Genomic DNA, 115,343 nt, shown 5'->3' on the forward strand with positions numbered 1-115,343 from the left:
CGATGGCGGGATTGGAATACTCCCCACAGCGAGTGAGATCCCTGAAGAAATGAGCAAACAGTATATCAAGATTTTTAGAGCTTTAGGAGTTGACAGGGTTGAAGTGATCAAGCTGGATTCAAGGGAAGATGCAGAAAACCCCCTCATTTGCGAACAGCTAAAATCGCTTTCCGCCCTTTTCATAACGGGAGGTAACCAAAGCCGGCTGTCTGAACAGATTGGACAATCCAAATTCCACCAAGCCCTTTCGAAAGCGTGGCATCAAGGAATGGTGATAGCGGGGACGAGTGCGGGTGCTTCCATTATCGGTAAGCATATGATTGTCGCGGCAGATACGATGCTGAATGATGATAAGTTAAAGGTCGAGATCGGGATAGGTTTCGGCTTTCTGGATGGCCTTTTGATCGATCAACATTTTTCCCAGCGCGGCCGTTTCGACCGTCTATTAAGTGCTATTGCGGTGAATAAAGAATTACTGGGCATTGGCATTGATGAAAATACGGCCATTTTAGTTAAAGATGGGCTTTTTGAAGTTTTCGGACAACATGAAGTCTTGGTGCTGGATGGCAGCAAAAGTGATTACATCCACGTCACTGCCTCCGATAATGGCAGTGAAGAGCTGACTCTCACGGGATTCTGCCTTCATGCACTTACAAGGGGCTATCGTTTTGACCTGGTGACCAGGAAATTGTTGATGAAAAAGGGGATCCAACCATGATAATCAATCGAGTCCGTTATTTAAAAGGACCCAATTATTTTGCATATACACCGACGATCTGCATTGAATTGGATTTAGAGGAACTGGAAGAGAAACCTTCCGATACCATTTCAGGATTCAATGAAAAACTGTTGAATGCGCTCCCGAACCTAGGGAACCATACATGCTCCAAAGGCTATCGGGGAGGTTTCGCCGAGAGGCTGCGACAAGGTACATGGATGGCGCATATTTTGGAGCATATGGCGATAGAGCTTCAGAATATGGCAGGAATAGATGTCATTCGCGGAAAAACGGTCATGATGGAAAAGAAGGGACACTATCAAGTTACCTTTGAATATCAAGAGCCGGAAGCGGGTCTTCAAGCCTTTTTGGCAGCAAAGGAAATCGCGGAAGCCATCCTGAAAGGTGAAAAAGAGGTACATGTTCAATCATATGTTAAAAAAATAGAAGATTTATACTATAAAAATAAATTGGGACCAAGTACAGAAGCGATATTCATGGCTGCACAGAAAAAAAACATTCCTGTCGAACGAATTGGCGAGGATAGTTTACTTCGTTTAGGAACAGGTTCAAGGCAGAAGTATGTCCAGGCGACCATTTCAAGTCAAACTTCCAGTATCGCCGTCGAGAATGCGTGTGATAAATCGTTGACCAAATCGATTTTAAAAGGGTGTGGCCTTCCTGTTCCCGAAGGGGCGATAGCCCACTCCATCGAGGAAATTTTCGACGCGGCGGACAGGCTTGGTTTTCCGCTCGTTATCAAACCTTATAACGGCAGGCAGGGACAGGGGGTCATTACCCATATCAAGAATAAGGATGAACTTTTCAATGTCATCAATTGTTTGGAAGCGTACGTCGAGAAGTTCATTGTCGAACGGCATATAGAAGGACATGATTACCGTTTGCTTATCGTGAATGGGGAGCTCTTAGCCACAAGTTTGAGGCTTCCGCCCTATGTGATTGGAAACGGTAAAGAAACGATACGCAGATTGATAGAAAAGGAAAATCGTAATTCTTTGCGGGGCAATGGTCATGAAAAACCAATGTCTAAAATCCCGCTTACACATACCGTGACATGCTACTTGGAAAAAACGAACCGGACACTCGGCTCAATCCCTAAACAAGGAGAGCTGGTCCAAGTTGCCGGTAACGCGAATCTATCGACTGGAGGCAAAGCTATCGATGTAACGGAGCAGGTCCATCCAACCATAAAGAAAATGGCGGTTGCAGCTGCAAAAGCGATTGGATTGGATATTGCCGGAATCGATTTTATTTGCGAGGATATATCAATGCCGCTTGATCATTCACGGACAGCGATCATTGAAGTGAACGCTGCTCCGGGAATCCGGATGCATCATTACCCGAGTGAAGGGAAAAAAAGGGATGTAGGCAAAGCCATTATCGATTATTTGTTTCCGTCCCGGGAAGATGCTGCCATACCGATCATTGCAGTGACCGGAACGAATGGAAAAACGACGACGACCCGAATGATTCATTATTTCCTTTCAAACGATAAAACCATGGTTGGAATGACGAATTCCGATGGCGTCTATATAGGTGAAGAGATAGTGGATCAAGGCGATTGCAGCGGACCGATCAGTGCTGGAATGGTATTGGCCCATCCAGAAGTAGATGTTGCGGTTTTGGAGACGGCACGTGGAGGAATATTGCGTGAAGGCCTTGCTTTTCGCCAATGTAATGTGGGTATCATTACAAATGTGAGTGAGGATCATCTCGGCTGTGATGGAATGGATACGATGGAAGATCTTGTGAAATTAAAGCGCCTCATTGCCGAAGTCGTTATGGATACGGGGTATTGTATCCTGAATGCCGATGATCCGAAGGTGGCGCAAATGGGGGCATATACTGATGGGGAAGTCATTTATACCTCGACGGATCCCAGTCAGCCACTGGTGAAGGAAGCGATCAAGGGTGGTCAAAAGGTTTGGTTTGTTAATGAACAAGGCATGATTCTACATTCATCAGACAGTGTCACGCAACCGTTCATGGAATGCACCGAGATACCAATCACGATCTCGGGGATGGCCCGTCATAATATTGCCAATTTGCTTCAGGCATTAGCTGCAGCCCATACACAAGGTATATCGTTGGATGAACTACGAAAGAAGGCTGTCACATTTATGCCCGATACAAATTTGTCAAAAGGACGTTTCAATTTAAAGAAATTGAATGAACGAACGATCATCATCGACTATGCCCATAATGAGGCCGGATTGAAGGCGATATTCGAAACAGTGAGTGCCTATAACAGAAAACATCTTATCACTGTATTGGCCGGGCCGGGAGACCGTGTCGATGAGGAACTTATAAGGCTTGCCAAGGCAGCGGCCATCCATTCCGATTTATTCATCATCAAGGAAGATGATGATTTACGGGGAAGGAAGCCATTCGAAGTAGCCGAGCTGCTTCAGGAAGCTGCCGTAGAAGCAGGGCTGCATAAGGATCGGACCAGGATTGTTCTGAATGAATTGGATGCATTCGTCAACGCTTGGGAAGCATCTCGGCCAGGGGACCTGTTACTTTTCTTCTACACCGATTTCGAATATGTAGAGAAGTTTTTTCAAAAGGTTTCCAGCAATCGCTTATCGGCACAATAAAAGAACGTGCATTTCGCCAAGCGGAATGCACGTTCTTTATAATCAGCTTTTTTTGAGAATTGTCTCAGTCCCGGCGGCAGGGATGATGTGATCTTTTTTATATATGCGTTGCAGGATGATTGACTGAGCAATCATGAATAAACCACCGATTGACCAATACAATGGCAAGGCGGCAGGAGCGGAGAAAGAAATGAATAAAATCATTACTGGCGAGAGTAGGCTCATCAGCTTCATTTGTTTCTGCTGTTCCTCGGGCATTTGTCTCATGGAAATGACCGATTGGAAATAATAAATGACTCCTGCGATAATCGCCATGGCGATATTTGGCTGGCCTAGGCTGTACCAAAGGAAGTTATGTGTCGCAATTTCATGGGATCCTTGAATCGCATAATAAAATCCCATCAAGATCGGCATTTGGATCAAAAGTGGCAGACAGCCCATGTTTAAGGGGTTGACTCCATGCTTTTGGTAAAGCTGCATCATTTCCTGCTGCAGTGCCTTTTGTTTAGCCGGATCTTTCGTCTCTTTAATTTTTTGTTGAATGGCTGTCATTTCAGGCTTCAGGCCATTCATCTTCGTTTTCATGCTGAGCTGTGTTTTATATTGCTTGGCAGTCAAGGGAAGCAGGACCAGACGGATGAAAAATGTCATCATGATGATGCTCAACCCATAGTTACCATTAAATAAATTTGCATTGAATTCAAGCATTTTTGTCATTGGGTTGACCAAAGCTGTATGAAATGGACCGCTTGTGGCTGCGGAGCAACCTGATAAAAGGACCGTTGCCAGGATCAGTACCGATATAAGTAATACGCTTTTCTTTTTCAAAATAATTCCTCCTCGATTGTTATTATTGTTTAAACAACAAGTGGGAGGCTTGGTTCATCGGAATCATCGGGTGAATCCTTCTGACGGATAAATGTGAAGAAGCGTTGAGCACCGCGCCAGTCAAAAGTGCTGCCTGTATTGACAGGTGATTTACTTTGATCGGAATGGACGGACGCTTGATATTTATCATTCAAGTGTGATTGTTTTTTATTTAAGAAATAAAACGCAGCCAGTGGAAAGACAAAGGTCAACAAGTAACCTGCCCATACCGCATGACGAACGGTTTGATAATCGAATTCTAATAATAATTCCCACATAGGAATCCCTCATTTTTTCTAAGATAAGAAAATGTCGTTCAGTTGACTGCTAAAGTAAATGGTCATACTGAGTTTAAATCATTAAGAACACTATATCAAATTCTAATGCAATTAGGCCAAAAAATATAGGGATATTTTCAAAAAATAAACAGGGAATATTTTCACTTGATGAATTTGATGAGAAATGCTCGTGGATATTCCAGAAGCATGTTTGTATTGGAGGAGACGAATTGCACACATGGTCATACGTCTACATATGGATAAAAGGAAGTTCAATCATGAGGTGAAGATGTATGGAACCGTACGATTCAATTGATAAGAATCATAACTATTACCAATCTGGAAGCGATGTAAATCCGTATGTACGACCACAGAAGAACGAAAATGATTTATTGGCAGCACCTTATCCAGTTGAAAATGAACAAATGGTTGAGAGGATGCCTGGTCCTCCTGGGCCGTCTGGTTCTTACCAAGGCGGAGGGCAGCAAAATCCGCCGCGGCCGCCACAAGGAGGAGGCCCGCCGCATATGGCACCGCCTTTATTCATTCCACAGCTTACTGGAGATTTGATTAAGGCTATGGATTCAGGCTCAATGAAAAGATGCTTATACCAAAATACGTATGTTTGGCTAAGAAATGGCCGCTCGTTTTGGTTTTACCCCACTTATGTCGGCTATAATTCCGTAGCAGGATATCGATGGAGAAAAAGCCAACAAAGATGGTCCTATTATGGATCCGACGCAAGTGAAATACAGGCCTTTCGATGCTTTTAAAAAAAATGCATAAGGAATTTTGATTTCCCACAGTATTGGGAGCATTTATAATTTGAGCATGTCATTTCACTGCAGGTGCTTAGCTTTGCGGAGGCGGTCCTTGAGCCTGCTCGGTCTCCTTGGAAACGTATTCCCGTTGAAGTATCATTGTGCAAAAGTTTCAATAATGAGACAAAAAGGGTACGGAAAACGGCCCTTCCGTACCCTTTTTATTTTGTTTTATAACGGAATTCCTTCAAACATATCAATCCGAGAAATAATCAGGGAAATCGGAAATGATGCCATCTACCCTCATTTGCTCGAACATGCGCATGCGTTTTTTATTGTTGACTGTCCAAGTATATACTTTCAATCCATGCTTTTGGATACGCTGCTGAAACTTCGGATTCAGGATCGTTTGCTTCGGATTTAAAAATGATGCATACTCTGCTATTTCCTTTATTTTATCTTCAGCAATCCGTCGCTTTATTAAAACCCCCACTTGCACGTCCGGCATCAATAGATGAAATCTTTTCATGGATTCTGCATCAAACGAATGAACCATGATCGGATTAGTAATGGAGGCAGATTCGGTGAATTTCCTTAACTCTTCTGCAAGTTTTCCTTCAATGCCGGGATAAAGAGACGGATGTTTTATTTCAATCAAGAAGCCAGCTTCGGACCGGAATCCTTCCAATATTTCACTCAATAAAGGGATGCGTTCGTTTATGAAACGGGCATGAAACCAGCTCCCGGCATCCATTTCCTTTAATTGGGCAGCTGTAAAATCACGTATGTTCCCTTTACCGCTTGTCGTTCGATCCAGCGTTGGGTCATGATGAACCACGAGTACATCATCCTTACTAAGATGAATATCCAACTCAAGTACTTCGGCTCCCAATTCAATCGCTTTTTTGTAAGAAGCGATTGTATTCTCAGGGCAATATCCAGCGGCGCCGCGATGTCCGATTTTGAGGGGGGAATGCTGGATATTGAAGTTTTTTTGGAAAGCACGCTTCGAGCCAAGCTTAAGGACGAAGAGGACAAGTACGATTAACAAGATTATCAGGAAATATTCATTCATCGTTACACTCCTTTTAGGAACAAAAATAAACTCCTCATTATCTATACCCTAGCTAAAAGAAAAATAAAATAAGCCTTCCATTGTCAGCCTCATTTCACCATTTTACATGTCAGGTAAGGAAAAAGCATGCAACTAGATACAATGATATCCATTGTTGGAGAAAGGAAAAGGATTTATTGACAAGTTATGGAATACATATAATTGAAGGAACAATAAGGAGGGAAGCGAATGAAACAGAATTCTAAAAAGTGGAAGGGGAACCTTGGTTTATATTTTTCGGTTCCCGTTCTCTCTTGGGCACTATATGATTTTGCCAATACGATTTTTTCTTCTAATATCAATACGATTTTCTTCCCATTTTTTCTCCAAGAGCAAATAGGGGACAATGCTGTTCTTGACCAAATTGCCAGTACCTTCATTTCTTACGCAAATGCAATGGCCAGTTTGTTTCTTGTTTTGTTTTCACCGTTGTTTGGTGTCATGATCGATCGAACCGGAAGGATGAAAAAATATATCGTCATTTTTACACTCATTTCTGTGTTAAGTACATTTCTCATGGGGGTTTTTGGTGGAGTCTCGTTTGATGGAATGGTTCTTGGCATTCCAATTTCCTTGGCCATCGTCATTGTTTTATTTGTAATAGCTAAGTTTTTCTATCATTCAAGTCTCGTTTTTTATGATACGATGATGAGCGGTTTGGGTACGAAAAAGCAAATGCCGCTAATATCAGGGTTCGGCGTGGCAGTTGGCTACTTAGGAACGTTAATGGGACTGTCCATCTATCCATTCATCAGTAAAGGGAGCTCACATGAAGCATTTATGCCCACAGCCATATTATTTCTCGTTTTTTCCCTTCCCTTGTTCTTTTTAGTGAAAGATGCGCCAATAACGCAAAAAGCGAAACAACCCTTCCTATCCGGTTATAAGGAAATCAAGGCAACATTTAAGGAGATGAGGTCCCATCGCTTGATATTCACTTTCATGATCGCCTATTTCTTTTTGAACGACGCCATCGCTACCACGATTGGCATGATGGCTGTATATGCCAAGACTGTCGTTGGGTTTTCTTCAAGCGGGTTCATTTTACTTTACTTAGTTTCTACAATATCGAGTATCGCCGGCTCGTTTCTGTTTGGATATATCACACAGTCGAAGGGACCTCGGCCTGCCGTGACATATGTGGGGGTTCTGCTCATGGTCGCTTTATTTATCGCAGTCTTCGCACAAACCGCTCTTTGGTTCTGGATTGCAGGGAGTATGTTTGGCATTTCGCTCGGTTCGATGTGGGTGACATCAAGGACGTATATCATCGAACTGACGCCTGAGGAAAAGAGAGGACAGTTTTTTGGATTATTTGCCTTTTCAGGAAAGGTGTCGTCCATAATCGGTCCTCTTTTGTATGGAACGATTACATTGGTTTTTCATGACCTTGGGACATTGGCGAGCCGAATGGCACTTGGGTCACTGATCATCATGACGGCCATAGGACTGGGGTTTTTGTTTAAATTAAAGAAACTGGAAGAAGTTAAATGAAAAAAGGGAATGACCCCCTTTTAAACTGGGGTCATTCCTCCGATTTCTAACTTTATACCAAATTAAGGGTAACATCGACATTTCCGCGGGTTGCTTTTGAATATGGACATGTCGCGTGGGCCTTTTTGACAAAGTCTTGGGCTTCTTCCTTCTTCAAATCAGGAATTGAAATATCCAGCCGGACAGCTAATTTAAAGCCTCCATCTTCCTCATCTTTACCGATCGTGACATTCGCCGTCACGGAAGTATCGACTTTTTTCTTTTCCTTTTGCAGAACAAGATTCAAGGCACTATCAAAACAGGCAGCATAACCAGCCGCAAATAATTGTTCAGGGTTGGTTGCACTTTCACCGGAACCGCCTAGTTCCTTAGGTGACCTGACATCGAAGTCAAGAATTCCGTCCTCTGACTTAACATGTCCTTCACGTCCTCCGTGTACGGTTACTGTAGCTGTATATAATGGTTTCAATGAAAACAACTCCTTTTTTTATCGTTACTATCATTAGTTCCCCACTATAAGTCTTATTAAACAAAATGAGAGAGAGTTTATGAATCAAAAATGGTTTTAAATTGGAAGAATTTGTTTTATAATAAACTGTATTAGAATGTGTAATACACCAATAAAAGAAGGAGGCTCATGATGTTTGAGTTGGATGTCCAAAGCCGGAGACCTATATATGAGCAATTGATGGATAATTTTAAGGAACTAATGATTAATGAGGTTTTACAGGAACACAATCAGCTTCCATCGATTCGAATATTGGCACAGGAATTGGAAATCAATCCAAATACTATTCAGAAAGCCTACAAACAGCTGGAATCTGACGGATATATATATACATTGCCTGGCAAAGGGAATTTCGTCGCCCCGCCTGAATCCATTAAAAATCCCTTGAAAGAAGAGAAAATCAGAAACGAGCTAACAAAAGTGCTTTCTGAAGCTATATATATCGGAATCGATAAACATGAAATCTATAAATTAGTAAAAGATATCAGTCCACTGGCAAAGGAGGGAGATTCATGATTGAAATAAAACAAGTGAGTAAATTATATGAAGGGAAAGAAGCGATAAGTAACGTCACGCTGTCCATTGAAAAAGGCAGCATATTCGGTTTACTGGGCTCCAATGGGGCAGGAAAAACGACGCTTTTAAAAATGCTTTCAGGCAACCTGATTCAGGATTCGGGTGAGGTACTGATTGACTTATCACCTGTTTTCGAAAACCGTGAAGTGAAAAACCGTTGTTTCTTCCTTCCTGATACGCCTTATTTCTTAGCTAACTATACGATCTGGCAAATGGCCGTTTTTTACAGCTGTGTATACAGTAAGTGGAACGAAGAACGCTTTTTTCAGTTACAGGAAACATTTTCGATACCCCTACAATATAAAATACATAAGCTTTCAAAGGGGATGCAGAGACAGGTTGCTTTTTGGCTTGCCCTCTCTACGATGCCTGAAGTTCTGATACTGGATGAACCTTTTGATGGGCTGGATCCGGTCATGCGTAAAAATGTGAGACAGTTATTAGTTCAGGATGTAGAGGACCGGAATATGACGATTTTGATTTCCTCACACAATCTTCGGGAAATTGAAGATTTGGCCGATCATGTAGGGATCTTACATAAAGGCGAGCTTATTATCCAAAAGGATCTGGCTGATTTAAAAGCGGATGTACATAAAGTGCAGATTGCCTTTAAGCATAAAATTCCCCACGGGATTTACCGTGGAATCCAAATTCTTGATAAGCAAAGACAAGGAAGTGTGATCGTGTGCATCGTTAAAGGAAAGGAAACGAGTATTAAAGCGCACTTTAATCAGTTTCAACCTGACATTTTCGATATGCTCCCCCTTACTTTAGAGGAGATATTCATCTATGAAATGGGGGATATAGGTTATGCCATCCAGAATAACCTGGCTTAATAGAGAACTGATCATCTATACCTTCAGAAGCACCGGATGGATCGGCTTTCTCTATTTGATCGGCCTCATATTTGCACTTCCGTTAGAAATATTGACGCGTATTTTGAATGAAAAAAATGAATATGTGGAATTTGAAAACCTGTTTTCCAGTCAGCAAATGATTCAATTTGTCTTAGTCATCGTTATTCCAGTCTTACTTGCAATCTCTCTCTTTCGTTTTTTACAGATTAAACAAGCCTCGGATTTTATTCATAGTTTACCCATTACTAGAGGAACCGTTTATTTTCATATGATCGGAATGGGATTTTTATTCCTAGCCTTGCCAATTATATTGACTGGTTCAATTTTACTGTTATTTCAATCGGCAATTGATATCGAAAGCCTTTATACGCTGACGGATATATGGTCCTGGATGGGAATTACATTCCTTTTGGAAGTGGTTATCTTTACTGTTGCCGTTTTTATAGGAATGATAACGGGATTATCGGCCTTGCAAGGCCTGCTGACTTATATAGTTCTTGCATTGCCTGTGGGCTTATTTGTGTTGTTGGCGGCGAATATGAAGTTTTTAATCGTAGGATTTTCTGCAGATTACTATTTAAGGACCAACCTGAAGGGGATTTCTCCCTTATTGGCTGCAACCGAGATGGAGAAAATCACATTTTTCTCCTTTCAAACATTAACGTATGCTGTATTTACCGTGCTTTTTTCGTTTTTGTCGCTAGTAATCTATCAGAAGAGAAAGCTGGAGCATGTATCGCAAGCCTTTGTTTTTCCGAGGATTAAGCCATTATTTAAATTTGGGCTGACGTTATCCATGCTGCTGTTTTCAGGATTTTATTTTAGCGAAACGACCGGGAAAATTGGCTGGATTTTCTTCGGGTATGTAATCGGCTCTTTATTCGGATATTATTTAGGTGAAATCGTCCTGCAAAAAACATGGAGAATCAAGTTCAATCCGAAAGGCTATTTAGCATTTATGATGATAATCATTGTGCTTGGGCTCATAATGAAAATGGATCCAATTCAGTTTAAGACCAAAATTCCGGATGAAAGGGAGATCAGCCAAATCTATATTGGCAATTCCCCTTTGTTCATCGAAGAAGAAATCCCGTATACGGGCCCCACTTTTCTTAAACAGAAGGAAAATATAGAAGCGGTCACGTTAATGCACCAGCAGATTATCGAAAAGGGTAAAATGGTTTCCGTCGGTGAATGGAGCGATGCCCAATCCGTATTCATCATGTATCAACTTAAAAATGGAAAACGGTTAGCGAGAGAATACCATTTACAAAACTATGACTCGTACCTTCCGCTATTGGCGAAAATTTACGAGTCTGAGGAATATAAAAAAACGGTGAATGATTTGTTGAATGTGACAACTGAAGATGTTTCTAAAATAAGGATAAAAGCGAGCGGTCAAGTGGATAAATCCGTTACGATCAAGGATGCGCAACAGCTCCGAGAAGCGGTGCAGGCACTGTCAGAGGACCTGGATAATCAATCTTTCGCCCAAATGAAGAATTCTATCGGTGATTATGCCACGGTTGATATTTACTTAAAGGATAAAAAAATCATATATATGAATTGGGATTCTTCTTTGACACAGTTCTCCAAATGGATGGAACAAACCGAACAAACAAGGAAAGCACGGTTGCTGGCTGAGGATATATCTTATATTCTGATTGCCAGAACAGATTCGCAAATTTATCATTCAATATCGGCAGAGGAGCTTGCACGCCAAATCGAAAAAAAACCAAATTGCCTGAAAATTAACACCCTTTCAGACATTGATACGCTCATCGATAATGCCCAAATTGATTGGGATGGAGAGTATTTAGCTGCTTTTTATTATAAAGATAGCAGAGAGGTGGATATCAAGAGTTTTTCCGGCGATCATGTTCCCGATTTCATTTTGGAACACTTTAATGAATGATTATATAAAGAGGATGCCGTCCTAGAAAATGGGCGGCATCCTCTTCTCATGCATATGAACTATGTTGATGTTTCGATACTTTATAGTTTTACGACGTTTATTGCTTGAGGTCCGCGGTTTCCTTCTTCGATCTCAAATTCAACCTCTTGTCCTTCATCTAGTGTTTTGAAACCGTCTCCCTGAATCGCAGAAAAATGGACGAATACATCATCTTCGTTCGGAACTTCAATGAAGCCAAATCCTTTGTCACTGTTAAACCATTTTACCTTGCCAGTTACTGTCATTCGATGAATCCTCCTAAAAAATTTAAAAAATTAATGGTGAGGATTTTTTCCTTAATGGAAGAATCCAATTCACACATTATCAAGAATCCTCAATTAAGCTTGGAATCCATATGTGAAGCTGCTTGATAATACGTGAAAGCTACAAGAATTTCTCATGGGGAGTTTTCCAAGTTTTTAAATATATACCCACCTTTATAGAGGGTAAAACAAATGGAAGTATTTTATACCTTTTTTCAGGGGAATAATAGTAAAGAGGAATAATAACGGTAATGATGTGCATGACTGGCTGTAATTCGAAGGATAAAAAGTGCCTAATATTGAAATTTCAAAAAACAATCGAAGAAAGACGTTTTTATCAGGAAGAATGAGGGTAAGGAATAAGGAAGAAAGGACTGATGAATAATGAAGAAACTTTTAAAAAGAGCCATCATTTTTGCTGCGCCGATCATATTTAAAGAGGTTAAGAAGCGCTGGAAAAATAAACGAAATCAAAAAGAGATGAAAACCGCAAGATAAGTTCCGAAATGGACAAAACCATAGAATTTATAAGAAGGGGCGCTGAGCAGGCGTCTTTTGTTTTGCCTCCTGAATAAATCCTCATCCTGTGATTCATTCACCTCTACATCTTTCCTTCATATCGTGTTAAAATAGTAAGGTTGATTGAAATGAATGGCAAGTAGCCAAGGCTTTAGCCTTATGATATATTTCTTCTTACATATCTGGTGTATGTTCAGGTAATTTACATACAAAGAAGGGTTGACATTCCAATGTAAAAATACAATAAAATCACCTATAAATCTTTTTTAGAATTGATGACTCCACTAATGAAAGGAACATTTTATGACTACATTAAAAGATGAGGTCCAATCGCGTCGGACCTTCGCAATCATCTCCCACCCGGATGCCGGGAAAACGACCTTGACCGAAAAACTATTGCTGTTTGGCGGCGCGATCCGCGATGCGGGAACAGTTAAAGCGAGAAAAACAGGCAAGTATGCAACAAGTGACTGGATGGAGATTGAAAAACAACGGGGAATTTCCGTTACATCCTCCGTCATGCAGTTTGATTATGAGGATTTCCGTGTGAATATTCTCGATACACCAGGTCACCAAGACTTCAGTGAAGACACCTACCGTACACTGATGGCTGTCGATAGTGCCGTGATGATCATCGATTCGGCAAAAGGAATCGAGGATCAGACGGTTAAATTATTCAAAGTTTGCCGAATGAGAGGAATCCCGATTTTCACGTTCATTAACAAAATGGACCGTCAAGGTAAAATGCCTCTCGAGTTGCTGGCTGAACTGGAAGAGGTATTGGGAATCGAAACATATCCAATGAACTGGCCAATTGGAATGGGAAAAGACTTCGTCGGCATTTACGATAGGTTCAACAATCGGATCGAGCAGTTCAAGACGGAAGGCGAGGATCGTTTCCTTCCATTGAATGATGAAGGTGAACTTGAAATCGATCATGCACTTAAGGATTCCCAGTTGTATGAGCAAACTTTGGAAGAAATCATGCTGTTGACTGAAGCGGGTAACCAATTCTCTGAAGAAAGCATCGCCAATGGAAAACTGAGTCCTGTATTCTTCGGAAGTGCCCTGACTACTTTCGGCGTCCAGACGTTTTTGGATGCTTATCTGCAGTTTGCACCAGCTCCTCAAGCAAGAATGACAACGTCTGGTGAGATGAGTCCTGTCAGCAATGATTTTTCCGGCTTCATTTTCAAAATCCAAGCGAATATGAATCCAAAACACCGTGATCGGATCGCTTTCCTGCGTATCTGTTCGGGTAAATTCGAGCGCGGAATGAGTGTCAACTTGAGCAGGACCGGCAAGCCGATCAACCTTTCTTCTTCAACCCAATTCATGGCTGATGATCGGAATACGGTAAACGAGGCGGTAAGCGGAGATATCATCGGTTTATATGATACAGGGAATTACCAAATCGGTGATACGATCACGACGAGCAAAGACATGTTCCAATTCGAGAGGTTACCACAATTCACTCCGGAGCTATTCATGCGGGTAACGGCTAAGAACGTCATGAAACAAAAACACTTCCATAAAGGAATTAACCAACTTGTACAAGAAGGGGCGATACAGCTCTTCAAGACGGTCCGAATGGAAGAATACCTGCTTGGTGCCGTCGGGCAGCTTCAATTCGAAGTATTCGAGCATCGAATGAGGAACGAGTACAATGTCGAAGTCCTGATGGAGCGGATGGGCAGTAAAATCACACGCTGGGCCGAGGATGAAAAGCTTGATGAAAACCTTCATAGCTCAAGAAGCATTCTTGTTAAAGACCGCTTTGAAAAATACGCATTCTTATTTGAAAATGAGTTTGCCCTTCGTTGGTTCCAAGATAAAAATCCTGACGTGGAATTATATAATCCGATGGATTTGAAATAATCGTGAAAGTCCGTGTTACATACACGGGCTTTTTTGATTATCCTGGATTTTCTTCACCTGGCTTCCATCATTTCTCTAGCTTGTGAGTTCAAGAATGAATCACACAAAAATCATGAGGCTGGCACGGCAAATCCATCCAAGCAATATACGTAAAACGATTCCCCTAAATTATTCCGTTGACAAACTGCAGCAACTCCTTTATATTTAGCTAGTACTTTAACGCATAAAAGCGTATCAGTGGATAATAATCGTTACATTTTTACCTCAAGAAACATACAAAATGAAAGCGGGGAAAATACATCATGCGTCTCGAAGATGCCAAGCTAAAACTCTCTTTACTTGAAGCTATTTGTGTTTTAGCGATGCTGTTCTTAATTATTGCAATAGGAATCATCCGTTATGAACTAGTTCCTCATATTCCAATTATTGCAGCCATCCTTTTTTTATTCGTTTATGGAAAAATAAAGAAGCTCCCATTTTCAATCATGGAAGGGGCTATCGTCAAAGGTGCGGTTTCCGGTATGGGAGCCATCTATATATTCTTTTTCATCGGAATGCTCATTTCGATCTGGATGGCAAGTGGGACAATCCCTACCATCATGTACTATGGGTTTGACTGGATTTCCGGAAAGTATTTCTATGCGGTCACATTTCTGGTGTGTTCGCTAATCGGGCTCTGTATCGGGAGTTCACTTACAACATCAGCCACGGTCGGAGTTGCTTTCATTGGTATGGCGGCAGCGCTGGATTTATCGCTGGCGATTACAGCCGGTGCAATCATTTCTGGTGCATTTCTTGGCGATAAGATGTCTCCATTATCCGACTCGACCAACCTTGCTTCGGGAACGGTTGGAGTGCCACTATTTGAACATATTAATAATATGCTGTGGACAACGATTCCAGGTTTTGTCATATCACTGATCATCTTTTATTTCCTTTCACCGAATGTCAAAGTGCCTCGTGTTGAGGAGATTGAGGCCATGACCAAAGCCTTGGAAATGGAAACGAACATTAGCATATGGAGCTTGATTCCGTTTGTCATCATTCTGGTCATGGCATTGAAAAAAGTGTCGGCGATTCCGACTTTGTCAGCTGGAATCGTTTCGGCGGCGGTCATTGCTTTCATACAAACCCCAAGCTTGACGGTTGTAAAACTGGCGGATATCTTATACGGTGGATTTGTGCTGAAGAGTGGGGTGGAACAACTTGACACAATTCTATCTCGGGGCGGAATCGAGAGCATGATGTTCTCCGTTTCCATGGTGTTGTTGGCATTGGCTATGGGTGGACTATTATTTGAATTGGGAGTCATCCCTTCTATTTTATATGCGGTCCAGGATTCATTGACGAGTGTAGCGAAAGTGATTTCAGCCACCGTATTTGCAGGAATCGGTGTGAATTTCCTAGTCGGGGAACAGTATTTGTCAGTAATACTGCCCGGGAAAGCCTTTCAGCAGAAATATGATGATTTAGGATTGCAGCCAAAAACGCTTGGAAGGGTGCTTGAAGATGCGGGAACAGTTGTGAATCCCCTTGTTCCATGGGGAGTCTGCGGGGTATTCCTGACAAAGGTATTGGGCGTGCCTACCATGGAATATGCACCTTTTGCCTTCTTCTGCTTACTTTGCCCTGTGCTTAGCTTGATTGGTGGCTTTACGAAAATAGGTATCCATTATAAATGAAAAAAACAGGCGGTCGCTTTTGACTGCCTGTTTTTTCATGGAAACACTTATTTTGCTGAAGCAATCTCATCTTTTGGAATGGAGATGACCTTTTCTTTCTGTTCCAGTAAATTCATTCGCATCACGACGTTTTGAAATATGCCCATAGAAAGCATGAGCAGCAATAAGGATGAACCGCCATAGCTGATGAATGGGAGCGTGATTCCTGTAATGGGAATGAGTCCAGTCGCCCCTCCAATATTGATGCCGACCTGAATGCCGATCATGGATGAAATCCCGATCAATAATAGGCTGCCAAAAGGATCCTTACATTTGGCTGAGAGCATATATCCCCGAAGGACGATAAAACCTAACGTCAACAAAACGAAGCCGACTCCGAATATTCCAAGCTCTTCCGCAATGACGGCTATGATGAAATCCGTATGTGATTCAGGAAGATATCCGTATTTTTGGACACTGTCTCCAAGCCCGACACCAGTAAGGCCACCTGAGCCAATCGCGTACAATGAATTCACTAGCTGATACCCATCTCCACCCTCTTGACCAAAAGGATCTGCAAACCCTGTAAAACGGGACACTTTATTTTCAGAGAATATGGAGGAGAAATTACCTGTCACGATTATCCCCAGAACAAATATGACAACGAATATCGAGGTAATTAAAGAGAGTTTGAAGATGCTCTTGAATGACATACCCGACGAAATGATCATAGTACTTGAAATTAAGAAAATGACCGCAGCCGTTCCGTAGTCAGGTTGTATCCCGATTAAAAAACAAATAAATACGAGAAAGAAAATCGGGGGAATGACGGCTTTATCAATACTGTTGATCCGATCCTGCCGTTTTCCGTATATGGCCGCGAGATAAATGATGATCGCAAGCTTGGAAAATTCTGCTGGCTGAATCGATTTTGTTCCTACCTTGAACCAGCTTGTGGCATTTCCGGCTGTATGACCAAAGATAAACAGAAGTAAAAGCACTCCGGCCATTCCTAACATCATAAGAATTAAAAAATTTTTGTTTTTGTACATCTTATAAGGAAGAATCATCGTCACGATCATTGCTAAGAATGAAATGATAAAGGCCATTTTTTGTTTCTCAAAGAAGAAATCCACAGGCTGGTGGTATCGAGAAACAGCAGTAATCATGCTCGAACTGTAAATCATCACCAAACCAAACAAACAGAGTAATACGACTGCGATGAAGATAGGAAAGTCGTATGCTTTAATTATTCTTTTCACTTGTGCGCTCACCTCGAATATGTATGCGCGAAAAAATCGCCTTCTTATATAGTAACGGAAAATCGGCTATATAGATAATAATTTTTATTCTGTAACAGGAATTTATCCTCCAAGAAACAATAGTAAACACTTTATCCGATGGAATTGGCAGGGATGTGCTTTTCATATTACTCGATAAATATCGATTCCTACATCTATTACCTTCGATGGTATATATGAATAATCCTTTATGAAAATAAAATTTTTACTATATATTCCATATGGATGATACTATTATGACTATAAGAATATAAGTCACGTGAAATGATGAAAGGGTGGATTTGATGGAGCATATTTATTTTTTTACTGGGTTTCCAGGTTTCATCAGTAATCAATTAATCAGGGAGCTAATCCGGCAAGATGAAGCTATAAACAAAATTTATTTGCTCGTTCTACCTCAGCAAAGGAAGAAATCGGAAATGGAGATCAAAAAAATTGAAGATGACTTGGATGGTATGAAAATCGCCTTTGAAATCGTGATAGGAGATATTACGAAGAAGCATCTGGATTGTTCGTTGGAGGTATACCATGAACTGCAGCAACAAGTCACGCACCTGTTTCACCTTGCTGCAATATATGATTTGGCTGTCCCGGAAAAATTGGCAAGGCTTGTAAATGTGGTGGGGACGGAGCAAGTAAACCAATGGGCCAAAGGTGCGACTGTACTCAAGAGGTATACGTATTTCAGCACTGCTTATGTAGCTGGAACGCGGGAAGGGTGTTTATATGAGCATGAATTGAAGCTTCCGAAAAGCTTCAAGAACCATTATGAACGGACGAAATACGAGGCTGAATTATTGGTCGAGCAGCTTAAAAAAGAAATTCCCATCACCATAATCAGGCCTGGTATCGTAAAAGGTCATTCCCAGACGGGGCAAACGATTAAATTCGATGGACCGTATTTTATCCTGAATTTTCTAGATCGCCTAAGCTTCATGCCTTTTTTACCGTACATATCTTCAAAGAGGGATACAGTCGTGAACCTGGTTCCAATTGATTATATTATACAGGCTACGGCATTTCTGGCATTATATAAGGAAGGTGCAGGCAAAACGTATCATCTGACTGATCCTAGCCCTTTTACGGCTAGTGAAATTTATGAGCTATTCTTTGAGGAACTGTATAAGAAAAAGCCAAAAGGGCATATACCTTTGCCAATAAGCCAGGCGGTTTTATCAATTCGTCACGTACGGGCATTTTTAGGGGTGGAAAAAGAGGCCCTTGATTATTTCACTTGGAAAGGGCGCTTTGACTGCTCTTTAGCGCAAGAGGATTTAACGGCTTCGGGAATCGTTTGTCCTGATTTCAAAGAAGGTGTCCCTGCCATGGTCGATTTTTATTTAAAACACAAGCATGATGAAGAGTACCAAATTAAAATAAGGTAGGGCAAGGTGAGTGGTTATGGAAGAAATACAAGAAAAGTGGGAAGCGTTTTCCCCGGCAACAGGTGAGAAGATTGGTGATCTCGAACCGACTCCACTGTCGTCAATTCCCCATTTATATACAAAATCAAGACAATCGTTTCAATCATGGTCGAAGCTTTCCATAAGTGAACGACTTTATCATTTTAGACAGCTTCGTCTGCTTATGGTCAAGAGAATGGATGAGATAGCGGAAGTCATTTCAAAAGATACCGGAAAAGTGAAAATTGAAGCACTGGTGGCAGACATCATGCCAACAATCGATGCGATCAAGCATATAGAGAAACATGCGAATAAAGCCCTTTCCACAAAAAAAGTCGGCACACCGCTCCTGTTGATCGGAAAGAAATCTTTTATTGAATTTATGCCTCGCGGAACCGTGCTTGTAATATCACCGTGGAATTATCCGCTGCAATTGGCGATGGTCCCCATTCTTAATGCACTGGCAGCAGGAAATACGGTCATTGCCAAGCCATCGGAGGTAACTCCGCTTGTTGGAGTGTGCATTGAAAATCTGTTTGTTGAAGCTGGTTTCCCTAAGGATACGATCCAGTTTGCCCACGGAGGGAAAGAATTGGGTGCAGCGTTAACGGAGCAAAAACCGGATTATATCTTTTTTACTGGTTCTGTTAGGACTGGGAAAATGATAGGTGAAGTGGCTGCAAAACAATTGATCCCCACAACTCTCGAGCTTGGGGGAAAGGATCCGATGATCGTCCTGCGTGATGCTAACCTGGAGCGGGCGGTGAACGGAGCGCTCTGGGGAGCATTCACGAACAGTGGGCAGGTCTGTATGAGTGTCGAAAGGGTGTATGTGGAACGACCGGTTTATCAGGAATTTCTAGCGCTGCTAAAAGAAAAAACAAGGTCCATGAGGCAAGGGACAGAATTAAAGGATGATATCGGTTCAATGACCTTCCCGGCTCAGGTGGATATTGTTGCTGGACACTTGGAGGATGCCTTGAATAAAGGAGCGATCCTTGAATCAGGAAAGGAGCCTAAAGAGTGGGGCACGGGAGAGACCCATTTCATTCCACCGATCATCCTATCCAATGTCGACCATTCCATGAGGATCATGAATGAAGAAACATTCGGCCCCGTTTTGCCTGTCGTGCCTTTCGACTCCGAGGAAGAAGTGGTCGCCCTGGCAAATGGGAGTGAATATGGCCTTAATTCAAGCGTATGGACGATCGATAAGGAAAAAGCAAGGCGGATTGCCTCACAGTTAGTGACAGGAGCGGTGACGATCAATGATGTTCTCGTAACGGTTGCCAATCATCATTTGCCGTTTGGGGGCACCAAACAAAGTGGAATAGGCCGATATCATGGGGAACAGGGAATGAAGATTTTTTGCCACGAAAAAGCGATCATGGAAGACAGCGGCCGCAAAAATACAGAAATACAATGGTATCCATATGAGGGGAAATACACAAGCTTTTTATCATTATTCCAAAACTATTTTTCTTCTAAACCGAACTGGTTTGAATTCGGTAAAGATTATTTGAAATTGATCAAAATATCCAAAGCGAAACGGAAAGACTGATTCTATTATAAAAAAGAATTGTTATTTTCGTAATCCTGGCGTATACTATTAATATACTTAATAACTGATTTTCCTTTTCAAAGGGGAGTAGCGTTAGGGTTCGCCCTAAAACAAAGTCGTCATTACGTGAATGGAAACATTCATCGGCTTTGTTGACATGTTTTCATGTTCAGCAAGACCTTTGCCTATACGGCAAAGGTCTTTTTATTTTTTGACGATGCCGATAGGAAGGAAATACAAACTATTGGAGGTTGAATGGATGGAAGCATCATTACTATTGGAATATGGCTGGGTCCTTCTCATTTTGGTCGGTTTGGAAGGAATACTCGCTGCGGATAACGCAGTCGTCATGGCTGTCATGGTTAAGCATTTACCGAAAGAACAACAGCGTAAAGCCTTGTTTTATGGTCTGATGGGAGCTTTCGTTTTCCGCTTTGCAAGTTTATTCCTTATTTCCTTTCTGGTCGACGTGTGGCAAATTCAAGCAATTGGTGCGATTTATTTACTTTTCATTGCTTTTCAGAACATTTATAAAAAATACGCTCATAAAGGTAAGAAGGAAATCACAAAGCCTAAAAAGCAATCTGGCTTCTGGATGACCGTTGTAAAAGTTGAAGCGGCTGATATAGCTTTCGCAATCGATTCAATGCTTGCTGCCGTCGCGCTGGCTGTTACACTTCCTGCAACAGGCTGGATGAAAGTCGGCGGTATTGACGGAGGGCAATTCGCTGTTATGTTCCTCGGCGGACTGATTGGATTGATCATTATGCGATTTGCAGCAAATGGATTCGTGAAGTTGCTTCATCAGCGTCCTTCACTGGAAACGGCAGCGTTTTTGATCGTAGGCTGGGTTGGAGTGAAATTGGCGGTACACACACTCGCACATCCTTCACTTGCGGTCATCGACCATCATTTCCCTGAATCAACCCTTTGGAAATCGATTTTCTGGGTGGTATTGATTGGAATAGCGGTAGGTGCGTGGATCATCTCAAGCAAAAAAGAGAAAAATGAGAAAAAAGAAAAACAAATACAAGAAGCATAAGAACGCTGGTGAACCAAGCTAGCCTCATTTGTGGAAAAAAGGGTTTTGGAATGTGATCATTCCAAAACCCTTTTAATGTCACAGGAAACATTCATTTACTCGCGAGACAGCTTCTTGAGTTTTAGGACACCCCGTCTCACAGTTCTTTTGGACAAAAATCAGGAATCCACTAAGCTCGATATCTTCTTATATAAAATGGATTTACTGACATTACCCACATAACGCCTAGAACGTTTTCGAATGATATGTTAAAAGCTGTGAATATTAAATTCCGGTTAGTAAAATGACAATTGTCCCATTGGTTTAATCAAAGATATGGAAAAAGTTACTTTAATGTAATTGCACTGTAATAAACGAGAAAAAACTAAGTATTTTGTCATGTTATGTTTTGATCTGATTTCAATAAATCCGCAAAAATAGTTCTTTTGGTACTGTCTTTTAGACTCCCTCCGCTTAAGATAAGTATGTTGATTCATAATTATTATCAACAGGAGCGAGGTGAGCAAATGCTTGGATTGTTGTTTACAGCATTCAAAAAAAAGCGTTCTTTAGAAGAAACCGTATTGAAAATTCAACAAGGCGATATAAGCCTTCGCAATGATACGATAGAATCATTCAAACCATTTATAGCGAAAACCGTCTCGTCAGTGTGCAGGCGTTACATATATGAATCAGATGATGAATTCAGTATTGGTCTGATTGCTTTTAACGAAGCGATCGACAAATACTCCCCTGACAAAGGCCGTTCGTTATTGGCATTTGCCGAAACCCTCGTTAAACGAAGGGTTATAGATTATTTAAGAAGCCAGTCAAAGCGGAAGGAAATTCTTCTGGATATATCTCTTAATGATGACAATGATCAAAGCCATATATATATCGATAATGAAAATTCCATACATGAATACGAAAAGCAAAAGGAAGCAGAAAAAAGAAAAGAAGAAATTCACCAATATATAAGTCACCTACAGGATTTTGGACTGACATTTGAAGATCTCATTGAAAACTCTCCAAAACATGCTGATGCTAGGAAGGGAGCGATCATGATCGCCAAGCTGTTAATGGATGACGATGAACTGAAAGAAATCCTGTTTGCCAAAAAGCGGTTGCCAGTTAAACAGCTTGAGGGAAAGGTGGAAGTGAGCAGAAAAACGATTGAACGGAACCGAAAGTACATCATTGCTGTGGCAATCATCATAAACGGAGATTTTTTGTACTTGAATGATTATATAAAAGGGGCTATCAATGGATGAAAAAAGGAGTTATTCTGTCAGTAAATAAGCGTACCGTTACCCTTTTGACCCCCGAGGGTGAATTCCTGAAAACAAAAAGAGGCGAACGGGCATATGAAGTGGGGGAGGAAATCACTTTTTCCCCTGTAAAACATAAGACAGCTTTCACCATTCTTAGTTTCCAATCCACCTTCAGGAAAAAGGCGGTGTTAAGTATCGCCACTACCTTTCTTATTCTTTTTTCCGTCATGCCGTCTTATTTCACTGGGCATGTGTCGGCATATATGACAATTGATGTGAATCCTAGCATTGAATTGGAGCTTGACGATCAGTTGGAAGTGCTTAAGCTTACCGGCTTGAATGAAGACGGGAAGCTCGTTATCGGACAGCTGACAAATTGGAAAGGCAAGGGAATCAAGACGGTTACAAATAGGATTGTTGAAACGACAAAGCAACTAGGATATTTAAAAGGTAAAAAACAAATAGTCGTGTCCACAACGTTATTGGATAAAGATAAAAACCTCGAAAACCATTTAAAAGAAGAGATTAAAGAAATATCCGAGCAGGATAATGTTTCAAATACAAAGATGAAGGTGATTCAGGCAACGAAAGGTGATCGGGAGCAAGCGAAGGAGCAAGGAATCTCAACTGGTAAATATGTCGAAAAGAAATTGAAAATGAATCAAGACAAGATAAAAGTGAATAAAAGGGATCCTGAACCTGAACAAGATAAACCGAGAGCTGAGAAAATTGAAGCTTCCAAAAAGGAGGGTGACGTTCAGGGAAAGGAGAAGCATTCGGAGAGTGAAAATAAAAAAGGGAACGATTCAAATGCTATCAAGCAAAAATACACAACTGAGGTCAAGCAAACAGTACCGGGAAATTTGGTTACTCAGCCAGACGAAAATAAAGAAAAAACTATCCGGAGTGATAATAGTGCAAAACGCCCGGAGATAAAACGATTTAAGGAAAAAAGCGACGAGACAAAGAATAATCCAGGCAGCAACCGAAGCATTCAATATAAAAGAAGCGATCAAAATCAAGGCAATCGGCATCGTCAGGACATTGACCGTAAACGAAACAACCAAAGCAAACAAAGTTTTCAAGGGAATCAAGTTGGCCGTGACAACCGAAGCGATCATTCGAAAGACAAGCAGGAAAATAAAAACAGGAATCGCGGTGAAAATCGTCATCCATCTGCCCAAGAAAAAGGAAATGGAAAAGAAAAGAATCATACCTATCATGAAAGGAACGATCAAATAAAGGGCAAGCGGGAGAGGGAGAAGCCGAAGCGGGGTAATCATGAGGAAAACCGGCATGAGTGGAATCATTAAAAAGAGTCCAGCAGGAAGCTGGACTCTTAGCCATGGATATTCAATTGTGTGGTAAATTATTATTGACCTTTAAGTTGAGATTGAGCTTGTTGTACTAGGCGTTTTGTAATTTCTCCACCAACGGAACCATTGGCACGTGCTGAAGTGTCGGAACCTAGTTGTACACCGAATTCTGATGCGATTTCATATTTGATTTGATCTAATGCTTGTTCAATTCCAGGAACAAGAAGGTTGTTACTGCTGTTTGCCATTTGAATCTCCCCTTTACTTTTTCAACGGCTTCTGCCGCTGTAATGATAGTATAAGTAGAATAAGGAGTTTTACTTACAGTGACGGCATCAAACTTTTTGGTAAACCTGCCTTATTGTTGCAAGGCAGTCAGTTTTAAAAGAGAATGGAAAAAAGAATGAAAAAAGGGTAAACTATAATTTTAATGGGTATGTGGACCATACAGTTATAAAGGAGTAAGAAAGGAAACTCTTAATGATTGCTATCAGAAAAATTTTATCAAAATTAACACCTGCTCAGCTTATCGTCGGTTATTATTTTTTGGCCGTAAGTATCTCGACCTTACTGTTAAGTCTGCCCGTCGCTCTTAAGCCTGGCGTAGAATTTGAATTCATGGACGCTTTATTCACAGCCGTTAGTGCAGTTAGTGTGACAGGTTTAACCGTTGTCAGTTTGCCGGAAGTCTATAATGAGGTAGGCTATTTCATTCTTATGTTCGTTCTCCAATTCGGCGGGATAGGCATCATGACGCTTGGAACATTTTTTTGGTTGATCTTGGGCAAGAAAATCGGCTTGAAGGAAAGACAATTGATCATGACGGATCAAAACCAATCGAACCTTTCAGGGCTTGTTAAATTATTGATCCAGATCATTCAGATATTTGTCGTAATTGAAATGATTGGTGCTCTCGTTTTAGGCATTTACTTTCTGAATTATTTTCCAGACTGGAAAGAAGCCTTTTTACATGGATTATTTTTATCCATAAGTGCCACAACGAATGCTGGATTTGATATCACCGGAACTTCAATGATCCCATTTAAAGACGATTATTTTATACAGTTCATCACGATTATCCTGCTTACCCTTGGAGCCATTGGATTTCCTGTATTGATTGAGGTAAAAGAATTTCTGTCCAATAGAACCAGTACATATAGGTTTCATTTCTCCTTGTTCACAAAATTGACATCAGTTACATTCTTTTGGCTCATCATTGGCGGCACGATCATGATTTACCTGGTGGAAGCGAATGGTTTCTTTAAAGATAAGAACTGGCATGAATCATTCTTCTATTCTTTATTCATGTCTTCCAATACTCGAAGTGGCGGCTTAGCGACAATGAATGTGAGTGACTTTTCGGAGCCGACCCTATTATTGATGAGCATCCTGATGTTCATTGGTGCCTCCCCAAGTTCGGTCGGAGGGGGAATCCGCACGACAACACTAGCCCTCATGATCCTTTTTTTATGGAGTTTCATGAGGGGAAGGCGTTCCATTAAAGTATTCAAACGGGAGATCCATCCTGATGATATTCGAAAGGCGACAGCCGTAATGATCATGGGATCCCTCCTTTGCATAATGGCGGTCTTCATTTTGTCGATTACTGAGAATTTTACTTTGATGCAAATAATTTTTGAAGTATGTTCGGCTTTTGGTTCAGTCGGCCTGTCAATGGGGATCACGCCTGAACTCAGTCATACAGGTAAAATTGTCATTATGATCATCATGTTTATTGGCCGTGTAGGGATAACCTCCCTGCTTTATATCATCGGTCATAAAGAAATTACGGAAAATTATCATTACCCGAAAGAACGTGTCATCATCGGCTAAACCGAGGCAAGAGCGTAGACCTTTCCTTCCAGGAAAGGTTTTTTGTGTTGGTGGCAGGAATCAATGAATAAATGTTGAAATTTACCTACAAGAGAGTTTATATAAAAAACTAATCTGACAAGGGCCGTGCGGATGTCATTATTAACATTTTCGTAAAGGGGGCGGAGGAAATAAATAAGTATACTGGAAGAATTATGGTTCCTGGGCTATTCATCTTAGTATTTTCGCCGATTTTAGGGTTCACCGTCCTGGAAGAAGGCGAATTTTCTGCGTTAATGGGTATTTATTTCTTCGTCGTTTTATTATTGGCCTGGTGTTTAGGTGCGATTCATGACGACAAGCGGAGGACAATCGCTCTATTGCAGGATAGCGAAGGACGTTATCGCATTTTCTCCAAGTATTCCAAGGAATTGATCAACAGCTTCAATGAGGTCATTTTCCAAACCGATCATAAAGGGAAATGGCTTTATTTAAACCCGGCTTGGAAGTCGATGAGCGGTGCAACCGTTAATGAATCACTCGGTCTTCATTTTTCTAAATATGTGGATAATGCGTCGTATCAAGACGTTTTAAAGTCTTTTGCGGAATCCTTTCATGAAGGAAATAGATATTTTCGCGTTGATATTAAGCTGCGTGATGCGAAGAAGGGAAGCAGCTGGGTCGAGGCATTCGTTAAATTGATATACGATGAAGCGGGAAAATTTATCGGTACAGCTGGAATATTATCCGAGATTAATGAACGTAAGCATGCAGAAGAAAAACTTGTAAGCTTGAATGAACACTTGGCAATCACGTCAAGCAAGTTATCTACAGCTGCCCAGCTTGCTGCAGGAATTGCGCATGAGGTAAGAAACCCGATGACAGCGATATTGGGATTCGTCAAGCTGATCAGGGACGGAGGTTCAGATAAACAGGAATATTATGATATTATTTTTTCGGAAATAAATCGAATTGAGCAAGTCTTGAATGAACTCCTGTTGCTTTCCAAACCGAGCGGTGCGGTTTTTCTTGAGAAGGACTTAACTAAAAGCTGTGACCATGTCGTAACGTTGCTCGAGACAAACGCCGTTTTGAACAATATACAGATCCATAAAAATTATGATGCAGAACCTATTTTCATGTACTATGATGAAAATCAAATCAAGCAAGTGCTCATCAATATCATTAAAAATTCAATAGAGTCCATGCCGGATGGCGGCAATATATATTTGAGCATCTATGAAAAAAACGGGGAAGCTTATGTTAGCATTTTGGATGAGGGTGAAGGCATTCCCGAAAATTCCCTGCAGAAAGTGGGGGAACCGTTTTTTACGACAAAATCATCAGGAACAGGTCTAGGACTTTCCGTTTGTTTCAAGATTATCGAAAAGCATGGAGGGAAGGTTTTCATAACAAGTGAATTGAAAAAAGGAACGAAGATTGTCTGTGTATTCCCAGCCCTTCAATCGAACGGAATTAGAGGGATTGAAAAGGAGGAACTGTCAAGTCAGGGAGACACGTGAAATAATTGTTGAAAAAATCGGAAAATTATGTATATACTGTAGGAGCGAGAACATACTAACCGGTCAGTTGGTTAAAAGGAGGAATTCAATTTGAACTTTGAACAAACCCAAAAGGTAAAGGACCTGGAGATCAAGTTAACGGATTTCATGGAAAGGTACGTCTATCCGAATGAAGCTGTATACAAAATACAGCTAGAGGAGCAGCAAAGCCGCTGGAGCGACATACCACCGATTTTATCTGAACTGACGGAGAAGGCAAAGGAAGAAGGATTATGGAATTTATTCTTGCCTGATAGCATTTATGGGGCAGGTTTAACAAATCTGGAATATGCACCGCTCTGCGAAATCATGGGAAGATCGATGATCGGTCCTGAAATCTTCAACTGTAACGCACCTGATACAGGAAATATGGAAGTTCTGGTGAGGTACGGATCCGATGAACATAAGGAACGTTGGCTGAAGCCTTTGTTAGCAGGGGATATTCGCTCATGCTTCTCGATGACGGAACCGGATGTAGCGTCTTCCGATGCGACCAATATTGAGTGCAGAATCGAGAGGTCCGGTAATGAGTATGTGATAAACGGCAGGAAATGGTGGTCATCCGGGGCAGGAGATCCGCGATGCAAGATTGCCATCGTTATGGGAAAGACCGACCCTGAAGCTTTGAAGCATGAGCAACAGTCCATGATACTGGTGCCGCTGGACACGCCGGGCGTCAAAATTGAAAGAATGCTTCCTGTATTCGGCTATGACCATGCTCCTCATGGACATGCCGAGATCAATTTCGACAATGTGAGGGTCCCGGCAGAGAATATTTTATGGGGTGAGGGCAAGGGGTTTGCAATTGCCCAAGGAAGATTGGGTCCTGGAAGGATCCATCACTGCATGAGGCTGATCGGCGCAGCTGAAAGGGCACTTGAAGAATTATGTAAGCGCATTCAAGGTCGTGTCGCTTTTGGAAAGCCATTGGCGAGACAAGGCGTGATCATGGAGTGGGTCGCCGATTCGCGGATTGAAATCGAGCAGGCTAGACTCCTGACGTTAAAAGCCGCTTATATGATGGATACGGTAGGAAACAAAGAAGCGAAGGCGGAAATAGCCATGATAAAAGTGGTTGCGCCGAATATGGCATTGCGGGTGCTTGATCGAGCCATTCAAGGATTCGGTGCAGCGGGAATTTCCGATGATTTCCCTTTTGCCGCACATTGGGCCAATGCCCGGACGCTAAGGCTTGCTGATGGGCCGGATGAAGTTCACCGATCTCAAGTGGCAAAAATCGAGCTTCGGAAATATCAACAAAAGCATGAGGTGAAAATATGAACGTCAAGGAGCTATTCGACCTGACTGGAAAAACGGCTATCATAACCGGGGGCGGCAGGGGACTAGGTGAACAAATGGCGACCGGTTTTGCCGAAGCGGGCGCTAATGTCGTTCTTTGTTCCAGAAAGAAGCAGGCATGTGATGAAGTGGCTTCGAAAATTGAAGGACTAGGAGTCAGAGCACTTTCTTTTAAGTGTGATATCACGAATCCTTCAGATGTACAAGAAGTGGTTAATGAAACATTCCGTGAATTCGGCTCCATTGATATCCTCGTAAACAATAGCGGTGCATCCTGGGGGGCGCCAGCAATCGATATGCCGCTTGAAGCGTGGCATAAGGTGATGAATGTCAATGTAACCGGGACCTTCATCATGAGCCAGACTGTGGCCAGGGTCATGATAGAGCAAGGATATGGAAAAATCATTAACATCGCTTCCGTTGCTGGATTGGGAGGGACGGACCCAAGGGTGCTCGATACGGTCGGATACAATACGAGCAAAGGGGCGGTCATTACGTTAACGAAGGATTTAGCCGTAAAATGGGGCCCGCACAATATCCATGTGAATGCGATCGCACCTGGCTTCTTTCCGACAAAAATGACAAAAGGAGTGCTGGCGCAAGGAGAGAATCCCATCTTGGATTCCACCCCGCTTAATAGATTAGGCAGTAATGATGATCTAAAAGGTGCAGCCGTTTTTCTCGCTTCAAAGGCATCTGATTATGTAACTGGAAACATTCTGATTGTCGATGGGGGTTCACATGCAATGTAAGAACAAGTAAATATATGGCTGGAGGGAATGGAATGATGAATGATAAAAAGTGGCTGTCCGTGTATCCTGAATCAATTTCAAAAGAAATAAAGGTACCTGATGTTCCGATGCAAAAAATTCTTCAAAATGCATGTCAATCCTATCCAAGCAATACTGCCATCACTTTTTATAATCAAAAGATCACATATCAGGAGCTTTACATTATGTCGCAAGCCTTTGCTTCAGCCCTTCAAAAAAAAGGAGTCAAAAAAGGCGATCGTGTCGCAATCATGCTTCCAAACTGTCCACAATATGTCATTGCGTATTATGGGTCCTTGACCGCAGGTGCGATTATCACCCAAGTCAATCCAATGCTGGTCGAAAGGGAATTGCAGCATATCTTGCAGGACTCCGGAGCGGAAACGATCGTGGTAATGGATGGTTTATATCCGAAAGTGAAGAGTGTGAAGCAGCATACGAACTTGAAAAATATCATTGCAGTGAGTCTGCAGCAATCAAAGGCCGTTTTCTCACCCGATACGTCATTTGATGAATTCATGGAAAGCGGAGACGGCAACATCAATCCTATATCCATTGATCCGGAACATGATATCGCCGTTCTTCAATATACAGGTGGAACGACGGGACGTTCGAAAGGGGCCATGCTGACTCACCGCAATATTCTGGCAAACGTCGTTCAGTGCTATGAATTCTTCAAGCATGAATTAAGTATCGGTTCTCAAAGAACACTCTCGATCATACCGCTTTTCCATGTTTTTGGCATGACATCAGCCATGAATTTATCCATCTATATCGCAGGCGATTCAATCATGCTGCCACGATTCGAAATTGATGAAGTGCTTGAAACGATCAAGCGTGAACGGCCGACGACCTTTCCTGGTGTTCCGACCATGTATGTAGCATTGACGAATCATCCAAAGGCTGAAGAGTTCGGAATGGGCTCCATCAGGCTCTGTAACAGCGGAAGTGCACCAATGCCAGTCGAGCTTTTACGGGAGTTCGAAAGAAAATCAGGTGCAAAGATCTTGGAAGGCTATGGGCTTACGGAAGCTTCTCCAACAACGCATTGCAACCCGGCATTTGCCGAAAGAAAGCCGGGAAGTGTCGGGATCGGTGTCCCTTCTACCGAATATAAAATCATGGATCTAGGGGACGGGACAAAAGAAGTCGCACCAGGTGAAATGGGGGAATTGGTCGTCAAAGGTCCCCAAGTGATGAAAGGTTACTGGAATATGCCAGAGGAAACGGCAGTCACCCTCAGGGAAGGCTGGTTATATACCGGGGATATCGCCAAGGTCGATGAAGAAGGATACCTTTATATTGTCGACAGGAAGAAGGACTTGATCATTGCAAGCGGCTACAACATTTATCCGCGTGATGTGGAAGAAGTACTCTATGAACATCCTGCGGTGCGGGAAGCGGTGGTCATCGGAGTTCCGGATGCATACAGAGGAGAGTCGGTTAAAGCGGTGCTTGTATTGAAAGATGGAAAAATGACAAGTGAACGGGAAATCATCGATTACTGCCGTGCAAACCTGGCGGCCTATAAAGCTCCGCATATCGTTGAATTTCGTGAGGAATTGCCGAAAACGAATGTCGGAAAGATATTGAGGCGGGCTTTAAGGGAAGAACTATCAAAAAAATAATAGGGTTCGGGAGTATGACAGCGTATGATATTGATTCACTGAAATTTTAACAGAATGCGAGGATGCATACATGAAGGAAAAAATGACAGAACATAGCATACGCTTATTCGAAAAGAAGGGCTTTAGTGAAACGTCGATTACGGATATCGTCGAATCGATTGGTGTGACGAAAGGTACATTTTATTATTACTTCAAGAGCAAAGAGCAGTTGCTGATGGATATTCATCTAGCATATATAGACGAGTTGCTCTATGAGCAGGAAAAAATCATTTCGACCCCAGGGAAAGCCTGCAAGGATATCCTTTTCGATATCGTCCATATGCTTTTAAAGAGCATTAAAACGAAAAAATCGAGCGCAACGGTCTTTTTCCGGGAAATGAAAAATCTTAGTGATGAAAAATTGGCACAAATTCTCCCCAAACGAGATGAGTTTCGCAGCAAAATCGAGCAGGTGCTGAATAGTGGCATCGAGAGCGGGGAATTGCGTGCCAATCTCGATGCTTCCATCATCTCCTTTGCCATTTTGGGAGTGGCGAATTGGAGCTATCATTGGTTTGACCCAGATGGGAAAAAAAATGAACAGGAAGTGGCCGATATTTTCATGGGGATGATTTTACATGGAATTGAAGCATGATGTATGTGCTACATACTGACTAGTTAGTAGAAGGGAGATTGAAGACATGACAAACGAGCAAATTCAATCGATAACCGTGATCGGGGCCGGCCAGATGGGTCATCAAATCGCGATGCTTGCATCATTGGGTGGTTATGAAACGATTCTTCAGGATGTCCAGGAACAAGCATTGCAGGAGGCTAAGGGGAAATTGGAAGCGATCATGACCAAATGGGTTCAAAAAGGTAAATTGACAGAAGATCGGAAATTGGCGGCTTTTAGCCGGCTTCAATATACTTCCGACCTGGAGAGGGCGGCTAGTGGAGCTGATTTGATCATCGAAGCGGTTGTGGAAAAGCTGGATGTAAAGCAGGATGTCTTCGCTAAACTGGATAAGCTGGCGCCAGCTGAGACCATTTTCGCGACGAATAGTTCCACGATTGTCAATAGTCTCCTTTCCAGCGTGACAAAACGTCCGGACAAGTTCATAAATATGCATTTCTTTTTTCCGCCTTTAGTAATGGATTGCGTTGAAGTGGTCATGAGTGATCAAACATCGGAAGAAACGGCCAAGCAAGCGATGAAAGTCACACAGACAATGAATAGGACTGGTGTGTTATTAAGGAAAGAAATATCGGGGTTCGTAGCCAATCGGATTTTGGGTGCGCTTCAGCGTGAGGCCTTATATTTGTACGAGGAAGGAATTGTCGATTATGAGGATATCGATTTAATTTGCCGAAAAGCGCTAGGCCATCCGATCGGGCCGTTTGAACTGATGGATTTATCAGGAATTGACGTAGGCTATTTCGTCATGCAGCAGCGATACAATGAAACGGGAAATCCTGAGGATAAGCCAAATGCCTGTATCGAAGAAAAGGTGAAGCAAGGGCATTTAGGAAGGAAATCGGGTAAGGGCTGGTATGAATATCCAAATCAAGGGGTGAAGAATTGATGACAAGATTCATTAAAGTGAAGAAGGAAAACAAGGTTGCAATCATCACCATTGATAATCCACCGTTAAACGTCATTAGCAAACAAGTATTCAAAGAATTGGGGGACACCTTCACGGAACTTTCCAATGACAATGAAGCGGTAGCAGTGCTCATAACGGGTGCAGGTGACATGGCGTTTGCAGCCGGTGCCGATATAAAGGAATTCCCTAACTTGATGGGAAATCCAAATATGAAGGAAACGGTAAAGGAAGGGCATGCAGTATTGACGATGATCGACCAATTTCCTAAACCGACGATAGCCGTATTGAATGGCCTTACTTTAGGAGGGGGATGCGAACTCGCTTTGGCCTGTGATTTACGTGTTGCAGAGGCTCAAATCCAAATCGGCCTTCCCGAGGTTAAATTAGGTTTATTTCCTGGAGGCGGTGGGACACAACGTTTGTCCAGGCTTGTTGGAAATGCAAAAGCAAAGGAAATAATATTTACCGGTGATCCGCTTGATGCCAAAGAAGCCGAGAAAATCGGGCTCGTCAATAAAGTCGTCGAACAGGGCAGAGGTTTGGCAGAGGCGAAACTGCTTGCCTCAAGAATTACAAGGCACTCCCTGCAGGCGCTTTCGAGAATCAAGAAGGCGATCAATGATGGCAGTGAGGCTAAGCTTGAAGAAGGACTGGAGCTAGAAACGAATTTATTCGAGGAAATTTTCCAAACCGAAGATGTTAAAGAGGGGGTTTCCGCTTTCTTAAATAAGCGTAAACCGTCTTTCGTACACCGTTAATCAAGGAGGGGTATCATGCATGAATTCGAAGTGAACGTCCGTTTTTCCGAAACGGATGCCTTTGGTCCTATCAATAACACCAGTTATTTCATCTATCTGGAAGAAGCTCGAATGAAGTTCTTCGAAGCTTTGGATCTAACAACGGATGCTCAACCATGGAGCTTTTTATTAGCCTCGACCAATTGCAATTTCACTGCCCAAGGTTACTTCAATCAACTGTTGACCATACGAACTTCATTGACAAAGGTAGGCACGAAAAGCTGTGATATCAGTCATGAAATCCTTTGTTCCCAAACGGGTGAGATCATTGCCAAGGGACATGCCGTTTTAGTCTGTTATAATTTTGCCACTCAAAAAAGTGAACCGATACCTGAAAAGATGAAAGAAAAGCTCATCTCGGAGATTGTACTTCATTAGCTTGAATTATAAGTCGAAAGGATTGAAGTATATATGGTGGACGATACGATTCCGGTTCGGCCTGGTGAGGAGCTGGAAATTAACGTTTTAGAAAAATTCCTAAGGGAAAATGTGAACGGTCTTCCCAATGAGCCGTTAAACCTGCAACAATTTTCGAATGGCTATTCAAATTTGACCTATCAGCTGAAAATGGGAGAGTGGGAGGCTGTCCTTAGAAGACCGCCACTAGGTCCCGTTGCGCCCAAGGCACATGATATGGAGCGTGAACATCATATTCTTTCTGCCATCCATCCCTATTTCCAATCGGCACCCGAGCCAATCCTGTTTTCAGATGATGAATCGATTGTCGGGGCCCCCTTTTTCTTAATGGAAAGGAAGCACGGGTTGGTCATAGATAATGAATTTCCCGAAGGCATCGCCCCTACCGTGGAACGATGCCGCAGGCTTTCTCATGTCATGGTCAATCAACTTGCCGATCTTCATTCGATTCCATATGAGAAAACGAAATTAATGGAAATATCCAGACCAGCTGGGTTCATTGAAAGGCAAGTGGTCGGATGGATTTCTAGATATGAGAGGGCAAAGACGGATGAAATTAAAGAATTGATGCCGCTCATAAAGTATTTGCAGCAAAGTATTCCAAAATATAGCCAGACTTCAATCATCCATTATGACTATAAGATCAACAATGCCATGTTCAATCAAGACCTAACCGAGATGGTGGGATTATTCGATTGGGAGATGGCGACCGTTGGAGATCCGCTTGCCGATTTAGGAGTGGCTTTAAGCTATTGGACGGAAGTTGATGACCCCGAATTAATCAAAATCGGTCTTGGTCATGCATCCATCACGACTTTAAAAGGTTTTTTGACGCGAGAGGAATTTATCGAGACATATGCAATCAGAAGTGGCAGGGATGTATCAAACATCGATTTTTATGTAACCTTTGGTTACTTTAAATTAGCAGTCATCCTTCAACAAATTTATTCTCGATATAAAAAAGGGCAGACGAATGATCCCCGCTTTTCCCAGCTTGGAAAAACGGTAAAAAGCTTACTCGCCCATGCTGCAAATGTAGCAGCAAAGGAAGTTTAGAAATGGAGCATGTTCAAAACATTCATTTACTTTTAAAAAAAGAAGAGATAAGCAAGGAAAAGCTTTCCGAAGGAGAGAAAGTGGCGGTCATCCTCGATGTACTATTAGCAACCACCACGATCATTTCTGCACTTCATGATGGAGCACGCAGGGTGGTACCTGTCATGGACCCATCTGATGGCTTATTAATGAGCCAGGAAGAGGAATTTGGTGAATATGTATTGGCAGGAGAGCTTAATGCTGCGCCGGTGGATAATATAATTTACCCCAGTCCAACGCGGTTAGGCAAGATGGTACGTGATAAAACGCTTATACTGTCCACAACTAACGGAACGGTTGCTTTGAGAAATTCCGCCGCTGCCAAAAAGGTGTATATCGCTTCTTTATTGAATAATCCTTCAGTTGCAGAAAAAATAAAACAGCAGCACCAGACCGAAACGATCATCATCGTATGTTCGGGAAACTCAGGTGAATTCAGCCTGGAGGATTTTTATGGGGCAGGACATTTGATAGATTGCCTGACGCTTGGCTCAGAGGAGAGGTTCATCCTCAATGACGCCGCAAGGGCTGCAATTGCGCTCTATCGCACAAATTTGGAAAATGCTTTCGAAATCCTGCAATCATCATATGTCGGACAGCTGTTCGAACGGCACAGGTTGATCGATGATTTGAAGTTGGCTGCAAATAAGGGCTCGATCAATCTTGTTCCCGAGATGGTGAATGGAAGAATCGAAGCTGAATTAAGCAGGGGGCAAATGGAGCATCAAAATCGGAATACGAGGTGAACGTGATGAGATTCTCACAGTCGGTAGCAGTGGTGACAGGAGCAGGTTCCGGTATTGGGAAAGCAACTGCACAACGCTTATCGGATGAAGGGGCAAGCGTATTGTTGGTAGGGCGGACGAAGGCAAAGCTGAAGGAGGCTGCAGCCGAAATCAATGCCAGGCATACCAGACCGGTGGCCGATATTTTCCCTGCAGATGTGACGGACGAGGAAGATGTAAGGGAGCTTGCAATGTATGTGAAGGAGAAATATCAAGACCTTCACATTTTAATCAATAACGCAGGCGGATCAAGGTCCTCTAAGCTTTTGGACACTTCCGAGGATGATTGGGACATGGTTCAACATGTCAACCTGAAAAGTGTTTTTCTAGTTTCCAAGCATTTGGGGAAAGTGATGGTGGAGGGAGCGAGCCGTGAAATCGGAGACCTGGTAAACCGGGCAATCGTGAATGTAGCTTCACTATCAGGACACCAAGCGGGGGCGGTCATTCCGCATTATAGCTCGGCTAAAGCAGGTGTCATCAGCTTAACGAAATCCTTGGCATTGGAACTGGCTCCTGCTGGCATTCGGGTCAATTCCGTTTCACCCGGATTCATCGAGACACCTTTAACCGAGAATGGGCTGCAAAATGAAAAATTCGTTAAATCGATTCAGCGAAACACTGTGTTGGAAAGAGTTGGGAAAGCAGAGGAAATAAGCAATGTCATATCGTTTGCTGCATCAAGCGAGGCCTCCTATATGACTGGGACAGACATTCTTGTTGACGGCGGCTGGTTAATCAAATGACAAAGGAGATTGGGAAAATGTTAAAAGACCATTTATTGACAGAGGTAACTGGAAATGTATTGATCCTGACTTTGAATCGACCTGAAAGCTTGAATGCCTTCAGTCCGGAGATGATTGCCAACTTAACGAAGGAAATTAGGGAAATCAAAGAAAAGCCCCATATAAGGGCAGTCGTCATTAAAGGGTCTGGACGGTCATTCACTGCTGGTGGGGATGTGAAATCGATGGGGAGGGCTTCTGCAGGCCAATTATATGACCATGTCGGGAGGATGAATGAATGCATATTGGCTCTTGATGCTTCCGAGGTTCCCGTGATTGCTGCTGTCCATGGATTTGCAGCAGGGGCCGGTTTCAATTTGGCCCTTGCCTGTGATTTGATCATAGCCTCCGAGGATAGTCAATTTGCCATGAGTTTTTCCCAAGTAGGCTTAATATCAGATGGAGGGGGTTCGTATTTTTTACCGAAGCTGGTCGGGCCCCATCTTGCAAAGCAACTCTTCTTCTCAGCTGAACCGATTTCAGCTGAGCGCTTATATCAGTTAGGCATCTTAAATCATCTATGTCCACTAGATCAACTTGAGGAGGAAACGTTCAGGCTTGCGAACAAGCTGGCCAATGGCCCGACAAAAGCATATGGAATGATGAAAAAGCTCGTTAGCCATTCCTTTACGGCGTCCCTTGACGAAATTCTTGAACAAGAGCGAATTACCCAAACGCTGATGGCGTCGACGGAAGATCACTTAGAGGGAGTCGCTGCTTTCAAGGAGAAAAGAAAACCGGAATTCACCGGAAATTGAGGGGGTACCATGATGAGAGCGATACAATTTAAAGAATATGGCGGGCCGGATGTCCTGAAAATGACAGATACGGAAAGACCAGTTCCAACTGGTCATGAGGTGCTCATTGAAATCGATTGTGTCGGCGTCAATTATGCAGATACTGCCAGAAGGGAAGGGCAATATGTCGTGCCAACCCCGCTCCCGTTCATCCCGGGTGCGGAAGTGGCTGGAGTTGTGGTAGAGGTTGGCGGGAAAGTGACCAAAATCAAACCTGGGACAAGGGTGGTGAGCTTGATCGAATCGGGGGGATATTCCGAATATGCCCTGTCCGATGAATTCTCTGTCATTCCGCTCCCGGATGCGATTTCCTTTCATGAAGCTGCAGCATTGCCCCTTCAAGGGCTGAGTGCTTATCATATTCTAAAGACGATGGGACGCTTGCAGCAAGGAGAAACGGTGTTGATACATGCCGCAGCAGGGGGAGTGGGGACAATCGCCCTCCAGCTTGCGAAAATCTTCGGTGCAGCTAAAGTGATAGCCACTGCCAGCACGAAGGAAAAGTTGGAGTTGGCTAAAAAACTGGGGGCTGATGAATTAATCGATTACACGGAGGAAGGTTGGGAATTGAAGGTGCGTGAGGCAACGGGTGGTAAAGGAGTTGATGTGGCATTGGAAATGGCCGGGGGAGACATTTTCAATAAAACTTTGAAATGCTTGGCCCCATTCGGTCGTCTTGTTGTTTTTGGCAATGCCAGTCGTGAGGGTTATACGATGAACCCACAGCAATTAATGAGACGCAATCAATCCGTTGTCGGCTTCTTCCTGCCGCAAATCATGAAAAAGCCGGAATTGCTGCTGCCTAGCATTGAAGACCTTTTTTCTTACGTCGCATCAGGAAAGCTGAAGCTGACGATCGGCGGTGTTTATCCGTTCGAAAAGGCAGCCAATGCTCATGAAGAAATGAACACCCGTCAAACGACAGGAAAATTGATACTTCAGGTTAAATGATGGAAAGGGGTGATACCGAAGGAGCGGTACACCCCTTTTCACTAAAGGTTTAAAACTCAATCCGTTTCGGTGCTGACATCTTTATCGGGGTGCATAAAAGGCGGCTGGGGTTCCTTTTTTGCTTCTAACAGATCACGGTTTTCCGAGGAATTCCAGCCTATATCATTGGTAGGATGGACCCATTCGTCCCCAGCCATGATTTCGGGATCGGTATCTTCACTCCAATTTTCAAGGGGGGAGTTTTCTGATGCGTATTTACTGTCCCCGATCACGACGCCATAATCATTAACAAATGGAGCTTGTGGTTTTATGCCCGTTCCTTTAAAGCTTGGCGCGTTGATTTGATGCGGCTGCGTATCCGCGATGATGGGTGAATCCATTTTCTTGTTATTCTTCATATCCTCTCTCCCTTTTTATTGTTTACGGTTATTTTTCTCGGCTGTCCCTATATTATCCCTGAATAATTTCCCTCTTATTTACCCCATCATAAACCGTAAACTTTATTGAAAAAGGATGGATGAAAATGAAACGAAAAGCCAATGTGGATGGTGCTGTCAAAGCAAGTAAAACCCCAAAAAGAAACCAGGCTGAAAATGATTTCTCAAATGAGTTTGCAGCAGAGGAAAACCCAATGAAGGGTGCCAACCGCAATTCAAAGCAAGGCAGAAAAGGAAGAAGTTAATGGATAAGGACATGCGGCCCCAAGAGGAAAAACAGATGGGAGATCATGTACGGACTGAATTCGGAATTGAATTCAGCGGTGACATGAACGCAACCAAAATTTATGAAATATTGGCAAAAGAAAATAAAAAGCGGGAAGATAAGTAAAATAGGGACGGATCCATTTTGGATCCGTCCTTATTCTTACTATACAGAAATTCCTGATGTTGGCATTGTGAAGACCGTTGATCCATTTCCACCCGGATCGAAATGAGCAAGCATGATCGAAGGCTTTTCAGTAATGGTTCCTTCAGTCAAATAGGTTTCCAAATCAAAAGGGAGGGCCTCAAGCAATGTATGTTTGTGGATCTCCTTTTCATTAAGCCCAAGTGTTGTAAAAGAGTCTCCGAGCAGCTCGGGATAAGATAGAATGGCTTCATAAATCTCTTTCCGTCCTTGTTTATCCAACGATGATTCCCACCATGCTTTCCGTGGCTTGAATTTTTGATTGTTGAAATAATCCAATTTCATGAGACCTGTAATGGTTGCCAGTTCAGCAGAACCACGGGAAGCGAGAAACTGCTGCAGACGCCTGAATAAGTCTTCCAGTTGATGTCCGATGCGGGACCAGCCCTGTTGATCCCAATACGTACCGAAAGCTTGAAAGAAGTCGAATGGCGATGGAAAGACCGATGTAACAAGATATTCTGTCGTATGATCCATCCTATGATCATTCCAATATTTTTCGAGGACATCCTCAACTTGTTTAATCCGAACGATATCATCAAAGGATAATACATTATTGCCGAGAATTTCATAGGGAGCATGCTCACTATAAATATATTGGTGTTCATCTGCACGAATCCGCAACCCAGTCCCACGGAGCATTTTTAGGAAGCCTAGCTGCATCTCTTCGGGCCTAAGCGCGAAAACATCATTGAAGGTTTTTTTGAAGGTAAGATAATCTTCTTCAGGTAAACCGGCAATCAAATCTAAATGTTGATCTATTTTCTCCCCATCTTTGACCATCGTAACGGTACGAGTCAGTTTTTCGAAGTTTTGTCTTCGCATGACTAGGTCATTTGTCTGGTCATTCGTTGATTGTACACCAATTTCGAAACGGAATAACCCTGCTGGAGCATTGTCATTCAAGAACTGGATAACTTCCGGACGCATGATGTCTGCGGTGATTTCAAACTGGAAAACCACACCGGGATGATGCTCATCAATCAAGAATTGGAACATTTCCATCGCATAACTTCGACTGATATTGAAGGTCCGGTCAACAAATTTAATGGTCTTTGCTCCATTATTCATTAAGTACCTGATATCTTCTTTAATCTTTTCACGGTCAAAATACCTGACACCCACCTCGATGGAGGAAAGGCAAAATTGGCAGCTGAAAGGGCAGCCGCGACTAGTTTCGATATAGGTGACCCGCTTGGATAGATCACGGCGGTCTTCGTCCAAACGATAGGGAGTAGGAAGCGATTTAAGATCAACCTTACCGTTTTGTGGCTGGATGATTTTTTTTCCTTCTTCTCGATAGGCGATGCCGCCTATCCTTTTGTAATCATGTGATCCTTCAATTTCAGATAAAAGGGATTTGAATGTGACTTCACCTTCCCCAATTACGATAAAATCAGCACCGGGAATTCGATCAAGCCATTCGTTGACATCATACGTAACTTCAGGCCCTCCGAGGATGATCACTAATTCTGGATTGATTTTCTTAAGCATGGCGATGACTTTCATCGTTTCCTCTATATTCCAAATGTAGCAACTGAACCCAATGACATCGGGTTTTTTGGAATGGAGGTCACCGACTATGTTCATGATAGGATCCTTTATTGTATATTCGGCTAAATGCGCCTCGTATTCCGGCTGCGCATAAGCCTTTAAATAGCGTATCGATAGCGATGTATGGATATATTTTGCGTTAAGAGTACTAATGATAATATTCATTTGAAGAAACGCCTGTCTCCTTTCATGTACATTTCTTTTTAAGACAGTAAACACTAACGAGTAATTTTACCATAGCGCGCTCGATTTGAAAAATGAGTTACTGAAGGTCTAAGCTCTCTTGGAAACTAGATACTTGAATGATCGGTCGTACATGCAGCCTCCTGCTGTCAGCTTCTCCAATTATACAAGTGGAGCGGAAAGGGCCGGACCATGTGCAAAACTTTCTATATTTTGAGGTGAAAAATGAAAGAAACCCCGTGAATGTTAGTTTGATGTCTAACATTCACGGGGCAGTTCAAAGTTCACCTACAGGTAGAAGCGAGTATAGCTTTACCAGTACTCCTTTAAAATGCTTGTTTAATATATTCTTTCGTTCTGGACATGAACCTTTTGGTTTTCGTGGCCTTTAATTCGATTATTGGCTGGGCCAATGTGGCAATCATCTCGCTTGACAATAGGACAGTGATCAAGAAAGAGAGACAGGCGAGCATGATGAAACTTTCTGTATTACTGAAGTAGTCCTGGATGGTGCTCTCACGGAAGAAACGTATGAAGAACCCATGCAGCAAATATACGTATAAAGTTTGCTTGCCCCAGTTGGTAAAGAAATATTGTCCTCGAGGGATGAAGGATAGGAAGCTGAATACAGAAATCAGGCTCAATCCATAAAACCCAAGGCGTTTAAACATCGACACGAGTGTTGCATCTTCGAGTTCGGCATACGGCTTGGAGCCGAGAAGCCATTTATAATTGATATCGGTGTTTAAATAAAACCCGATAAATATCACTAACATGACACCAAGGGAAGCCAAACGGAATTTTGGTGTGAATAATTTTTTTAACTGGTCTTTACTTAAATGGTATCCGATCAGAAACATCGGAAAAAAAACGAACGTCCTTGAGAGACTAAGGTAATTAGAAATATTATCCATATAACCGATCAATAAAGCGATTATTAAAGATAACCCTATCCCGACGTATGGTTTTAGCTTTGAGAATCCCAGCAACATGATGTTCCAACAGAAAAGACTGATCAAGAACCAAAGCGACCATTGTGGATCAAGCAAGTCTACAGTGAGGGCTGAGCGTTGATATAAGAAATAATAATAGACGGCATATATCAATTGGAAAATGACATAAGGTAAAATCAGCTTTTTGGTGATTTTACCTAAATATCCTTTTTGATAGAATCCTTTTGCAAAGAACCCCGAAACAAGGATAAAGGCAGGCATGTGGAAGGAATAAATGGTTTTATATAAAGCGTAAATCGTTTCACTGTCATGTATATACGTATTAAGCAAATGTCCGAAGACGACAAATGCCATAAGGATGAACTTGGCATTATCAAAGAAAAAATCACGTTGTTTCATAGTTGCCTCCATTTAATTGAATTTTAAGGTAGCTAGAAAGCATTGTTATTTTTATACCCAAAGTTCGTAGTGTGGAATCATCATTTGTTAAATTTATTTTATGATTTCATTCTTAAATTAAGCTTAACGCTAAATTTTATGGGATTCAACATACGATAATTTGTCAAAATGGATAATAATGGATTTTGGTTATTGCAGGTATTTTCTTAAAAAATGCGAGGAAAATCAATATGGATGTCGAATAAATGTGGTAAGTATGGGTTTTGATAAGGGGTGTTGATAATATGAAGATCGGCTTGGAAAAAGAAACGCAATATGAAGATGAACTTAAAAAATTGAAAATACAAATTGAAGGCTTGCAGGATATCTTTCATTCAATGTCCGAGCCTTATATCAGGGTTGATGAGGATTTGAGGTTCACATTTGTCAATGATGCCGCCTGTGCCCTGCTGGAGACCACTGCAGGTAAGCTTTCCTTGATGAGGATAACGGATTTTCTCGACGTAATCCCCTTGCATATTCAGGAAGACTCCAGCTTACGGGAAAAACCGAAGGATAGGGAAAGGCAAATGATCCAGCTTCATACGGGAGACCTTAAGCAAATTGAATTTGTACCTGTAGGTCCGGTCACAGAGGGCGAGCAAATGTATCGCCTGGAAGATGTGACTTTGGATCTATCTGCAACCCGGGAAAAATGTATGTCAAGGCAAATGTTTTTGGACCTATTCGACACTGCCACAGAGAGCATTATCCTGTTTGACAGCTCGGGAATAATCATGGAAGTGAATCATGCCTTCATTCAAGTGATGGGTATACCGAAAAAGGGAATTGTCGGAAAGAATATGATGGATTTCATTTCACCGGATTATAAGAGCTATTGGGATCAAAGCATTCGTAAAGTCCTGAATGTATCGAACTTCAAGGGAGAGGTAGAGATGATCATCAGGGACGAGCCTTCTCATTTCACTTTTTCTATAAGCCCAACCGTAGGCAATGACTTATACATGTCAGTACTTCAGAGACTTACAGAATCCAATCTAATAGAAAAGAGGTTAGAGACGAGCGAACGGATTTTTGCCGAATTATTTGACCAATCAATGGATGCTATCATATTTTGGAATGATGATGGTGTCATTTTTCGAGTCAATCACTCTGCATGTAAAATATTTGAATCAACGAGGGAGGAAATGATAGGGAGCTATATCTGGAAGTACGTATACAGCAATGATCAACATTTTGAAAAAATGCTGGAAACGTTTGAAAGGGACACCCAAGTGAGGGATGAACTGTTTTATAAAATGCCGAATAATCAAATTAAATTACTTGAATTGACGGCAAAAAAACATGAAGGGGATGGGTATAACGTCACGATTTTCCGGAATGTCAGTGAACGATGGCTGATTGAAAAGGAATTGCGGGATAGTGAGAAAAAATTCAGGAAAATTTTCGAAGGAACATTGGACGGCTTGATTTTATGGAATCACGAAGGGTTCAAGGATATTAATGAAGCGGGACAGGAAATATTGGAAATAACGAAAGATAAACTACTTTCTTTTACGGTTACGGAATTCATTGAAAAAATTCCCGGAAACGCCCCTGATTTGAATGCCCACATCGAAAATGTATATAAGCATGAGGTTTTCTCATCCATCATACCGATCATATTCGAGGATGGCCGAGTTAAGCATATTGAATTTTTAACGAGGAAAAATGTTTATTCAAGTCTGAATTTAAGTATTTTTCGTGATGTTAGTAAAAATTTGGAAATGCAAGAGCAACTACGCAAATCGGATACATTGAATGTCGTCGGAGAATTGGCTGCAGGGATCGCCCACGAAATCAGGAATCCGATGACGGCTTTAAAAGGTTTCATCCAGCTGCTTGAAGATGGGGTAGAAGGTGATTTCTCCACATATTTTCATGTCATTACATCCGAAATCAAGCGGATTGAAACCATCATTACGGAATTTCTAGTATTGGCGAAGCCGCAGGCGCTCAAAATTGTAAAACAAGATGTGCATACCATTTTGAGGGAAACACTCGAATTGCTTGCAGCTCAGGCCTTGCTTGAAAATATTCAATTCGATACGTTCTTCGATGAAGTGGAGTTTCCTGTTTTGTGTGAGGCAAATCAGTTGAAGCAAGTTTTCATTAACATCATAAAAAATGCTTTGGAAGTCATGCCGGATGGAGGAGCAGTTAGAATCGATACTAGCCGATGTACAGGAAAATACGTTTGTATTTCAATTACTGATCAGGGAATGGGTATCTCATCGGAAAAACTGAAAAAGCTGGGTGAACCATTTTATACCACGAAGGATAGAGGGACCGGCCTGGGACTCATGGTCAGCTATAAAATAATAGAAGAACATAAAGGGTATATTGATGTTGAAAGTGAAGTGGATAAAGGGACGAGCTTTCATATTTATTTGCCGTTGGAGTCATGAATGAATGTTTGTGACGATCCTAGGCCAATCCTGGTGAAATCCAATGAAACGGGAATCAGTAGAATGGATTCCTTTTTTTTTTTTTGCCTTGCAGAGCAGAATGTTTTGCATAATTTGGATGCTTATCGGTAGGTATTCCATTGATCCAAGGTGTACGGATAGGGAATTCCCGTCATATCTTGTCTGCTGGTGAGACATGCTTTATCGCAATATAAGAAGTTTTGTCTTTTTTTGCGAATCTATTTACATATAAGGCATATTTTGTAATACTTCTTTATTATAATGTAACTTTAAAAGGACAGGGAGTAGTGAATGTAGTTATGGATTCTAGGGGTGCAATGGAAATATGTTCTGAGATTCGCATGAAGCGCATGGAGATGATGGAGTTGGCAAATGCGTATGGTATGGGCCATGAGTATACTCTCCGCCAAAGCGAGCGGCTCGATAAGCTTATAAATGAATATTTAATCCTTCAACACCATTCATCAGTGGAAGTAAGGAATAAGCGGGAAAACATGGTAGTGATTGTACAGGAGCCATTCGATGATGATGTTGCCCTATAAATGGTAGAAAAAAAGCATGCCTTCTGAAAATGAAGGGAATGGAATATCTACTTATTCAATGTTTTTCAATGGTCGGATGCTCAATTTCAGCTGTAATCGGCTTAGAGTCTTTAATGAAAAGATCATGAGAAACTCGTTCAGGTCACATTCTGAATTTTCTGTAATTTAATGGGGCGGGAACACCGATCCAGCAGTTGTTGTGATGGCTAATCTTAACGGAATGGAAGACTTACGGTCTTACGCAAAGGTGCATAAAGATCATATCGTTAAATGAGTATAAAGGAAGGGCTGACCCACTTAAGCGAGCCAGCCAAGACTTTACAGTATCTCCAATAGGATGACCATGAACAAAAGACCGATGATGAAGGAATAGGTAGAGGTGCGTTCATTGCCATCTCCATGACTTTCCGGAATCAATTCCTTATAGACAATGAAAAGCATGGCACCTGCTGCAAAAGCCAGACCATATGGAACCAGGAACCCGATGTATGATGTTAGATAAAAACCCAATAAGCCCGTTATTATTTCGATGGTGCCAGTTAAGGTTGCAATGAGGAAAGCTGTGAATTTACCGATTTTTTGATTGATTAAAAAGAGGGCGACAAGTAAGCCCTCGGGAGCATTTTGCAGCCCTATGGCAAAAGCGATCAAGTTCCCCGTATCAGCGGTATCAGAGGCGTAACTCACCCCAACAGAAAGCCCCTCAGGAATATTATGGAGTGTAATGGCAGTTATGATAAGCAAAGCCTTTTCATCGAATTGAATGCCGCTTTTCGTATGGCCGAGATCGATATGCGGAATATTTCTTTCCATGATCGTTAAGGTCATGACCCCGAGGAAAACGCCAATTACAAGCTGAATATAGCCTCCCGTGGCAAGGGACTCTGGAATTAGGCTCAATAATGAAGCTGCCATCATGATACCGGCGGTAAATGCCAGAAGAGTGTCCCTGAATCGGTGTGTGATTGAACCTTGAATGAATAGAATAGGTAACGCACCGAAACCTGTGGACATAGCAGATAGGATGCTGCCTAATAAAACCCCACTCATAAATTTCTCCTTTGTATATACTAATCGATTCTTATTGAACCGTAAGGGTGAAGCAATAATGTATTGTATTGAGTGGATGAAAAATAGGTTCCTGATTCAAAGGCAGGCCAGTCATGACGTATGAGTATCATTCTTGGGCATACCATTTTTTTAGTGTCGAATCCGTTGGCAGCATCATGCTGATGATACCGAGCAACGGCAAGAATCCGACCAGTTTGATCATGGATTGAATTCCGATTATATCCGCGATGGCTCCCAGAGATACAGATCCGATGGCTCCCATCCCGAAGGCTAACCCTACTGTCAAGCCAGCCATCGTCCCGACTTTACCAGGGACCAATTCCTGTGCATATATGACGGTGACCGAAAAACTGCTCATGATGATGAAGCCCGCTATCAATAGCAAGACAAAAGCGGCAGCAGGAGGCACGAATGGCAGCAGGGCGGTGATAGGGGTGCTGGCAGCGAAAGAAAGGAAAATCACATTTTTGCGCCCGAATCTGTCTGCAAGCGGACCACCGAAAAACGTCCCTACAGCTCCAGCTGCCAAAAAGGCAAACAAGAATATTTGCGCGGATTTAATGGTGAATGAATGTTGCTCGATTAAATAAAAACTATAAAAGTTTGTCATGCAGGATACATACCAGGAACGGGCAAAAATAATGAACAATATTAAAATCAATGCTTTCGCCACTTTATTAGAGCGCTCTTTATTGATTACTTTGGCAGCTAGCTTTTTCGGTTGGAAAGAAACGAGTTTTTGCGAATACCACTTCGCTATATAAAGTAATAAGATAACCGCTGTTAAAGCAACCAGGGCAAACCAAAGTGCGCCTTTTTGGCCGAAAGGGACAAGCACGATTGCTGTGATGAGCGGGGCAAGGGCCTGGCCGCTATTCCCACCAACCTGATAAATCGATTGTGCCAGTCCTCTCTTGGGTCCTCCGGCCATATAGGCGACCCTGGATCCCTCCGGATGGAAAATGGCCGAACCAAAGCCCATCAGGATCACTGCACCCAGGATGATGGTATAGCTTGGTGCAATTGCAAGGATGATGACCCCGATCAAAGTGCTGGTCAAGCCAATGGGCAATGCATAGGGAATCGGCTTTTTATCTGTATAGAAGCCAACGGCAGGCTGTAAAAGTGATGATACGATATTCAGGCAGAATGCGATCATACCAAGCTGGGTATATGTCAGCGACATGGATTTTTCAAGGATGGGGAACATCGCCGGAACAACAGCCTGAAGAGAATCATTCATCAAATGGCATATCCCGATGATGATCATGATTTTCAGAGTCATATCTTGTTTCTGTGGTTGTGGTTTCTTAACAGTGATACTTCCCATTTGTATATTTCCTTCTTCCTATTAGAAAATTTGACTCATTCCATATATATGTAGGTGCATACGCCTTATTAATGAACAGGCCGCTTCTCACCTTCATCGAAGGGGCAATGGACGTTTATGGATGATTGGTTAATAAGGGTAAACTGATTGTAACGGTGGTCCCGATAAGGGGTTTGCTTGCAAGCTCGATCGTTCCATCAAATGATTCGATTATTCGTTTGCATACAAAAAGCCCTAACCCTGTTCCCTCCTTTTTCGATGTGTAGAAGGGCTCGAACACCTTGTCTATATCTTTTTCATTCAGGCCTTGTCCAATGTCGATGATATCTATTTTCGCATGTCCATTTTCATGGTAAATCCGTATGCTTAACAATTCACCATCCTTCATGGCTTCGAATCCGTTTTTGGCAGTGTTGAGGATGATTTGTTTAAGCTGGTCCTTTGTGCAACGGACCCATATCGGTTCCTTTACGACATTCCATGCCACTTCCATCTTGAAATGACGCGCTTCTGATTCTATTATTGGTCTCAATTCGGCAATGATACTGCGAACATCATAGGTGGTCAATTTCCGGGCCATAGGTTTGCCTAAAATTAAAAACTCGCTGACGATACTGTTAATCCGTTCAATCTCCTTCATGATGACAGAGTAATAAAACTGATCCTGTTCTTCAGTGTGTTTTTCAACGAGCAATTGTATGAGACCCTTAATGCCGGTAAGTGGATTCTTTATTTCATGTGCGGTGCTTGCCGCCAATGTGCCGACAAAATCTATTTTTTGCTTTTCAATCAATGCCTTTTGTTTTTTTTCCTCCCTGCGAACGAGCAGTTCTTCAACGAAGGTATAAACCATGTGAGTGAAAAAGAAGATGAAAAAGACAAACATGAAAAAGGCATTCATGGTATTTGTGTTGAGCGTGTCGGGCTTCTTGACGGAAAGGGTCCAATCGACTTCCGTTAAAGGAATTTCCACCCACTTCGAATCCCTGGTAGTGCTTTCAGCATTTATACTTAAAATTTGAATATGATCACTCGTTTCAAGTTTTAAGGTTTGATCGGGAATGAGGATATTTAGTATTTTTTCCATATGGTCCAAACGGATGTGTGCCAATAAAAAACCATGCGCCTTTTTCTCATGGTCCAGAATGGGAGCGAAGATGGAAAAATAGTTGAAACCGGAATTATTTAACGCCTTTCCTTCAGCAACAGCGGCTCTTTGCGTTACAATTGCACGGTTAATATCATCCTGTTCAATCAAATAATAATGATAGAGATTCTTATTCGTCCCAGATAAAGAGACGCCATCCATGCTTATCCAGTAAACCCCTGCGTATCTCGGATCAGTATCCTTGATCCATTCCATGAGATGCTCGGTTTTTTCATCTTCCATATAAAGAACAGAACTGCTAAGGCTTAGCAGTTCAAGCTTTTTTTTTGTTTCACCGATAACTTGGTCTATGTATTCTTGATAAACCGATCCGGCCCACTCAGCCTGTTCCTGTCGTTCCTTTTGGATGGAGTTTTCTAAATGAAGCCAATAAATGATGGATAGAATAAATAATGGTAAAATAACAATGAGTAAATAGGTTTTGAATTTATGCCTGATTTTCATGTTCGTCACTACTTTAGCTTTTTTTTTTTCAAGTATAACAAACTGTTTGATTAAACAATACATTCTCGAGTCGCAAATTGACAAAGATGTCATATTGTCATATAATAACTTTTAATTCAAGATATTTTAATTAAAAATACTTTAAGGTTGTGAACTTATGGAGAATAATAACATCCAACAGTCATTGAAACTGTTCATTGTGATGTCTAGAGCTCATCGCTCCATTAATGATGTGGTAAATAAACATATAGCAGAAGAGGGGTTGAACCCAACTGAGTTTGCCGTACTGGAATTACTTTATCACAAAGGCGATCAGCCTCTCCAGCAAATAGGCGGGAAAATCTTGCTAGCGAGCGGTAGCATCACCTATGTCGTCGATAAACTTGAACAAAAGGAATATCTTCAGCGCATAGCTTGTAAAGAGGACCGCCGTGTAACCTTTGCCAAAATAACGGACAAAGGTAAAGCCTTTATTGAAGGGGTATTTCCCGAGCATGAGAAGAGAATCGATGATATCATGAGCGTCCTTACAGATAATGAAAAAGCTACAGTGATTGAGCTGCTTAAAAAGATTGGTTATTCTGCTCAAAACTAGCTTATGAACCAGCGCCCTTTTTTTAATAGGTGCTGGTTTTTTGTGGTATCGGATGATGAAGGTGCAACCATTTAAAAGCTTTTTGTGAAGCCTTGAAGGGTTTTGATGATGTTGCGGAGAATGTAATTATATTACGATAAACCACTTATTTTAGAAACCAGTTGAAAATAGTCAAGTTAGGTTATGGACAAAAGCTGGTCAAACGTGAAAAGGGGCGTCTACATATGAAATTTAACGAGTATGAATATAAACGGCCGGAAATGGATGAGATTAAAGCCCGGTTCATGAAATCCTTGGAAAAGCTAACGGAGGCAAAAGACGTGTCTGCCCAAATAGCGGCCATTGAAGAAATAAATGAAATTCGAAACTATGTAGATACGATGTTTAACTTGGTATACATTAGGCATTCCATTGATACGAATGATGAATTCTATAAAGTGGAGAATGATTATATAGACGACTTCTCCCCTGAAATGGAAGAGTTGACTTCAAAATTTTACAGTGAACTTGTCCGATCTACATATCGCCAGGAACTAGAGGCCAAATGGGGCAGTCAGCTGTTCGATTTGGCGGAAGCCCAACTTAAAACCTTTTCACCTGATATCATTCCGCAGCTTCAAAGGGAGAATAAACTATCCAGCCAATATTCACAATTAATTGCATCCGCAAAAATTGACTTCGATGGCAATGAGCTGACTCTGGCTGAGCTTCAGCCCTTTATGGAATCGGCGGACCGTGAATCAAGAAAAAATGCAAGCGAGGCATATTATGGTTTCTTCGAAGAAAATCAGAATGAATTAGATCGTATATTTGATGAACTTGTCAAGGTAAGGCATGAAATTGCGCTTGCGCTAGGCTATGGGAATTTTGTTGAACTCGGTTATTATCGAATGACAAGGACAGATTATGATGCCAAAATGGCAGCTGCATTTCGCAAGCAGGTAAAAGAGGAAGTTGTCCCGCTTGTTACCAGGTTGAAGGATCGTCAGCGAGAACGTCTTGGTCTGGATACTTTGAAATACTATGATGAGAATTTTCATTTCAAGACGGGAAATGCTGTTCCTAAAGGCGACGCGGAGTGGATCATCGCAAATGGGAAAAAGATGTATCAAGAACTTTCGCCTGAAACGGATGAGTTCTTCAATTATATGATTGATAATGACCTCATGGACCTTGTGGCCAAGAAAGGAAAAGAAAGCGGCGGATACTGCACTTTTATAGAAGATTATAAAGCTCCGTTCATATTTTCCAATTTCAACGGGACTTCGGGGGATATTGATGTATTAACACATGAGGCAGGTCATGCATTCCAAGTGTATCGCAGTCGCAATCTCGATATTCCGGAATATTACTGGCCTACATATGAAGCATGTGAAATCCATTCCATGAGCATGGAATTTCTTACGTGGCCATGGATGGAATTGTTTTTCAAGGAAGATACGGAAAAATATAAGTTTTCCCATTTGAGTGGGGCGCTAATATTCCTTCCGTACGGAGTGGCTGTTGATGAATTTCAGCATTTCGTTTATGAAAACCCAGAAGCCTCTCCGCAAGAAAGAAAGCAGGCCTGGCGTAAGATCGAGAGGGAGTATTTGCCGCATCGTGATTATGAAGGAAATGAATTCTTGGAGACTGGCGGTTTTTGGCAGAGACAAAGCCATATCTATCAGTCACCCTTTTATTATATTGATTATACATTGGCCCAAATATGTGCTTTTCAATTCTGGAAGAGGTCTGCCGAGAAAGATGAAACGGCGTGGCAGGATTACTTAAAACTATGTCAACTTGGAGGAAGCCAATCTTTCCTTGGTCTCGTTGAATCCGCGAACTTGAAATCTCCTTTTGCTGATGGGACTGTCCAGTCCGTCGTGAAGGTGATAGACGAATGGCTCTCCACTGTCGATGATAAAGCATTATAAAAGATGAATTTTACATGAAATGATAGAGTATCAACCAAGGACAACGCTTGAGGATCTTTCCTTAAGCGTTTTTATTTTTGTTTTATCAAAAAAAGCAGAGAATTGTTCCGTTGGAATATCACTTGGCTTGTCTTAAATGCATCTTCCTTACATATAGATGTAGGGAGGAGGGGAGCGTATGCTTTCAAGGTGGTCAGGGGTTTTTCAGATTGCAGCCGTTTACGTAGGCACGGTGGTAGGTGCCGGCTTTGCAACTGGAAAAGAAATCGTAGAGTTTTTTACCCGTTATGGCTTTTATGGCTTTATTGGGATTTTAATAGCAGGTTATATTTTCATTTTTAGCGGTACGAAAATCATGCTCATTTCAGCAAGGATTAACGCCTCATCCTATGAGGAGTTCAATCAATTCCTTTTTGGGAAGAAGATAGCCGGAATCATCAATATTTTTTTCCTCATCATGCTGTTGGGCGTGACAGCTGTCATGATCTCCGGTGCGGGAGCAGTGTTTGAAGAACAACTGGGCGTGCCAAAAAGTATAGGAAGCTGGTCAACGATCATCCTGGCATCATTGGTTTTGATGATGGGGATGCGAGGGGTGTTCACGGTCAACTCCTTTGTCGTACCGATCATGATTTGTTTTAGTATCATCCTTTTTTGCTCGACATTGGGAAACGGTGAGTTCTTTCATAACCTTACAAAGGTGCCGGATGAAGTGATCACCTTAAAAACGATATTATCCCCATTTGCCTATACAGCCTTCAATCTTGCTTTGGCACAGGCGGTACTCGTTCCTGTTGCGTATGAAGTACGGGATGAGAAGGTCATAAAGCGTGGTGCGATTCTTGGAGGAATATTCCTGACCGTCATTTTATTGACGGGGCATTTTTCACTCATGACTCTTCCTGGCGTGAATAGCTTTGAAATTCCTTCAGCGGTAATCATGAGGACCGCAGCCTCCCAATTGTATTGGATGTTCATTTTGGTGATTTACGGGGAGATTTTCACCTCGGTGATTGGAAATATATATGGATTACAGAGGCAAATCAGTCGCTATATCAAATGGCCAAGTATCTTGATCATTGCTTTGATTTTCTTCATTGCGTTAGGGATAGGTGAATTGGGATACGGAAGGTTATTAGGTTATATATATCCAGTGTTTGGATACATCAGCCTGCTTTTTTTAATGTTGGTTTGGAAAAGCAAGGGAGGAAAGGAGTAAAGGCGGAACGGGGGCATGACCTTAGCCTCCGTCCCAGAGGGATGGTCACTCTTTCGAAAGCGTCTGGGCCATCTCCAGGAAAGCATCCCGGTAATCCTTATCTTTTTTCGTGAATATGGTTAAGAGGAGGGGTTCCTTTTCATTTTTGATCAATATGGATGTGATGACTTCATCTCCGTCCTTCACTTCAAATCCAATCCCATTCCCTACATCAAGTCTTGGGTCCGTAATCGTTTCTGAAAGGCTTTTCAGTTGGTTTTTGACATTTTTTCCCTCTTCATCCCAGTCGACGTCCCCTGTCAATAACTCGATTCGCATGAAAATGGAGTCATCTTCATTTAAGACCACTACATCTTTTCCGGGTTCTTCGGCACTTAACTTAAACTGCTGCAGAACATAGAGGCTAAATGGCTGGTTGTCGCTTCTTTTTAGGAAGGCCGTTGTTTCGATTGCTCTGCCGTTAATCGTATATTTCAAATTTTTTTCCATCAATCTTACTTTGTTGGTTTTAACAGGATCTCCAGTCTCTTGATGAGCTGAATGGGTTTCGTTATTTTTTTCACCTGAATTCTCCTGAATCGGACCTTTGTTTTCTGCTGCGCTTCCGCAGCCCGTCAGCAGAAGACAGGCTAAGGTAATATAACCTGCGTGATTTTTCCAAATGATCATGTGTTGTACCTCATCCTCCTGATTGGATTTAAGTATGGAAAAAAGGAATTCCTTCATATGAGTAGACGGTATGGACAGGAAAAGGTTACAAGGATTGCTGAAAACTTAAAACGGAATGGTCTTTTTAATGACCATTCCGTAAGTTTATGATGAAGTTATCCTATGATTTTATAATTTTTATGATTGACGACGGTTTTTTGTTCAAGTTCCAAATCACGATAATTTTCCATATATGTGACGTCCACGATTACTGAGTTCTCGTTCACTTTCTCGACGATTCCTTTTAGGCCTTCTCTAAATTCAATGATATTTCCAACTTCCGCTTTCTTCATGGTAATCATCCTTTCCGATTTCGTTTCCAATGATTAAAAAGTTATTATGGAGTAATTGGATTATTCGAACATCTTGCCGTTTAGATTTTGACGTGGGGAGTGCAAGTGAGAGATTGAATATCTCTTCTGTCGGTACAGTAAGCAAAACTTTCTAAGGAAGTGACTTTCTTGTCATGAAGCAATTAAGATGATAACGCTTTATTTGGTAGATCTTGTATATGGAGGTGTTCTGACCAGTATGTATTCCTATGTACAAAAAATGCCAAACAATTTACATTATGATATTTTACTATACAGTTTGCACTATTTTAAAGCATACGTAAAGAATAATGTAGCAAGTATGCCTAAAAAATTCTGATTTAAATTAGGTACACAGTTTATGATAAAATGGAAACGGAATTTCTCTTGTCCGGTGGATGGAAAATTATTGAGAAAAAAGGAGATAATCTGATGAATGCAGACGAAGCAAATGAATTGCTGAATAAATTGGCCAATCGTGAAATTGATGAATTCAGGATATCCAAGGAAGATTTTTTAGTGTTTCGTGAGGTGCTTGTGAACAGGGAAGACTTTAAACATTTTCGGGGGAATGCACATCATAACGGTGAGATCATCTATACGTACTTAGAAGAAGCGAGAAGTTGATAAAAGAAATAGGGGAGGGTGGCTCATTATTTGAGCCACCCTCCCATCATTTACAACTTACATTCATTTGCCTTCTTAATTTGACTATAGCCGACTTTCTCCATGATTTGACGGCTGAGGGGGATACCTGATAAAGCTCCGCAATTTCAGATATTGTTTTATTCTCCATATAGGTCTGCAAAAGCCAGCGTCGCTGATTCAAGGTCAAGCCTTCCGTGTAGGCTAATATATTCTCACTACGGAAGGCTTCTTCGTGTATGGAAAAGGAATCAGTGATTTCAAGGATGCTTGTATCATATGGTTTGGTGTTGGTTTCATATTTATGATGTTTTTTCAATTCATTCATGATTCGCCCTTTGATGAACGTATAGGCATAGCTATGGAATTGTCCGTGGTCTGCATTGAAATTCAAATAAGAATCCCAGAGGGCAATCAGCCCCACTTGGAAATATTCGTCCTTATTTTTATAAATGGAAAGAGACCGGATAATGTGATGGATCATCGGGGTGAACTTCGCCGTTAAAGTCGAAAAATCCGTCATATTGCACAACTGCCTTTGGAAAGTGCACTTTCATGTATTCCCGGGTGCTTTTACCTTATATGATTAGGTTGGCTTTAGCGAAATGGCATAATGGAAATATGGCAGCTCTAAAAAGTAAGCTTCCATTTAAGTAATTAACAAACTTCATGCCATTGAATCGGTCAATTCAGGATAAAGGAAATTAATTTGATTCCAGGATTCAATCATATGTTGCCCTTGTTATATGCTTTCAGTTCACGGACGATCACCTCTTCGAGTCGTGCATCTTCATTCAAGGTAAAGCCATATACATACGAAGAACTGCCTCCCTGTTTCCAGATGACTTTTCCCTGTAATTCAATGAGGTGGCCATTAAGCTTTAGCGTAAGCAATAACTCGAAGTCTGCGTTCTCATGGAGCTCGAGATTGGACTGAAACTTAACTCCCCTGGGGCTAATGTCAAGGACTGACATGGTCCCGATTCGGCTTTCATAATCTTGGTTGTGCACTTTAATTATGCTGAAAAAGCCAGGAAGAGGGGGAGAGAAACTGAATCGAAAAGCTTCATTCCTATTATATTTCATATATGTATCCCCCTTACATTTCCCCATCGTTTGTGCAGGTGTTTCCTGTATTGGAACTAATGAAGGAAATCACTATTTGTTTACCTTTGCGACTTGCGGAATCCGGCATCTTGAGCGTCCTGTTCGTTACAAAACATTTTTTCCGGTTTGGTTATTTCGTAATATTGGCCTGAAGGAAGGTGATAGATTTTATAGCCTTTGGAATTTATATTTCCTTTAATTTTGGGATTGCTGCAACCTGTGGTCTCAATGGATTCCTCCTTTGGTGCCTCATCAGTCTTCGAGTCATCAAATCCTTTTGAAGTGGCATAATCTTCAATTGACCAAATGCCGATTCTCCCTTTTTGGGCTTGTTTCTGAATCGATTCCAATTCAGCTAGATATTTAGTGTTTGGTGCATAAACATAGGCAACTCTTGCCAGCCCCTTTTCAAGCAGCAGCTTATTCACCATTTTTCCATCTACATAAAAATAGGCCAGCAGCCGTCCATATTTATCTCTTTCACCAATACCGGTTTCTACTTCCACTGTAGACCCAGCAGGCATTAGATTCTTGGTGAACTTGCTTGCTTCGGGTCCAAACGGTTGTACCGGCTTGGAAGGATGGACAGTTTCAGGTGTGTCGATCAACAAAAGCCTGACCGTTTCTTCATTTCCATTCGCCAGTTTGATTTTTACTGTATCCCCGTCAACAACCCTGACGATCTTGGCTGTGAAGGTCTTGCCTTTTTCTTCTTTGTCAGGAGAATCTGTATGGGGTTGTGAGTCATTGTTGGGTGTCGACTCTTTCTGAATCGAACCACTACTGCTCAAGTCATGCAATGTGCCCTGGCAGCCAGTCAAAATGAATAGGCAGAAGGAACTCACGAGTAGGGCATGCAGGCAACTTCGTAAAAAGGAATTTCTGTTCATGATAATCCTCCATTTCAGGGTTTTTTCCATGTCAGTCATGGTTATATTCGGCAGGAATAATACTAACCTATAAAAAAGGGAAAGAAAATGAAAAAACACATAATTTTTCATCTCTTCGCTACCCGAAATACTGATAGTTTTCTATAATGAGAAGAGGGACAGGAGAGGAAGGCTTGGATAATGATGTTTAGGCTTGAAAATATTAGGTACAAAGGGATCCTGCATATTGATGATTTGGAGATATCAGCTGGGATGGTTACCTGCTTGACTGGAGAAAGCGGAGCGGGAAAGACTTCTTTGCTCCGGTTATTGAACAGGATGGATGAACCGGATAGCGGTTCGATTTTTTATCAAGAGCAGTTGCTCGATAGTCTCAACCCAATAGAGCTAAGGCGTAAAGTATCGATGCTGTCTCAAACGTCATTCACTTTACCGGGAACGATTGAAGAAAACCTTCAGGCGGGACTGGAAATGACGGAGCGCGAAATGAAGGAAGAAGCCGAATTGTTGAAAGCGTTGGAAACGGTCCAACTGCAAAAGTCTTTACCCGATAATGCGGAGAACCTTTCTGGAGGGGAGAAACAAAGGCTTGCATTGGCCAGATTACTTTTGTTGAAACCTGAAGTGTATTTACTGGACGAGCCGACGGCAGCCCTTGATGAGGAGACCGAACTTAAGGTGATGAGCCGTTTTTTGGAACAAGTGAAGCGGGATAAGGGAACCGTCATCATGATTACCCATTCCAAGCAGCTTGCGGAAATATGTGCCCAAAAGACGATTATTTTGAAAAAGGCGAAAGTGGGTGAGTATTAATGGAGGGAAATGGAATAATAGATATTGAGTTCTGGCGCCTTTGTGCAGCTTACGTCTTTGTTGTAGTCCTGCTCATCATCGTGAAATGGCGCGGGATTTCAAGGGAAAAGCAAATCATCCTCGCTACGGTGCGGATGACGGTTCAACTCATTCTTGCCGGTTATGTATTGACTTATATCTTTGAAAATCCCCAGCCATTGCTCTCCTTGGCATTTTTATGTGCGATGGCCCTGTTCTCCATCCATAATATTTTTAAGCAAGTTCCATTCACACCAAACAAGAAAATCAAAAGGATGGTTGTCCTGAGTATGTTATCAGGGCCTATGGCTGCCTTGTTTTATTTTAACTTAGTCGTCATTCATTTTACGCCCTGGTATGAGCCTAGGTATTTCATTCCAATCGCTGGAATGATTGTGGGGAATGCGATGACTGGTGTGACCTTGGCACTTAAAAACCTACATGCCGGAATAACCGATAATCGTGATAAAGTGGAAGCGATGTTGATGCTTGGAGCCACTCCAGCGAGGGCTGTCAAGAGTTATGTCGATGCCGCCTTCGACTCTGCAGTGCTTCCGACCTTGAACAATATGTTGGGGATGGGGATCATTTTCCTTCCCGGAATGATGACTGGACAGATCATGTCCGGGATAAGCCCGCTTATCGCAATCGAATACCAAATCGCCATCCTCATCGGAATTCTTGGTAGTGTCTCATTGACGGTTATCCTTTTCATCATGCTGAGTTTTAGAGCCTTTTTTACAAAAAATGCCCAGCTATCCATTTAATCATTGAAAAATTCTAATAAGTAATAGTTGCAGTTCCCTTTATATTTTTGTACTATTTTTAGGTACTGAATAGTTTTGGTTTGTTTGTTGGGAATGATAATGCTATTCTGTTAAGGAAAAGGGCTTTTCTTGTTTCATTTCTTTCTTGAGTGGATCGAGAAATTCCCTTACATAACCTATTTTTGTTAATTTATCTTAAAGGAGATTGATTCATATGGTAGAAAAAACATTCACAGTAACTGCAGAAACAGGAATTCACGCACGTCCCGCTACATTGCTTGTACAAGCTGCTGGAAAATTCGATTCAGAAATCAACCTTGCGTATAAAGAGAAAAAAGTGAACCTTAAGTCGATCATGGGCGTAATGTCCTTAGGTATTGGCAAAGATGCAGAAATCACGATTTCTGCTGAAGGAAGCGATGAAAACGATGCATTGAATACATTAGCTGATACTTTGAGCAGAGAAGGATTAGCAGAATAATGTCCACTTTGATTAGTGGGATAGCAGCTTCAAACGGGATAGCCATCGCTAAAGCCTATCGACTTACAGAGCCAGATTTAACGATCGTAAAAAGAAGCATAGAAGACGTTCAGGCGGAAATATCCCGTTTTAAGGAAGCTATTCAGAAGTCAACGGTTGAATTAGAGGTTATCAGGGATAAAGCCGAAAAAGATTTGGGTGCCGATAAAGCAGCCATTTTCGACGCGCACCTGCTCGTATTGGCAGATCCGGAGCTTATAAATCCGATCTCTGATAAAATACAATCGGATAAAGTCAACGCTGAGTTTTCTTTGAACGAGACAGCAAGCATGTTCATTACGATGTTTGAACAAATGGATAATGAATACATGAAGGAACGGGCTGCGGATATCCGCGACGTCACGAAGAGGGTACTATCACATCTTCTTGGTGTCCATATTCCAAATCCGAGCTTGATTGCCGAAGAGGTGATCATCATTGCCGAGGATTTGACCCCTTCGGATACAGCCCAGCTAAATCCAGCTTACGTGAAAGGGTTTACGACTGATATTGGCGGTCGTACATCCCATTCAGCCATTATGGCTCGTTCATTGGAGATTCCTGCTATCGTTGGCGCAAAAACAGTAACATCTTCCATTGAAAATGGAGATTTAATCATCATAGACGGCTTAAAGGGTGAAGTTCATATCAATCCTACTCCTGAATTGGTGAAAAGATACGAAGAGGAACAAGTTGCCTATGCAAAGCAAAAGGCTGAGTGGGCTAAGCTTGTTCATGAACAAACAACTACAAAAGATGGCCATCATGTTGAATTGGCTGCCAACATCGGGACGCCGAAAGATTTGGAAGGCGTCCATCAAAATGGCGGTGAAGGTATCGGATTATACCGTACCGAGTTCCTTTATATGGGCAGAAATGACTTTCCTAGTGAAGAAGAACAATTCGAGGCATACAAAGCGGTGCTCGAAGGAATGGCAGGAAAACCTGTGGTCGTCCGCACACTTGATATTGGTGGAGACAAGGAACTTCCTTACTTGGAGCTTCCTAAGGAAATGAATCCTTTCCTTGGATACCGTGCGATTCGTCTTTGTCTAAATGAACAGGAGATATTCAGGACCCAGCTCCGTGCCCTTCTTCGTGCAAGCGTTCATGGAGATTTGAAAATCATGTTCCCGATGATAGCCACATTGGCTGAATTCCGCGAAGCGAAGGCCGTTATGGCTGAAGTGAGACAGGAATTGCTTGAAAGTGGTGTTCAAGTTGCTGAAAACATCGAAGTCGGCATTATGGTTGAGATTCCTTCAACTGCCGTCATGGCAGATGTTTTTGCCAAGGAGGTCGATTTCTTCAGCATCGGCACCAACGACTTGATCCAATATACGATGGCTGCCGATAGAATGAATGAGAGAGTATCTTATTTATATCAGCCATATAACCCAGCGATTTTACGTCTCGTAAAAATGGTCATCGACGCAGCTCATAAAGAAGGAAAATGGGCAGGAATGTGCGGAGAGATGGCTGGAGATGAAGTGGCCATCCCGATCCTGATCGGTCTTGGACTTGATGAATTTTCAATGAGTGCCACTTCGATTCTAAAAGCACGTTCGTTGATCAGCCAACTTTCGCTTGAAGATATGAAAAAACTATCTCAAGACGTTTTGGAGCTTGATACGAATGATAATGTGAAAGAAGCGGTTATCAATGCTTTGAAATGATAATTTAAAAAGTGAAAAATGGCACACCTTCCATGATACGTTAGGAGGGTGTGCTGATTTTCTCTCTTTCTTTATCCTTTTTTTACGAAAGGTGTTTATTGCAAAAAAGATCGGGGTATATATGAATCAAGCACAGTTGTTAGCTCTTTGTAGAGCAGCTGACATTCTCATTTCCCCCTTTGACGCCGGTTGGAATATCCAACCGGTCGTTTTTTTGAATTTTGAATGAATACATATAAGGATTCGAAAAAAAAACGTATGAAAATGATTATTCAGATTTTTCACTTTTCAATAATAACGATATAATGGAACTATATTTATATATTGAGGATGGAGGATATGAAATGGATTTAAAATTGGAACGGAAAAATGCGTTGATTTTAGCATCAAGTCAAGGATTGGGAAAAGCGATAGCTGCAGAGCTGGTTAAAGAAGGAGCAAATGTCATGCTTGCCAGCCGTGATGAACAAAAGCTCGCCGCCGTTCAAAAGGAATTATCTCCGCTTGGTGCCGGAAAGGTAGGATATGTGGTTGCGGATATAACGAATGCCGAAGCTATCAAAAGCTTGGTAAGCCAAACTGCACTTGAATTTGGGGGAATCGACATCCTGATCAATAATGCTGGAGGTCCTCCAGGGGGGAGCTTTACCGATTTCAATGATGAAGATTGGCAGCAGTCTTTCGAACTTAATCTACTAAGCTTCATCAGGACGATCCGCGAGAGTTTGCCACATCTAAAAAAACAGGGCGGTAAAATCGTTAATATCGCTTCTTCATCCATAAAGGAGCCAATTCCAGGATTGATATTATCGAATACATTCAGGACTGCAATTGTTGGATTGTCCAAGACGTTGGCATCGGAGTTGGCGCCAGACAAGATCTTGATCAATACAGTTGGTCCTGGCAGGATCGCGACGGACCGCATTCAGCACCTTGACAAAATGAATGCAGACAAACTAGGAGTCACCCAAGAGAAGATTACAGAACAATCCATTGGTAAAATCCCACTTGGACGTTATGGGGAACCCGAGGAATTCGCGAAGTTCGTTACATTCCTTGTTTCCGGTGCGAATACATATTTAACGGGCCAGTCTTATTTAGTTGATGGGGGATTGGTGAAATCCATTTAAGATTATCATGGAGCAAAATGATTTGGAGGAATTTGCAGTGACGCAATCGAAAGAAGCAATCGGATTCATCGGTTTAGGAGTAATGGGAAGAAGCATGGCGCGAAATCTGCTTCAAGCTGGATACGAGGTTCATGTGTATACAAGGACGAAAGAAAAGGCGGCAGAGTTGCTCTCTGAGGGAGCCAAATGGGCAGCAGCACCTAAGGAAATAGCACGGAAGGCTAATGTGATCATTTCCATGGTAGGATACCCTCATGATGTGGAAGAAATTTATCTCGGGGAAAACGGGCTTATCGAGAATGGGGTGGAAGGTACCTATCTAATCGATATGACTACCTCTACACCTTCTTTGGCCATGAAAATTGCACAGGAAGCCGAGATAAAAGGCATGGCGGCATTGGATGCACCCGTTTCCGGCGGCGATATCGGTGCACGTGATGCGAAGCTAACCATCATGGTCGGCGGGGAGCTTGACGCGTTCGAAGCATTAAAGCCCATTTTTGATAGTTTAGGCAGCAATGTTGTCCATCAAGGTCCTGCTGGATCTGGACAGCATACGAAAATGTGCAATCAAATTGCCATTGCTTCCAATATGATCGGAGTTACTGAAGCGATATCTTATGCGAAGAAGGCTGGCTTGGACCCAGACAAGGTCCTGCAAAGCATTTCCTCAGGCTCTGCCGGGAGCTGGTCGCTATCCAATTTGGTGCCACGTATGGTCAAAGGGGATTTTGAACCAGGCTTTTATATCAAGCATTTTATAAAAGATATGAAGATTGCCCTGGATGAAGCGGAAAGGATGGGAATGGACGCACCGGGATTAAGCTTAAGTAAATCCCTCTATGAAGAGCTTGCGGAAGCTGGCGAGGAGAATAGCGGTACGCAAGCATTATATAAACACTATAATTAAGTGCTAGCTTTTCTTTTTCATGAATAAGCTGATAGCGACAGCCTTTACAAAGAGGAGTGATCGTTATGGGCGAATTCGATGACATTCACATGAAATTCCAGGAATTAGAGGATGGTCGATATATTGTCAGGATTGAAGGTTTTAAGCGCGAAAAAACGGTTCATCAAACAAAGCCCATTCGCTGGGATTTGAAATTAATGAATGAAAGTCCATTAATCCTGCCGGTCAAGTTCAGTCATATTGAAACGAATGCCGGTTTTCAGATTCTGATGCGTGAATTGAAAAATTTAGGCTTTTCCAAGCCGCGTTCTGCAAAGGAATTTGAAGAAGTGATGGCTGATTTGCTTGGATCGATTGTCGAGGTGAGCTTGACGACGACAAATAAGGAAGAGGGATATCGGGAGTTGCGTTTTTTGCGGAGATTGTATTAATCAAGGTATTGCCTACGCGGGGACACCTTCACGAGCCTGAGATCCGGTAATGAAAATGATCGGTTTTCGCAGTCCAAACAAGATGCCAAAAAGCTCCAGAGACCATCAGGCTCTGGAGCTTTAATTTTACATTTAAAAAAGCTGGGCGGACGGATGAACCACGATCAAGCCCGATTCATCCGAGTGCTAGGACGAATAAATGGGTGGGAAGGACGAATAAATCCCGTTTCAGGACGAATTAATGCGTGGGAAGGACGAATTGTACCCGTTCCAGGACGAATAAAAGCCATTTAAGACAAACAATTAAAGCTTCGCAGGAGATTTCATCGTTTCCTTCATCAGATTTAATTATGCCCGCTTCTAAGATTTACTGTTAAGCTAAAAAAGTTTCTATACGGTCCAAAGCCTTCTCCAGTGTATCCATGGAATACGCATAAGATAACCTAAAATACCCTTCACCGAGTGGAGAGAAGGCATCTCCAGGGACTACAGCCACCTTTTCCTGTTTGACAAGACTGAGGCAAAACTCAAGGGAAGAGGGGTACCCTTCAGGAAGTTTAATGAAAAAGTAAAAGGCCCCATCCGGTTTCACTATATCCAACTTCATCGATTGCAATCGGCTGTATACGTATTCCCTTCTCCTCGCATATTCTTCCTTCATCGGAATGGCATCCTCCTTGCCTGCTGTCAAGGCCGCCAATGCCGCCTTCTGCGATATGGAAGCGGCGCAGGTCACATTATATTGATGGACCTTCAAGATATGCTTAGAGATGGCCAGAGGGGCAAACAGAAGCCCGATCCTCCAACCGGTCATGGAATGGGACTTGGACAGGCCATTCAAGACGATGGTTTGTTCCTTGAGGAATGTGGCGATCGATACATGCTCCTGATCAAATACGAGTTCACTGTATATCTCATCGGCTAATATGAATATATCCTTGCCCCGTACAAGTTCGGCAATGTCTTGCAGCTCATCGGCAGACAAAGTGACTCCAGTCGGGTTCGATGGATAGGGCAATACGATGCAGCGGGTCTGATCAGTTATGTACTTTTCAATGATATCCGCAGTGAGGCGAAATCCATTTTGGGTTGTATCGGCATAGACCGGTGTTGCGCCGCACATTTTGATGATAGGTTCATATCCTGGGTATACCGGTCCTGGCAGGATTACTTCATTTCCAGGAGTCAGGATCGTCCGAAATGTAATGTCAATGCCTTCGCTGGCACCTGAAGTGACGATGACTTCATTCGCCGGATCGTAGGATAGCTTGTATTTATCCCATACATATTCAGATGCAGCTTCCCGTAATTCCAAATAACCGGCATTGTGGGTGTAAACCGTATGATCCTGATCGATGGCTTGTTTTGCCGCTTCTTTAATATGCATTGGAGTGGGGAAATCAGGCTGACCTATCGTTAAAGATATGGTGCCTTCGATATCAGCGACCATGTTGTAGAACTTGCGGATTCCTGATATCTGAACGTCTTTTACTAAAGGGTTAACTAAGTGTTCCATCTATGAATATCCTCCCTTTTCATACTTCATGAAATGATGTACGATGTTTGACTGGTTCATTCTATCTTATCATTTAGTTTGGATGGGGATAAATACTTTTTGCGATTCATGAATTAAAGGTATAATGAAAAATAAGAAAAACGTTGAGGGCTGATACATATGATAAGAACTTGCGCAATAACGTCCAATCATGAAGTGAATTTTAATTTAAAGCTAACCGAATTGAATGATCCGGATATACAGTGGTATTGGGTGGATTTTTCCAATCCGACAAATAAGGAAATCGAGCTATTATCCAAGCATTTTCACTTTCATCCGCTGGCAATAGAAGACTGCCTAGATGACTTTAATCAACGTCCCAAGATGGATTTTTATGAAAACTATCAATTTCTTGTGATACATGCTCTGAAGCAAAAGGTATTCACGGCAGTTGAGTTGGACATGTTCGTCGGGGAAAAATGGATTGTCACTTTTCATAAGGAAGATATGCCAGAACTGGAAAAAGTATGGGGAGAAATACCGGCAAATAAAATGCTGAAGCAAGGACCATTTTTCTTGATGCACAGAATAATCGACAGGATCGTCGATGAGTTTTTCCCTCCCGTTTATAAAATGGAAAGCGATTTAGGGGTCATCGAGGACAATACGGACAATGAAACAATAAATGATTTGATGGATCAGCTATTCGATTTGCGCACGGATATGTCAAGGCTGCGGCGGACGATTTTACCGATGCGTGATTTATTGTACAGGATGATTTCTTCGGAGCGTTTGAATTATTTAAAAGATCAGCACCTATATTTCAATGACGTATATGATCATCTTTTGAAATTAACCGAGATGCTTGAATCTTATCGGGATTTCTCCTCCGATATCAGGGATAGTTACTTATCGGTCAACTCCAATAATATGAACTCGACAATGATGACCTTGACTGTCATCACGACGATATTCATGCCGCTGACCTTCATAGTTGGTGTATATGGAATGAATTTTGAAAACATGCCCGAATTGGCCTGGCATTATGGCTATTTCCTAATCCTTGGATTGATGGGCGGAATTGCCTTGATGATGTTTTTATACTTCGTTAAAAAAGGTTGGCTGAACCCAAGGAAAAAATCACGAAAGAACTAAAATCTCTGCTGATTCGTCATCCGATTGCACAAAGTTTAGCGAATTTGGACCTCGACCGTTTCATTCTACTGCAGACGCTCCAGTTCCAGGCGGCGGCAGCCGCTACAACTTGACTCCCATTCCTGGTCAGGTGTCCCGCACCCTAATGCAAGATTCCGAAACCTGCTTTTCTACAGTTTGTGGAGTTCAAGCAGGGCCCTTTTATCGTTAGACGCCAATGGAAACTCCCCTTCAGAATTCTTTTTTTATCGATACTCTAAACAAAAGCTATTATTAACCGAATTATTAGGTATGAGAGCTTGAATTAATGATAGATCCAGAATAGAAAAGCGGCTTTTTGCTGCTGCTCAAAAGGGCTGGTTTTATGAACGATAAAATGAAAAAGCAAGAGAAGGGCGAGATGAACCAATGGAAGCAAATAAAGGAATATTACTGGAAAGCGGTACGAATGAGCTGGAGATAGTGGAATTCGGCATCGGTAAGAATAAATTCGGCATTAACGTAATCAAGGTGAAGGAAATCATTAATCCTGTACCTATCACGGTCGTTCCCCATTCCCATGCAAATGTTGAGGGGATCATTGAACTTCGGGGAGAGGTGCTTCCAGTAGTGAATGTTGCTGATGCGCTAGGTTTCCCGCCTTCTGCAACTCCTGAACAGGACAAGTTCATTGTCGCGGAATTCAATCAGCAAAAAGTGGTCTTCCATGTACATACCGTGACACAGATACATCGTATTTCCTGGTCGCAAATCGAGAAGCCATCGGATATGTATCAAGGCCTTGAAAGCCAGATCATCGGAGTCATAAAGCTAAATAGTGAAATGCTGTTGTTACTGGATTTTGAAAAAATAGTGGTCGAAATCAATCCGGAATCAGGGATCAACATCCAACAGGTCAAGAAACTGGGTTCCCGACAAAATTCAGACAAGAGAATCCTGATTGCAGAAGATTCTCCATTACTAAGGAAGCTATTGTTTGATACATTGTCAGAAGCAGGTTTCAAGTACTTGGAGTTTTATGAAAATGGGCTTGATGCAATTGGTTATTTAGAGAGTTTGGTTGAATCGGGAAAAGCAGTGACGGAAGAAGTGCAAGTGGTGATAACCGATATTGAGATGCCCCAGATGGATGGCCATCACTTGACTAGGAGAATAAAGGAAAACAGTGAACTCTCCGTATTGCCGGTGATCATTTTTTCTTCGTTGATTACGGATAGCCTGCGTCATAAAGGGCAAATGGTTGGAGCGGATGCTCAAATCAGCAAACCAGAAATAGCGGAGCTTGTAAAATTAATAGACAGATTCGTTTTATAAGCACGAAAACGGGCCGGAGGCATCACCTCACGGCCCGTTCGTTTTATCCCGAATTATTCAATCCTTAATACTTGGAGCCTTTTCCTAAAAAGGAGGATGGGAATGGATTGTGAAAAGGCTGCTTGACCGCTCCCCGGCCGTAAGCCTTTTTCTCGGTTGCGAGGTTAGGTTGTTTGTCACCTGCTTGTCCAACATAAGATTGCAGGATTAGTTTTGCCTTGGATAAGGACAAAGCGGCTTTAGGGTTTCGTATGGATGCTGCCCGGCTGCCGAGGTGGGGGAGTTTTTTCAAATCTTCCTTCGTGGGAGGCAAATGAAAAACATACGATCCGCATTCGACAATGACGTCGGATTGCTGCGCTGCAAAGCGGGGGTTATCGGAAAAATGCAGGCCAATCTTTTTCGCTTTGCCTTCTTGCATAAGTTTACTTAATGCGAGCCGTTTTAAATGATATAGACTTTTTGGCTCCAACGCGGTCTTCGCATGCTTGTTAACGATAAACACGGCTTGGGCAAGGGAGTTGATCGAAAACTCTTCCCCTTCAGAATGTCCTTTCGTTTCGTTCATTATGGAAACTCCTTTTCTTAATAAGGTTAGAAGGAATGATGCATCTGCCCTTCAATAAATACCTGTATTTATATTGAGATAATAAAGAGGCGGTGCCACTTGGGCTCATGACCAAATAAAAATGATGCATGTACAATTTTAGAACTGGACAAATTTTACCAACACTTTACCATCTATGCATTTCATATTATACCACTTCAAAATGGATAAGGAAGTAAATTTCAAATTGACGTCGATTGGGCAAAGAAAAAGAAGACGTTCAATGACGCCTTCTGATAAATTCTTATTGAGTGTATATGTTGATATTTTCAGAAACTCCAGCCTGTGCCTGTGCACCGAATTGTTGAAGGGGGTAACCCTGAAAACCTTGATAAGCAGGATAAGGAGGGTAAGCATAAGCTGGCGGGTAAGGTGGGTAGGGGGGAGGATACGGCGGATAGGCTGGTGGACGGTTATTGAATAACAATGGTCCCACTGCCAATCCCGCTACAAAAGCAACTGGTGCTAATAGAGGAAAGAAAGGAAAGAATCGCTCGTCATCCCAATATTCAGGTCCAGAATCATTCCCATATCCATTCCTGTATTCATCCTGTAGCATGAAGGATTGAGGGTAGTAGTGGTAAGGCAAATACTGTGCTTGCATAATTGGCCTCCTTTCCTATAATTCCATACATAGTATGGATTTTTTTTAGAAAAGAGCCTGTTTCCCCTCAATCTGTTATAATGAATCTACTTATGAAAAAAACAGAGGTGTCTGCAATGGAATTCCTAAAAAGCGTTTTAGCAGTTGGTTTTGGCGGGGCAGCAGGCGCTTTGTTGCGTTATTGCGTAATTTTGGCGACCGCCCATTCCTTCCTTCCGTTGGGAACCCTCTTAATAAATATAGTAGGCAGCTTTTTACTCGGAACGATCAATGGTTATTTCGCCTCGAAAAAAAAGTCGCTCGTTTTTTTAACTTTGGGCAGCGGGTTTTGTGGCGGTTTCACGACCATGTCCACATTTTCACAGGAATCGGTTATTTTCCTGCAGACATCGGTGTTGTATGCAGGTGTGTATATGGGGGCCAGCGTTTCTTTAAGCTTGCTTGCCGGTTTTCTCGGACTGGGGCTTTTCAATGAACGAAGAGGTGAATGGAGATGAATCACGTTCTTTCAGTTTTTATCGGAGGTTTCTTTGGGTCAGCCACAAGATATGTTCTGCAGATGATTTTTAATAGGCTATTACCTTCCGGTTCGATACCCTTTAGTATTTTACTGATTAATCTGGTAGGTTCTTTCGGTTTAGGAATTGCATTCCCTCAGAAAGAAGCTTGGGATTCCTCCGTTCAAGTTTTCCTGACAATAGGTTTCCTGGGGGCGTTCACGACCTTTTCCACATTCAGTATGGAAACGATCGAACTCATAAGAAAATACCGTTATATAGATAGCCTCATCTATATAACGGTATCGATTTTAGGCTGTATCGGCGCCTTCTTAAGTGGATATTTGATATATGTATAACATACATGATGATTAACGATGTGACTGGTAAAAAAAAACTAAGTTTTCTCATTTATATATCTAATGCTATAATTCATAAAGAATACATTGGCAACAACAAGTCATTCTGTCGCACAGGTTTTGTTAATAAGTCTGGCGGCTTTCCCCTGTGTTCTTTTTCTATCCCTTTTCGACCTTGAACTCGTAAACCGTAATTTCAGGTCGCGAAAGGAAACGGTAGGGTAGCCGGGTGGTACCAAGCCCTCTGTTGACATGTAACGTCAATGAATCGAGTTCATATGTGCCTTCCCGATACTTTTCAGCGAACGGAGGAGTGACAAGCGCCCCGGCGAATGGAATCTGGACTTGACCTCCATGACTGTGGCCGCTTATTTGATATTGGATGTTGTAGGTACGTGATGTATCGGCCAAATCAGGGGCGTGCGAGAGCATGATCGTGAAAACTTCACCTGGAATCCCTGCAAGGGCTTTTTCAAAATCCGGTTTCCCCAGCATGGCATCATCGACCCCGGCTATGAAAATTTCTTCACCCGACAATAAGGAAAGTTTGGCGGAAGTATTTTGCAGCATGGTAAAATGGGATTGTTTCATGATATTGCTGTAAATCGTTGAGCCGTATCCGCCATGATCATGGTTACCGTAGATGCTGAATTTTCCAAGCGGAGCTTTGAGTTGATTCAACACAGAGGGTATTTCCTTCTGCGCCTTGTATTCATTAGGGTGGTCCATTAAATCTCCGGTGAAGAAAATAACATCAGGGTTCAGTTGATTGATCTTATTGACAACTGATTGTAGATCCTTAAGCTGAAATTGGAAGCCTAAATGCGTATCACTGAATTGAATCATCCTCATGCCATCAAATCCTCTTGGGAGCAGAGGGTGGCTGATGACCTTATACTTGGTTTCTAACCATTTTGGCTCCAAATTATGAGCATAATAGTTTCCGCCGATGCCAAAACCGGTTATGGCAGCCAGTGTACCAAAGCTCTTTTTTAAAAAAGTTCTTCTGGATATGGGTTTATTCAAATTAATCAACCTATCTGATTTAAAAATGTTACTTCCTCATACTAACAAACAATATACAAAATATGAAGAAAATATCTTCGAAGCGCATATGAAAAAATGTAACCCTATACGGTTTGAAATTGAACATCTATACGGAGGTAACAAGATGACCGAACCATTGTTTATAACACTGATTATACTTCTATGCGCAATTGCGCTTTTTATACAAGGGAAATTTCGCGCGGATTTAATTGCGCTTAGTGCACTTTCCGTACTCGGTCTCCTGGGGATACTTACGTTGGATGAGCTTATCGCAGGTTTTGCCAATCAAGTGGTGATCATGCTGGCTGGGCTATTTATCGTCGGTGCAGGCCTCTTGAATACAGGTATTGTCGAAAAGGCAGGAAATAGGCTATTGGGTCTATGCGGGGGAAGTGAGTGGAAATCCCTGCTTATCGTCATGCTGACGGCAGGGGTATTAAGTGCGTTTTTAAGTGGAGCGGGCATTGTATCCATTTTGCTGCCGCTCGTTATGAGCATGGCTTTACAACAAAAAACAAGCCCGACAAGATATTTATTGCCTCTTGCCTATGCAAGCAGTATTGGCGGGCTATTGACACTTACTGGTACACCGTCCAATATGATCATTGCTGATGTCCTGCAGGAAAACGGATTGGGGACATTGTCATATTTTGACTTTACACCGATTGGCTTAATTGCATTTGCAGCCGGCTTATTCTTCATGCTGACACTGGGGCGTCTGCTGCTGCCGGAAAAAACGATTGCGGCCAATAATAGTGTCAAGGGATTGTCGGCAGGCGAACTTGCCGGTATGTACAAGGTGTATGACAGATTGCACTATCTGCATATACCCCCGACATCGGATATTGTTGGAGAAAGGCTGTCAGACTTACAGCTTCCGATTCAATATGAATTGACACTAATTGAAATTCAGCGGAAGCCGAAGGATAAGCAATTGCCGCTTTTGCAAAGGCAGCTTACCATTTCGGCCAGGGCGGATGAGGTGCTTCACCCTGACGATATCATATTGGTGTTCGGCGAAGAAGAAGCTGTTGAGAGATTGGCGCTAAACTATGAACTGGAATTCAAACATTTCAATACGGAACAAATAAAAAAACATTTCCTCAGCAGCAGATTTGGTTTGACGGAAATATTGATTGTACCTAATTCCGATTATGAAAATCAAACATTGATCGATGTCCATTTCCGTGAGAAATATCAATGTAATGTGCTGGCAATCAATCGGAATGGTGAATATATTCAAGCGGATGTCGGTACGGAACGTCTGAAACCGGGTGATGCCATCCTGATACATGGTGAATGGGAGAACATTGAGAGGATTTCGACGGATTTGCAGGACGTCATCGTTATCGGGAGTACTTCGGAGGATGGCGCGCATGTCTACTCCAAAGTCAAAGCTTGGATTTCCTTAGGTATCACGGCATTGATGGTTTTTCTTTTGTCGTTGGAGTCGATACCACCTGTGCTTGCAATATTGACGGCAGCCTTGCTGATGGTCATTACTGGCTGTGTGCGATCGATGGAAGATGCTTACCAAAAGATTAACTGGGAGCCTATACTTTTGATTGCTGCGATGTTCGGTATAGCGGAGGCGTTGAATAATACGGGTGGGGTGAGAATGATTAGTGATTGGCTGGCCGTGTTATTCAGCAATATCGGTCCACATGGCATTCTGGCAGTGTTTTACCTCTTGACGTTGATCCTGAGTCAATTCATCCCATATGGGGCGGCTGTCGTAATCATGACACCCATTGCGCTAACATCATCCGTCAATCAAGGGATCGACCCGATTCCTGTTTTCATATGCCTAGCTGTTGCCGGGAGTTTGGCATTATCCACACCGAGGGTGGCTACTACCAATGCACTGGTCATGACGGCAGGGGATTACAAATATAAGGATTTTATCATGATTGGAATTTCGATACAGATATTCATCGGTGTCATAATGGTTATCACGATTCCATGGATTTTCCCTTTTTGATGGGATATGAGGCATTGTCTAGTTATGGACAATGCCTTTATTATGAATATAGGGAAAAGGCAAAAGCAGAATGAAATTGGGTTGAAATGGGATTTAACTTATGGAAATGAAATTATTTATTATCAATATTAGAAACTAATGGTATAATTTTTGCATATTGGTGTTTTCGTAATTAGGGGGAAGATGCATCTTGGATACAGAAAAAATATTAAAAAATTTAGACAGGGTGACACCATTCTTTCAACCGATTTTCAGTGCAGATCAACATCAGGTAATCGGATATGAAATTTTAGGGCGTTATGAGGAGCAATCGGAATATAAAAGCCTGGGCACATTCTTTCACGATTCTTCAGTGCCTAAAGAGTATAGGGTGGAAGTGGATAATTACGTACTTGAGATAGCCTTGGAAAGAATAAAAGATTATGGTGAGGATTTTCTGATTTTCATTAATAGAGACCCGAATTTGCTCATGCTCGATCATGGCGAAGAATTCATGGAAATCTTGCATCGTCATTTTCAGCCTGAGGAAATGCATAGGGTTGTATTAGAGTTATCAGATACGATCAGCCCGGAAAATTTTGCCCCTCTACAGCATGTTCTTGCTTATTTTAAAACATACGGAATAAAAATAGCTTTCGATCATTTAGGTAAAGATACGCAATTGGACCAAATTGCACAAATTTCTCCGAATATTTTAAAAGTTAACTTGGATCAGCTTCGGATTTCAGGTGGGGATGCTTATCAGGTCATCTTGTTTTCCCTTAGCATGCTTGCGCGTAAAATCGGTGCCAATTTATTATTTGAGAGCATTGAATCTGAATATCAGCTCCGCTTTGCTTGGAAGAACGGGGGACGGTATTATCAAGGGTTCTTTTTAGCCAAGCCCGAAGGCGAGTTCATCAATAAAGATTTACTTCGTGAAAAATTCCATCAGGAATGTCAGTCGTTCATTTCGCTTGAAACGAAGAAGCTGGAAGCCGTATATCAAAAGACCTTGCAATTTAACGAGTATATGCACACCTTCTTAAAGCAGCAAAAGCGAGTTGGGTCTCATGAAGAATTTCTCGGGGTGATGGCAGAAAAGTTGGATTCCATATGTTTCCGATTATACATTTGTGATGAAGAAGGCTATCAAAAGTCACCTAATATCCTCCAAAAGGACGGGCAGTGGATTGCTCAGCCAAGTTATCTCAATAAAAATTGGAGCTGGAGACCTTATTTCCTTGAAAACATCGTAAAGATGCGCAATGAGAAAAAGGGGATATTATCTGATTTATATAGTGATATCGAAACTGGGGAAACGATCAGGACCTTTTCTTATCCCCTTAATAATAAGGAATACATTTTCTTTGATCTTTCCTATAGTTATTTGTATGAAAATGATGCCCTTTTATAGAAACGATTCATGTATATAAAAGCTTGATATGTGTAACCATAAGCAAAATGATGCGCTTGGAGGAGACATATTTTGAGCACGTACATCTGGATTCTACTCATAGTCGTTACAGTCATGGCGTTATATTTGCTTTATTATACATATTCTGTAGCCAGGGCACAGAAAGTGAAAGCAAGATATGATTCGACAATCGATGATACAGTTAAAGAGCATCCTTATTTAAAGAATCCAATATTCGTTTCTCTTATTGTTGGAACGGTTTTGGTTGCCGGTTTTATTTTCTACTATGCTTTTCGATAGTTATAAGAAGAAGATTTCAATCACTTGAAATCTTCTTCTTTATGTTAAAGGGAAATTGTGGACTCCTTGTCAATTTGTAGTTTCGCTTTGCCCTGGGCGGGTATTGAAAGAACATAGGCAATAATCAGTCGGAACCAATTGGAAATTTTATAATGAGGAGATGATAGGGATGAGTAAATTTGTAGTTGCATGTCTTGCCAGTATCCTTCTTTTTTTAGGCGGAGGGTTCACAGCATCGGCAGAGGGCTTACATAGGGAAGAAGCACTTAACTTAGTAAAGGATGCCTTGGAGAATCAAGGATCGATAAGCGAGGAAGTACGCACGAAAGAAGCGATTAATGCCAAGCTCCAAAAACATTTTACAGATGATTTCATCAAGAAGTTTGTGCAAGCGAATGTAGTGGAAGCCGAAGGTGGGTATACTGCATTTGGATCTGACTTCGCCCCTTATTATATTCCGTTCTTCAGCTACGATGAAAATACAGAAGTTGTGTACGGGACTAACGGTGAGGTCATTTATGTGCAAGAGGAGTTCCCGGACACAGAGGACGGACCGGTATCAAGCGGGAAACATGTTGAATCAGTTACATTGATAAAAGAAAATGACGTTTGGAAGGTAAAGGATGTAAAATTTGAAGGTGAAAAATCGAAATAGGCGTTGAAAAAGTCTGGGATGGGATACCCCCCAGACTTTTTTTTATATATTCAGTTCCTTTTTAATTGCATCTAGTTCGAAGCCGATGATCGCCTTCCCATCGATGACAACCGTTGGTGTAGAGTAAGCTCCATATTTATTCGTTAATTCTTTGCGTGCATGTCCGTCTGCTTTAATATCTTTTTCCATATAAACGACATTATGATCATCAAAAAACATTTTCATGATTTTGCAGGGAGGGCAATCGGGTTGGGTATAAAGCGTGACATTTTTCATTTCATTCCTCCATGTATGCTCTAGGTAAGGTTTCCTCTTTCATTATAGGCAACGCCAAGCCATTTGGATAGAAAAATGGTTCAAAAACCAATCTACTTATTCTGCTCCTGCTTTAGCAGGTAGTCTATCAATCCCATGGAACTAACATTCAGATCCAGGGCTATGATATCAAAAACAGGATGATTCATGCTTATCCCCTTTTCCTCCAGATGAGCTGCCACTTCGGTGAAAAGATTTTTACTGGTCGCTGCGACTCGATCCTCTAAGTCATCGTATTCCATGAATGCCGATTTCGCGGTCTCGACAAAAATAGGCAGCCAGTACTGAAGTTGTCTATATACTTCTTTAGGGTTTTCAGAGACCCCGTAATGGCCGAAATATATTCGCTCCACGCCGACGCTTTCATACAATTCTGCTGCAGCCAGCATGGCTTCGGGGTTAAATTGATTTGGTGATGTGGAGGGTAAGTGAAATTCCAAACCTTCCTCATCGAGTTCGCGATAATAGATGCCAATCGTGTCACCAGAAAACATCCCTTTTGACATGGAATCGAAAATGCTCATATGATGGTTTGCATGGCCTGGGGTGTCATAAAAAGTCAGCGTGGAGTTAGCACCGGTTTTTAAGGTTTCCCGATCATGTTTACATATCATCCTTTCAGGGGGAATGGGCAGGATCGGATCGAAAAGCTTATTGAAGTCTTCCCCATAAACCGCTTTAGCGCCGGCTATCAAACGTGTTGGGTCTTCCAAATGCCGTACACCTTTTGGATGGACGATCACTTTCGCGTTGGGGCAATGTTGGATAAAAAGTCCGGCACCGCCTGCATGGTCCAAATGAATATGGGTAAGAATGATATATGTAACATCCTCGGGGGCTATATCAAGTTCAGCGAGCCCCTTGAGTAAGTGTGGGATGGAAGGACTGGCGGAAGTTTCTACTAAAGTGATATCCGTATCGGCAATTACATATGTTCCCGTTCGATTTCTTCTATCCAGATCAAAACCATCAATTAAAGAAATGCGATAACCAAGTTCACTAATGTTTTGCAATCGAATCTACCTCCAGAAAATTTTTCATGTACAAAATCCATTCCTTATTTTATGCTGATAATAGTGCCATGTAAAGAATGAAGTTTTAAATTATTCTGAATTTATTTCAGCGTGGCTACTGGATAGAAAAGTATGGTATAGTGAAACCTATCGAAAAGGTTTTATTCAGAAAGGAGAGGGAGTATGTCTCAATTACAGGGCATCCTTACCAGATTGAAAAGTCTTCAAGAGCAAGCGAAGGAATCTGAATCTGCTCAACGTTTTTTTGAAATAGATGGTGTGAAAAAGTGCCAGGTTACATATTTCAGCAAAACAGAAATGTTCGAGCTTGAAGTATACAGTGATAAAGGGAAATCATCGAAATATCAATTCGATAATATCGATATGATTACCATTGAAATCTTTGATCTTCTTCAATCTTAAAAAAACAAGTAAAAGCTGACCTCCATTTTGGATAGGCTTTCAGGCCGTAGACAAACTCGGGTAATAATGGAGTTTGTCTACGGTTTTTTGTTTTTTGCTAGTGGTCGTTGAAAACGAAGGATTTTCGTTGCCATAAGTTTTTGTTGTTTTGTACGATGAGCGTTTCATTTCTCTGCAGGTGCCTAGCTTTCCAGAGGGCGGTCGGGGAGCCTCCTCGGCTTTCAGCCTGCGGGGTCTCAAGTAGACACGCATTTCCTGCAGGAGTCTCGCACCTTCCGTTTCATTCCACTCTGTGTGAAAACGAAGAGGGAATTTTCGTTGCCATAAGTTTTTGTTGTTTTGTACGACGAGCGTTACATTTCTCTGCAGGTGCCTAGCTTTCCAGAGGGCGGTCGGGGAGCGTCCTCGGCTTTCAGCCTGTGCGGTCTCCCTTAGACACGCATTTCCCGCAGGAGTCTCGCACTTTCCGTTTCATTCCACTCTGTGTGAAAACGAAGAGGGGATTTTCGTTGCCATAAGTTTTTGTTGTTTTGTACGACGAGCGTTTCATTTCTCTGCAGATGCCTAGCTTTCCAGAGGGTGGTCGGGGAGCGTCCTCGGCTTTCAGCCTGTGCGGTCTCCCTTAGACCGCATTTCCCGCAGGAGTGTCGTGCCTTCCGTTTCATTCCACTCTGTGTGAAAACGAAGAGGGAATTTTCGTTGCCTATAGTTTTTGTTGTTTTGTACGACGAGCGTTTCATTGCACTTCAGGCGCTCCCTTTCCGCGGGCGGTCCTTGAGCCTCCTCGGCTTTCAGCCTGCGGGGTCTCAAGTAGACACGCATTTCCTGCAGGAGTCTCGCACCTTCCGTTTCATTCCACTCTGTGTGAAAACGAAAATTGAACGCCATTGCCTATAGTTTTGTTGATTTGTCATCTTGCGTGAAGACAAAGAGGGAATCCCCCGATTGTCCATATATAGCTGGAGAGAAAAGGTACAAAAAGCATGTGAAAAGGCGATTTTTATGAGAACCTGCCTTAAATTCGATGCAAAGCCCAAACTCTCGAGTAAAAGCATTAAACTGACAAAAGCTGACTTTCGTTTAGAAAAGGAGTTTTATTATAGAAGCGAGTCCTTTTCACTTTTTGAATGAAGAAGTGATTTTATCGACATCTTATTAATTGGAGGGATGTATATGAAAAATCCAATCGTAATTTGCCCTGCTTGCGGCGAGGAACGGGAAATGGAAAATGTATTGACGGCACAATCCAACCAAAATGTAATTTATCAATGCCCTGAATGCGGTTACAAAAAGGTTAACATTAAAACAAGTAAGGGCTAAGGATTGTAAACGAAAATCCTGCAGTTTGGGATTTTATTGCACTGGGAATGAGCCTTTTCAGCTTACATATGTTAAACTAAAAGGAGAGCTGTATATAAAAACATATGGTAAGGGGTTTTAACATGATCGGTACTCATGATGGGGATTTATTGGAATCCAGCGTTAAAGATTTGATGATTTCTTCTGAACGCGTGGCCCACGTGCAGGTAACCAATAATTTAGAACATGCACTACTGGTATTGACAAAGAGCGGTTATACGGCCATTCCTGTGTTAGATCCGATGTATAAGCTGCATGGTTTGATTAGCACACCAGTCATTCTTGATTCAATCTTGGGGCTGGAACGAATTGAATTCGATAATCTTGAGAATAAAAAAGTTTCAGAAATAATGAATATAGACATACCTCGCCTGCATATTGAAGATACACTGACCAAGGGTGTGGAATTGTTAATAGATCATCCATTTGTTTGTGTAGAAAATGATGAACATGTATTTGAAGGAATCTTAACGAGAAGGGCAATACTGAAAAAAGTATTTAAACAAAATTCACCTGAATAAATGCTTCGGCTGCACATTATGGTTACCTTCGAAACTCGCCAATTGGCGAGTTTTCCTGTTTCTACCGATATACTTCGAGTTGGGTTCATCAATACATATTGGAGAGGATGCGAAAATGAAAACAGCGAGTCTTTCAAAAAAACAGGATGAAAAATTGAAACGTCCCTTCATATTGCTGGCCATCATGCTGGCCATGTTCATGAACGCCATTGAAGGGACCATCGTATCAACGGCAATGCCGGCCATTGTCAGTGATTTAGGTGGCTTTTCCTTATACAGCTGGGTGTTTTCAGGTTATTTGTTAATGAATGCCGTGACCGTCTTGATTTATGGAAAGCTATCCGATATCCTCGGAAGAAAACCGGTTTTATTATTTGGAATTGCTATATTTTTAATTGGCTCATTTCTTTGTGGCTTTGCCAATAGTATGACTGAACTTATCATTTACCGGTTTATTCAAGGTTTTGGCGCTGGGGCTGTAGCTCCTGTAGCTTCAACGATCATTGGGGATATCTATAAAAATGACGAGCGGGCACGTGTTCAAGGGTATCTATCGAGTGTATGGGGCATTTCGGCGGTCATGGGACCGGCGCTTGGAGGCTTGCTTGTTGAAAACCTAACCTGGAAGCTTGTGTTCTGGGTGAATATCCCTCTTGGCATTTTATCTTTTATCGGAATATGGTTTTTCCTTCATGAAAATATCGAAAAGAAAAAACGGGATATCGATTACTTGGGAGCTTCCTTATTGACCCTGTCCATCTCCACTCTCATGCTGGTCCTTGTAGAAGGTGGAAATTGGTCATGGGCTTCGGCTCCGATCATTTCATTGGCATTGGTGGCACTGCTTGCCTTCATCTTGTTCATCCTCCAGGAAAAGCGGGCAGCCGAACCAATGATGCCCTTTGAAATCTGGCAGGAGCGCTCCATCTTGATTGCTAATCTTGTATCGCTTACGACAGGGGTCATGATGATCGGTTTGTCGAGCTTCCTTCCGACATTCGTTCAAGGTGTAATGGAACGTTCGCCAACGGTGGCCGGTTTTACCTTGACTGCCATGTCGATTGGCTGGCCGATTGCATCCATGGTTTCAGGTCGGCTCTTAATGAAGATTGGATTTAAATCGACTTCTCTCCTAGGTGGATGTTCCTTGATTATCGGAAGCTTGATCCTGGTCTGGATGAAGCCTGAAGCAGGCCCTCTCCTGGCAGCGATTGGCTCTTTCTTCGTCGGGGTGGGAATGGGGCTGACTTCCACTTCATTCATTGTCGTCATCCAGAAGACGGTCAGCTGGGAACGGCGTGGAATTGCTACAGCATCCAATATGTTCATGCGTAATTTAGGCAATACGGTAGGAGCTGCCTTGCTTGGAGGAGTCATGAATACCAAACTTCACTCCTATATAAGCGAACATGAACCTGCAGGGACGGAAGTGACGATCGATACCGCCAATAAATTATTGAACAGTGAAGAAAGGGAAATGCTTCCTGATACTGTCGTGAAGGTTCTGCAGGAAGGTCTCACATTGTCGCTGCACACGATTTATCTCATTGTCCTCGCTTTTTCTATAGTTAGCTTCATTTTGCTTACGAGACTAACGAAGAATAAATAGGCCTAATAGCTAAAGGCAGTCTCATTCATGAGGTTGCCTTTACTTAGGGAGGGGCCAACGCGGATGATCAATCGAGATGAACTCAGCTGTCTCACAGAGATGTTCTGGGCGACAAGAACGTCTAGCTGGGAACCGCTTGTAAAATAAAGTAAATATCCGTCCGATGTTACCTGCAAGGAAGACGGTGATGCTTGAAGCTGTTAAGCTTATGAACGTTTGGAATCTAGTGAAGGCGAGGGATTGAAGGTACGTGGTGCCATTGGTTGCCCATCCTGGACCGAACACTGATCCCGAATCCGGTTTGGGCTTCTTGTGGAAATTCATCACCAAGGAAATCGTCAAGAGACTGATGGCATAAGTGCATCATCTTTTCAGAAAAAGAATTGGCAAAAAGGCCGCCAACCAAGGCTAATACGAAAAGAAAACATAATGGGGAAAATGCTGAGCTTATGACTTGGTGAATCGGGAAACCTATTCAAGGAGGATAGGAGTGCCAATAAGGCCTTCTCTGCATGCTAAAATGACTTCGAAGGAGGCTTGCAAAACGGATGACCAGCAATAAAATGATCGGTAGCGGAAATCACTCCGTTTCTTTTCCCTTGTATTATAAGCGGACTTTGTTGATAATTACATGTAAATAATTTAAATCATCGTGATAAGAATTAATTATCAAGAGGTTGGTGTGTATGTCATTTTCAGAATTTCATCTATTATCCGTACTAGCTCAAGAAATGAATATGAGAAAAGCGGCTGAGCGCTTGTTTGTTTCGCAACCGGCTTTATCTCAGCGTTTACAATCAATAGAAAAGGATTGGGGCTCGAAACTGTTCCTCCGTTCACAAAAAGGACTTTCAATGACGCCTGCAGGAGAAGCGGTGATACGATTGGCAAATGAGGTGATCGAAAAAGAAGAGAAGGTAAGGGAAAGCATCCAGGCAATGGATCATGAAGTATATGGCACTTTAAAAATAGCCTGCGCCTCGATCGTCGGCCAAAATTGGCTGCCTCAAGTCTTGAAGAAGTTTGTCCAAAAATACCCATATGCCAAAATTTCGCTAATCACAGGCTGGAGCAGTGAGATTTTAAAATCTTTATATGAGGGCCAAGTGCATGTTGGCATCATCAGGGGAGCACCTGATTGGAAAGGGATCAAACAGCACTTATTTACCGATATGCTCTATTTGGTGGATACTGAAATGAAGGAATTGAATCAAGTGTTCGAAACGGATCGGCCATTCATTCAGTTTAAAAGTGATTCCAATTATTATCAGGAAATTCAGGACTGGTGGCATCGCCAATTTAAAACGACCCCAAAAAATACAATAGTCGTCGACCAAATTGAAACATGTAAGCAAATGGTGTTCAATGGCATAGGATATGCCATTTTGCCAGCCATTACGTTACATGACAAAGATACGAATGTGTTCAAGATCCCGCTTTTGGATGGGCATAACCATTCGATTGAAAGAGATACCTGGCTTTGCGGATATGAATCCGCTTTTCAGCTAAAGCAGGTGCAAGCATTCACGGAAGTGGTAAAGGAACATATTCGCGAACAAGGCATGATATGAATCCGCTAAAGAACATGTAAGATGGGTGAGTTTAATAAAATCGAGTGACATTCAACTTGTCTTGCCAGCAGTTGTCTGGTAAATTTAAGACGAGTATTGATACATAATTAGGAGGTTTTAACCGGAATGAATAAAATGGATGCAAATGAAATCATTTCTTTTATCTCAAATAGTAAGAAGTCCACACCAGTCAAGGTTTATGTCAAAGGGGATTTAGAAGGCATCGACTTTGGTGCAACTTCCAAAACCTTCATTACAGGGAATACAGGAGTCGTATTCGGCGAATGGTCTGAAGTGGAAGATGCAATTAAAGCGGCTGATACGAAAATCGAGGATTATGTAGTCGAAAATGATCGCCGTAATTCTGCCATTCCTTTATTGGATCTAAAAGGCATCAAAGCCCGTATCGAGCCTGGTGCGATAATCCGTGATCAAGTGTCGATCGGGGACAATGCGGTCATCATGATGGGGGCTTCAATCAATATTGGCTCCGTCATAGGCGAGGGTACGATGATTGACATGAATGCGATTCTTGGCGGTCGGGCTACCGTTGGGAAAAACTGCCATGTCGGTGCAGGGGCTGTATTGGCAGGCGTCATCGAGCCTCCTTCTGCACAACCGGTCATATTGGAAGACGATGTATTGATTGGAGCCAATGCGGTCGTTCTTGAAGGCGTTAAAATCGGAGAGGGTTCAGTTGTAGCGGCTGGCGCTGTCGTAACGAAAGATGTTCCTCCATACTCTGTTGCTGCTGGAATCCCGGCAAAGGTCATCAAGCAAATCGATGAAAAAACGAAATCCAAAACAGAGATTATGCAAGAGCTTCGCCAGCTTTAATTTTTTTAAGAGAATATTGTCTAAAGCGTGGATAATTTTATCCACGCTTTCTGTATAGGGAGGAAAATCATGTGAATATATATCCTTTTGCCGAGATCCGGCGTGAATTGCACCAAATTCCGGAAATTGGATTCAAAGAATTCAAGACCCACCAATACTTAATGGATTACATATTGGGTTTACCCCCTGAGCGAATGGAAATAAAAACTTGGAAAACCGGGATATTCGTCAAGGTGAAGGGAAGGGACCCTCGGAAAATGATTGGCTACAGAGCTGATATAGATGGACTGCCGATCAAAGAAGAGACAGGCTTGCCTTTCGCCTCGACGCATGAGGAGCATATGCATGCATGCGGTCATGATTTCCATATGAGCATCGCTTTGGGTCTATTGACCCATTTCAGCAATAACCCAATCGATGATGATCTACTATTCATTTTTCAGCCAGCGGAAGAAGGGCCAGGCGGTGCGGAGCCAATGCTGAAATCGGATGCGATGTTAAAATGGAAACCGGACATCATTCTTGCCTTGCATATTGCCCCAGAATATCCAGTAGGGACGATTGCCGTTAAGGAAGGGCTTTTATTTGCCAATACATCCGAATTATTCATCGATTTGAAAGGGAAGGGCGGACATGCAGCGTACCCTCATGAAACGAGGGACATGGTCATCGCTGCCTGCTCGCTTGTCGGACAGTTACAAACGATCGTTTCCCGAAATGTCAATCCGCTTGATTCAGCCGTCATTACAGTTGGCAAAATCACCGGAGGCACGGTGCAAAATGTTATAGCCGAGACTGCGCGTCTAGAAGGCACAATACGCACGCTTAATCCAGAAACGATGATTAAGGTCAAGTCGAGGATAAAAGCGCTTGTAGAGGGCTTGGAAGTTGGTTATGAATGCCTTGCAGAGATAGATTATGGCGCCATGTACCATCAAGTATATAATGATGAGCGATTGACCAAGGAATTCATGGAGTTCACTGAGGCGGCAGCTGAGGTTCATTTGCATTGCTGTACGGAAGCGATGACTGGTGAGGATTTTGGTTATATGCTAAAAGAGATTCCTGGTTTCATGTTTTGGCTAGGTGTTTCATCCGAATTCGGGTTGCATCATTCCAAGTTGAATCCTGATGAAAAGGCAATCGAAATTGCGATCAATCATGTTGCCAATTATATAACGTATAAAGGGAACGAAGCTTAAAGTTCATATGGAACACAGAGTAATGATGTTGGAGGGTTTATAGTGAAAAAAGAATTTGCTGTGATTGGTCTAGGGCGTTTTGGCGGCAGTATAGTAAAAACATTGGCGGAAGAAGGATTGGGAGTGCTCGCCATCGATGCCGATGAAGATCGAGTGAATGAATTTGCAAGGATCGCCTCACATGCCGTAGTTGGAGATACGACAGATGAAAATGTGCTGAGAAATTTAGGGATTCGTAATTTCGATCATGTCATTGTAGCCATTGGCGAGAATATTCAGGCGAGTATATTGACGACTCTCATGCTGAAGGAGCTGGGAGTCGGGAATGTTACGGTAAAAGCGCAAAATGATTATCATGAGAAGGTACTTCGGAAAATCGGCGCTGATTATGTTGTGCATCCCGAACGTGACATGGGGAGGAGAATTGCCCATAATATCGTTTCCAATAATATTCTTGATTATTTGGAGCTGTCCGATGAACATTCCATCGTCGAAATAGTTGCAAGCCAAAAGATGAACGGAAACTCCATATTCGACCTTGATATCCGTGCCCACTATGGACTGAATATCGTCGCGATAAAACGGGGGAATGAAATCAACGTCTCCCCGCAGGCAAACGATATGATCCATAAGGGTGATATATTGATCGTTATCGGTGCTGATTCAGATATCAATCGTTTTGAAAAGAAAATCGTGGAATGAAAAAGGGCTGGGCTTAATCATCCGGCCTGACTCTAAGGAAGAACAAAAACCCCAGCCGTTTAATGGCTGGGGTTATTATTGTTTATTGTACCTCCATGATGATCGGTAGGATCATCGGACGGCGCTTAGTCTTTTCATAAAGGAATGGAGACAATGTATCAGTAATTTCATTTTTAATCTCGGACCATTGTGTAGTCTTGCGATCCATCACTTTATTCAAATGCTTAGTAATCAAGGATTGGGCATCGCTGATCAGGTCGCCTGATTCCCTCATGTATACAAACCCGCGAGAGATGATGTCAGGACCCGAAGCAATCTTGAATTCTTTCATATTGATGCTGACAACGACAACGACAAGACCTTCTTCAGACAGGATTCGACGATCGCGCAAAACGATGTTACCGATATCTCCTATGCCGCTACCATCGATGTAAACCGAACCTGAAGGGATTTTACCAGCGATTTGTGCTGTATTTTCACTTAAGGAAAGCACTTCGCCGTTATCCATGATAAAGCAGTTTTCCTCTGGAACCCCGCAGTCGACTGCATGGCGGGCATGAAGTTTTTGCATCCGGTATTCACCATGAATCGGCATGAAGAATTTTGGCTTGATTAAACGCAGCATTAGCTTTTGTTCCTGTTGTCCGCCATGACCTGATGTATGGATATCGCTCAATGGGCCTGAAATGACTTCTGCACCTGCGCGATATAATTGATTAATCGTTCTGGAAACACTGATCGTGTTGCCAGGAATAGGTGAAGAAGAAAATACGACCGTATCACCAGGGATGATTTGGATTTGACGATGTGTTCCATTGGCAATCCTCGAAAGGGCTGCCATAGGTTCACCTTGACTCCCTGTACAAAGGATGGTCACTTTGTTCGCAGGCATGCGATTTAGTTGCTGTACATCAATGAATGTATCTTTCGGTGCCACGATATAGCCAAGGTCTTGGCCTATTGATATGGCGGAATCCATGCTGCGGCCAAAAACGGCAATTTTACGGCCATTTGCAACTGCTGCCTCCACCACTTGCTGAAGCCGGTGAATGTTTGATGCGAATGTTGCAAAAATGATCCTGCCGTCAACCTTACGGAAAATGTCCTGAATGGTATCACCGACACGGCTTTCGGACATCGTGAAATTCTGGACCTCACTATTCGTGCTATCCGACAGTAAGCACAATACACCTTCTTTACCAATTTCAGCCATCTTGGTCAAGTTGGCCGGTTCACCAACTGGAGTGAAGTCGAATTTGAAGTCACCAGTATGGACAATTTGTCCAGGTGGCGTCTTAACAACGATTCCATAGGAATCAGGAATACTGTGGGTTGTCCGGAAGAAGGAGACGGAAGTCTTCCTGAACTTAATCACTTCATCCTCACTGATTTCAATCATCGTCGTCTGGCGTAACAGGCCGTGTTCTTCCAATTTATTGCGAAGCAAGCCAAGTGCCAGCTTCCCGCCGTATACAGGGACGTTCACTTTTCTAAGTAAATATGGAATCCCGCCAATATGGTCTTCATGGCCGTGGGTGATGAAGACACCTTTAATTTTATCTACATTTTTCTCTAAATAGCTGTAGTCTGGAATCACATAGTCAATACCGAGAAGTTCATCTTCCGGAAATTTAATCCCAGCATCAATGACGATGATCTCATCTTGAAACTGAACTGCATATGTGTTCTTACCGATTTCGCCTAAACCGCCCAGGGCGAATACAGCTGTTTGATCATTTTTTACGAATTTCATAAATTATAGCTCCAATACTTTGTAATCTTCATTTTGTTTTTCATAGTCTAAATACGCTCCGGTTACCGGTAGTACGATTTCCACGTTATAAGGTTCTTTTTTTAACTTTAGACGAACGTCACGAACGGATTCACCTTCGACAAACATTGTTTTAGTATTTTCCCTGATGGGAACCTCTGATATGGTTACTTGATAGTATACCTTAAAAACCATTTTAATCTCTCCTCACTTGTATGCATTGCTTTTTTCATTATATATAAAAACAACAATTTTTACATGTTTTTCAACATCATGTAAAAATAAACCCAGCTCCGCCATGAAAACGGAAGGGGTTTTGCTGAACTAAATATACTAATGTCTGACAAAGTATATAAAAATAGATCACCGATTCGTTTAGTCCTCTATCCTCTATCCTATCCGTTTTTACTAGGTGTAAAACTTAAATTGGCAAAGAAAGTTTTGGACAGCTCGTTTTCTGGCGAATTCAGCTTATCTCAATTACTGAAAATCATAAACGTTTCCTTCCTTTTAAAAAAACCGGCTCATATCCAAAACGAAATATGTATAGTAACCACTGGCCGGAACTTTACCAATGGAAAGAATGCTTAACAAGAACTTTACAACAAGGAAGAAGCCCTCCGCAAGTTTTTGAAGGGCTGTCCGAAAAAAATTCGCAAATGGATGACGGCCATGACAAGACATGAATGGCAAATCATGCGATGGATTTTTTTCTTAAAAGATCATTCCACTGTTTTACAAGCTTTTTACGAAGCTTTTTTAACATGGCGATCACACTCCCTTAGTTATTATTGTATAGGATTATTCAATAATGTAAATATGTCTTTACAAGTACTTGGTTCATTTTTGAAAAAAAAGGCTCATATAACAGGTAACTGTATTTTGAGAGGCGAATAGGGAGAAATGGTGAATGGAGTAAGGAGTGATGAACTCTTAACGATAGTATATGCACACTTTTGAATAAAAAACGTGACTTATAGTGGAATTTGGCAGAGTTACTTGACTTATCTTGATGACAATTATTAAATGGGTACATATTAGTAATGGACAAATCGAAAGAATTGGAAGTGAATGATTAGTGAAAATCGTATTTTTTGATATTGATGGAACATTGTTGGATCACGAAAAAAAGTTACCGGCCTCAACGAAAAAAGCCATTAAGCAACTGCAGGACAGCGGGGTGTTCGTTGCGATTGCAACAGGAAGGGCACCATTCATGTTTGAATCCTTGAGGGAAGAGCTGGGCATCGATACATTTGTAAGCTTCAATGGCCAATATGTTGTGTTTGAAGGGAAAGTCGTGTATAAAAACCCACTAAGTACATCTGAGGTAAGGAAACTTCATGAACATGCTGAAAAAAATGAAATTCCTATCGTCTTCATGAATGGAGAAACGATGAAATCAAGTGTTCCTCATCATACCAGAGTCGAAGAAGCGTTAAGCACCTTGAAATTCCCTCACCCTGAGCATGTGGCCGATTTTTATGAGGATCACGAAATATATCAGGCATTATTATTTTGTACGGAAGATGAAGAAGGAAATTATATTGGGAAATATGATGACTTCCATTTCATTAGATGGCATACATATTCAACGGACGTACTCCCATTTGGAGGTTCAAAAGCAGAAGGCATAAAAATATTAATGGAAAAAGTCGGGTTTGCCCTCGAAGATGTCTATGCTTTTGGAGATGGGTTAAATGATATTGAAATGCTTAAAGTGGCGGGCTATGGCGTGGCAATGGGAAATGCCGGGCAACTTGTGAAGCAGGAAGCTGACTTTGTAACGAAAGATGTCGATGAGGATGGCATATATTTCGGTTTGAAGGAACTTGAACTCATATAAAAATAAAAACTCCCGTCGGCCCAACAGGCGGGAGTTTTTCATGAATGGGTCACCGTTCCACCGCTATTGAATTATCTGGCACGGCATAAGGGTCTTCCTGGCTGATATGATCATAAAACATGATTCCGTTCAGATGGTCGATTTCATGTTGGAAGCAAATGGCCGGAATGCCCTTCAGCCGGAGTTGGATCGATTTTCCTTCCAAGTCCGTACCTACAACCGTTATTCGAGCATAACGTGGTACATAGCCGGAAACAGTCCTGTTAACGGAAAGGCATCCTTCTCCGCTTATCAAATAAGCCTTCTCCACGGAATGACTTAGGAGCTTAGGATTGAAAAGCGCATAGCTGTAAAGTTTATCATCCTTATCTTTCAAATGAACCGCTATCATCCTTTTAGAAACGTTCACCTGTGGAGCGGCCAAGCCGATTCCTGCCCGTAACCCATATAGAGAGGCGATATCCGGTTCCTGGCTGTTTTGGACATATTCCATCAAGCTGGCTAAAAGCTGCTTATCAGCGTCCGATGCAGGAAGTGGGACCTCCACTGCGACTTTCCTTAATATAGGGTCGTCTTCTTTAACAAAATCATCCATAGTAAGCATCGTTTTTTCACCCCCATAAAAATTGTTAATGATATGTATAGGGTTATTTTAACAAAAAACGTGCCGAAAGTTAATGGAATGGTTAGAACAATTAAAGAGAATGGGAAAGGGAAAGGATCCGTGGATAAATCCCCTTCCCATCCGTTGTTTTTTATATACGTGTTAAGGTCGATTGAAAAAAGTACATCTTTTTTTGTGATTTAGGGTAACTAGATAACATATTCGGGTAAAGGTAATAGTAATTATCTGTTTAGCATAAGCAAGCGCCGACGATGATGAGCAGGATGAAAAGGACGATGATTAGGGCAAAGCCGCTTCCAAAGCCGCAGCCCCCACCACCGCCACCACATTGCTCACCATAACCATAGCTGGGTGCAGCTGAAACTGGATAACAACATTCCTGGTTGTAACCTCCATACATAATTTCATACCTCCGTATTTGTATTGGTTTTACATGATGACCACTCTGATTTGAAACGGTCAATACAGCCTATGCAGTATGGCTTAAAGGGTGTAGGCTAACGCCCAGTAATGAAAAAATCCTGTTACGAATATGAATGGTACGAGTGTCTGCTGCTTTAACGGAAATCAAAGAATTATAAATCTTCGAAGAAATATCAGAAGGAGCTGTGTATATTGAAGCGTTTTGGCGCAATTGTTATTTTACTTTTTTCCACTTTACTGATCATGGCCGGTTGTTTTAATGGATCACCGGAGGAAAAAGTCCACAAAATTTTAGAAAAAACGGCAGATAAGGAAAGTGAATTCAATCAACATCAGGAGCCGCTTAATAACTTGGAGAAAAAAGAACAAGAACAGTACGAAAAAATCATAAAGCTTGGAATGGATGATTATAAACAAATCGTGGAAATTTCAGATGAAGCAACCAAGAATCTTGACCAACGGGAAGAAATAATCGATAAGGAACAAAGCAGTATGCAATCCTCAAAAGAAGAATTTGATAAGATAGATGTACAAATCGGCAAAATAGAGGATGAAAAGGTTAAAAAAGAAGCGACTGAAATGAAAAAAGTCATGGCTGAACGATATGACACCTATGACAAATTATATGAAGCCTACCAGGAAAGCCTTGCTTATGATCGTGAGTTATATGAGCTGTTTAAAAAAGAAGATTTGAAAATGGATGAATTACAAGGTCAAATCAAGAAAATCAATACCTCTTATGAAAAAGTATTGAAAACTAATAAGCAATTTAACGCGTTAACGGAAAAATCCAATCAAAAAAAAGAAAGTTTTTATGACAGTTCAGGCATAGAAAAGGCTGATTCTACAAAAGAATAAATATTGATGGGCTGTGATTTTAACTCACAGCTCCTTTTTTGTAGATCAACCTATATCCGTTCCTGCGGAAATTCCGGGATCACTATTCGAGCAAACTGAATAGTGAAAAAATCAATACCTGTACTAAAAGAAATCAAATGCGGAAAATCTAACAGCAGATTGAGATGAAAGCGTTTGAATATTTTTTCGGAATATTCCCTCAATTATCAATAATGCCTTTAGTTCAAGGGATTTTCGAATCGCTTGGATGCGTGAGTCAATGCAAATGATATCCTTTGGCATACGTGAATTGAAAGATGGGACAATTTTAATGGAACAGTTATAAAACCAAAACTAGTACAGAGGCACAAATTCCATGTTGGGTGTTCTATAGGTTTAAAATATTTAGCGACTTCAAGACATTGACTGTTACTAAATCACCTTGTAAATTTATATTTAGATATCCCTTGTATCATTTTCCTTGATTTTTTTTATGGTACAGATTAAGATTGAAGCATATTAAGCGTATCCACGTTTGAGGGATTGGTCTTAAGGGAAAAATAATTCAATGGATTGTTGAAGAAGCTAAAAAGCAAACTATCTTTGCTTTGTAGAAGAATAATCACAAACCTTTTTAATGAAAGGATGAGGTGCCAAATGGCTCAAAAAACGAAACAAGCTAAAATTAATGTTCAGGATCAGCTTAAGAAAGTGGAAGAACAATTTGAAACTTTTCAAATCATAAACGAAGAGGGAGAAGTCGTTAATGAAGCGGCAATGCCTGATCTAAGTGATGACCAGTTGCAAGAATTGATGCGTCGTATGGTTTATACACGTATTTTGGATCAACGTTCAATCTCATTGAATCGCCAAGGACGGTTAGGGTTCTATGCACCGACTGCCGGTCAAGAGGCTTCTCAAATCGCGTCCCAATATGCATTGGAGAAAGAGGATTTCATTCTTCCAGGCTATCGTGATGTTCCGCAAATCGTTTGGCATGGCCTGCCATTATGGCAAGCGTTCTTATTCTCCCGCGGACATTTCAAAGGTAATCAAATTCCTGAGGATGTTAATGTCATTTCACCGCAAATCATTATCGGGGCTCAATATATTCAAGCGGCTGGCGTAGCGCTTGGACTGAAAAAACGCGGTAAAAAAGCGGTAGCGATCACTTATACAGGTGATGGCGGTACTTCACAAGGTGACTTCTATGAAGGAATCAACTTTGCGGGTGCATTTAAAGCGCCGGCTATCTTCATCGTGCAAAATAACCGTTTCGCGATCTCAACTCCAGTTGATTTGCAATCTGCGGCGAAAACATTAGCACAAAAGGGTGTGGCTGCAGGTATTCCGGGTATTCAAGTTGATGGGATGGATGCATTGGCCGTTTATACTGCCGTTAAGGAAGCGCGTGAACGTGCAATTAATGGCGAGGGCCCTACACTGATCGAAACATTGACGTACCGTTATGGACCACATACGATGGCTGGAGATGATCCGACACGCTACCGTACTTCCGACATGGATAATGAGTGGGAACTGAAAGACCCATTGGTTCGTTTCCGTAAGTTCTTGGAAAGCAAAAATCTTTGGAATGAAGAATTAGAGAACGAAACGATAGAAAAAGCTAAAGAAGATATCAAAGAGGCAATCAAGAAGGCAGATGCAGAACCTAAGCAAAAAGTTACTGACCTTATTGAAAACATGTTCGAAGAAATGCCTTACAACCTAAAAGAACAATATGAAATTTATAAAGAGAAGGAGTCGAAGTAAGCCATGGCTCAATTGACGATGATCCAAGCAATTACAGAAGCATTACGTACAGAACTTAAAAATGACGAAAACGTACTCGTTTTTGGAGAAGATGTCGGTCTTAATGGTGGAGTATTCCGTGCAACCGAAAATCTTCAAAAAGAATTCGGCGAAGATCGTGTATTTGACACACCTCTTGCTGAATCTGGAATCGGTGGATTAGCGGTCGGTCTTTCTTTACAAGGTTTCCGTGCTGTTCCTGAAATTCAATTCTTCGGATTCATATATGAAGTAATGGACTCCGTAAGCGGTCAGCTTGCCCGTATGCGCTACCGTTCAGGCGGACGCTACAGTGCACCTGTTACGATTCGTTCACCATTCGGAGGCGGAGTGCATACTCCTGAAATGCATGCGGATAGTTTAGAAGGTTTAATGGCCCAGCAACCAGGTTTAAAAGTAGTCATCCCTTCAACGCCTTACGATGCAAAAGGCTTATTGATTTCAGCTATTCGCGACAACGATCCCGTCATTTTCCTAGAGCATATGAAATTGTACCGCTCGTTCCGTCAGGAAGTTCCTGAAGAAGAGTATACAATTCCGTTAGGAAAAGCGGATGTTAAAAGAGAAGGAACGGATTTATCCATTATAACTTACGGTGCGATGGTACAGGAATCCATCAAGGCAGCGGAAGAATTGGCCAAGGATGGTCATTCGGTTGAGGTTGTCGATTTAAGGACTGTATCTCCACTTGATATTGAAACAATCATTGGTTCTGTTGAAAAAACGGGACGCGCCATCGTTGTTCAAGAAGCACAAAAACAAGCTGGTATAGCGGCTAATGTTGTTGCAGAAATTAACGAACGTGCCATTTTGAGCTTGGATGCTCCTGTATTGAGAGTGGCAGCTGCCGATACGGTATTCCCGTTCTCTCAAGCTGAAACGGTATGGCTACCTAATTATAAAGACATTATGGAAACGGCGACTAAAGTCTTAAAGTTTTAACTTATCTTAAGTAATGCGAATGAAAGTGCTTGCTTGAGAAAGAATTAGCAATAATGAAATGCAAGATAAAGGACTTTATTCGAAGCACTAAGTATGATTTAATATAGGAGGTTGAACTCAGTGGCATTCCAATTTAGACTCCCAGATATCGGAGAAGGTATACACGAAGGTGAAATAGTGAAATGGTTTGTTAAACCAGGAGATAAGATTCAAGAGGATGACGTGCTTTGCGAGGTTCAAAACGATAAAGCCGTTGTAGAAATCCCATCACCTGTTGAAGGTACGGTGGAAGAAATTCTTGTTGAAGAAGGAACGGTTGCCGTTGTTGGTGATGTTCTTGTGAAATTCGACGCTCCAGGTTATGAAAACCTTCAGTTTAAAGGGGATCATGGAGACGAAGAGAAGGCCGAAAGCGATAAGGATACGGAGGCTCAGGTTCAAGCTACGGCTGAAGCTGGACAAGAAGTCAAGAAAGAGGCTGCTCCGGACCAAGCTAATAGTGCAGAAACGGGCGCGGGAGAACAACCACAGGTTGAGGTAGATCCTTCGCGACGTATCATCGCCATGCCTTCTGTTAGGAAATATGCACGCGAACAAGGGGTAAACATTCGTGAGGTTTCTGGTTCTGGGGATAACGGCCGTATCATGAAAGAGGACATCGATGCTTTCAAAAATGGCAAATCCGCTGCTCCACAGCAGCCAGTAGCTGAAAGTGAAGCTTCACAACAACAAAGTGAAAAGGAAACGACCGAAAAATCTAAAGTGTCAATTCCAGAAGGGCAATATCCTGAAACACGCGAGAAAATGAGCGGCATGAGAAAAGCGATCGCTAAAGCGATGGTTAAATCCAAGCAGACAGCTCCGCATGTAACATTGATGGATGAAATCGATGTGACGCTACTCGTCGCTCATCGCAAGAAATTCAAGGATGTTGCTGCTGCAAAAGGAATCAAGCTTACATTCCTTCCTTATGTTGTTAAAGCGTTAACAAGTGCATTGCGTGAATTCCCTATGCTTAACACATCATTTGATGATGAGGCTAGTGAGATTATCCATAAACACTATTACAATATCGGAATTGCGGCAGATACAGACAAAGGCTTGCTCGTTCCTGTTGTTAAAGATGCAGATCGTAAATCACCTTTTGCTATTTCACAAGAAATTAATGAATTAGCCACAAAAGCTCGTGATGGGAAATTGGCTCCTAACGAAATGAAGGGTGCTTCATGCTCAATCACGAATATCGGTTCCGCAGGCGGCCAATGGTTCACACCTGTAATCAATCACCCAGAAGTTGCCATTCTAGGTATTGGACGCATTGCCGAAAAAGCAATTGTACGCGACGGGGAAATTATCGCCGCTCCAGTTCTGGCATTATCACTGAGCTTTGATCACCGCATGATTGATGGAGCAACAGCTCAAAATGCATTGAATCATATCAAAAAGTTATTGAACGACCCAGAATTATTGTTAATGGAGGCGTAAATAATGGTTGTAGGAGATTTTCCAATCGAAACAGATACTTTAGTGATCGGTTCAGGCCCAGGGGGATATGTTGCAGCAATTCGTGCAGCACAGCTTGGACAGAAAGTAACGGTCGTTGAAAAAGGAACGATCGGCGGAGTTTGCTTGAATGTAGGCTGTATCCCATCCAAAGCTTTAATTTCAGCGGGACACCGTTTCCATGAAGCTCAGCATTCAGAAGACATGGGGATCTTTGCAGAAAAAGTTTCTGTTGATTTTTCTAAAGTACAAGCTTGGAAAGGTACTGTTGTAAAAAAATTAACAGGCGGCGTCAGCGGTCTGCTAAAAGGCAATAATGTGGAGGTCGTGACAGGCGAAGCGTATTTCGTTGATGAAAACAGCATCCGTGTTATGAATGAAGACTCAGCTCAAACATATACATTCAAAAACGCTATCATCGCAACTGGTTCATCGCCAATCGAGATTCCGTCATTTAAATATACGAAGCGCGTAATTAACTCGACTGGCGCCCTTGCTTTGGATGAAGTTCCAAAATCAATGGTGGTAATCGGCGGAGGCTACATTGGTACTGAGCTTGGCGGAGCATTCGCAAGCTTTGGCACTAAAGTGACCATCCTTGAAGGTACGGAAGAAATTCTTTCAGCTGGTTTTGAAAAGCAAATGGCAGCACTAGTTAAACGCAACCTCAAGAACAAAGGTGCTGAAATTGTTACAAAAGCAAATGCTAAAGGCGTGGAAGAAACTGAAACAGGCGTAACCGTTACTTATGAAGCAAAAGGCGAAGAGAAAAAAGTCGAAGCTGATTACGTATTGGTAACTGTGGGACGCCGTCCTAATACTGCCGAGATCGGTCTTGAGCAAGTCGGAATCAAAATGACGGACCGCGGTTTGATCGAAACGGATAAACAATGCCGTACAAGCGTAAAAAACATTTATGCGATCGGTGATATCGTTTCTGGACCTCAATTGGCTCATAAAGCTTCTTACGAAGGTAAGATTGCAGCTGAAGCCATTGCTGGACATTCATCAGAAATCGACTACCTTGCCATTCCGGCTGTTGTATTCTCAGAACCGGAACTTGCATCTGTCGGTTACAATGAAAAAGAAGCGAAGGAAGCTGGAATCGAAGCGCTTGCTTCCAAGTTCCCATTCGCTGCAAATGGACGCGCTCTTTCTTTAAACAATACAGATGGATTTGTGAAGCTAATCACTCGCAAAGAAGATGGATTGGTTATTGGAGCACAAATCGCAGGGCCAAACGCATCTGATATGATCGCTGAACTTGGCTTGGCTATCGAAGCGGGAATGACTGCAGAAGATATCGCGATGACGATCCATGCGCATCCAACTCTAGGGGAAATTACAATGGAAGCTGCTGAAGTGGCCCTTGGAACTCCTATTCATATCATTAAATAATTTAATCAATATTAGCGTGCTGCTTCATGCAGCACGCTTTTTTGATTGGATCGGTTCATGAAAAATGAAAGATGGTTCACCGATTTAAGATTTTCTTTATACTATTTAAATGAAAAGGACAAATTGGGCATATGCTATATAAAGGCTTTTTACTTTTTTACTCCAAAAGGTTTGAATATGGCAAAAGAGGATAAAAAATAAGATGAGCAATGTGCTGAACATGGAGTGATTGCTTTTTGACAATATTGGGCCTGGTTTATTCATTGGAAAATGGGGTGGATCACTTGAAAAACTATCTGGTAATCCTCTTTCAACTAATCGTATGGAGTGGCTATACACTGGTTGAATGGCTTTCTGTTAATGATCGGTTTGTCTTCAAGGTATTCATGTTTTTGGTTTTTTCATATTTAGCCATTTACATTGGTAAAATGATTTTGAAATCCAATAAGCGAACTATGCTTGTTACTGTGATAAGCTTATTATGCTATGGACTGTTACAAATCCTTTTAGAGACGTTAGTACCCGTTTATTGAATTTTTCAAGGCCGGCAAAGACACACGAAACCACGGAGGTATCATGATCAACAAAGTAGCAGTATTATTAGTATGTATATCCATTTCACTAATTGCCTGTAATGGCAAAGATTCGGATCACGCGGAAAAAGAACAGAAAAAAAGCATGGAAACGACAGCATCCGTCCAAGATGAAAGCCAGCCAGAGAAAAAAGAGCAGGAAGAAGCACCCAAAGCAAATACGGAGGAAAAGGTTAAGCCGGAATACAGGGTCAATAAAGATACGTGGTCATTTCAACCGATTGGGGATGCAGATCCAAAGGTTGTTCTGTTGACATTTGATGATGCTCCGGATAAATATTCCCTAGAGATTGCTAAAACCCTTCATCGGCTTAAGGTCCCGGCAATATTTTTCGTCAATGGTCATTTTCTTGAAAATGATGAAAATAAAGCGATGTTGAAGGAAATTCATGAACTGGGTTTTCCAATAGGTAACCATACATATTCCCATGTGAATTTAAAGGAATTAACGGAAAAGGAACAAGAGCGGGAAATCGTCAAATTGAATAATTTGGTTGAAGGCATTATAGGGGAACGCCCTAGGTTTTTCAGGGCGCCGTTTGGGTCGAATACCGATCATTCGAAAAAAATTGCCGAGGAAGAAAAAATGTTGGTCATGAATTGGACATACGGATATGATTGGGAAAAGGAATATCAGGATAAAAATGCATTAACAGAGATCATGTTGAATAGTCCTTATTTAGGAAATGGTGCGAACCTCCTTATGCATGACCGTAAATGGACGAGTGAAGCGATAGAGGATATTGTGAAAGGTTTTCAAAAGAAAGGCTATGAGATGCTTGATCCTGAATCGATTGAAACTCCTGCATGAGCTGATTATCAGCTTTTGCAGGTTTTTTCATTTCCTTGGATAATAGTACATTACCCGCTTATTAAAGAGATGGAGCTGTGCCTTTAATTTCTTTGCAAGGAACTTGCATAATTCATTTGCTTTGCCTTTGTCCCCGAAGGTTGCCGTTTCGGGAAGGGTGAACTGGATATAAGATTGGATCCGCTCAAGTCCGTCTTCATCCTTAATGACTTCCTTGTCTACTCCTATCAAGATCATGTGGTAACGATCTTCTTTGGCTTGGAGGTATATGACCTTATCTTTCATTCTTTCAGGAACCTTCATTTCATAAGGGAATGCTTTCTTATCGTAGTCCCAATCCAATTGCTTTCCGGTTTTTGCCGTGATCATTTGATAATAAGTCAGCAATTCTTTTACATCTTCTATGGTTACGGTCGCTTTAACTGACTCCGGAACAAGCTTGATATACGCATTTTCTGTCATTGCGATCCCCCTTAATCTCTAGGTTTTAACAATATATTAACATTTTTTGGTTGATTTATATACTTATCTATATGTATATTTAATGGTAAAATTACTTTTTACCTTTTTTGGTTAAGGTAGGGAGCCATAATCGATGTTCCTGCGAAGTTTTTGCCTAAAGGATGCCGTGTCCAATGGAAATGGGATTAAATGAAGGAAAAGATCCTTTTGTAACTGCCTTTGAATGAATGAACGGAAAAGTTAAATATGTTATACTTTTTTTGCTTGAAATTATAAATGTGTTATATTATAATTCATTTAAAGCGGTTACATTAGTGGAATGTTGCATACAATATAGAGGAAGGGGTTGTAAAAATGGGAACTATCGTATGTCAAACTTGCAATAGCACGATTGAACATTTTGAAGATGAAAAAGTAAGTGTACTTTATACACACAATCACAACTGCCAAAGCTGTGATACAGCTGCCTCTCAGAAATAATATGGAAAATCTTCGATAAGAATAATAGAATTCAAGAGTGCTTCAGGAGTTTGACTCTGAGGCATTTTTTTTTTTGAGAATCCAATCGGTATGCGTTTTAGAACTTAATATATATAAAAAAACCAGGGCGGACAACCGCTCTGGTCTGTGGATTCAATCAGTTTTTAATGATGCGTAAATATTTAATCTCTGGATCCTCTGGGCCTTGGACAGGCAGGCCGGCCTCGATATTCTTTTGGATATAACTGATATTATCTTCCGTAATCAGTTCACCAGGTATAAAGATCGGGATCCCCGGGGGATATACCATGATGAATTCTGCACTGATTTTTCCGACGGATTCCTCGATCGGAACCACCTCGGTTTCAGCATAAAAAGCCTCCCTTGGAGATAGGGCAAGCGGTGGTGTATCAGGAAGGAGAACTTCGATTTTTTCATGTTCAGCTGCCATTTCCTTAAACTCATCGGAAAGATCCTTAAGAGCAGCAATCAACAGGTCAGCTTCCGTTTTGGAGTCCCCAGGAGTGATCAAACAAAGGATATTATACAAATCGGAAAGTTCCACTTCGATATTATGCTTTTCACGAAGCCATTTTTCGACATCGTATCCGGTAATATTCAATTCCTTGATTGAAATGATCAACTTTGTAGGGTCATAACTAAAAGCAGCCTTACTTCCGAGAATTTCGCTTCCGACACAGTATAAATAAGGGATCTCATTTACGGCCTCCCTGATGTATCCTGCAAGATTGATGGCCTCATCGATCATTTGCCTTCCTACGGTCGCAAGCTGTCTTCTAGCCGTGTCCAGGGAAGCTAAAAGGATGTAGGAGGTTGATGTGGTAGTGAGCATGCTCAAAATCGCTTGAACCCGATTCGCAGATACCAATCCATCTCTCACATTTAAAATCGAACTTCCCGTAAGCGAACCTCCAAGTTTATGAACACTAGTTGCGGCCATATCAGCCCCGGCCTGCATGGCTGACATCGGAAGGTCTTCATGGAAGTGGATGTGGACTCCATGCGCTTCATCAACGAGAACAGGAATTTCGTAGGAATGAGCAATTTCGACGATTTTCTGCAAATCAGCTGAAATGCCGAAATAGGTAGGGTTGATTACAAGCAATCCTTTTGCATCACTATGCTCCTTTAACGTCTTTTCAACGGCCTCGATGGTGATTCCGTGTGAAATGCCTAAATCCTTATCTATTTCAGGATTGATGAAAACAGGAACCGCTCCCGAAAAGACAATCGCAGACATGACGGATTTATGTACGTTCCTTGGTACGATGATTTTATCCCCTGGACCGCAAACCGTCATCACCATCGTCATGATGGCTCCGCTTGTTCCTTGAACGGAAAAGAATGTGTGATCGGCCCCGAAAGCTCTGGCAGCTAAGTCCTGTGCTTGTTTAATGATCCCTTTCGGCTGATGGAGGTCATCAAGCGGGGCAATATTGATTAAATCTATGGATAGTGCATTTTCTCCAATGAATTCACGAAAATCGGCATCCATTCCTTTTCCTTTTTTATGACCGGGAATATGGAATTGAACGGGATTTTTTTTGGCATGCTGCAATAACGCAGAGTATAAGGGTGTTTCATTCTGTGACAATTCTTTGTGGCCCCTTTTCAATAGATTAGATACGGAATATGGGGGAGGATGACTCCCTTTCTATAAGAATCGGATGTGTATCCGATTTTGAAACAATACGAGTTAATCAGTACATGGAAAGACATAAAACAAATGAATTATAGCACGTCTTATTATAAATGCCTAGCATCAATTTACTTCGTAGCATGAAAAACCATTTTGTTCCTGGTGTGAATGGCAAGAATGAAAAGATGAAATTGAACAATGGATCTCATGTGAATATGATCGTTGCAGGATTTTATTTTATATAGGTGGAATGTGCGGAGTGTAAAAATTGAACGGGTAAACAATATTTGCCATAATGAAAATGTGCCTTCATATCATAGAAACCAGGCATGAAAAGGGAGTGGGGAGTTTGAATTGGAATACGCGTGTCACCGATTTGCTAGGAATACATTACCCGATTGTCCAAGGAGGTCTGGCTCATTTAGCTTATGCCGAACTGGCAGCGGCCGTCTCAAATGCAGGAGGACTAGGTCAAGTAACGGCGATGTCCTTGGACTGTCCAGAGCAATTGGTCGATGAAATCAGGAAAACGAAAGCATTGACGGATAAACCATTCGGGGTCAACTTTGCAATTGGGCAGCATGGAAGACCTTATGAACATATGCTTGAAGCAGCCTTGAAAGAAGACGTAGCAGCTGTTTCCGTGACGGGTGGCAACCCTGGGCCATTTATTGAATTTGTCAAGGACACTCCGGTGAAAAAGCTGGTGCTGGTTGCAGCGACAAGGCAGGCAGTGAAGGCGGAACAGCTTGGTGCAGATGCGGTAATGGTGGTTGGTCAGGAGGGCGGCGGACATTTGGGGCGTGAAGATATCGGAACCTCTGTTTTGATCCCTCAAGTCGTGGATTCCGTGAAGATACCGGTCATTGCCTCTGGTGGCTTTGGTGATGGACGCGGTTTGATGGCGGCGTTGGCACTTGGAGCAGAGGGGATCGAGATGGGAACCAGGTTCATTGCAGTGAAGGAATGTGTACACGCGCATGGAACATATAAAAATGCCTTGGTTTCCGGCACGGAAAATGATACCGTTATCATTAAGCGGTCCATCGGTGCACCAGCCCGGGTAATCGCAAATGGCTGGACGGATAAAATTCTTGAAATTGAAAAAGAAAACGGCGGCTATGAGCAATTGAAAGATTACATAAGTGGAAAGGCGAATCAGCGCTATATCCACGATGGTGTTGAAGAAGAAGGATACGCCTGGGCTGGGCAAGTGATGGGACTGATACATGATGTTCCGACGACGCTTGAGTTATTCAGCCGGATTATCGGTCAAGCTGAGGCAATTCGCTCGAAGTGGGCAGACTAACAGATGGATGGTCTCCCGGACAACAGGAAAAAACGATCTAGAAGGAGCGTGTTTAAGATATGGATTATCAATATCCCATGGACCTTGATTGGTCAACGGATGAAATCGTGGATGTCATTAAATTTTTTGAAGCGGTGGAAAAAGCTTATGAGAACAAAATCCAAAAGGAAGCTTTCATGAAGGCTTATCGAAGGTTCAAGGAAATTGTCCCCGGTAAGGCGGATGAAAAAAAATATACGGACGAGTTCGAGTCGGTCAGTACCTATTCCGCATATCAGGTCATAAAGAAGGCAAAGGGGCTCGATGAAGGCGACTGGGTTAAAATGAAATAATTATTTGAAAACTTTATTGACTTCCTGAAAAGATTGTTTTAACATAATAACCAAGAAAAAGATAAAGGCAGTGACGAAGAAGAGTACCTTAATGCAGTTCTGCAGAGAACCAGTGGTTGCTGAAAACTGGTGGACGAATTTAAGCGAATGGACTTCCGAGCCCCAAACCGAAACGGATGGACGGAGTAGGCTTTGGCGATTATCTCATCGTTAACGGAGATAGGCATGGGAAGATATGCCGTAAAGTGAGCTGAATTAGCTAATTAAGGTGGTACCACGGGTTCCTCGTCCTTTGGATGAGGGGCCTTTTTGCGTTTTTTTAAAATGATAATCAAAATAAATCTATGATTAAGAGTAGTAATCTTTTTAGATTCGTCACAGAGAGCCGGAATAGGTGGAAACCGGTACGATATTAAAGGATGAATGGACTTATGAGTGGTTTCTTGAAGGTAGTAGGGAAACCCGGCTTCCACCGTTAAAGGGTTTGGCAGGAAATTTGGATTTCCTGCTGGAGAGGGAAAAATGCTTCGTTTTTCCAACTTGAGGTGGCACCGCGGTATACCGTCCTCTGCAGACACATTTTGTGTTTGCAGGGGATTTTTTTATGGATTTTGAACCGATTGAGGCAGAAGCGTCGGCATATTAGGTTGAAATAGAGTTATAAATGTCTTGTTAAGAATATGGAGGGGATTTTCGATGAACGACTTGAATGAAAAAAAGATGCTTCGCTTCATGATGGAAACCATGGAAGGTGATATTCATACACCCATCGCCATATTTCAGAAATTAGATGGGCAACAAAGGTTTTTATTGGAGAGCTCTAATTCCCATCATGACAATGGGCGATACTCATACTTAGGTTCTAATCCGTATTTGGAGGTTACATCGCTTGCTGGCAACGTTATTGTAAAAGATCTTAAGACAGGTGGGGAAACGGAAAAGGACACTAACATCATTGAATTTCTGAAAAGTGAGTTGTTGGTGGAGACAAGGGGCGCCCCGGTAACTATTCCGCCATTTAATGGGGGAGCGATCGGGTATATGGGATATGATATCATCCGCCTATTTGAAAATATAGGCTCGGTGCCCCCTGACTCTCTGCAAATGCCGGATGCCCATTTTCTTTTTTTTAAGGAACTGTATATATTCGATCATGTGATACAGAAGATTCACTTGCTGACTGCTGAGGAAGACAGTGAAAAAAGCTTGTCGCAGATGAAGGAAACAATTAATAAAGCCAATATACCGTCAGAGGAAATATCGTCGGAATATTTGGAATTCGAATCGAATTTTACCCAAGAAGAATTCGAAAATATGGTGAGAGAAGTCAAAGAAGCGATCGTGGCAGGAGAGGTGTTTCAGGTGGTTTTATCGCAAAGGTTTAAAGCTGGATTCGGTGGGAAGCCTTTCGATGCATACCGCCGTCTGCGTCTAGCCAACCCCTCCCCTTATATGTTTTATATCGAATTTGGTGAGTATACGATCCTAGGATCTTCTCCAGAAAGCTTGATCAGTGTTTCATCAGGAATTGTCCATGTTAACCCGATTGCCGGCACACGTCCAAGAGGGAAAACGCATGAAGAAGATGAAGGCTTTGAAAGAAGCTTGTTGATGGATGAAAAGGAACTTGCTGAACATAGGATGCTTGTCGATTTAGGAAGAAATGATCTTGGAAGGGTATGTGAAATAGGATCAATTCACCTTACCGAGGAAATGGAAATTCAAAGATATCAGCATGTGATGCATATTGCTTCGAAGGTAAGCGGTAAGCTTAGAGAAGGGTTCACGAGTTTGGATGCACTTTCCGCCTGCCTTCCAGCAGGGACTGTATCGGGTGCCCCGAAGATTCGGGCGATGGAGCTGATCAATGATCTGGAGAATTGCAAACGCGGGATATATTCCGGCTCGATAGGATTCATGGGCTTCGGAGGGGATATGGATATGGCTTTAGCGATTCGGACGATGATCATTAAAGATGGCAACGCCTATGTACAGGCGGGTGCAGGAATCGTATATGATTCGGACCCAAAAACGGAATATGAGGAAACACAAAATAAAGCGCGTGCTCTAATGGAGGTACACAGAAAATGATTTTATTGATTGATAACTACGACTCGTTCACATACAACCTTTATCAATATATAGGGGAAGTGGAGAAAGACATCAACGTAAAAAGGAATGACGAAATAACCATAGCTGAAATCGAGGAAATGAATCCAATGGCAATTGTCATATCCCCGGGACCTGGACGGCCGGAAGATGCTGGTATCAGTATGGAAATCATCCGACATTTTCATAAGGAGATTCCGCTTTTGGGCATTTGTCTCGGGCATCAGGCCATTGGTGCAGCCTTTGGGGCAAACGTGATTGGGGCACAACATATCATGCACGGGAAAACCTCGGTCATCGAGCATGATGGATCTGGGGTATTCGTTAATCAGGATGTGCAATTTCCTGTCATGCGTTACCACTCCCTAGTAGTGGAAAGAGCAAGTTTGCCAAAAGAATTGATTGTCACGGCCGCAGCGGTGGATGATGGGGAGATCATGGCCTTGCAGCATGATGAGTTCCCCTTATACGGTCTGCAGTTCCACCCTGAATCCATCGGGACGAAAATCGGCAAGGAATTATTGCATGAATTTTATGGGATTGCCAGGTCCTTTCAATCAGAAAAGAATCAATCCATTTTATAAATTCAAAAAGACGACTGGGGGAGTTAGCGGTGAAGGAATATTTAGCAAAGTTAGCAGAGCGTCAAGCATTGACGGAAGATGAGATGAGCAGAGCGGCCCAAGCGTTATTTTCTAAAGATATCACCGAAAGCGAAATGGCGGCATTCATCATTGCCCTGAAAGCGAAAGGGGAAACGGCAGGTGAAATCGCAAGCCTTGTTAAAGTCATGAGAAAGGAAGCGAGGAGTGTCCAAACAAGCTCGCTTAATGTAATGGACAATTGCGGTACAGGGGGAGATGGGTCACAAAGCTTCAATATAAGTACGGCATCGGCCTTCGTGCTGGCTGGAGCAGGTGTCAAGGTTGCCAAACATGGCAACCGCAGCATTTCAAGCAGAACGGGCAGTGCGGATGTATTGGAAGAGCTGGGGGTCGATTTGTCCTTGGAGCCTGATATGTTAAAGGAGCTATTGGAGGAAAATGGGATAGCATTTCTGTTTGCTCCATCCGTCCATCCTAATATTGCACGGATCATGAAAGTGAGAAAAGAATTGAAAATCCCGACAATATTCAATCTAATCGGGCCATTGACGAATCCAGTTCAACTCGAAACCCAATTATTAGGGATCAACCGACGCGATATGCTCGAGCTTTTTGCGGAAGTGCTCCATAAATTAGGCAGAACACGTGCAATCGTGATAAATGGCGCTGGTTTCATGGATGAAGCAAGTCTTCAGGGAGAGAACTCACTCGTGCTGCTGGAACAAGGGGATATTATTCCGTTTACGCTCCACCCCGAAGAGGTGGATCTGCCTGTATACGATAACGATAGAATCAGAGGCGGCGATGCCAAACAGAATGCCGATATCATGATGCGCCTGCTGAAAGGGGAAAAAGGGGCATACCGTGATACCGTATTATTGAATGCCGGGCTGGGATTATACGCAAATGGAACGGCAACAACGATTAAAAAAGGAATCTCCTTGGCCAAGGAAAGCATTGATAGTGGTTCGGCACTTTCGAAATTGGAAAATCTGATTGCTTACGGCAATAGAAAAAGGGTGATCATGTAATGGGAAATATCTTAACGGAAATCATAGAGCAGAAAAAAGCGGAAGTGAAAAAATTAAAGGAAAAGGGACTAGGTGATTCAGTCAGGTTCGACTTGGTCAGGCCTTCCCTCATAGAAACGTTGAAAACGGCCAAGACCATTGCGGTTATTGCCGAAATCAAACGGGCTTCCCCTTCGAAAGGGAACATTAAAATGGATGTAAATCCGATCGAGCAGGCGCTGTCCTATGAAAGGGGCGGGGCGGCAGCGATATCCGTATTGACGGATGAAGTATTCTTCAAAGGGTCGATTGCCGATTTAAGAACGGTGAGTGAAGCCATAAAAATTCCGAGGCTGTGCAAGGATTTCATCATCGATGAAATTCAAATCGATCGTGCCCATCAAGCTGGCGCAACCATCATTCTATTAATCGTGGCAGCACTTTCCCAAGAGAGACTTCATGAATTATATCAATATGCAAAAAATAAAGGCCTGGATGTGTTAACCGAGATTCATGATGAAGCTGAATTGGAACGAGCGCTCGAACTGAAGGCTGAACTTATCGGTATCAATAATCGGAACTTAAAGACATTCAAAGTGGATTTGGCCGTTACGGAGCGTCTGGCAAAGCTGCTTGATCCAAAGCGCCACCTCATCATCAGTGAAAGTGGAATCAAGACAAAGGAAGACGTTTTGCGTGTGAAGAAGGCTGGTGCAGTGGGGATTCTGGTCGGAGAGACACTGATGACCTCAGCCGATCTTCCCAATACCATGGCCGAACTGCAAATGAGCATTTAAGGAGATTGCTATGTTAGTGAAAATATGTGGAATTAAAACATTGGCTGCCGCTCAAGAAGCTGTAAATTACGGAGCGGATTTCATTGGGTTCATTTTTGCAGAGAGCAGCAGGAAAGTAGCGCCTGAGTTGATCGGTGAATTCGGAAAGGAACTGCCCGGTCATATTAAAAAAGTCGGAGTTTTTTCCAATCAAACCGAGCAAGAAGTGATAAGAATTGCTGAAGTGGCAGGATTGGATTTTATTCAACTGCATGGCAATGAGCCCGCAAGCTTTGCTAGCAGGATGCCGCTTCCGGTGATCAAGGCATTTGCCATCCGTTCGGAAACGGATCTTGAAAAGCTGCAGGAGTACCCAGCCGAATTTTTATTGGTGGATCTTCCTAAGGGTTCCTCTGGCAAAGGTTTGACTTTGGATTGGGATATGATCCGTGAAGCGAACTTACCTCGGAGGAAATTAATCCTTGCGGGTGGACTGACGCCGGAAAATGTGAGAAACGCGATCAGTGCTGTTTCACCAATCGCCGTGGACGTAGCAAGCGGGGTTGAAACAAATGGATTAAAAGATTCTTTGAAAATGAAAGCTTTTATAAATGAGGCGAAATTTACAGACGGAAAAGGGGAATGAATGGATGACTACTTATACACAGCCTAATGGAACTGGACATTTTGGAGCTTACGGGGGAAGGTTCGTTCCGGAAACGCTAATGGCAGCGATAACGGAACTGGAGGAAGTATATGATCAATCTAAAAAAGATCCCGAATTTCAAAAGGAACTGAATTATTACTTGAAGCAATATATCGGACGCGAAACCCCTCTCTATTTTGCGGAGAATCTTACGAAGCTTGCTGGCGGTGCCGATATTTATCTGAAGCGTGAGGACTTGAATCATACAGGAGCACACAAAATCAATAATACGATCGGCCAGGCGTTACTGACTCAGAAAATGGGCAAGAAGAAAGTGATTGCCGAGACCGGTGCAGGGCAGCATGGAGTCGCGACTGCGACAGTGTGCGCTTTACTGAAGTTGGAGTGCATCATCTTTATGGGAGAAGAAGATATCAGGAGACAGAAGTTGAATGTGTTTCGGATGGAGCTTTTAGGTGCCAAGGTCGTATCCGTCTCACAAGGAAGCGGAACACTGAAGGATGCAGTGAATGAAGCGTTACGTTATTGGGTAGCAAATGTGGATGACACCCATTACATAATGGGATCTGTTCTCGGACCGCATCCTTTCCCCGTGATTGTTCGCGATTTTCAAAGCGTGATCGGCAAGGAAACGAAGCGACAGTATTCTGAGGGAAATCATTCCCTTCCAGATGCCATAGTCGCATGCATAGGCGGCGGCAGCAATGCAATGGGGATGTTTTATCCGTTCATTGAAGATGATTCGGTCAAATTATATGGAGTGGAAGCGGCAGGACATGGTCTGGATACACAATTACATGCTTCCAGCTTGACGAAAGGAAAACCGGGAGTGCTGCACGGCGCATTCATGTATGTATTACAGAACGAAGACGGTCAGATTCAGGAGGCGCATTCGATTTCAGCTGGGTTGGATTATCCAGGGGTTGGCCCGGAGCATAGTTATTTAAAAGATACCAAGCGTGTGGAATATACTTCTGTTACAGATGATGAAGCATTGGAAGCTCTAATGCTGCTTTCACGGGAAGAAGGAATAATCCCAGCTTTGGAAAGTTCACATGCCATATCCTATGGGCTGAAGCTTGCTAAGGAAATGGATAAAGGTACAGGATTGGTGATTTGTTTATCTGGCCGGGGCGACAAGGATGTAGAAACGGTCCAATCATTAATAGGAGGTAGTGAACATGAATAAATTAACAAAGGCGCTTGAAGAATGTCGGGTTAAGCAGGAAAAAGCGTTCATTCCTTATATTATGGCAGGCGATGGCGGTCTTGAACGATTGAAGAGCCAGCTTCTTTTTCTTGAAAATGGCGGAGCGACAGCCGTTGAATTAGGTATACCATTCTCTGATCCTGTTGCGGATGGACCGGTCATCCAACAGGCCGGCATCCGTTCCTTGGAGGAGGGAACTACTTTAAAGGCTATTCTGAATAAAGTTATGGAAATCAAAAATGAAGTGAAAATTCCCATCATCTTAATGGGCTACTCCAATTCAATCATGGCCTATGGGCTTAAAGAGTTTACAGAAGATTGTCTTCGCGCAGGTATCTCCGGATGCATCATCCCTGATGTACCGATTGAAGAAGAAAAGATGTTTTCAGCTATTAAAACGGCAGGAATCGTGCTTATTAGACTTGTGACACTCACCTCTTCAAAAGAACGCATCACCGAGATCACGGCAGGAGCAGAGGGTTTTATTTACGCTGTTACAGTCAATGGCATAACAGGTGCCCGCGATGGTTTTGGTGGGGACCTTGGGGGCTACTTAAAGAAAGTGAAAGAGCTAAGCCCCGTTCCCGTTCTTGCTGGCTTCGGCATTTCGAAGCCAGAACATGTACGAGATACGACCCAGTTCTGTGATGGTGTCATTGTCGGGAGCAAGATCATTGAATGCTTCGAAACAGGTAATGAAGCTCAAATTAATGAACTGATACAAGCTAGTAAGGATTTGGTTCAAAAATAAAGGAAAAGGGGCCCGGAATTAAAAATTCCGGACCCCTTTTGAACTTCGGCTGTTTAAGTTGGACATATCGCTCAGTTCCAATCGGAAATTGTACACAACCTTAAAAAATGCCCCGTAAATGTCAGTTGGGTGTCTAACATTTACGAGGCAATGCAATTCGATGTTTGAGTGAGTTTGTTCACATCCTGGGGAGCAAGCGACCGCGGCATGACCGGGCTCATGCTCCATAATTCATTGTCGAATGCTGAACAAATGTGTTTATTTCAATTTATAAAAGGGTAAAAGATGTTCAAATGCATCTTGAATGGTATTCATGAAATCATCGTCATTCATATCAATGACATCATCACGTGAAATCCTCATGCCGCAGAGGATTTCGGCTTTCTTTACAGTTTGCAAACGATGGAACATGGAATTCAAATCTTCGATGCCAAGACCATCATGAGCAATGACTTCAGGTTTTGTATGATCCATTGACCAAACATAATTGGCGGGAATGTTTTTTATCAATTGGTTCGCCTGTTGTTCCAGTTTCTTTCCGATTTCCATTTTATTCGGAGCTTCATAAATGACCGCGTACCAAATGAACATATGCGATTCCCACAATCCAATTTGAAAATGCGGCATCATTTTATAGCCTCTGCTGTTCGCAGCGAAAGCTACCCATGTATCTTTAGGAGGATTCACTGTCCGTCTGGCATGCTTTGCCACATGCGGGTACATTTCATCCCCGGTCATCACGGAAAGCTGTTGGGAAAAGTGCTCGCCAAGGGCCTGCAATTTCGGTTGGATTCGATCCTTCAAAGCATCCATGCGTTGTTCCAATCCATCAATCGTAAAGACGTTAAAATCGTCTGCTGTAAATCTTTCTATATTCATTATCATCTCTCCTACCGTAATATCTGCACATATTGTAGCATAAGTGAAAATAAAAATTAATTAATACGATTATGGGGCGGCACGGTAAAATTTACTTCTAGGTTAAGACACAAATTAGTTGCTATTTGTTGTTGGAAGACATATGATAAAATAAAAATAAATTCAGAAAATTAGGTTAATTGAAGGGAGAATGTTAATTATGAAACAAGTCATGAACCAAGCATTAAAGGCTAAAGAAGTTGAAAGACATAGAGCTGCAGTGTTAAGAATGGAAATGGACTATGAATTAGCAACCCTTTTTGAAGCGATTGGCGAACAGAATGATCAAAAGCGTTCACAATGCAAGCAAAGGCTTGAACGAATCCGTTTGGAATTGTTGAAGTTGAAAGCATTATAGGAAGCTTGCCAGCAGAGAGCATGAAGGAGAATGACTGAAGGAAATGAATCAATTTCAATACAAGGAATTTTATCATAGATGAACGGACACTTATTTTTTTAATAAAATAACGTGTCCGTTTTTCATTCAATGTCCAAACTATATGGATGTTGGGCTCGGAACTATCTTTTGCTTCATTTAATTATTGAATGTATAAGATGTTAAAAACTTGAAGACAAACTGCATTTGCTTTAATCTTTATAAGAGGATCATTTTAATGTAGTTTCTGATCATAAAGGACGGGGATATTATAATGGCATCGGTAAAGGAAATGGATACATATGCGAAATTATGGATGAAGGAAGCCGGATCGAGGCTGAGGGCGTCCTTCAATACCAAACTGGATATTGAAATGAAAACGAATCCTAATGATTTGGTTACAAATATGGACAAGGGAATCGAAAAGTTTTTTTGCGACAAGATTGGCGAAGTTTTCCCAGATCACCGAATTTTTGGTGAAGAGGGAATGGGCAATGATATTAAGGATTTAAAGGGGACGGTTTGGATCATCGACCCGATTGACGGAACGTTGAATTTCATTCATCAACAACGGGATTTTGCCATTTCTCTTGGGGTTTATGTCGATGGCATCGGGAAAATCGGCATGGTCTATGACGTCGTTAGTGATGAATTATATCATGTCATCAAGGGGCAAGGAGCATACATGGATGATCAGCGCCTGCCAACACTCCCATCGGCTTCGGTTAATCGGTCCATTGTCTCCATTAATGCAAGCTGGGTGACGGAAAATCGCAGAATCGACCCGAGTCTTTTAGCGCCGCTCGTCCGGGATGCACGAGGCACCCGTTCGTATGGTTCGGCAGCATTGGAGCTTGCGTTCGTTGCAGCAGGAAGGATTGATGCCTATATAACCATGAGGCTCATGCCGTGGGATTTTGCCGGAGGAGTGCTGCTGGTTGAGGAAGTGGGCGGGGAAGTAAGCAATATTAAAGGAGACAAGTTGAATTTTTTAGAGGGTGACTCACTTTTCGTCTCCAAGCCCGGGCTGCACAAAGAAGTATTCGATAAATACTTATCAGGTGACACTGGCTTGTGATGGTGGGGATAATTAACAAAAAAACTCGCTGTCTGACAGCGAGTTTTTTATATTATAACTTTCCTGCTTCGCGTAATTTTTTCTTCTGAGTGAAGCCAAACCCCATCACTCCGCAAAGTACAACGATTGCAGCCAGTATCCCAATCAAGCTTTTTTCAGCAATGAAGATGCCAATGGAGCCAATGCTGGCTGTTGCCAATATCGCTAATATTAAGAAATTCCATTTAATATTCATTAATATCACCCCTAATATATCTATTGTACATAATTTCTGTATTTGTTTCTAGTATGTTTGTGATATAATATGTAAGTTAATACTAGTGATACGTTAAACACAAACTTTTTTAGGAGTGAATTTTTTGAAATTAAGAGAAAATATTCGTAATATAGCGATCATTGCCCACGTTGACCATGGTAAAACGACGTTAGTGGATCAGTTGCTTAAGCAATCTGGTACTTTCCGTGAAAACGAACATGTGGAAGAACGTGCGATGGACTCTAATGCGATTGAAAAAGAACGCGGAATTACGATTCTTGCGAAAAATACAGCAGTACAATACCAAGATACAAGGATCAACATTTTGGATACACCAGGTCATGCCGACTTTGGCGGTGAAGTGGAACGGATCATGAAAATGGTTGATGGCGTTTTGCTTGTTGTTGACGCTTATGAAGGCTGCATGCCGCAAACACGTTTTGTGTTGAAAAAAGCATTGGAACAAAAGATCACGCCAATCGTTGTCGTGAACAAAATCGATAAAGATTCTGCACGCCCAGATGAAGTGGTCGATGAAGTAATCGACTTATTCATTGAACTGGGAGCTGAAGAAGAACAGTTGGAATTCCCTGTTGTCTTCACTTCGGGTATCGCTGGTACTGCAAGCTTGGATTCAGATCCTGCAAAACAAGAAAAAGACATGACACCATTGTTCGAAACGATCGTTGAAACGATCCCTGCACCTATCGATAACACAGATGAACCGCTTCAATTCCAAGTGGCCTTACTTGACTATAATGATTATGTTGGCCGTATCGGTGTTGGCCGTGTATTCCGCGGTAAAATGCATGTAGGTCAACAAGTTTCATTAATGAAACTTGATGGGACTGTCAAACAATTCCGTGTAACGAAAATCTTTGGTTATATCGGCTTGAAGAAAGTTGAAATCCAAGAAGCCGTTGCCGGTGATTTGATTGCCGTTTCCGGTATGGAGGATATTAACGTTGGGGAAACGGTTTGTCCGACAGAGCATCCTGATGCCCTTCCGATCCTACGCATTGACGAGCCGACGTTACAAATGACATTCCTTGTGAATAACAGTCCATTCGCGGGACGCGAAGGAAAATTCGTTACAGCGCGTAAAATCGAAGAGCGCTTGAAAAGCCAATTGCAAACGGATGTCAGCTTAAGAGTCGAAAACACTGATTCTCCGGATGTATGGATCGTTTCAGGCCGTGGGGAGCTTCACCTTTCCATCCTGATTGAAAACATGAGACGTGAAGGATACGAGCTGCAAGTTTCTAAACCAGAAGTTATCGTTCGCTTGATTGATGGTGTTCGTTGTGAGCCGGTTGAACGCGTTCAAATTGACGTACCTGAAGAGCACACTGGTTCGATCATGGAATCAATGGGAGCCCGCAAAGGTGAATTGCTGGATATGGTCAATAGCGGAAGCGGTCAAGTCCGTTTACTGTTCACGATCCCAGCTCGCGGATTGATTGGGTATTCGACTGAGTTCTTAACGATTACACGCGGATATGGTATCATGAACCACTCGTTTGACAGCTACCAACCGATGGCCCAAGGTCAAGTCGGCGGAAGACGTCAAGGTGTGCTTGTATCCATGGAATCAGGAAAAACTACACAATACGGTACGATGCAAGTAGAAGACCGCGGCGTCATTTTCGTCGAGCCAGGTACGGATATTTATGAAGGTATGATCGTCGGGGAGCATAATCGTGATAGCGATTTGACTGTCAATATCGTTAAAGCGAAACAAATGACGAATATGCGTTCAGCAAATAAAGACCAAACTTCTTCCATGAAAAAACCAAGAATCCTGTCTCTTGAAGAAGCACTTGAATATTTGAACGATGATGAGTACTGTGAAGTAACTCCGGAGTCAATCCGTCTTCGTAAAAAAATTCTTGATAAAAATGAGCGTGAAAGAGCAGCTAAAAGGAAAAAAGTGGCTGTTGAAGAAAAATAAATAGCAAGAGGAGGAGAAAAGAGTGGATATCCAAGAGCGATTATCATTTTTTGCAGCTTTGTACAGAGTGGATGAGAATCCTGAAGCAGGAATGTGGTATTTGTATTTAACGGTCCTTGGATTGTGCATCCTTGTCTATCAGTTAGGTTTTGCCAAAAAGTTACCTTTGCTAAAAAATGTGGTCATTTATGCAGTAATGGCACTTGGATGTACCCTTCTTTCTTTCTTTGCAGTGTTTCTTCCTATGGGGGAAGCATTAGTCATCGCGTCACTTGTTCTAGGAATTTACAGAATTCGTCTCCGTAATTCGAGGAAAGAAGAACAGGCTTAAGATGATGAAATCATTACAGGATGCTTTATACAATTGGTTGACGATCAAAGTTGTCTGTGACGCAAGACCCGATGATACAGCTGCACGAGATACTGAAATGTTTTTCATGCAGTTGTTGAAAGACGATCATCAAGTGATCATTGATACGGTTTCACGAGCAGAGCCTTTTTACTTTGTCGAGTATACACTGGATGAAGAGACGAAAAAGCAACGTTTCCCAATCGAATTGATTGATATCATGTTAGATCAAATTCAGCTGGAACCAGAAAAGTATAAAAATATCGAGTAATGATAAAAAGAACCGTGCGAAATTCGTACGGTTCTTTTTATATGGCTTTTGGGAGGGAAAGTGCGTAAATTAGGTGCAGGGATGCCCACACACTGAACGCTTTCGTGTCAGTTGGAAGGACTGCTTCCGTCAAGGACCATGCCGATAGGGGAAAGTATAGGAAGACAGCAGGGATAATCGTCAGGAATGCAAGGAGGTACTTATTCCAGTCCTTGAAGATTTTTAACGGAATGACGATATGGACGTAACTGAACGTAACAGCTACAGAAAAAAGCAGATGGAAGAAGAATAAGAATCCTTCACTCCAAGGAACTGTGCCGATTACAGGAAGAAAATCGACATTCAATAAAAGTGTATACACTTTTATTCCCCAAGACATTTCAACCCACTTCATCACCAATCCAAGCATACTTCCATTGATGAGGCCGATCACTCCGACTTTATAAATGCGATTACCATTCATCTTCCGTTTTGATCGTACGGTAAAGCCTGAAGTTTCCCGTGGCAATCCGTTCGTTCGTACGCTGTTCTATGCGTTGATTGCATGAATTGCACATATAGGTATGTATAGGTCGATTACGGAGTTTCTTTGCTTCTGGGCTATCATCAGGAATCGATTCAATTTGATCGCATATTACACATTTAACCTTCATATTATTTGGACCTCACTTCAATTCGAATATGCTCTTAAGTATACCAATATTTTGTTGGTAAAACGAGGATAAAGTGTAGCAGAGCTTACTCAATGAAAGGTTTTGGGAGTATCGCCGCTATAAAACAAAAACCCGAAGAATCACTTCGGGTTAGCAAATTCATTCAATATGGTGATTGGATTGATCATTTTGCTCTTTATCCAGCTCTTTTCTTTCCTGATGATCATTAAGCTTATCCTTTTCCTTATCAATTGTTTTCGATGGAGTTGGTGTCAATATATCACCCGGAACCTCAGGGATGACCCTGCTTGTGATGTCAGCCAGTTCATTTAGGATGCCTCTAACTGGTTTACCGCCTTTTATATCCTTTGCTACTTCCCGGATTCGTTCGTTTAAATCCGGATCAGCGACGATGATGGCACTTGCCCCGTCAGGATCATGCTTTAACGCTTCCCCAACCGAATATTTAATCGTCCCTACTTGTGAACGCTCGATGTCTTGGTCAATATCTATCCCGACAATCGCATATTTGCCAAGAACGACTGCAGTGGCACCATTCACCTCTGGAATGGATTTGGCTAAACCAGTAAGTCGTTTGGCCGTTTGCTGTCCAGTTTCCCTGTCCGCTTCCTGAATGGTCGAGTTATGGACTTTCGTTATATGGTTTTTTGCATGATCTTCCGACGCTTGATTTTTATTATTCATTGAACAGCCTGTCATTAAAAGCATGGCAGCGAGTGATAAAAAGATCTTTTGCAATGTATGACCCCCTTAATGTATGTCATTAGTTACAGCCTGTCCACACCGACTAATTATGATGCATATAAGCATAATTTTCACCAGTCAATGATATGTTCCGTGTTAAGTGAAAATATCATTACAGGAAGTTTTCTTTATAGTCTGTAAATGTTCTTCTATCTTTATGCAATGGAACATATATTTTATCAACAGTCTCGTCCGCTACATAACTGCTGAGTGTAGTAAATGGTAAGACATATCCTAAAGAGCAGGCAGGAGGCGTCATATTGGGAAAAAAAATCTATGTTTTAGATACGAATGTCCTGTTGCAGGATCCGTATTCAATTTATTCATTTGAAGATAATGAAGTGGTCATTCCTGCAGTCGTTTTGGAAGAATTGGATTCAAAAAAAAGGTATATGGATGAAATTGGAAGAAACGCCAGGCAAGTATCGAAGCTGATAGATAGCTTCCGCGAAAAAGGCAAGCTTCATCTGAGCATACCGCTGCATAATGGAGGAAGTTTAAGAATTGAACTCAATCACCGTTCATTCCATGAGCTTCAGGAGATTTTTGTGGAGAAAACGAACGATAACAGAATATTGGCCGTTGCCAAAAATTTATCATTGGAAGAGGAAACGAAAGAAGAAGGTAAAACTGTCATCCTTGTTAGCAAGGATACTCTTGTCAGGGTAAAAGCTGATGCTATCGGACTTGAGGCTGAGGATTTTTTGAATGATCGCGTCGTTGAATTGGATCATATATATGGCGGTCATAAAGAAGTGTTTGTCTCGATAGATAACCTGAATAAGTTTTACGAAAAAAATTTTCTCCCCCTTGCCGAACTGACAAAAGATTCGTATTATCCCAATCAATTCCTATTGATGAAGGACACGCTTGGAAGCTCAGCTTCCGCGATTGGCATAGTGGATGAGAACTGCAGGTTAGTTAAGAAATTG

117 protein-coding genes and 2 other annotated features (2 of these 119 running past the window's edge) are annotated in these 115,343 nt (G+C 42.1%); of the genes, 82 read left to right on the plus strand and 35 right to left on the minus strand.

Annotated elements, in window-relative coordinates; all coding sequences use genetic code 11:
• Together ABE28_RS06710 and cphA are read left to right on the plus strand one after the other, a co-directional pair.
• Positions 1-718, plus strand: the 3' portion of a protein-coding gene (locus ABE28_RS06710) for a cyanophycinase (protein ID WP_064466490.1). Its footprint begins 98 nt before the window's first position; only the last 718 of its 816 coding nucleotides appear in the window; the start codon falls outside the window, past its left edge; it ends in the stop codon at positions 716-718.
• Entirely contained in the window at positions 715-3,336 is a 2,622-nt protein-coding gene (cphA, locus tag ABE28_RS06715; RefSeq protein ID WP_064466489.1) for a cyanophycin synthetase, read from the plus strand. The genes ABE28_RS06710 and cphA overlap by 4 nt, the downstream gene beginning before the upstream one ends.
• Before the next feature lie 42 nt (positions 3,337-3,378).
• On the opposite strand, the gene yidC is transcribed toward cphA, so the two are convergent.
• Positions 3,379-4,164, minus strand: coding sequence for a membrane protein insertase YidC (yidC, locus tag ABE28_RS06720; RefSeq protein ID WP_064466488.1), 786 nt, complete (start codon positions 4,162-4,164; stop codon positions 3,379-3,381).
• A gap of 29 nt (positions 4,165-4,193) precedes the next feature.
• The gene (locus ABE28_RS06725) at positions 4,194-4,481 is read right to left on the minus strand and encodes a hypothetical protein (RefSeq protein ID WP_064466487.1); all 288 of its coding nucleotides are present in this window, start codon (positions 4,479-4,481) and stop codon (positions 4,194-4,196) included.
• A gap of 293 nt (positions 4,482-4,774) precedes the next feature.
• On the opposite strand from ABE28_RS06725, the gene ABE28_RS06730 reads away from it, so the two are divergent.
• Positions 4,775-5,254, plus strand: coding sequence for a hypothetical protein (locus tag ABE28_RS06730; RefSeq protein WP_257390734.1), 480 nt, complete (start codon positions 4,775-4,777; stop codon positions 5,252-5,254).
• A 244-nt stretch (positions 5,255-5,498) separates the two neighbouring features.
• Here the strand turns inward: ABE28_RS06730 and ABE28_RS06735 are convergent, their stop codons facing one another.
• Complete coding sequence (locus ABE28_RS06735; RefSeq protein WP_083231973.1) at positions 5,499-6,317, minus strand: glycerophosphodiester phosphodiesterase; 819 nt, start codon at positions 6,315-6,317, stop codon at positions 5,499-5,501.
• Between the two features lie 228 nt (positions 6,318-6,545).
• Here ABE28_RS06735 and ABE28_RS06740 point away from each other — a divergent pair, with 228 nt between their 5' ends.
• Positions 6,546-7,850: an MFS transporter gene (locus tag ABE28_RS06740; RefSeq protein WP_064466486.1), complete on the plus strand. Its 1,305-nt coding sequence runs from the start codon at positions 6,546-6,548 to the stop codon at positions 7,848-7,850.
• Between the two features lie 52 nt (positions 7,851-7,902).
• Here ABE28_RS06740 and ABE28_RS06745 read toward each other — a convergent pair whose 3' ends face one another.
• Positions 7,903-8,319, minus strand: coding sequence for an organic hydroperoxide resistance protein (locus ABE28_RS06745; RefSeq protein ID WP_064466485.1), 417 nt, complete (start codon positions 8,317-8,319; stop codon positions 7,903-7,905).
• 168 nt (positions 8,320-8,487) lie between these two features.
• On the opposite strand from ABE28_RS06745, the gene ABE28_RS06750 reads away from it, so the two are divergent.
• From ABE28_RS06750 to ABE28_RS06760, 3 genes are read left to right on the plus strand one after another with little or no spacing between them, the layout of a single operon-like run.
• The gene (locus ABE28_RS06750) at positions 8,488-8,874 is read left to right on the plus strand and encodes a GntR family transcriptional regulator (protein ID WP_306807331.1); all 387 of its coding nucleotides are present in this window, start codon (positions 8,488-8,490) and stop codon (positions 8,872-8,874) included.
• Complete coding sequence (locus ABE28_RS06755) at positions 8,871-9,770, plus strand: ABC transporter ATP-binding protein (RefSeq protein WP_064466483.1); 900 nt, start codon at positions 8,871-8,873, stop codon at positions 9,768-9,770. Before ABE28_RS06750 ends, ABE28_RS06755 begins: the two co-directional genes overlap by 4 nt.
• Complete coding sequence (locus tag ABE28_RS06760) at positions 9,745-11,706, plus strand: DUF6449 domain-containing protein (RefSeq protein ID WP_064466482.1); 1,962 nt, start codon at positions 9,745-9,747, stop codon at positions 11,704-11,706. The genes ABE28_RS06755 and ABE28_RS06760 overlap by 26 nt, the downstream gene beginning before the upstream one ends.
• Before the next feature lie 80 nt (positions 11,707-11,786).
• Here ABE28_RS06760 and ABE28_RS06765 read toward each other — a convergent pair whose 3' ends face one another.
• Positions 11,787-11,990, minus strand: coding sequence for a cold-shock protein (locus ABE28_RS06765; RefSeq protein WP_064466481.1), 204 nt, complete (start codon positions 11,988-11,990; stop codon positions 11,787-11,789).
• Between the two features lie 840 nt (positions 11,991-12,830).
• Between ABE28_RS06765 and ABE28_RS06770 the strand changes: the two genes are divergently transcribed.
• Together ABE28_RS06770 and nhaC are read left to right on the plus strand one after the other, a co-directional pair.
• Positions 12,831-14,405 (plus strand): peptide chain release factor 3, encoded by a 1,575-nt coding sequence (locus ABE28_RS06770; protein WP_064466480.1) that lies wholly within the window; start codon positions 12,831-12,833, stop codon positions 14,403-14,405.
• A 302-nt stretch (positions 14,406-14,707) separates the two neighbouring features.
• Positions 14,708-16,087 (plus strand): Na+/H+ antiporter NhaC, encoded by a 1,380-nt coding sequence (gene nhaC / locus ABE28_RS06775; protein ID WP_064466479.1) that lies wholly within the window; start codon positions 14,708-14,710, stop codon positions 16,085-16,087.
• Positions 16,088-16,134: 47 nt separating this feature from the next.
• Here the strand turns inward: nhaC and ABE28_RS06780 are convergent, their stop codons facing one another.
• Entirely contained in the window at positions 16,135-17,328 is a 1,194-nt protein-coding gene (locus ABE28_RS06780) for an FtsW/RodA/SpoVE family cell cycle protein (RefSeq protein WP_064466478.1), read from the minus strand.
• Positions 17,329-17,651: 323 nt separating this feature from the next.
• Between ABE28_RS06780 and ABE28_RS06785 the strand changes: the two genes are divergently transcribed.
• The 5 genes from ABE28_RS06785 (at position 17,652) to ABE28_RS06805 (ending at position 23,936) form a co-directional block, all read left to right on the plus strand.
• A complete protein-coding gene (locus tag ABE28_RS06785) occupies positions 17,652-18,752 on the plus strand; it encodes an SDR family oxidoreductase (RefSeq protein WP_064466477.1) in 1,101 nt (366 codons plus the stop codon).
• Between the two features lie 16 nt (positions 18,753-18,768).
• Entirely contained in the window at positions 18,769-20,331 is a 1,563-nt protein-coding gene (locus ABE28_RS06790) for an aldehyde dehydrogenase family protein (protein ID WP_064466476.1), read from the plus strand.
• Between the two features lie 259 nt (positions 20,332-20,590).
• Complete coding sequence (locus ABE28_RS06795; RefSeq protein ID WP_061144485.1) at positions 20,591-21,373, plus strand: TerC family protein; 783 nt, start codon at positions 20,591-20,593, stop codon at positions 21,371-21,373.
• A gap of 506 nt (positions 21,374-21,879) precedes the next feature.
• On the plus strand, positions 21,880-22,623 hold the full coding sequence (gene sigI / locus ABE28_RS06800) for an RNA polymerase sigma factor SigI (protein WP_064466475.1): 744 nt from the start codon (positions 21,880-21,882) through the stop codon (positions 22,621-22,623).
• Positions 22,620-23,936 carry an anti-sigma-I factor RsgI family protein gene (locus tag ABE28_RS06805; RefSeq protein WP_064466474.1) on the plus strand — a complete coding sequence of 439 codons (1,317 nt, stop codon included), beginning with the start codon at positions 22,620-22,622 and terminating at the stop codon, positions 23,934-23,936. Before sigI ends, ABE28_RS06805 begins: the two co-directional genes overlap by 4 nt.
• A gap of 59 nt (positions 23,937-23,995) precedes the next feature.
• Here the strand turns inward: ABE28_RS06805 and ABE28_RS06810 are convergent, their stop codons facing one another.
• A complete protein-coding gene (locus ABE28_RS06810; protein ID WP_061144489.1) occupies positions 23,996-24,187 on the minus strand; it encodes an alpha/beta-type small acid-soluble spore protein in 192 nt (63 codons plus the stop codon).
• Positions 24,188-24,419: 232 nt separating this feature from the next.
• Between ABE28_RS06810 and ABE28_RS06815 the strand changes: the two genes are divergently transcribed.
• The 14 genes from ABE28_RS06815 (at position 24,420) to ABE28_RS06880 (ending at position 38,223) form a co-directional block, all read left to right on the plus strand.
• Positions 24,420-25,772 (plus strand): TrkH family potassium uptake protein, encoded by a 1,353-nt coding sequence (locus ABE28_RS06815; RefSeq protein ID WP_064466473.1) that lies wholly within the window; start codon positions 24,420-24,422, stop codon positions 25,770-25,772.
• A 194-nt stretch (positions 25,773-25,966) separates the two neighbouring features.
• On the plus strand, positions 25,967-27,274 hold the full coding sequence (locus tag ABE28_RS06820; RefSeq protein WP_083231974.1) for an ATP-binding protein: 1,308 nt from the start codon (positions 25,967-25,969) through the stop codon (positions 27,272-27,274).
• A gap of 147 nt (positions 27,275-27,421) precedes the next feature.
• On the plus strand, positions 27,422-28,594 hold the full coding sequence (locus tag ABE28_RS06825; RefSeq protein WP_373921334.1) for an acyl-CoA dehydrogenase family protein: 1,173 nt from the start codon (positions 27,422-27,424) through the stop codon (positions 28,592-28,594).
• Positions 28,591-29,364 carry an SDR family oxidoreductase gene (locus tag ABE28_RS06830; protein ID WP_064466470.1) on the plus strand — a complete coding sequence of 258 codons (774 nt, stop codon included), beginning with the start codon at positions 28,591-28,593 and terminating at the stop codon, positions 29,362-29,364. The genes ABE28_RS06825 and ABE28_RS06830 overlap by 4 nt, the downstream gene beginning before the upstream one ends.
• A 35-nt stretch (positions 29,365-29,399) precedes the next feature.
• The gene (locus ABE28_RS06835) at positions 29,400-31,010 is read left to right on the plus strand and encodes a long-chain-fatty-acid--CoA ligase (protein ID WP_064466890.1); all 1,611 of its coding nucleotides are present in this window, start codon (positions 29,400-29,402) and stop codon (positions 31,008-31,010) included.
• Between the two features lie 70 nt (positions 31,011-31,080).
• Positions 31,081-31,644: a TetR/AcrR family transcriptional regulator gene (locus ABE28_RS06840; RefSeq protein ID WP_064466469.1), complete on the plus strand. Its 564-nt coding sequence runs from the start codon at positions 31,081-31,083 to the stop codon at positions 31,642-31,644.
• Positions 31,645-31,690: 46 nt separating this feature from the next.
• Complete coding sequence (locus ABE28_RS06845) at positions 31,691-32,575, plus strand: 3-hydroxyacyl-CoA dehydrogenase family protein (RefSeq protein WP_064466468.1); 885 nt, start codon at positions 31,691-31,693, stop codon at positions 32,573-32,575.
• Entirely contained in the window at positions 32,575-33,354 is a 780-nt protein-coding gene (locus tag ABE28_RS06850) for an enoyl-CoA hydratase (RefSeq protein ID WP_180319982.1), read from the plus strand. Before ABE28_RS06845 ends, ABE28_RS06850 begins: the two co-directional genes overlap by 1 nt.
• A 15-nt stretch (positions 33,355-33,369) precedes the next feature.
• Positions 33,370-33,771, plus strand: a complete 402-nt coding sequence (locus ABE28_RS06855; protein WP_064466466.1) for an acyl-CoA thioesterase — start codon at positions 33,370-33,372, stop codon at positions 33,769-33,771.
• 33 nt (positions 33,772-33,804) lie between these two features.
• Positions 33,805-34,866 (plus strand): phosphotransferase family protein, encoded by a 1,062-nt coding sequence (locus ABE28_RS06860; protein ID WP_064466465.1) that lies wholly within the window; start codon positions 33,805-33,807, stop codon positions 34,864-34,866.
• Positions 34,867-34,868: 2 nt separating this feature from the next.
• On the plus strand, positions 34,869-35,651 hold the full coding sequence (locus tag ABE28_RS06865; protein WP_064466464.1) for a 2-phosphosulfolactate phosphatase: 783 nt from the start codon (positions 34,869-34,871) through the stop codon (positions 35,649-35,651).
• A gap of 5 nt (positions 35,652-35,656) precedes the next feature.
• The gene (locus tag ABE28_RS06870) at positions 35,657-36,436 is read left to right on the plus strand and encodes an SDR family NAD(P)-dependent oxidoreductase (protein WP_064466889.1); all 780 of its coding nucleotides are present in this window, start codon (positions 35,657-35,659) and stop codon (positions 36,434-36,436) included.
• 17 nt (positions 36,437-36,453) lie between these two features.
• Positions 36,454-37,233, plus strand: coding sequence for an enoyl-CoA hydratase/isomerase family protein (locus tag ABE28_RS06875; protein WP_064466463.1), 780 nt, complete (start codon positions 36,454-36,456; stop codon positions 37,231-37,233).
• Positions 37,234-37,245: 12 nt separating this feature from the next.
• The gene (locus ABE28_RS06880) at positions 37,246-38,223 is read left to right on the plus strand and encodes a quinone oxidoreductase family protein (RefSeq protein ID WP_064466462.1); all 978 of its coding nucleotides are present in this window, start codon (positions 37,246-37,248) and stop codon (positions 38,221-38,223) included.
• A 56-nt stretch (positions 38,224-38,279) separates the two neighbouring features.
• Here the strand turns inward: ABE28_RS06880 and ABE28_RS06885 are convergent, their stop codons facing one another.
• The gene (locus tag ABE28_RS06885) at positions 38,280-38,621 is read right to left on the minus strand and encodes a DUF3905 domain-containing protein (protein WP_064466461.1); all 342 of its coding nucleotides are present in this window, start codon (positions 38,619-38,621) and stop codon (positions 38,280-38,282) included.
• Between the two features lie 125 nt (positions 38,622-38,746).
• Between ABE28_RS06885 and ABE28_RS25445 the strand changes: the two genes are divergently transcribed.
• Both ABE28_RS25445 and ABE28_RS24895 read left to right on the plus strand, forming a co-directional pair.
• On the plus strand, positions 38,747-38,905 hold the full coding sequence (locus ABE28_RS25445; RefSeq protein ID WP_061144505.1) for a hypothetical protein: 159 nt from the start codon (positions 38,747-38,749) through the stop codon (positions 38,903-38,905).
• A complete protein-coding gene (locus ABE28_RS24895; RefSeq protein WP_156775701.1) occupies positions 38,905-39,051 on the plus strand; it encodes a hypothetical protein in 147 nt (48 codons plus the stop codon). The genes ABE28_RS25445 and ABE28_RS24895 overlap by 1 nt, the downstream gene beginning before the upstream one ends.
• 39 nt (positions 39,052-39,090) lie before the next feature.
• On the opposite strand, the gene ABE28_RS06890 is transcribed toward ABE28_RS24895, so the two are convergent.
• Together ABE28_RS06890 and ABE28_RS06895 are read right to left on the minus strand one after the other, a co-directional pair.
• The gene (locus ABE28_RS06890; protein ID WP_064466460.1) at positions 39,091-40,848 is read right to left on the minus strand and encodes a B12-binding domain-containing radical SAM protein; all 1,758 of its coding nucleotides are present in this window, start codon (positions 40,846-40,848) and stop codon (positions 39,091-39,093) included.
• A 344-nt stretch (positions 40,849-41,192) separates the two neighbouring features.
• Positions 41,193-42,218: an acyltransferase family protein gene (locus ABE28_RS06895; protein ID WP_064466459.1), complete on the minus strand. Its 1,026-nt coding sequence runs from the start codon at positions 42,216-42,218 to the stop codon at positions 41,193-41,195.
• Positions 42,219-42,502: 284 nt separating this feature from the next.
• Here ABE28_RS06895 and ABE28_RS06900 point away from each other — a divergent pair, with 284 nt between their 5' ends.
• Positions 42,503-44,665, plus strand: coding sequence for a PAS domain S-box protein (locus tag ABE28_RS06900; RefSeq protein ID WP_064466458.1), 2,163 nt, complete (start codon positions 42,503-42,505; stop codon positions 44,663-44,665).
• 338 nt (positions 44,666-45,003) lie between these two features.
• Complete coding sequence (locus ABE28_RS06905) at positions 45,004-45,228, plus strand: aspartyl-phosphate phosphatase Spo0E family protein (protein WP_064466457.1); 225 nt, start codon at positions 45,004-45,006, stop codon at positions 45,226-45,228.
• Positions 45,229-45,546: 318 nt separating this feature from the next.
• Here the strand turns inward: ABE28_RS06905 and ABE28_RS06910 are convergent, their stop codons facing one another.
• The 3 genes from ABE28_RS06910 to ABE28_RS06920 all read right to left on the minus strand — a co-directional run bounded on the left by ABE28_RS06910 (position 45,547) and on the right by ABE28_RS06920 (position 49,241).
• Complete coding sequence (locus tag ABE28_RS06910) at positions 45,547-46,278, minus strand: ZIP family metal transporter (protein WP_064466456.1); 732 nt, start codon at positions 46,276-46,278, stop codon at positions 45,547-45,549.
• Between the two features lie 127 nt (positions 46,279-46,405).
• Positions 46,406-47,629: an MFS transporter gene (locus ABE28_RS06915; protein WP_064466455.1), complete on the minus strand. Its 1,224-nt coding sequence runs from the start codon at positions 47,627-47,629 to the stop codon at positions 46,406-46,408.
• 115 nt (positions 47,630-47,744) lie between these two features.
• Positions 47,745-49,241, minus strand: coding sequence for an ATP-binding protein (locus tag ABE28_RS06920; protein WP_064466454.1), 1,497 nt, complete (start codon positions 49,239-49,241; stop codon positions 47,745-47,747).
• A gap of 157 nt (positions 49,242-49,398) precedes the next feature.
• Between ABE28_RS06920 and ABE28_RS06925 the strand changes: the two genes are divergently transcribed.
• The 3 genes from ABE28_RS06925 to ABE28_RS06935 all read left to right on the plus strand — a co-directional run bounded on the left by ABE28_RS06925 (position 49,399) and on the right by ABE28_RS06935 (position 52,974).
• Positions 49,399-49,836 (plus strand): MarR family winged helix-turn-helix transcriptional regulator, encoded by a 438-nt coding sequence (locus ABE28_RS06925; protein ID WP_064466453.1) that lies wholly within the window; start codon positions 49,399-49,401, stop codon positions 49,834-49,836.
• A 224-nt stretch (positions 49,837-50,060) separates the two neighbouring features.
• Entirely contained in the window at positions 50,061-51,755 is a 1,695-nt protein-coding gene (locus tag ABE28_RS06930) for a M3 family oligoendopeptidase (protein ID WP_064466452.1), read from the plus strand.
• Between the two features lie 178 nt (positions 51,756-51,933).
• Positions 51,934-52,974: a YkvI family membrane protein gene (locus ABE28_RS06935; RefSeq protein ID WP_064466451.1), complete on the plus strand. Its 1,041-nt coding sequence runs from the start codon at positions 51,934-51,936 to the stop codon at positions 52,972-52,974.
• Positions 52,975-53,019: 45 nt separating this feature from the next.
• Here the strand turns inward: ABE28_RS06935 and ABE28_RS06940 are convergent, their stop codons facing one another.
• Positions 53,020-53,643 (minus strand): hypothetical protein, encoded by a 624-nt coding sequence (locus ABE28_RS06940; protein ID WP_064466450.1) that lies wholly within the window; start codon positions 53,641-53,643, stop codon positions 53,020-53,022.
• A gap of 155 nt (positions 53,644-53,798) precedes the next feature.
• Entirely contained in the window at positions 53,799-53,975 is a 177-nt protein-coding gene (locus tag ABE28_RS06945) for a YkvS family protein (protein ID WP_064505160.1), read from the minus strand.
• Positions 53,976-54,425: 450 nt separating this feature from the next.
• Between ABE28_RS06945 and ABE28_RS06950 the strand changes: the two genes are divergently transcribed.
• Entirely contained in the window at positions 54,426-54,620 is a 195-nt protein-coding gene (locus ABE28_RS06950) for a hypothetical protein (protein WP_064466449.1), read from the plus strand.
• A gap of 46 nt (positions 54,621-54,666) precedes the next feature.
• Here ABE28_RS06950 and ABE28_RS06955 read toward each other — a convergent pair whose 3' ends face one another.
• The 3 genes from ABE28_RS06955 to ABE28_RS06965 all read right to left on the minus strand — a co-directional run bounded on the left by ABE28_RS06955 (position 54,667) and on the right by ABE28_RS06965 (position 56,635).
• The gene (locus ABE28_RS06955; protein WP_064466448.1) at positions 54,667-55,161 is read right to left on the minus strand and encodes a sigma-70 family RNA polymerase sigma factor; all 495 of its coding nucleotides are present in this window, start codon (positions 55,159-55,161) and stop codon (positions 54,667-54,669) included.
• A gap of 203 nt (positions 55,162-55,364) precedes the next feature.
• Positions 55,365-55,724: a PilZ domain-containing protein gene (locus ABE28_RS06960; protein ID WP_064466447.1), complete on the minus strand. Its 360-nt coding sequence runs from the start codon at positions 55,722-55,724 to the stop codon at positions 55,365-55,367.
• An 80-nt stretch (positions 55,725-55,804) separates the two neighbouring features.
• On the minus strand, positions 55,805-56,635 hold the full coding sequence (locus ABE28_RS06965) for a thermonuclease family protein (protein WP_064466888.1): 831 nt from the start codon (positions 56,633-56,635) through the stop codon (positions 55,805-55,807).
• 183 nt (positions 56,636-56,818) lie between these two features.
• Between ABE28_RS06965 and ABE28_RS06970 the strand changes: the two genes are divergently transcribed.
• The 7 genes from ABE28_RS06970 to ABE28_RS07000 all read left to right on the plus strand — a co-directional run bounded on the left by ABE28_RS06970 (position 56,819) and on the right by ABE28_RS07000 (position 62,900).
• Complete coding sequence (locus tag ABE28_RS06970; RefSeq protein WP_064466887.1) at positions 56,819-57,448, plus strand: ABC transporter ATP-binding protein; 630 nt, start codon at positions 56,819-56,821, stop codon at positions 57,446-57,448.
• A complete protein-coding gene (locus tag ABE28_RS06975) occupies positions 57,448-58,233 on the plus strand; it encodes an ABC transporter permease (protein ID WP_064466446.1) in 786 nt (261 codons plus the stop codon). The genes ABE28_RS06970 and ABE28_RS06975 overlap by 1 nt, the downstream gene beginning before the upstream one ends.
• A 214-nt stretch (positions 58,234-58,447) precedes the next feature.
• A complete protein-coding gene (locus ABE28_RS06980) occupies positions 58,448-58,714 on the plus strand; it encodes a phosphocarrier protein HPr (protein WP_064466445.1) in 267 nt (88 codons plus the stop codon).
• Complete coding sequence (ptsP, locus tag ABE28_RS06985) at positions 58,714-60,429, plus strand: phosphoenolpyruvate--protein phosphotransferase (RefSeq protein ID WP_064466444.1); 1,716 nt, start codon at positions 58,714-58,716, stop codon at positions 60,427-60,429. Before ABE28_RS06980 ends, ptsP begins: the two co-directional genes overlap by 1 nt.
• Before the next feature lie 344 nt (positions 60,430-60,773).
• Positions 60,774-61,559, plus strand: a complete 786-nt coding sequence (locus ABE28_RS06990) for an SDR family oxidoreductase (protein ID WP_064466443.1) — start codon at positions 60,774-60,776, stop codon at positions 61,557-61,559.
• Between the two features lie 7 nt (positions 61,560-61,566).
• On the plus strand, positions 61,567-62,469 hold the full coding sequence (locus ABE28_RS06995) for an NAD(P)-dependent oxidoreductase (protein WP_064466442.1): 903 nt from the start codon (positions 61,567-61,569) through the stop codon (positions 62,467-62,469).
• Between the two features lie 65 nt (positions 62,470-62,534).
• Positions 62,535-62,900 (plus strand): hypothetical protein, encoded by a 366-nt coding sequence (locus tag ABE28_RS07000; protein WP_064466441.1) that lies wholly within the window; start codon positions 62,535-62,537, stop codon positions 62,898-62,900.
• 373 nt (positions 62,901-63,273) lie between these two features.
• Here ABE28_RS07000 and ABE28_RS07005 read toward each other — a convergent pair whose 3' ends face one another.
• The gene (locus tag ABE28_RS07005) at positions 63,274-64,416 is read right to left on the minus strand and encodes an aminotransferase A (RefSeq protein ID WP_064466440.1); all 1,143 of its coding nucleotides are present in this window, start codon (positions 64,414-64,416) and stop codon (positions 63,274-63,276) included.
• 159 nt (positions 64,417-64,575) lie between these two features.
• Here ABE28_RS07005 and corA point away from each other — a divergent pair, with 159 nt between their 5' ends.
• A complete protein-coding gene (corA, locus tag ABE28_RS07010; protein ID WP_064466439.1) occupies positions 64,576-65,550 on the plus strand; it encodes a magnesium/cobalt transporter CorA in 975 nt (324 codons plus the stop codon).
• A 408-nt stretch (positions 65,551-65,958) separates the two neighbouring features.
• Positions 65,959-66,864 carry a chemotaxis protein gene (locus tag ABE28_RS07015; RefSeq protein WP_064466438.1) on the plus strand — a complete coding sequence of 302 codons (906 nt, stop codon included), beginning with the start codon at positions 65,959-65,961 and terminating at the stop codon, positions 66,862-66,864.
• Between the two features lie 64 nt (positions 66,865-66,928).
• On the opposite strand, the gene ABE28_RS07020 is transcribed toward ABE28_RS07015, so the two are convergent.
• Positions 66,929-67,432, minus strand: coding sequence for a YkyB family protein (locus ABE28_RS07020; protein ID WP_064466437.1), 504 nt, complete (start codon positions 67,430-67,432; stop codon positions 66,929-66,931).
• Positions 67,433-67,715: 283 nt separating this feature from the next.
• Positions 67,716-68,030, minus strand: a complete 315-nt coding sequence (locus tag ABE28_RS25515) for a hypothetical protein (RefSeq protein ID WP_373921335.1) — start codon at positions 68,028-68,030, stop codon at positions 67,716-67,718.
• 161 nt (positions 68,031-68,191) lie between these two features.
• On the opposite strand from ABE28_RS25515, the gene ABE28_RS07030 reads away from it, so the two are divergent.
• On the plus strand, positions 68,192-68,572 hold the full coding sequence (locus ABE28_RS07030) for a fluoride efflux transporter FluC (RefSeq protein ID WP_064466435.1): 381 nt from the start codon (positions 68,192-68,194) through the stop codon (positions 68,570-68,572).
• Positions 68,569-68,931, plus strand: a complete 363-nt coding sequence (crcB, locus tag ABE28_RS07035) for a fluoride efflux transporter CrcB (RefSeq protein WP_064466434.1) — start codon at positions 68,569-68,571, stop codon at positions 68,929-68,931. The genes ABE28_RS07030 and crcB overlap by 4 nt, the downstream gene beginning before the upstream one ends.
• A gap of 159 nt (positions 68,932-69,090) precedes the next feature.
• Here the strand turns inward: crcB and ABE28_RS07040 are convergent, their stop codons facing one another.
• Complete coding sequence (locus tag ABE28_RS07040) at positions 69,091-69,957, minus strand: metallophosphoesterase (RefSeq protein WP_064466433.1); 867 nt, start codon at positions 69,955-69,957, stop codon at positions 69,091-69,093.
• Between the two features lie 145 nt (positions 69,958-70,102).
• Here ABE28_RS07040 and ABE28_RS07045 point away from each other — a divergent pair, with 145 nt between their 5' ends.
• The 4 genes from ABE28_RS07045 (at position 70,103) to ABE28_RS07060 (ending at position 74,310) form a co-directional block, all read left to right on the plus strand.
• Positions 70,103-71,959 carry an SLC13 family permease gene (locus ABE28_RS07045; protein WP_064466432.1) on the plus strand — a complete coding sequence of 619 codons (1,857 nt, stop codon included), beginning with the start codon at positions 70,103-70,105 and terminating at the stop codon, positions 71,957-71,959.
• Between the two features lie 187 nt (positions 71,960-72,146).
• Positions 72,147-73,355: an EAL domain-containing protein gene (locus ABE28_RS07050; protein WP_180319998.1), complete on the plus strand. Its 1,209-nt coding sequence runs from the start codon at positions 72,147-72,149 to the stop codon at positions 73,353-73,355.
• A gap of 72 nt (positions 73,356-73,427) precedes the next feature.
• Complete coding sequence (locus tag ABE28_RS07055; protein ID WP_064466430.1) at positions 73,428-73,655, plus strand: hypothetical protein; 228 nt, start codon at positions 73,428-73,430, stop codon at positions 73,653-73,655.
• A 169-nt stretch (positions 73,656-73,824) separates the two neighbouring features.
• Complete coding sequence (locus ABE28_RS07060) at positions 73,825-74,310, plus strand: DUF3993 domain-containing protein (protein WP_064466429.1); 486 nt, start codon at positions 73,825-73,827, stop codon at positions 74,308-74,310.
• A gap of 42 nt (positions 74,311-74,352) precedes the next feature.
• Here ABE28_RS07060 and ABE28_RS07065 read toward each other — a convergent pair whose 3' ends face one another.
• Together ABE28_RS07065 and ABE28_RS07070 are read right to left on the minus strand one after the other, a co-directional pair.
• A complete protein-coding gene (locus tag ABE28_RS07065) occupies positions 74,353-74,586 on the minus strand; it encodes a glutaredoxin family protein (protein ID WP_064466428.1) in 234 nt (77 codons plus the stop codon).
• A 92-nt stretch (positions 74,587-74,678) separates the two neighbouring features.
• Positions 74,679-75,638, minus strand: a complete 960-nt coding sequence (locus tag ABE28_RS07070; protein ID WP_064466427.1) for an MBL fold metallo-hydrolase — start codon at positions 75,636-75,638, stop codon at positions 74,679-74,681.
• A 183-nt stretch (positions 75,639-75,821) separates the two neighbouring features.
• On the opposite strand from ABE28_RS07070, the gene ABE28_RS07075 reads away from it, so the two are divergent.
• The 8 genes from ABE28_RS07075 (at position 75,822) to ABE28_RS07115 (ending at position 83,862) form a co-directional block, all read left to right on the plus strand.
• Positions 75,822-76,061 carry a YkuJ family protein gene (locus ABE28_RS07075; RefSeq protein ID WP_034314086.1) on the plus strand — a complete coding sequence of 80 codons (240 nt, stop codon included), beginning with the start codon at positions 75,822-75,824 and terminating at the stop codon, positions 76,059-76,061.
• Positions 76,062-77,234: 1,173 nt separating this feature from the next.
• Positions 77,235-77,381 carry a hypothetical protein gene (locus tag ABE28_RS25450; protein WP_167353388.1) on the plus strand — a complete coding sequence of 49 codons (147 nt, stop codon included), beginning with the start codon at positions 77,235-77,237 and terminating at the stop codon, positions 77,379-77,381.
• Between the two features lie 122 nt (positions 77,382-77,503).
• Positions 77,504-77,941 carry a cyclic-di-AMP-binding protein CbpB gene (cbpB, locus tag ABE28_RS07090; RefSeq protein ID WP_064466424.1) on the plus strand — a complete coding sequence of 146 codons (438 nt, stop codon included), beginning with the start codon at positions 77,504-77,506 and terminating at the stop codon, positions 77,939-77,941.
• A gap of 115 nt (positions 77,942-78,056) precedes the next feature.
• On the plus strand, positions 78,057-79,550 hold the full coding sequence (locus ABE28_RS07095) for an MDR family MFS transporter (RefSeq protein WP_064466423.1): 1,494 nt from the start codon (positions 78,057-78,059) through the stop codon (positions 79,548-79,550).
• A 686-nt stretch (positions 79,551-80,236) separates the two neighbouring features.
• The gene (locus tag ABE28_RS07100; protein ID WP_064466422.1) at positions 80,237-81,121 is read left to right on the plus strand and encodes a transcriptional regulator CcpC; all 885 of its coding nucleotides are present in this window, start codon (positions 80,237-80,239) and stop codon (positions 81,119-81,121) included.
• 126 nt (positions 81,122-81,247) lie between these two features.
• Positions 81,248-81,958, plus strand: a complete 711-nt coding sequence (gene dapD / locus ABE28_RS07105) for a 2,3,4,5-tetrahydropyridine-2,6-dicarboxylate N-acetyltransferase (protein WP_064466421.1) — start codon at positions 81,248-81,250, stop codon at positions 81,956-81,958.
• 77 nt (positions 81,959-82,035) lie between these two features.
• Entirely contained in the window at positions 82,036-83,160 is a 1,125-nt protein-coding gene (locus ABE28_RS07110) for an N-acetyldiaminopimelate deacetylase (protein WP_083232233.1), read from the plus strand.
• A gap of 42 nt (positions 83,161-83,202) precedes the next feature.
• Positions 83,203-83,862 carry a potassium channel family protein gene (locus ABE28_RS07115; protein ID WP_064466419.1) on the plus strand — a complete coding sequence of 220 codons (660 nt, stop codon included), beginning with the start codon at positions 83,203-83,205 and terminating at the stop codon, positions 83,860-83,862.
• An 82-nt stretch (positions 83,863-83,944) separates the two neighbouring features.
• Here ABE28_RS07115 and rnjA read toward each other — a convergent pair whose 3' ends face one another.
• Both rnjA and ABE28_RS07125 read right to left on the minus strand, forming a co-directional pair.
• Entirely contained in the window at positions 83,945-85,615 is a 1,671-nt protein-coding gene (gene rnjA, locus ABE28_RS07120; protein WP_064466418.1) for a ribonuclease J1, read from the minus strand.
• Between the two features lie 3 nt (positions 85,616-85,618).
• Positions 85,619-85,828, minus strand: coding sequence for a DNA-dependent RNA polymerase subunit epsilon (locus ABE28_RS07125; RefSeq protein ID WP_061144117.1), 210 nt, complete (start codon positions 85,826-85,828; stop codon positions 85,619-85,621).
• Between the two features lie 883 nt (positions 85,829-86,711).
• Between ABE28_RS07125 and ABE28_RS07130 the strand changes: the two genes are divergently transcribed.
• A complete protein-coding gene (locus ABE28_RS07130) occupies positions 86,712-87,479 on the plus strand; it encodes a Cof-type HAD-IIB family hydrolase (RefSeq protein ID WP_064466417.1) in 768 nt (255 codons plus the stop codon).
• A gap of 49 nt (positions 87,480-87,528) precedes the next feature.
• Here the strand turns inward: ABE28_RS07130 and def are convergent, their stop codons facing one another.
• Together def and ABE28_RS24395 are read right to left on the minus strand one after the other, a co-directional pair.
• The gene (gene def, locus ABE28_RS07135; RefSeq protein WP_064466416.1) at positions 87,529-88,083 is read right to left on the minus strand and encodes a peptide deformylase; all 555 of its coding nucleotides are present in this window, start codon (positions 88,081-88,083) and stop codon (positions 87,529-87,531) included.
• 250 nt (positions 88,084-88,333) lie between these two features.
• Positions 88,334-88,504: a YjcZ family sporulation protein gene (locus tag ABE28_RS24395; protein ID WP_083231983.1), complete on the minus strand. Its 171-nt coding sequence runs from the start codon at positions 88,502-88,504 to the stop codon at positions 88,334-88,336.
• Positions 88,505-88,719: 215 nt separating this feature from the next.
• Here ABE28_RS24395 and ABE28_RS07140 point away from each other — a divergent pair, with 215 nt between their 5' ends.
• The 6 genes from ABE28_RS07140 to ABE28_RS07170 all read left to right on the plus strand — a co-directional run bounded on the left by ABE28_RS07140 (position 88,720) and on the right by ABE28_RS07170 (position 96,423).
• Positions 88,720-89,385: a YkyA family protein gene (locus ABE28_RS07140; protein ID WP_083231984.1), complete on the plus strand. Its 666-nt coding sequence runs from the start codon at positions 88,720-88,722 to the stop codon at positions 89,383-89,385.
• A 636-nt stretch (positions 89,386-90,021) separates the two neighbouring features.
• Positions 90,022-91,137 (plus strand): pyruvate dehydrogenase (acetyl-transferring) E1 component subunit alpha, encoded by a 1,116-nt coding sequence (gene pdhA, locus ABE28_RS07145; RefSeq protein WP_064466414.1) that lies wholly within the window; start codon positions 90,022-90,024, stop codon positions 91,135-91,137.
• Between the two features lie 3 nt (positions 91,138-91,140).
• Positions 91,141-92,118, plus strand: coding sequence for an alpha-ketoacid dehydrogenase subunit beta (locus ABE28_RS07150; RefSeq protein ID WP_064466413.1), 978 nt, complete (start codon positions 91,141-91,143; stop codon positions 92,116-92,118).
• Between the two features lie 120 nt (positions 92,119-92,238).
• Positions 92,239-93,603, plus strand: a complete 1,365-nt coding sequence (locus ABE28_RS07155; RefSeq protein WP_064466412.1) for a dihydrolipoamide acetyltransferase family protein — start codon at positions 92,239-92,241, stop codon at positions 93,601-93,603.
• A gap of 3 nt (positions 93,604-93,606) precedes the next feature.
• Positions 93,607-95,019 (plus strand): dihydrolipoyl dehydrogenase, encoded by a 1,413-nt coding sequence (gene lpdA, locus ABE28_RS07160; protein WP_061144109.1) that lies wholly within the window; start codon positions 93,607-93,609, stop codon positions 95,017-95,019.
• Positions 95,020-95,595: 576 nt separating this feature from the next.
• Positions 95,596-96,423 carry a polysaccharide deacetylase family protein gene (locus tag ABE28_RS07170; protein WP_064466411.1) on the plus strand — a complete coding sequence of 276 codons (828 nt, stop codon included), beginning with the start codon at positions 95,596-95,598 and terminating at the stop codon, positions 96,421-96,423.
• Between the two features lie 27 nt (positions 96,424-96,450).
• Here ABE28_RS07170 and ABE28_RS07175 read toward each other — a convergent pair whose 3' ends face one another.
• Positions 96,451-96,885 carry a DUF1885 family protein gene (locus ABE28_RS07175; protein ID WP_064466410.1) on the minus strand — a complete coding sequence of 145 codons (435 nt, stop codon included), beginning with the start codon at positions 96,883-96,885 and terminating at the stop codon, positions 96,451-96,453.
• A gap of 354 nt (positions 96,886-97,239) precedes the next feature.
• On the opposite strand from ABE28_RS07175, the gene ABE28_RS24400 reads away from it, so the two are divergent.
• A complete protein-coding gene (locus ABE28_RS24400; RefSeq protein ID WP_083231985.1) occupies positions 97,240-97,365 on the plus strand; it encodes a GapA-binding peptide SR1P in 126 nt (41 codons plus the stop codon).
• A 157-nt stretch (positions 97,366-97,522) separates the two neighbouring features.
• Here the strand turns inward: ABE28_RS24400 and ABE28_RS07180 are convergent, their stop codons facing one another.
• A complete protein-coding gene (locus ABE28_RS07180) occupies positions 97,523-98,980 on the minus strand; it encodes an aminotransferase class I/II-fold pyridoxal phosphate-dependent enzyme (protein WP_064466409.1) in 1,458 nt (485 codons plus the stop codon).
• A 394-nt stretch (positions 98,981-99,374) separates the two neighbouring features.
• Here ABE28_RS07180 and ABE28_RS07185 point away from each other — a divergent pair, with 394 nt between their 5' ends.
• The 9 genes from ABE28_RS07185 to trpA all read left to right on the plus strand — a co-directional run bounded on the left by ABE28_RS07185 (position 99,375) and on the right by trpA (position 107,794).
• Positions 99,375-100,334, plus strand: a complete 960-nt coding sequence (locus ABE28_RS07185; protein WP_064466408.1) for an NAD(P)H-dependent flavin oxidoreductase — start codon at positions 99,375-99,377, stop codon at positions 100,332-100,334.
• 59 nt (positions 100,335-100,393) lie between these two features.
• Positions 100,394-100,666: a UPF0223 family protein gene (locus tag ABE28_RS07190; RefSeq protein WP_064466407.1), complete on the plus strand. Its 273-nt coding sequence runs from the start codon at positions 100,394-100,396 to the stop codon at positions 100,664-100,666.
• 61 nt (positions 100,667-100,727) lie between these two features.
• Positions 100,728-100,962, plus strand: a binding site (T-box leader).
• A 39-nt stretch (positions 100,963-101,001) separates the two neighbouring features.
• Positions 101,002-101,238, plus strand: a binding site (T-box leader).
• Positions 101,239-101,362: 124 nt separating this feature from the next.
• The gene (trpE, locus tag ABE28_RS07195; RefSeq protein WP_064466406.1) at positions 101,363-102,757 is read left to right on the plus strand and encodes an anthranilate synthase component I; all 1,395 of its coding nucleotides are present in this window, start codon (positions 101,363-101,365) and stop codon (positions 102,755-102,757) included.
• Positions 102,754-103,359: an anthranilate synthase component II gene (locus ABE28_RS07200; RefSeq protein WP_064466405.1), complete on the plus strand. Its 606-nt coding sequence runs from the start codon at positions 102,754-102,756 to the stop codon at positions 103,357-103,359. Before trpE ends, ABE28_RS07200 begins: the two co-directional genes overlap by 4 nt.
• A 29-nt stretch (positions 103,360-103,388) precedes the next feature.
• Positions 103,389-104,411 (plus strand): anthranilate phosphoribosyltransferase, encoded by a 1,023-nt coding sequence (gene trpD / locus ABE28_RS07205; protein WP_064466404.1) that lies wholly within the window; start codon positions 103,389-103,391, stop codon positions 104,409-104,411.
• Positions 104,411-105,187: an indole-3-glycerol phosphate synthase TrpC gene (trpC, locus tag ABE28_RS07210; protein WP_064466403.1), complete on the plus strand. Its 777-nt coding sequence runs from the start codon at positions 104,411-104,413 to the stop codon at positions 105,185-105,187. Before trpD ends, trpC begins: the two co-directional genes overlap by 1 nt.
• Positions 105,188-105,197: 10 nt before the next feature.
• A complete protein-coding gene (locus ABE28_RS07215; RefSeq protein ID WP_064466402.1) occupies positions 105,198-105,812 on the plus strand; it encodes a phosphoribosylanthranilate isomerase in 615 nt (204 codons plus the stop codon).
• A gap of 4 nt (positions 105,813-105,816) precedes the next feature.
• Positions 105,817-107,022: a tryptophan synthase subunit beta gene (gene trpB / locus ABE28_RS07220; RefSeq protein WP_064466401.1), complete on the plus strand. Its 1,206-nt coding sequence runs from the start codon at positions 105,817-105,819 to the stop codon at positions 107,020-107,022.
• The gene (trpA, locus tag ABE28_RS07225) at positions 107,015-107,794 is read left to right on the plus strand and encodes a tryptophan synthase subunit alpha (RefSeq protein WP_064466400.1); all 780 of its coding nucleotides are present in this window, start codon (positions 107,015-107,017) and stop codon (positions 107,792-107,794) included. Before trpB ends, trpA begins: the two co-directional genes overlap by 8 nt.
• 258 nt (positions 107,795-108,052) lie before the next feature.
• On the opposite strand, the gene ABE28_RS07230 is transcribed toward trpA, so the two are convergent.
• On the minus strand, positions 108,053-108,673 hold the full coding sequence (locus tag ABE28_RS07230) for a DUF1054 domain-containing protein (protein ID WP_064466399.1): 621 nt from the start codon (positions 108,671-108,673) through the stop codon (positions 108,053-108,055).
• A gap of 199 nt (positions 108,674-108,872) precedes the next feature.
• Here ABE28_RS07230 and ABE28_RS07235 point away from each other — a divergent pair, with 199 nt between their 5' ends.
• Both ABE28_RS07235 and ABE28_RS07240 read left to right on the plus strand, forming a co-directional pair.
• Positions 108,873-109,070: a hypothetical protein gene (locus ABE28_RS07235; RefSeq protein WP_064466398.1), complete on the plus strand. Its 198-nt coding sequence runs from the start codon at positions 108,873-108,875 to the stop codon at positions 109,068-109,070.
• 292 nt (positions 109,071-109,362) lie between these two features.
• Positions 109,363-110,166 (plus strand): inositol monophosphatase family protein, encoded by an 804-nt coding sequence (locus ABE28_RS07240; RefSeq protein ID WP_064466397.1) that lies wholly within the window; start codon positions 109,363-109,365, stop codon positions 110,164-110,166.
• A gap of 52 nt (positions 110,167-110,218) precedes the next feature.
• Here ABE28_RS07240 and ABE28_RS07245 read toward each other — a convergent pair whose 3' ends face one another.
• Positions 110,219-110,401 carry a YlaF family protein gene (locus ABE28_RS07245; protein WP_064466396.1) on the minus strand — a complete coding sequence of 61 codons (183 nt, stop codon included), beginning with the start codon at positions 110,399-110,401 and terminating at the stop codon, positions 110,219-110,221.
• A 124-nt stretch (positions 110,402-110,525) separates the two neighbouring features.
• On the opposite strand from ABE28_RS07245, the gene typA reads away from it, so the two are divergent.
• The 3 genes from typA to ABE28_RS07260 are packed head-to-tail and all read left to right on the plus strand — an operon-like array spanning position 110,526 to position 112,993.
• Positions 110,526-112,373, plus strand: a complete 1,848-nt coding sequence (gene typA, locus ABE28_RS07250; protein WP_064466395.1) for a translational GTPase TypA — start codon at positions 110,526-110,528, stop codon at positions 112,371-112,373.
• A 22-nt stretch (positions 112,374-112,395) separates the two neighbouring features.
• Positions 112,396-112,704, plus strand: coding sequence for a YlaH-like family protein (locus tag ABE28_RS07255; RefSeq protein ID WP_064466394.1), 309 nt, complete (start codon positions 112,396-112,398; stop codon positions 112,702-112,704).
• Positions 112,705-112,708: 4 nt separating this feature from the next.
• Entirely contained in the window at positions 112,709-112,993 is a 285-nt protein-coding gene (locus ABE28_RS07260; RefSeq protein ID WP_064466885.1) for a hypothetical protein, read from the plus strand.
• 37 nt (positions 112,994-113,030) lie between these two features.
• On the opposite strand, the gene ABE28_RS07265 is transcribed toward ABE28_RS07260, so the two are convergent.
• From ABE28_RS07265 to ABE28_RS07275, 3 genes are all read right to left on the minus strand, one after another.
• Positions 113,031-113,456: a hypothetical protein gene (locus ABE28_RS07265; protein ID WP_083231986.1), complete on the minus strand. Its 426-nt coding sequence runs from the start codon at positions 113,454-113,456 to the stop codon at positions 113,031-113,033.
• Positions 113,446-113,646 carry a YlaI family protein gene (locus tag ABE28_RS07270; protein WP_069191704.1) on the minus strand — a complete coding sequence of 67 codons (201 nt, stop codon included), beginning with the start codon at positions 113,644-113,646 and terminating at the stop codon, positions 113,446-113,448. The genes ABE28_RS07265 and ABE28_RS07270 overlap by 11 nt, the downstream gene beginning before the upstream one ends.
• A gap of 159 nt (positions 113,647-113,805) precedes the next feature.
• Positions 113,806-114,405, minus strand: a complete 600-nt coding sequence (locus ABE28_RS07275; RefSeq protein WP_083231987.1) for a YhcN/YlaJ family sporulation lipoprotein — start codon at positions 114,403-114,405, stop codon at positions 113,806-113,808.
• A 266-nt stretch (positions 114,406-114,671) separates the two neighbouring features.
• On the opposite strand from ABE28_RS07275, the gene ABE28_RS07280 reads away from it, so the two are divergent.
• Positions 114,672-115,343, plus strand: the 5' portion of a protein-coding gene (locus ABE28_RS07280; RefSeq protein WP_064466393.1) for a PhoH family protein. It continues 660 nt past the right edge of the window; the window shows 672 of its 1,332 coding nt (coding positions 1-672); its start codon is at positions 114,672-114,674; the stop codon falls past the right edge of the window.

It is taken from the genome of Peribacillus muralis, from assembly GCF_001645685.2.
GTDB classification, from domain to species: domain Bacteria; phylum Bacillota; class Bacilli; order Bacillales; family DSM-1321; genus Peribacillus; species Peribacillus muralis_A.

What these genes read in the sequence shown, in the direction of transcription:
- cphA (WP_064466489.1), top strand. Translation starts at nt 715, where the DNA reads ATGATAATCAATCGAGTCCGTTATTTAAAAGGACCCAATTATTTTGCA.
- ABE28_RS06825 (WP_373921334.1), top strand. Translation starts at nt 27,422, where the DNA reads ATGGAAAGGTACGTCTATCCGAATGAAGCTGTATACAAAATACAGCTA.
- ABE28_RS06920 (WP_064466454.1), bottom strand. Translation starts at nt 49,241, where the DNA reads ATGAAAATCAGGCATAAATTCAAAACCTATTTACTCATTGTTATTTTA.
- ABE28_RS06815 (WP_064466473.1), top strand. Translation starts at nt 24,420, where the DNA reads ATGATTGCTATCAGAAAAATTTTATCAAAATTAACACCTGCTCAGCTT.
- ABE28_RS06980 (WP_064466445.1), top strand. Translation starts at nt 58,448, where the DNA reads ATGGTAGAAAAAACATTCACAGTAACTGCAGAAACAGGAATTCACGCA.
- ABE28_RS06960 (WP_064466447.1), bottom strand. Translation starts at nt 55,724, where the DNA reads ATGAAATATAATAGGAATGAAGCTTTTCGATTCAGTTTCTCTCCCCCT.
- ABE28_RS07100 (WP_064466422.1), top strand. Translation starts at nt 80,237, where the DNA reads ATGTCATTTTCAGAATTTCATCTATTATCCGTACTAGCTCAAGAAATG.
- ABE28_RS07245 (WP_064466396.1), bottom strand. Translation starts at nt 110,401, where the DNA reads ATGAATATTAAATGGAATTTCTTAATATTAGCGATATTGGCAACAGCC.
- ABE28_RS06785 (WP_064466477.1), top strand. Translation starts at nt 17,652, where the DNA reads ATGGAGCATATTTATTTTTTTACTGGGTTTCCAGGTTTCATCAGTAAT.
- ABE28_RS06955 (WP_064466448.1), bottom strand. Translation starts at nt 55,161, where the DNA reads ATGACGGATTTTTCGACTTTAACGGCGAAGTTCACCCCGATGATCCAT.
- ABE28_RS07235 (WP_064466398.1), top strand. Translation starts at nt 108,873, where the DNA reads ATGAAACAAGTCATGAACCAAGCATTAAAGGCTAAAGAAGTTGAAAGA.
- ABE28_RS06740 (WP_064466486.1), top strand. Translation starts at nt 6,546, where the DNA reads ATGAAACAGAATTCTAAAAAGTGGAAGGGGAACCTTGGTTTATATTTT.
- nhaC (WP_064466479.1), top strand. Translation starts at nt 14,708, where the DNA reads ATGCGTCTCGAAGATGCCAAGCTAAAACTCTCTTTACTTGAAGCTATT.
- ABE28_RS06795 (WP_061144485.1), top strand. Translation starts at nt 20,591, where the DNA reads ATGGAAGCATCATTACTATTGGAATATGGCTGGGTCCTTCTCATTTTG.
- ABE28_RS07075 (WP_034314086.1), top strand. Translation starts at nt 75,822, where the DNA reads ATGTCTCAATTACAGGGCATCCTTACCAGATTGAAAAGTCTTCAAGAG.
- trpC (WP_064466403.1), top strand. Translation starts at nt 104,411, where the DNA reads ATGGGAAATATCTTAACGGAAATCATAGAGCAGAAAAAAGCGGAAGTG.
- ABE28_RS06965 (WP_064466888.1), bottom strand. Translation starts at nt 56,635, where the DNA reads ATGAACAGAAATTCCTTTTTACGAAGTTGCCTGCATGCCCTACTCGTG.
- ABE28_RS07265 (WP_083231986.1), bottom strand. Translation starts at nt 113,456, where the DNA reads ATGAATGGTAATCGCATTTATAAAGTCGGAGTGATCGGCCTCATCAAT.
- ABE28_RS07060 (WP_064466429.1), top strand. Translation starts at nt 73,825, where the DNA reads ATGAGTAAATTTGTAGTTGCATGTCTTGCCAGTATCCTTCTTTTTTTA.
- ABE28_RS06925 (WP_064466453.1), top strand. Translation starts at nt 49,399, where the DNA reads ATGGAGAATAATAACATCCAACAGTCATTGAAACTGTTCATTGTGATG.
- ABE28_RS06810 (WP_061144489.1), bottom strand. Translation starts at nt 24,187, where the DNA reads ATGGCAAACAGCAGTAACAACCTTCTTGTTCCTGGAATTGAACAAGCA.
- ABE28_RS06755 (WP_064466483.1), top strand. Translation starts at nt 8,871, where the DNA reads ATGATTGAAATAAAACAAGTGAGTAAATTATATGAAGGGAAAGAAGCG.
- ABE28_RS07000 (WP_064466441.1), top strand. Translation starts at nt 62,535, where the DNA reads ATGGGCGAATTCGATGACATTCACATGAAATTCCAGGAATTAGAGGAT.
- ABE28_RS06975 (WP_064466446.1), top strand. Translation starts at nt 57,448, where the DNA reads ATGGAGGGAAATGGAATAATAGATATTGAGTTCTGGCGCCTTTGTGCA.
- ABE28_RS07005 (WP_064466440.1), bottom strand. Translation starts at nt 64,416, where the DNA reads ATGGAACACTTAGTTAACCCTTTAGTAAAAGACGTTCAGATATCAGGA.
- ABE28_RS06805 (WP_064466474.1), top strand. Translation starts at nt 22,620, where the DNA reads ATGAAAAAAGGAGTTATTCTGTCAGTAAATAAGCGTACCGTTACCCTT.
- ABE28_RS06735 (WP_083231973.1), bottom strand. Translation starts at nt 6,317, where the DNA reads ATGAATGAATATTTCCTGATAATCTTGTTAATCGTACTTGTCCTCTTC.
- ABE28_RS25445 (WP_061144505.1), top strand. Translation starts at nt 38,747, where the DNA reads ATGAAACGAAAAGCCAATGTGGATGGTGCTGTCAAAGCAAGTAAAACC.
- ABE28_RS06765 (WP_064466481.1), bottom strand. Translation starts at nt 11,990, where the DNA reads ATGACAGTAACTGGCAAGGTAAAATGGTTTAACAGTGACAAAGGATTT.
- ABE28_RS07230 (WP_064466399.1), bottom strand. Translation starts at nt 108,673, where the DNA reads ATGAATATAGAAAGATTTACAGCAGACGATTTTAACGTCTTTACGATT.
- ABE28_RS06905 (WP_064466457.1), top strand. Translation starts at nt 45,004, where the DNA reads ATGGAAATATGTTCTGAGATTCGCATGAAGCGCATGGAGATGATGGAG.
- ABE28_RS06915 (WP_064466455.1), bottom strand. Translation starts at nt 47,629, where the DNA reads ATGGGAAGTATCACTGTTAAGAAACCACAACCACAGAAACAAGATATG.
- ABE28_RS06760 (WP_064466482.1), top strand. Translation starts at nt 9,745, where the DNA reads ATGCCATCCAGAATAACCTGGCTTAATAGAGAACTGATCATCTATACC.
- ABE28_RS06770 (WP_064466480.1), top strand. Translation starts at nt 12,831, where the DNA reads ATGACTACATTAAAAGATGAGGTCCAATCGCGTCGGACCTTCGCAATC.
- ABE28_RS06895 (WP_064466459.1), bottom strand. Translation starts at nt 42,218, where the DNA reads ATGAAACAACGTGATTTTTTCTTTGATAATGCCAAGTTCATCCTTATG.
- ABE28_RS07150 (WP_064466413.1), top strand. Translation starts at nt 91,141, where the DNA reads ATGGCTCAATTGACGATGATCCAAGCAATTACAGAAGCATTACGTACA.
- ptsP (WP_064466444.1), top strand. Translation starts at nt 58,714, where the DNA reads ATGTCCACTTTGATTAGTGGGATAGCAGCTTCAAACGGGATAGCCATC.
- ABE28_RS07200 (WP_064466405.1), top strand. Translation starts at nt 102,754, where the DNA reads ATGATTTTATTGATTGATAACTACGACTCGTTCACATACAACCTTTAT.
- ABE28_RS06730 (WP_257390734.1), top strand. Translation starts at nt 4,775, where the DNA reads ATGGAACCGTACGATTCAATTGATAAGAATCATAACTATTACCAATCT.
- ABE28_RS06900 (WP_064466458.1), top strand. Translation starts at nt 42,503, where the DNA reads ATGAAGATCGGCTTGGAAAAAGAAACGCAATATGAAGATGAACTTAAA.
- trpE (WP_064466406.1), top strand. Translation starts at nt 101,363, where the DNA reads ATGAACGACTTGAATGAAAAAAAGATGCTTCGCTTCATGATGGAAACC.
- ABE28_RS06990 (WP_064466443.1), top strand. Translation starts at nt 60,774, where the DNA reads ATGGATTTAAAATTGGAACGGAAAAATGCGTTGATTTTAGCATCAAGT.
- ABE28_RS24400 (WP_083231985.1), top strand. Translation starts at nt 97,240, where the DNA reads ATGGGAACTATCGTATGTCAAACTTGCAATAGCACGATTGAACATTTT.
- ABE28_RS07190 (WP_064466407.1), top strand. Translation starts at nt 100,394, where the DNA reads ATGGATTATCAATATCCCATGGACCTTGATTGGTCAACGGATGAAATC.
- trpA (WP_064466400.1), top strand. Translation starts at nt 107,015, where the DNA reads ATGAATAAATTAACAAAGGCGCTTGAAGAATGTCGGGTTAAGCAGGAA.
- ABE28_RS07240 (WP_064466397.1), top strand. Translation starts at nt 109,363, where the DNA reads ATGGCATCGGTAAAGGAAATGGATACATATGCGAAATTATGGATGAAG.
- ABE28_RS24395 (WP_083231983.1), bottom strand. Translation starts at nt 88,504, where the DNA reads ATGTATGGAGGTTACAACCAGGAATGTTGTTATCCAGTTTCAGCTGCA.
- rnjA (WP_064466418.1), bottom strand. Translation starts at nt 85,615, where the DNA reads ATGAAATTCGTAAAAAATGATCAAACAGCTGTATTCGCCCTGGGCGGT.
- ABE28_RS06885 (WP_064466461.1), bottom strand. Translation starts at nt 38,621, where the DNA reads ATGAAGAATAACAAGAAAATGGATTCACCCATCATCGCGGATACGCAG.
- ABE28_RS06945 (WP_064505160.1), bottom strand. Translation starts at nt 53,975, where the DNA reads ATGAAGAAAGCGGAAGTTGGAAATATCATTGAATTTAGAGAAGGCCTA.
- ABE28_RS06820 (WP_083231974.1), top strand. Translation starts at nt 25,967, where the DNA reads ATGGTTCCTGGGCTATTCATCTTAGTATTTTCGCCGATTTTAGGGTTC.
- ABE28_RS06940 (WP_064466450.1), bottom strand. Translation starts at nt 53,643, where the DNA reads ATGATCATTTGGAAAAATCACGCAGGTTATATTACCTTAGCCTGTCTT.
- ABE28_RS07125 (WP_061144117.1), bottom strand. Translation starts at nt 85,828, where the DNA reads ATGGTTTTTAAGGTATACTATCAAGTAACCATATCAGAGGTTCCCATC.
- ABE28_RS06750 (WP_306807331.1), top strand. Translation starts at nt 8,488, where the DNA reads ATGATGTTTGAGTTGGATGTCCAAAGCCGGAGACCTATATATGAGCAA.
- ABE28_RS25450 (WP_167353388.1), top strand. Translation starts at nt 77,235, where the DNA reads ATGAAAAATCCAATCGTAATTTGCCCTGCTTGCGGCGAGGAACGGGAA.
- ABE28_RS06890 (WP_064466460.1), bottom strand. Translation starts at nt 40,848, where the DNA reads ATGAATATTATCATTAGTACTCTTAACGCAAAATATATCCATACATCG.
- def (WP_064466416.1), bottom strand. Translation starts at nt 88,083, where the DNA reads ATGCTTACTATGGATGATTTTGTTAAAGAAGACGACCCTATATTAAGG.
- ABE28_RS07095 (WP_064466423.1), top strand. Translation starts at nt 78,057, where the DNA reads ATGAAAACAGCGAGTCTTTCAAAAAAACAGGATGAAAAATTGAAACGT.
- ABE28_RS06995 (WP_064466442.1), top strand. Translation starts at nt 61,567, where the DNA reads ATGGAGCAAAATGATTTGGAGGAATTTGCAGTGACGCAATCGAAAGAA.
- ABE28_RS06725 (WP_064466487.1), bottom strand. Translation starts at nt 4,481, where the DNA reads ATGTGGGAATTATTATTAGAATTCGATTATCAAACCGTTCGTCATGCG.
- ABE28_RS06855 (WP_064466466.1), top strand. Translation starts at nt 33,370, where the DNA reads ATGCATGAATTCGAAGTGAACGTCCGTTTTTCCGAAACGGATGCCTTT.
- sigI (WP_064466475.1), top strand. Translation starts at nt 21,880, where the DNA reads ATGCTTGGATTGTTGTTTACAGCATTCAAAAAAAAGCGTTCTTTAGAA.
- lpdA (WP_061144109.1), top strand. Translation starts at nt 93,607, where the DNA reads ATGGTTGTAGGAGATTTTCCAATCGAAACAGATACTTTAGTGATCGGT.
- ABE28_RS07020 (WP_064466437.1), bottom strand. Translation starts at nt 67,432, where the DNA reads ATGAACGAAACGAAAGGACATTCTGAAGGGGAAGAGTTTTCGATCAAC.
- corA (WP_064466439.1), top strand. Translation starts at nt 64,576, where the DNA reads ATGATAAGAACTTGCGCAATAACGTCCAATCATGAAGTGAATTTTAAT.
- ABE28_RS06970 (WP_064466887.1), top strand. Translation starts at nt 56,819, where the DNA reads ATGTTTAGGCTTGAAAATATTAGGTACAAAGGGATCCTGCATATTGAT.
- dapD (WP_064466421.1), top strand. Translation starts at nt 81,248, where the DNA reads ATGAATAAAATGGATGCAAATGAAATCATTTCTTTTATCTCAAATAGT.
- ABE28_RS06830 (WP_064466470.1), top strand. Translation starts at nt 28,591, where the DNA reads ATGAACGTCAAGGAGCTATTCGACCTGACTGGAAAAACGGCTATCATA.
- ABE28_RS06845 (WP_064466468.1), top strand. Translation starts at nt 31,691, where the DNA reads ATGACAAACGAGCAAATTCAATCGATAACCGTGATCGGGGCCGGCCAG.
- ABE28_RS06950 (WP_064466449.1), top strand. Translation starts at nt 54,426, where the DNA reads ATGAATGCAGACGAAGCAAATGAATTGCTGAATAAATTGGCCAATCGT.
- ABE28_RS07065 (WP_064466428.1), bottom strand. Translation starts at nt 74,586, where the DNA reads ATGAAAAATGTCACGCTTTATACCCAACCCGATTGCCCTCCCTGCAAA.
- ABE28_RS06850 (WP_180319982.1), top strand. Translation starts at nt 32,575, where the DNA reads ATGACAAGATTCATTAAAGTGAAGAAGGAAAACAAGGTTGCAATCATC.
- ABE28_RS06835 (WP_064466890.1), top strand. Translation starts at nt 29,400, where the DNA reads ATGAATGATAAAAAGTGGCTGTCCGTGTATCCTGAATCAATTTCAAAA.
- ABE28_RS07045 (WP_064466432.1), top strand. Translation starts at nt 70,103, where the DNA reads ATGACCGAACCATTGTTTATAACACTGATTATACTTCTATGCGCAATT.
- trpB (WP_064466401.1), top strand. Translation starts at nt 105,817, where the DNA reads ATGACTACTTATACACAGCCTAATGGAACTGGACATTTTGGAGCTTAC.
- ABE28_RS06865 (WP_064466464.1), top strand. Translation starts at nt 34,869, where the DNA reads ATGGAGCATGTTCAAAACATTCATTTACTTTTAAAAAAAGAAGAGATA.
- ABE28_RS06880 (WP_064466462.1), top strand. Translation starts at nt 37,246, where the DNA reads ATGAGAGCGATACAATTTAAAGAATATGGCGGGCCGGATGTCCTGAAA.
- ABE28_RS06860 (WP_064466465.1), top strand. Translation starts at nt 33,805, where the DNA reads ATGGTGGACGATACGATTCCGGTTCGGCCTGGTGAGGAGCTGGAAATT.
- ABE28_RS06930 (WP_064466452.1), top strand. Translation starts at nt 50,061, where the DNA reads ATGAAATTTAACGAGTATGAATATAAACGGCCGGAAATGGATGAGATT.
- ABE28_RS06790 (WP_064466476.1), top strand. Translation starts at nt 18,769, where the DNA reads ATGGAAGAAATACAAGAAAAGTGGGAAGCGTTTTCCCCGGCAACAGGT.
- ABE28_RS06875 (WP_064466463.1), top strand. Translation starts at nt 36,454, where the DNA reads ATGTTAAAAGACCATTTATTGACAGAGGTAACTGGAAATGTATTGATC.
- ABE28_RS06870 (WP_064466889.1), top strand. Translation starts at nt 35,657, where the DNA reads ATGAGATTCTCACAGTCGGTAGCAGTGGTGACAGGAGCAGGTTCCGGT.
- ABE28_RS06840 (WP_064466469.1), top strand. Translation starts at nt 31,081, where the DNA reads ATGAAGGAAAAAATGACAGAACATAGCATACGCTTATTCGAAAAGAAG.
- ABE28_RS24895 (WP_156775701.1), top strand. Translation starts at nt 38,905, where the DNA reads ATGGATAAGGACATGCGGCCCCAAGAGGAAAAACAGATGGGAGATCAT.
- ABE28_RS07260 (WP_064466885.1), top strand. Translation starts at nt 112,709, where the DNA reads ATGAAATCATTACAGGATGCTTTATACAATTGGTTGACGATCAAAGTT.
- ABE28_RS07015 (WP_064466438.1), top strand. Translation starts at nt 65,959, where the DNA reads ATGGAAGCAAATAAAGGAATATTACTGGAAAGCGGTACGAATGAGCTG.
- ABE28_RS07170 (WP_064466411.1), top strand. Translation starts at nt 95,596, where the DNA reads ATGATCAACAAAGTAGCAGTATTATTAGTATGTATATCCATTTCACTA.
- ABE28_RS07030 (WP_064466435.1), top strand. Translation starts at nt 68,192, where the DNA reads ATGGAATTCCTAAAAAGCGTTTTAGCAGTTGGTTTTGGCGGGGCAGCA.
- ABE28_RS25515 (WP_373921335.1), bottom strand. Translation starts at nt 68,030, where the DNA reads ATGCTACAGGATGAATACAGGAATGGATATGGGAATGATTCTGGACCT.
- ABE28_RS07270 (WP_069191704.1), bottom strand. Translation starts at nt 113,646, where the DNA reads ATGAAGGTTAAATGTGTAATATGCGATCAAATTGAATCGATTCCTGAT.
- pdhA (WP_064466414.1), top strand. Translation starts at nt 90,022, where the DNA reads ATGGCTCAAAAAACGAAACAAGCTAAAATTAATGTTCAGGATCAGCTT.
- crcB (WP_064466434.1), top strand. Translation starts at nt 68,569, where the DNA reads ATGAATCACGTTCTTTCAGTTTTTATCGGAGGTTTCTTTGGGTCAGCC.
- cbpB (WP_064466424.1), top strand. Translation starts at nt 77,504, where the DNA reads ATGATCGGTACTCATGATGGGGATTTATTGGAATCCAGCGTTAAAGAT.
- ABE28_RS07175 (WP_064466410.1), bottom strand. Translation starts at nt 96,885, where the DNA reads ATGACAGAAAATGCGTATATCAAGCTTGTTCCGGAGTCAGTTAAAGCG.
- ABE28_RS06910 (WP_064466456.1), bottom strand. Translation starts at nt 46,278, where the DNA reads ATGAGTGGGGTTTTATTAGGCAGCATCCTATCTGCTATGTCCACAGGT.
- ABE28_RS07215 (WP_064466402.1), top strand. Translation starts at nt 105,198, where the DNA reads ATGTTAGTGAAAATATGTGGAATTAAAACATTGGCTGCCGCTCAAGAA.
- ABE28_RS06935 (WP_064466451.1), top strand. Translation starts at nt 51,934, where the DNA reads ATGCTTTCAAGGTGGTCAGGGGTTTTTCAGATTGCAGCCGTTTACGTA.